Annotated in this window: 120 protein-coding genes, 7 tRNA genes, 10 pseudogenes and 1 riboswitch (2 of these 138 running past the window's edge); of the genes and pseudogenes, 34 read left to right on the top strand and 103 right to left on the bottom strand. The window is 44.7% G+C overall.

Annotated features, from left to right (window positions below; genetic code table 11):
* Nucleotides 1–521 carry the final stretch of a MocR-like pyridoxine biosynthesis transcription factor PdxR gene (gene pdxR, locus RUW00_RS18975; protein ID WP_280144883.1) on the top strand. The gene continues 862 nt to the left of window position 1, outside the view, so 521 of the gene's 1,383 nt are visible here — the last part of the coding sequence; the start codon falls outside the window, past its left edge; its stop codon occupies nt 519–521.
* Nucleotides 522–551: 30 nt separating this feature from the next.
* On the opposite strand, the gene RUW00_RS18970 is transcribed toward pdxR, so the two are convergent.
* Both RUW00_RS18970 and RUW00_RS18965 read right to left on the bottom strand, forming a co-directional pair.
* On the bottom strand, nt 552–1,841 hold the full coding sequence (locus RUW00_RS18970) for a Na+/H+ antiporter NhaC family protein (protein WP_039062685.1): 1,290 nt from the start codon (nt 1,839–1,841) through the stop codon (nt 552–554).
* 222 nt (nt 1,842–2,063) lie between these two features.
* A complete protein-coding gene (locus RUW00_RS18965; RefSeq protein ID WP_022552661.1) occupies nt 2,064–2,468 on the bottom strand; it encodes a MerR family transcriptional regulator in 405 nt (134 codons plus the stop codon).
* 159 nt (nt 2,469–2,627) lie between these two features.
* Here RUW00_RS18965 and RUW00_RS18960 point away from each other — a divergent pair, with 159 nt between their 5' ends.
* Nucleotides 2,628–3,677 (top strand): NAD(P)-dependent alcohol dehydrogenase, encoded by a 1,050-nt coding sequence (locus tag RUW00_RS18960; RefSeq protein ID WP_021495045.1) that lies wholly within the window; start codon nt 2,628–2,630, stop codon nt 3,675–3,677.
* A 58-nt stretch (nt 3,678–3,735) separates the two neighbouring features.
* Here the strand turns inward: RUW00_RS18960 and RUW00_RS18955 are convergent.
* The 5 genes and pseudogenes from RUW00_RS18955 to RUW00_RS18935 form a co-directional block, all read right to left on the bottom strand.
* Nucleotides 3,736–4,699 (bottom strand): annotated as a pseudogene (locus RUW00_RS18955) (arsenic resistance protein).
* Nucleotides 4,700–4,811: 112 nt separating this feature from the next.
* Nucleotides 4,812–5,195 (bottom strand): hypothetical protein, encoded by a 384-nt coding sequence (locus RUW00_RS18950; protein WP_015239247.1) that lies wholly within the window; start codon nt 5,193–5,195, stop codon nt 4,812–4,814.
* A gap of 108 nt (nt 5,196–5,303) precedes the next feature.
* The gene (locus RUW00_RS18945) at nt 5,304–6,353 is read right to left on the bottom strand and encodes a Cfr family 23S rRNA (adenine(2503)-C(8))-methyltransferase (protein WP_280144882.1); all 1,050 of its coding nucleotides are present in this window, start codon (nt 6,351–6,353) and stop codon (nt 5,304–5,306) included.
* Nucleotides 6,354–6,503: 150 nt separating this feature from the next.
* The gene (locus tag RUW00_RS18940) at nt 6,504–6,707 is read right to left on the bottom strand and encodes a hypothetical protein (protein WP_007409550.1); all 204 of its coding nucleotides are present in this window, start codon (nt 6,705–6,707) and stop codon (nt 6,504–6,506) included.
* Nucleotides 6,708–6,850: 143 nt separating this feature from the next.
* Nucleotides 6,851–7,645: a dihydrodipicolinate synthase family protein gene (locus tag RUW00_RS18935; RefSeq protein ID WP_280144881.1), complete on the bottom strand. Its 795-nt coding sequence runs from the start codon at nt 7,643–7,645 to the stop codon at nt 6,851–6,853.
* A gap of 246 nt (nt 7,646–7,891) precedes the next feature.
* On the opposite strand from RUW00_RS18935, the gene RUW00_RS18930 reads away from it, so the two are divergent.
* Nucleotides 7,892–8,419, top strand: coding sequence for a DinB family protein (locus tag RUW00_RS18930; protein ID WP_280144880.1), 528 nt, complete (start codon nt 7,892–7,894; stop codon nt 8,417–8,419).
* A gap of 260 nt (nt 8,420–8,679) precedes the next feature.
* On the opposite strand, the gene RUW00_RS18925 is transcribed toward RUW00_RS18930, so the two are convergent.
* A complete protein-coding gene (locus RUW00_RS18925; RefSeq protein ID WP_060675329.1) occupies nt 8,680–9,213 on the bottom strand; it encodes a cupin domain-containing protein in 534 nt (177 codons plus the stop codon).
* Nucleotides 9,214–9,484: 271 nt separating this feature from the next.
* Here RUW00_RS18925 and RUW00_RS18920 point away from each other — a divergent pair, with 271 nt between their 5' ends.
* A complete protein-coding gene (locus RUW00_RS18920) occupies nt 9,485–10,117 on the top strand; it encodes a hypothetical protein (protein ID WP_038461219.1) in 633 nt (210 codons plus the stop codon).
* Between the two features lie 88 nt (nt 10,118–10,205).
* On the opposite strand, the gene RUW00_RS18915 is transcribed toward RUW00_RS18920, so the two are convergent.
* Together RUW00_RS18915 and RUW00_RS18910 are read right to left on the bottom strand one after the other, a co-directional pair.
* Nucleotides 10,206–11,243: a flavin-containing monooxygenase gene (locus RUW00_RS18915; RefSeq protein WP_280144879.1), complete on the bottom strand. Its 1,038-nt coding sequence runs from the start codon at nt 11,241–11,243 to the stop codon at nt 10,206–10,208.
* 62 nt (nt 11,244–11,305) lie between these two features.
* Nucleotides 11,306–12,244: a cation diffusion facilitator family transporter gene (locus RUW00_RS18910; RefSeq protein WP_280144878.1), complete on the bottom strand. Its 939-nt coding sequence runs from the start codon at nt 12,242–12,244 to the stop codon at nt 11,306–11,308.
* 192 nt (nt 12,245–12,436) lie between these two features.
* Here RUW00_RS18910 and RUW00_RS18905 point away from each other — a divergent pair.
* Nucleotides 12,437–12,843: pseudogene (locus RUW00_RS18905) on the top strand (VOC family protein).
* Nucleotides 12,844–12,974: 131 nt separating this feature from the next.
* Here RUW00_RS18905 and RUW00_RS18900 read toward each other — a convergent pair.
* The 5 genes from RUW00_RS18900 to RUW00_RS18880 form a co-directional block, all read right to left on the bottom strand.
* Nucleotides 12,975–14,321: an FAD-binding oxidoreductase gene (locus RUW00_RS18900; protein WP_017419201.1), complete on the bottom strand. Its 1,347-nt coding sequence runs from the start codon at nt 14,319–14,321 to the stop codon at nt 12,975–12,977.
* Between the two features lie 397 nt (nt 14,322–14,718).
* Nucleotides 14,719–15,018, bottom strand: coding sequence for a hypothetical protein (locus RUW00_RS18895; RefSeq protein WP_280144877.1), 300 nt, complete (start codon nt 15,016–15,018; stop codon nt 14,719–14,721).
* A 243-nt stretch (nt 15,019–15,261) separates the two neighbouring features.
* Entirely contained in the window at nt 15,262–15,447 is a 186-nt protein-coding gene (locus tag RUW00_RS18890; protein ID WP_017419203.1) for a hypothetical protein, read from the bottom strand.
* Between the two features lie 163 nt (nt 15,448–15,610).
* Nucleotides 15,611–15,976 (bottom strand): cupin domain-containing protein, encoded by a 366-nt coding sequence (locus RUW00_RS18885; RefSeq protein WP_280144876.1) that lies wholly within the window; start codon nt 15,974–15,976, stop codon nt 15,611–15,613.
* Between the two features lie 35 nt (nt 15,977–16,011).
* Nucleotides 16,012–16,488, bottom strand: coding sequence for a DinB family protein (locus RUW00_RS18880; RefSeq protein WP_103527122.1), 477 nt, complete (start codon nt 16,486–16,488; stop codon nt 16,012–16,014).
* Nucleotides 16,489–16,688: 200 nt separating this feature from the next.
* On the opposite strand from RUW00_RS18880, the gene cotR reads away from it, so the two are divergent.
* A complete protein-coding gene (cotR, locus tag RUW00_RS18875) occupies nt 16,689–17,654 on the top strand; it encodes a sporulation hydrolase CotR (protein ID WP_022552644.1) in 966 nt (321 codons plus the stop codon).
* 96 nt (nt 17,655–17,750) lie between these two features.
* Here cotR and RUW00_RS18870 read toward each other — a convergent pair whose 3' ends face one another.
* On the bottom strand, nt 17,751–19,037 hold the full coding sequence (locus RUW00_RS18870; RefSeq protein WP_280144875.1) for an MFS transporter: 1,287 nt from the start codon (nt 19,035–19,037) through the stop codon (nt 17,751–17,753).
* A gap of 22 nt (nt 19,038–19,059) precedes the next feature.
* Entirely contained in the window at nt 19,060–19,965 is a 906-nt protein-coding gene (locus RUW00_RS18865) for a bifunctional helix-turn-helix transcriptional regulator/GNAT family N-acetyltransferase (RefSeq protein WP_061861885.1), read from the bottom strand.
* Nucleotides 19,966–20,305: 340 nt separating this feature from the next.
* On the opposite strand from RUW00_RS18865, the gene RUW00_RS18860 reads away from it, so the two are divergent.
* Nucleotides 20,306–20,623, top strand: coding sequence for a PadR family transcriptional regulator (locus tag RUW00_RS18860; protein WP_015239232.1), 318 nt, complete (start codon nt 20,306–20,308; stop codon nt 20,621–20,623).
* Nucleotides 20,610–21,179, top strand: a complete 570-nt coding sequence (locus RUW00_RS18855; RefSeq protein ID WP_280144874.1) for a DUF2812 domain-containing protein — start codon at nt 20,610–20,612, stop codon at nt 21,177–21,179. Before RUW00_RS18860 ends, RUW00_RS18855 begins: the two co-directional genes overlap by 14 nt.
* A gap of 106 nt (nt 21,180–21,285) precedes the next feature.
* Here the strand turns inward: RUW00_RS18855 and RUW00_RS18850 are convergent, their stop codons facing one another.
* On the bottom strand, nt 21,286–21,966 hold the full coding sequence (locus RUW00_RS18850) for an aspartate/glutamate racemase family protein (RefSeq protein WP_280144873.1): 681 nt from the start codon (nt 21,964–21,966) through the stop codon (nt 21,286–21,288).
* 545 nt (nt 21,967–22,511) lie between these two features.
* Here RUW00_RS18850 and RUW00_RS18845 point away from each other — a divergent pair.
* The gene (locus RUW00_RS18845) at nt 22,512–22,973 is read left to right on the top strand and encodes a CarD family transcriptional regulator (protein WP_061861882.1); all 462 of its coding nucleotides are present in this window, start codon (nt 22,512–22,514) and stop codon (nt 22,971–22,973) included.
* A 630-nt stretch (nt 22,974–23,603) separates the two neighbouring features.
* Here the strand turns inward: RUW00_RS18845 and cspC are convergent.
* Both cspC and RUW00_RS23055 read right to left on the bottom strand, forming a co-directional pair.
* Nucleotides 23,604–23,807, bottom strand: coding sequence for a cold shock protein CspC (gene cspC, locus RUW00_RS18840; protein WP_003156143.1), 204 nt, complete (start codon nt 23,805–23,807; stop codon nt 23,604–23,606).
* Between the two features lie 447 nt (nt 23,808–24,254).
* A complete protein-coding gene (locus RUW00_RS23055) occupies nt 24,255–24,353 on the bottom strand; it encodes a molecular chaperone TorD family protein (protein ID WP_072177240.1) in 99 nt (32 codons plus the stop codon).
* Between the two features lie 184 nt (nt 24,354–24,537).
* Between RUW00_RS23055 and desA the strand changes: the two genes are divergently transcribed.
* From desA to RUW00_RS18825, 3 genes are all read left to right on the top strand, one after another.
* On the top strand, nt 24,538–25,566 hold the full coding sequence (gene desA, locus RUW00_RS18835; RefSeq protein WP_280144872.1) for a Delta(5) desaturase DesA: 1,029 nt from the start codon (nt 24,538–24,540) through the stop codon (nt 25,564–25,566).
* Between the two features lie 510 nt (nt 25,567–26,076).
* On the top strand, nt 26,077–26,652 hold the full coding sequence (locus RUW00_RS18830; RefSeq protein WP_280144871.1) for a TetR/AcrR family transcriptional regulator: 576 nt from the start codon (nt 26,077–26,079) through the stop codon (nt 26,650–26,652).
* A 73-nt stretch (nt 26,653–26,725) separates the two neighbouring features.
* Nucleotides 26,726–27,895: an MFS transporter gene (locus RUW00_RS18825; RefSeq protein ID WP_280144870.1), complete on the top strand. Its 1,170-nt coding sequence runs from the start codon at nt 26,726–26,728 to the stop codon at nt 27,893–27,895.
* 334 nt (nt 27,896–28,229) lie between these two features.
* Here RUW00_RS18825 and RUW00_RS18820 read toward each other — a convergent pair whose 3' ends face one another.
* Nucleotides 28,230–28,868: an NAD(P)-dependent oxidoreductase gene (locus RUW00_RS18820; protein ID WP_014416975.1), complete on the bottom strand. Its 639-nt coding sequence runs from the start codon at nt 28,866–28,868 to the stop codon at nt 28,230–28,232.
* Between the two features lie 197 nt (nt 28,869–29,065).
* Here RUW00_RS18820 and RUW00_RS18815 point away from each other — a divergent pair, with 197 nt between their 5' ends.
* Nucleotides 29,066–29,509 (top strand): Rrf2 family transcriptional regulator, encoded by a 444-nt coding sequence (locus tag RUW00_RS18815; protein WP_021495071.1) that lies wholly within the window; start codon nt 29,066–29,068, stop codon nt 29,507–29,509.
* A gap of 342 nt (nt 29,510–29,851) precedes the next feature.
* Nucleotides 29,852–30,193, top strand: coding sequence for an MmcQ/YjbR family DNA-binding protein (locus RUW00_RS18810; protein ID WP_015239219.1), 342 nt, complete (start codon nt 29,852–29,854; stop codon nt 30,191–30,193).
* Nucleotides 30,194–30,456: 263 nt separating this feature from the next.
* Here the strand turns inward: RUW00_RS18810 and RUW00_RS18805 are convergent, their stop codons facing one another.
* Both RUW00_RS18805 and RUW00_RS18800 read right to left on the bottom strand, forming a co-directional pair.
* Nucleotides 30,457–30,882, bottom strand: coding sequence for a MaoC family dehydratase (locus RUW00_RS18805; RefSeq protein WP_280144869.1), 426 nt, complete (start codon nt 30,880–30,882; stop codon nt 30,457–30,459).
* 125 nt (nt 30,883–31,007) lie between these two features.
* Nucleotides 31,008–31,382: pseudogene (locus RUW00_RS18800) on the bottom strand (cystatin-like fold lipoprotein); the annotation flags it as partial.
* 227 nt (nt 31,383–31,609) lie between these two features.
* Between RUW00_RS18800 and RUW00_RS18795 the strand changes: the two are divergent.
* Nucleotides 31,610–31,714, top strand: a pseudogene (locus tag RUW00_RS18795) (esterase); the annotation flags it as partial.
* A 616-nt stretch (nt 31,715–32,330) separates the two neighbouring features.
* On the opposite strand, the gene RUW00_RS18790 reads toward RUW00_RS18795, so the two are convergent.
* The 15 genes and pseudogenes from RUW00_RS18790 to RUW00_RS18725 form a co-directional block, all read right to left on the bottom strand.
* A complete protein-coding gene (locus RUW00_RS18790; protein ID WP_021495073.1) occupies nt 32,331–33,734 on the bottom strand; it encodes an MFS transporter in 1,404 nt (467 codons plus the stop codon).
* A 38-nt stretch (nt 33,735–33,772) separates the two neighbouring features.
* Nucleotides 33,773–34,138 (bottom strand): annotated as a pseudogene (locus RUW00_RS18785) (BCCT family transporter); the annotation flags it as partial.
* 705 nt (nt 34,139–34,843) lie between these two features.
* A pseudogene (locus RUW00_RS23050) lies at nt 34,844–34,962 on the bottom strand (IS1595 family transposase); the annotation flags it as partial.
* Nucleotides 34,919–35,047, bottom strand: a complete 129-nt coding sequence (locus tag RUW00_RS18780; RefSeq protein ID WP_223204396.1) for a hypothetical protein — start codon at nt 35,045–35,047, stop codon at nt 34,919–34,921. The pseudogene RUW00_RS23050 and the gene RUW00_RS18780, both read right to left, overlap by 44 nt.
* Nucleotides 35,004–35,159, bottom strand: a pseudogene (locus RUW00_RS18775) (tetratricopeptide repeat protein); the annotation flags it as partial. The pseudogene RUW00_RS18775 and the gene RUW00_RS18780, both read right to left, overlap by 44 nt.
* 472 nt (nt 35,160–35,631) lie before the next feature.
* Nucleotides 35,632–36,156 (bottom strand): NAD(P)H-dependent oxidoreductase, encoded by a 525-nt coding sequence (locus tag RUW00_RS18770; RefSeq protein WP_045206853.1) that lies wholly within the window; start codon nt 36,154–36,156, stop codon nt 35,632–35,634.
* Nucleotides 36,157–36,365: 209 nt separating this feature from the next.
* Nucleotides 36,366–36,452 (bottom strand): annotated as a pseudogene (locus RUW00_RS18765) (hypothetical protein); the annotation flags it as partial.
* A gap of 172 nt (nt 36,453–36,624) precedes the next feature.
* Nucleotides 36,625–36,708: transfer RNA gene (locus RUW00_RS18760), tRNA-Leu, on the bottom strand.
* Nucleotides 36,709–36,776: 68 nt separating this feature from the next.
* Nucleotides 36,777–36,858, bottom strand: a tRNA-Leu gene (locus tag RUW00_RS18755).
* Nucleotides 36,859–36,866: 8 nt separating this feature from the next.
* Nucleotides 36,867–36,942, bottom strand: a tRNA-Lys gene (locus RUW00_RS18750).
* A gap of 33 nt (nt 36,943–36,975) precedes the next feature.
* Nucleotides 36,976–37,050, bottom strand: a tRNA-Gln gene (locus RUW00_RS18745).
* Nucleotides 37,051–37,061: 11 nt separating this feature from the next.
* A tRNA-Glu gene (locus tag RUW00_RS18740) sits at nt 37,062–37,136 on the bottom strand.
* Between the two features lie 19 nt (nt 37,137–37,155).
* Nucleotides 37,156–37,246 (bottom strand) — tRNA-Ser (locus RUW00_RS18735).
* Nucleotides 37,247–37,250: 4 nt separating this feature from the next.
* Nucleotides 37,251–37,325, bottom strand: a tRNA-Asn gene (locus RUW00_RS18730).
* 135 nt (nt 37,326–37,460) lie between these two features.
* Nucleotides 37,461–37,910 carry a SprT family protein gene (locus tag RUW00_RS18725; RefSeq protein ID WP_280144867.1) on the bottom strand — a complete coding sequence of 150 codons (450 nt, stop codon included), beginning with the start codon at nt 37,908–37,910 and terminating at the stop codon, nt 37,461–37,463.
* A 99-nt stretch (nt 37,911–38,009) separates the two neighbouring features.
* Between RUW00_RS18725 and cmpA the strand changes: the two genes are divergently transcribed.
* A complete protein-coding gene (cmpA, locus tag RUW00_RS18720; RefSeq protein ID WP_003156164.1) occupies nt 38,010–38,123 on the top strand; it encodes a cortex morphogenetic protein CmpA in 114 nt (37 codons plus the stop codon).
* 9 nt (nt 38,124–38,132) lie between these two features.
* Here the strand turns inward: cmpA and RUW00_RS18715 are convergent, their stop codons facing one another.
* The 14 genes from RUW00_RS18715 to acpS all read right to left on the bottom strand — a co-directional run bounded on the left by RUW00_RS18715 (nt 38,133) and on the right by acpS (nt 48,905).
* The gene (locus RUW00_RS18715; RefSeq protein WP_280144866.1) at nt 38,133–40,292 is read right to left on the bottom strand and encodes a Tex family protein; all 2,160 of its coding nucleotides are present in this window, start codon (nt 40,290–40,292) and stop codon (nt 38,133–38,135) included.
* Nucleotides 40,293–40,364: 72 nt separating this feature from the next.
* Nucleotides 40,365–40,967: a phosphoserine phosphatase RsbX gene (rsbX, locus tag RUW00_RS18710; RefSeq protein ID WP_007410234.1), complete on the bottom strand. Its 603-nt coding sequence runs from the start codon at nt 40,965–40,967 to the stop codon at nt 40,365–40,367.
* Nucleotides 40,967–41,755: an RNA polymerase sigma factor SigB gene (gene sigB / locus RUW00_RS18705; protein WP_003156171.1), complete on the bottom strand. Its 789-nt coding sequence runs from the start codon at nt 41,753–41,755 to the stop codon at nt 40,967–40,969. Before sigB ends, rsbX begins: the two co-directional genes overlap by 1 nt.
* Nucleotides 41,721–42,203 (bottom strand): anti-sigma B factor RsbW, encoded by a 483-nt coding sequence (rsbW, locus tag RUW00_RS18700; protein ID WP_007609591.1) that lies wholly within the window; start codon nt 42,201–42,203, stop codon nt 41,721–41,723. The genes sigB and rsbW overlap by 35 nt, the downstream gene beginning before the upstream one ends.
* On the bottom strand, nt 42,200–42,529 hold the full coding sequence (gene rsbV / locus RUW00_RS18695; protein WP_003156176.1) for an anti-sigma factor antagonist RsbV: 330 nt from the start codon (nt 42,527–42,529) through the stop codon (nt 42,200–42,202). The genes rsbW and rsbV overlap by 4 nt, the downstream gene beginning before the upstream one ends.
* A 63-nt stretch (nt 42,530–42,592) precedes the next feature.
* Entirely contained in the window at nt 42,593–43,600 is a 1,008-nt protein-coding gene (locus tag RUW00_RS18690) for a PP2C family protein-serine/threonine phosphatase (protein WP_007609589.1), read from the bottom strand.
* An 11-nt stretch (nt 43,601–43,611) separates the two neighbouring features.
* Nucleotides 43,612–44,013: an anti-sigma regulatory factor gene (locus tag RUW00_RS18685; RefSeq protein WP_003156178.1), complete on the bottom strand. Its 402-nt coding sequence runs from the start codon at nt 44,011–44,013 to the stop codon at nt 43,612–43,614.
* Between the two features lie 2 nt (nt 44,014–44,015).
* Complete coding sequence (rsbS, locus tag RUW00_RS18680; protein ID WP_007609584.1) at nt 44,016–44,381, bottom strand: RsbT antagonist protein RsbS; 366 nt, start codon at nt 44,379–44,381, stop codon at nt 44,016–44,018.
* A 4-nt stretch (nt 44,382–44,385) separates the two neighbouring features.
* Nucleotides 44,386–45,207 carry an STAS domain-containing protein gene (locus RUW00_RS18675; protein ID WP_003156182.1) on the bottom strand — a complete coding sequence of 274 codons (822 nt, stop codon included), beginning with the start codon at nt 45,205–45,207 and terminating at the stop codon, nt 44,386–44,388.
* A 117-nt stretch (nt 45,208–45,324) separates the two neighbouring features.
* The gene (ndoA, locus tag RUW00_RS18670) at nt 45,325–45,675 is read right to left on the bottom strand and encodes a type II toxin-antitoxin system endoribonuclease NdoA (RefSeq protein WP_003156187.1); all 351 of its coding nucleotides are present in this window, start codon (nt 45,673–45,675) and stop codon (nt 45,325–45,327) included.
* A gap of 5 nt (nt 45,676–45,680) precedes the next feature.
* The gene (gene endB, locus RUW00_RS18665) at nt 45,681–45,962 is read right to left on the bottom strand and encodes a type II toxin-antitoxin system antitoxin EndoAI (RefSeq protein ID WP_003156188.1); all 282 of its coding nucleotides are present in this window, start codon (nt 45,960–45,962) and stop codon (nt 45,681–45,683) included.
* Nucleotides 45,963–46,081: 119 nt separating this feature from the next.
* The gene (alr, locus tag RUW00_RS18660; protein WP_095273158.1) at nt 46,082–47,251 is read right to left on the bottom strand and encodes an alanine racemase; all 1,170 of its coding nucleotides are present in this window, start codon (nt 47,249–47,251) and stop codon (nt 46,082–46,084) included.
* A 116-nt stretch (nt 47,252–47,367) separates the two neighbouring features.
* Nucleotides 47,368–48,375: a LolA family protein gene (locus tag RUW00_RS18655; protein ID WP_007410230.1), complete on the bottom strand. Its 1,008-nt coding sequence runs from the start codon at nt 48,373–48,375 to the stop codon at nt 47,368–47,370.
* 164 nt (nt 48,376–48,539) lie between these two features.
* Nucleotides 48,540–48,905 (bottom strand): holo-ACP synthase, encoded by a 366-nt coding sequence (gene acpS, locus RUW00_RS18650; RefSeq protein WP_014304402.1) that lies wholly within the window; start codon nt 48,903–48,905, stop codon nt 48,540–48,542.
* 92 nt (nt 48,906–48,997) lie between these two features.
* On the opposite strand from acpS, the gene RUW00_RS18645 reads away from it, so the two are divergent.
* A complete protein-coding gene (locus tag RUW00_RS18645; RefSeq protein ID WP_003156193.1) occupies nt 48,998–49,597 on the top strand; it encodes a rhomboid family intramembrane serine protease in 600 nt (199 codons plus the stop codon).
* Here RUW00_RS18645 and RUW00_RS18640 read toward each other — a convergent pair.
* From RUW00_RS18640 to RUW00_RS18620, 5 genes are all read right to left on the bottom strand, one after another.
* Nucleotides 49,594–51,060, bottom strand: coding sequence for a PH domain-containing protein (locus tag RUW00_RS18640; RefSeq protein ID WP_095273157.1), 1,467 nt, complete (start codon nt 51,058–51,060; stop codon nt 49,594–49,596). The two genes, RUW00_RS18645 and RUW00_RS18640, sit on opposite strands and share 4 nt — an antisense overlap.
* On the bottom strand, nt 51,050–51,529 hold the full coding sequence (locus RUW00_RS18635) for a PH domain-containing protein (RefSeq protein WP_003156195.1): 480 nt from the start codon (nt 51,527–51,529) through the stop codon (nt 51,050–51,052). The genes RUW00_RS18640 and RUW00_RS18635 overlap by 11 nt, the downstream gene beginning before the upstream one ends.
* A 116-nt stretch (nt 51,530–51,645) precedes the next feature.
* Nucleotides 51,646–53,130, bottom strand: coding sequence for a degradosome RNA helicase CshA (gene cshA, locus RUW00_RS18630; protein ID WP_014416963.1), 1,485 nt, complete (start codon nt 53,128–53,130; stop codon nt 51,646–51,648).
* 330 nt (nt 53,131–53,460) lie between these two features.
* Complete coding sequence (locus RUW00_RS18625) at nt 53,461–54,831, bottom strand: UDP-N-acetylmuramoyl-tripeptide--D-alanyl-D-alanine ligase (protein WP_280144864.1); 1,371 nt, start codon at nt 54,829–54,831, stop codon at nt 53,461–53,463.
* Between the two features lie 76 nt (nt 54,832–54,907).
* A complete protein-coding gene (locus RUW00_RS18620) occupies nt 54,908–55,993 on the bottom strand; it encodes a D-alanine--D-alanine ligase (RefSeq protein ID WP_003156199.1) in 1,086 nt (361 codons plus the stop codon).
* A gap of 153 nt (nt 55,994–56,146) precedes the next feature.
* Between RUW00_RS18620 and RUW00_RS18615 the strand changes: the two genes are divergently transcribed.
* A complete protein-coding gene (locus RUW00_RS18615; RefSeq protein ID WP_003156200.1) occupies nt 56,147–56,464 on the top strand; it encodes a thioredoxin family protein in 318 nt (105 codons plus the stop codon).
* Here the strand turns inward: RUW00_RS18615 and RUW00_RS18610 are convergent.
* The gene (locus tag RUW00_RS18610; protein WP_280144863.1) at nt 56,461–57,354 is read right to left on the bottom strand and encodes a cation diffusion facilitator family transporter; all 894 of its coding nucleotides are present in this window, start codon (nt 57,352–57,354) and stop codon (nt 56,461–56,463) included. The two genes, RUW00_RS18615 and RUW00_RS18610, sit on opposite strands and share 4 nt — an antisense overlap.
* Nucleotides 57,355–57,570: 216 nt before the next feature.
* Between RUW00_RS18610 and RUW00_RS18605 the strand changes: the two genes are divergently transcribed.
* Nucleotides 57,571–57,750 carry a Fur-regulated basic protein FbpA gene (locus RUW00_RS18605; protein ID WP_003156203.1) on the top strand — a complete coding sequence of 60 codons (180 nt, stop codon included), beginning with the start codon at nt 57,571–57,573 and terminating at the stop codon, nt 57,748–57,750.
* Nucleotides 57,737–57,883, top strand: a complete 147-nt coding sequence (gene fbpB / locus RUW00_RS18600) for a Fur-regulated basic protein FbpB (protein WP_014720752.1) — start codon at nt 57,737–57,739, stop codon at nt 57,881–57,883. Before RUW00_RS18605 ends, fbpB begins: the two co-directional genes overlap by 14 nt.
* Nucleotides 57,884–57,910: 27 nt before the next feature.
* Here fbpB and RUW00_RS18595 read toward each other — a convergent pair whose 3' ends face one another.
* The 8 genes from RUW00_RS18595 to RUW00_RS18560 form a co-directional block, all read right to left on the bottom strand.
* Entirely contained in the window at nt 57,911–59,056 is a 1,146-nt protein-coding gene (locus tag RUW00_RS18595; protein ID WP_014416959.1) for an acyl-CoA dehydrogenase family protein, read from the bottom strand.
* A gap of 114 nt (nt 59,057–59,170) precedes the next feature.
* Nucleotides 59,171–59,506, bottom strand: coding sequence for a hypothetical protein (locus RUW00_RS18590; protein ID WP_007410218.1), 336 nt, complete (start codon nt 59,504–59,506; stop codon nt 59,171–59,173).
* Between the two features lie 94 nt (nt 59,507–59,600).
* The gene (locus RUW00_RS18585; protein WP_280144862.1) at nt 59,601–60,368 is read right to left on the bottom strand and encodes an ABC transporter permease; all 768 of its coding nucleotides are present in this window, start codon (nt 60,366–60,368) and stop codon (nt 59,601–59,603) included.
* Entirely contained in the window at nt 60,361–61,287 is a 927-nt protein-coding gene (locus RUW00_RS18580; protein ID WP_012116860.1) for an ABC transporter ATP-binding protein, read from the bottom strand. The genes RUW00_RS18585 and RUW00_RS18580 overlap by 8 nt, the downstream gene beginning before the upstream one ends.
* 101 nt (nt 61,288–61,388) lie before the next feature.
* On the bottom strand, nt 61,389–62,438 hold the full coding sequence (locus tag RUW00_RS18575) for an AI-2E family transporter (RefSeq protein ID WP_014416957.1): 1,050 nt from the start codon (nt 62,436–62,438) through the stop codon (nt 61,389–61,391).
* Nucleotides 62,439–62,623: 185 nt separating this feature from the next.
* Nucleotides 62,624–63,880 carry a C4-dicarboxylate transporter DctP gene (gene dctP / locus RUW00_RS18570; RefSeq protein WP_012116859.1) on the bottom strand — a complete coding sequence of 419 codons (1,257 nt, stop codon included), beginning with the start codon at nt 63,878–63,880 and terminating at the stop codon, nt 62,624–62,626.
* Nucleotides 63,881–63,989: 109 nt separating this feature from the next.
* Nucleotides 63,990–64,661, bottom strand: a complete 672-nt coding sequence (locus RUW00_RS18565; RefSeq protein WP_003156219.1) for a two-component system response regulator DctR — start codon at nt 64,659–64,661, stop codon at nt 63,990–63,992.
* The gene (locus tag RUW00_RS18560) at nt 64,636–66,258 is read right to left on the bottom strand and encodes a two-component system sensor histidine kinase DctS (protein ID WP_014416956.1); all 1,623 of its coding nucleotides are present in this window, start codon (nt 66,256–66,258) and stop codon (nt 64,636–64,638) included. Before RUW00_RS18560 ends, RUW00_RS18565 begins: the two co-directional genes overlap by 26 nt.
* 80 nt (nt 66,259–66,338) lie before the next feature.
* On the opposite strand from RUW00_RS18560, the gene RUW00_RS18555 reads away from it, so the two are divergent.
* Together RUW00_RS18555 and RUW00_RS18550 are read left to right on the top strand one after the other, a co-directional pair.
* On the top strand, nt 66,339–67,391 hold the full coding sequence (locus RUW00_RS18555) for a TRAP transporter substrate-binding protein (protein ID WP_012116857.1): 1,053 nt from the start codon (nt 66,339–66,341) through the stop codon (nt 67,389–67,391).
* Between the two features lie 83 nt (nt 67,392–67,474).
* Nucleotides 67,475–68,296 (top strand): manganese catalase, encoded by an 822-nt coding sequence (locus RUW00_RS18550; RefSeq protein ID WP_014416954.1) that lies wholly within the window; start codon nt 67,475–67,477, stop codon nt 68,294–68,296.
* Nucleotides 68,297–68,332: 36 nt separating this feature from the next.
* Here RUW00_RS18550 and RUW00_RS18545 read toward each other — a convergent pair whose 3' ends face one another.
* The 4 genes from RUW00_RS18545 to RUW00_RS18530 form a co-directional block, all read right to left on the bottom strand.
* Nucleotides 68,333–68,692 carry a DUF4937 domain-containing protein gene (locus tag RUW00_RS18545; RefSeq protein ID WP_280144860.1) on the bottom strand — a complete coding sequence of 120 codons (360 nt, stop codon included), beginning with the start codon at nt 68,690–68,692 and terminating at the stop codon, nt 68,333–68,335.
* Nucleotides 68,686–69,027, bottom strand: coding sequence for a cupin domain-containing protein (locus RUW00_RS18540; RefSeq protein ID WP_017419234.1), 342 nt, complete (start codon nt 69,025–69,027; stop codon nt 68,686–68,688). Before RUW00_RS18540 ends, RUW00_RS18545 begins: the two co-directional genes overlap by 7 nt.
* Nucleotides 69,028–69,160: 133 nt before the next feature.
* On the bottom strand, nt 69,161–69,532 hold the full coding sequence (gene gsiB, locus RUW00_RS18535; protein ID WP_012116853.1) for a glucose starvation-inducible protein GsiB: 372 nt from the start codon (nt 69,530–69,532) through the stop codon (nt 69,161–69,163).
* Between the two features lie 100 nt (nt 69,533–69,632).
* Complete coding sequence (locus tag RUW00_RS18530; RefSeq protein ID WP_095061584.1) at nt 69,633–70,439, bottom strand: EcsC family protein; 807 nt, start codon at nt 70,437–70,439, stop codon at nt 69,633–69,635.
* A gap of 166 nt (nt 70,440–70,605) precedes the next feature.
* Here RUW00_RS18530 and RUW00_RS18525 point away from each other — a divergent pair, with 166 nt between their 5' ends.
* The 3 genes and pseudogenes from RUW00_RS18525 to RUW00_RS18515 all read left to right on the top strand — a co-directional run.
* Complete coding sequence (locus tag RUW00_RS18525) at nt 70,606–70,971, top strand: DMT family transporter (protein WP_017419236.1); 366 nt, start codon at nt 70,606–70,608, stop codon at nt 70,969–70,971.
* Complete coding sequence (locus RUW00_RS18520) at nt 70,968–71,375, top strand: DUF5360 family protein (RefSeq protein ID WP_280144859.1); 408 nt, start codon at nt 70,968–70,970, stop codon at nt 71,373–71,375. Before RUW00_RS18525 ends, RUW00_RS18520 begins: the two co-directional genes overlap by 4 nt.
* Nucleotides 71,376–71,432: 57 nt before the next feature.
* Nucleotides 71,433–71,648 (top strand): annotated as a pseudogene (locus tag RUW00_RS18515) (DUF2188 domain-containing protein); the annotation flags it as partial.
* 58 nt (nt 71,649–71,706) lie between these two features.
* On the opposite strand, the gene RUW00_RS18510 reads toward RUW00_RS18515, so the two are convergent.
* Nucleotides 71,707–72,060, bottom strand: coding sequence for a hypothetical protein (locus RUW00_RS18510; RefSeq protein ID WP_007410203.1), 354 nt, complete (start codon nt 72,058–72,060; stop codon nt 71,707–71,709).
* A 656-nt stretch (nt 72,061–72,716) separates the two neighbouring features.
* On the opposite strand from RUW00_RS18510, the gene RUW00_RS18505 reads away from it, so the two are divergent.
* The 5 genes from RUW00_RS18505 (at nt 72,717) to RUW00_RS18480 (ending at nt 76,432) form a co-directional block, all read left to right on the top strand.
* Complete coding sequence (locus RUW00_RS18505; protein ID WP_088056325.1) at nt 72,717–73,994, top strand: Nramp family divalent metal transporter; 1,278 nt, start codon at nt 72,717–72,719, stop codon at nt 73,992–73,994.
* Between the two features lie 105 nt (nt 73,995–74,099).
* Nucleotides 74,100–74,366: a hypothetical protein gene (locus RUW00_RS18500; protein WP_014416946.1), complete on the top strand. Its 267-nt coding sequence runs from the start codon at nt 74,100–74,102 to the stop codon at nt 74,364–74,366.
* A gap of 183 nt (nt 74,367–74,549) precedes the next feature.
* Nucleotides 74,550–75,167 (top strand): hypothetical protein, encoded by a 618-nt coding sequence (locus RUW00_RS18495; RefSeq protein ID WP_280144858.1) that lies wholly within the window; start codon nt 74,550–74,552, stop codon nt 75,165–75,167.
* Nucleotides 75,168–75,263: 96 nt separating this feature from the next.
* Nucleotides 75,264–75,821, top strand: coding sequence for a hypothetical protein (locus tag RUW00_RS18490; RefSeq protein WP_280144857.1), 558 nt, complete (start codon nt 75,264–75,266; stop codon nt 75,819–75,821).
* A 380-nt stretch (nt 75,822–76,201) separates the two neighbouring features.
* Nucleotides 76,202–76,432 carry a hypothetical protein gene (locus RUW00_RS18480; RefSeq protein WP_071181542.1) on the top strand — a complete coding sequence of 77 codons (231 nt, stop codon included), beginning with the start codon at nt 76,202–76,204 and terminating at the stop codon, nt 76,430–76,432.
* Nucleotides 76,433–76,590: 158 nt separating this feature from the next.
* Here the strand turns inward: RUW00_RS18480 and RUW00_RS18475 are convergent.
* A pseudogene (locus tag RUW00_RS18475) lies at nt 76,591–76,776 on the bottom strand (pyruvate oxidase); the annotation flags it as partial.
* A gap of 133 nt (nt 76,777–76,909) precedes the next feature.
* On the opposite strand from RUW00_RS18475, the gene RUW00_RS18470 reads away from it, so the two are divergent.
* Entirely contained in the window at nt 76,910–77,347 is a 438-nt protein-coding gene (locus tag RUW00_RS18470) for a GNAT family N-acetyltransferase (RefSeq protein ID WP_280144856.1), read from the top strand.
* 115 nt (nt 77,348–77,462) lie between these two features.
* Here RUW00_RS18470 and RUW00_RS18465 read toward each other — a convergent pair whose 3' ends face one another.
* The 10 genes from RUW00_RS18465 to lrpC form a co-directional block, all read right to left on the bottom strand.
* Nucleotides 77,463–79,184 (bottom strand): pyruvate oxidase, encoded by a 1,722-nt coding sequence (locus tag RUW00_RS18465; protein ID WP_280144855.1) that lies wholly within the window; start codon nt 79,182–79,184, stop codon nt 77,463–77,465.
* A 57-nt stretch (nt 79,185–79,241) separates the two neighbouring features.
* The gene (locus RUW00_RS18460) at nt 79,242–79,688 is read right to left on the bottom strand and encodes an NUDIX hydrolase (protein ID WP_280144854.1); all 447 of its coding nucleotides are present in this window, start codon (nt 79,686–79,688) and stop codon (nt 79,242–79,244) included.
* A 53-nt stretch (nt 79,689–79,741) separates the two neighbouring features.
* Nucleotides 79,742–81,562, bottom strand: coding sequence for an APC family permease (locus tag RUW00_RS18455; RefSeq protein WP_021495096.1), 1,821 nt, complete (start codon nt 81,560–81,562; stop codon nt 79,742–79,744).
* Between the two features lie 156 nt (nt 81,563–81,718).
* A riboswitch (cyclic di-AMP (ydaO/yuaA leader) is annotated at nt 81,719–81,865 on the bottom strand.
* 134 nt (nt 81,866–81,999) lie between these two features.
* The gene (locus tag RUW00_RS18450) at nt 82,000–84,105 is read right to left on the bottom strand and encodes a cellulose biosynthesis cyclic di-GMP-binding regulatory protein BcsB (RefSeq protein ID WP_280144853.1); all 2,106 of its coding nucleotides are present in this window, start codon (nt 84,103–84,105) and stop codon (nt 82,000–82,002) included.
* A gap of 5 nt (nt 84,106–84,110) precedes the next feature.
* Entirely contained in the window at nt 84,111–85,373 is a 1,263-nt protein-coding gene (locus tag RUW00_RS18445) for a glycosyltransferase family 2 protein (protein ID WP_017419244.1), read from the bottom strand.
* Nucleotides 85,366–87,093, bottom strand: a complete 1,728-nt coding sequence (locus RUW00_RS18440) for a DUF2334 domain-containing protein (protein ID WP_280144852.1) — start codon at nt 87,091–87,093, stop codon at nt 85,366–85,368. The genes RUW00_RS18445 and RUW00_RS18440 overlap by 8 nt, the downstream gene beginning before the upstream one ends.
* Nucleotides 87,083–87,931: a diguanylate cyclase domain-containing protein gene (locus tag RUW00_RS18435; protein WP_209387902.1), complete on the bottom strand. Its 849-nt coding sequence runs from the start codon at nt 87,929–87,931 to the stop codon at nt 87,083–87,085. Before RUW00_RS18435 ends, RUW00_RS18440 begins: the two co-directional genes overlap by 11 nt.
* Nucleotides 87,912–88,997, bottom strand: a complete 1,086-nt coding sequence (locus tag RUW00_RS18430) for a lipoprotein YdaJ (protein ID WP_280144851.1) — start codon at nt 88,995–88,997, stop codon at nt 87,912–87,914. Before RUW00_RS18430 ends, RUW00_RS18435 begins: the two co-directional genes overlap by 20 nt.
* Before the next feature lie 232 nt (nt 88,998–89,229).
* Nucleotides 89,230–91,416 (bottom strand): DNA topoisomerase III, encoded by a 2,187-nt coding sequence (locus RUW00_RS18425; protein WP_003156261.1) that lies wholly within the window; start codon nt 91,414–91,416, stop codon nt 89,230–89,232.
* A gap of 63 nt (nt 91,417–91,479) precedes the next feature.
* Complete coding sequence (gene lrpC, locus RUW00_RS18420; RefSeq protein ID WP_003156263.1) at nt 91,480–91,914, bottom strand: transcriptional regulator LrpC; 435 nt, start codon at nt 91,912–91,914, stop codon at nt 91,480–91,482.
* A gap of 175 nt (nt 91,915–92,089) precedes the next feature.
* On the opposite strand from lrpC, the gene RUW00_RS18415 reads away from it, so the two are divergent.
* The gene (locus RUW00_RS18415) at nt 92,090–92,380 is read left to right on the top strand and encodes a DUF3817 domain-containing protein (RefSeq protein ID WP_007410179.1); all 291 of its coding nucleotides are present in this window, start codon (nt 92,090–92,092) and stop codon (nt 92,378–92,380) included.
* 37 nt (nt 92,381–92,417) lie between these two features.
* On the opposite strand, the gene RUW00_RS18410 is transcribed toward RUW00_RS18415, so the two are convergent.
* The 9 genes from RUW00_RS18410 to RUW00_RS18370 form a co-directional block, all read right to left on the bottom strand.
* Entirely contained in the window at nt 92,418–93,227 is an 810-nt protein-coding gene (locus RUW00_RS18410; protein ID WP_014416933.1) for a lipid II flippase Amj, read from the bottom strand.
* Between the two features lie 496 nt (nt 93,228–93,723).
* Nucleotides 93,724–94,146 carry a pyridoxamine 5'-phosphate oxidase family protein gene (locus tag RUW00_RS18405; RefSeq protein ID WP_003156270.1) on the bottom strand — a complete coding sequence of 141 codons (423 nt, stop codon included), beginning with the start codon at nt 94,144–94,146 and terminating at the stop codon, nt 93,724–93,726.
* Between the two features lie 6 nt (nt 94,147–94,152).
* Nucleotides 94,153–94,776 (bottom strand): GNAT family N-acetyltransferase, encoded by a 624-nt coding sequence (locus tag RUW00_RS18400; protein ID WP_022552606.1) that lies wholly within the window; start codon nt 94,774–94,776, stop codon nt 94,153–94,155.
* 87 nt (nt 94,777–94,863) lie between these two features.
* A complete protein-coding gene (locus tag RUW00_RS18395) occupies nt 94,864–95,367 on the bottom strand; it encodes a D-lyxose/D-mannose family sugar isomerase (protein ID WP_017419249.1) in 504 nt (167 codons plus the stop codon).
* A gap of 12 nt (nt 95,368–95,379) precedes the next feature.
* The gene (locus tag RUW00_RS18390) at nt 95,380–96,240 is read right to left on the bottom strand and encodes an SDR family oxidoreductase (protein WP_021495102.1); all 861 of its coding nucleotides are present in this window, start codon (nt 96,238–96,240) and stop codon (nt 95,380–95,382) included.
* A gap of 158 nt (nt 96,241–96,398) precedes the next feature.
* Nucleotides 96,399–97,913 (bottom strand): class I adenylate-forming enzyme family protein, encoded by a 1,515-nt coding sequence (locus RUW00_RS18385; protein WP_014416929.1) that lies wholly within the window; start codon nt 97,911–97,913, stop codon nt 96,399–96,401.
* Nucleotides 97,914–98,135: 222 nt separating this feature from the next.
* Entirely contained in the window at nt 98,136–100,220 is a 2,085-nt protein-coding gene (locus RUW00_RS18380; RefSeq protein ID WP_094296384.1) for a BglG family transcription antiterminator, read from the bottom strand.
* Between the two features lie 299 nt (nt 100,221–100,519).
* Nucleotides 100,520–101,422, bottom strand: a complete 903-nt coding sequence (locus tag RUW00_RS18375) for an aldo/keto reductase (RefSeq protein ID WP_280144850.1) — start codon at nt 101,420–101,422, stop codon at nt 100,520–100,522.
* A gap of 114 nt (nt 101,423–101,536) precedes the next feature.
* On the bottom strand, nt 101,537–103,540 hold the full coding sequence (locus RUW00_RS18370) for a penicillin-binding transpeptidase domain-containing protein (RefSeq protein ID WP_315956734.1): 2,004 nt from the start codon (nt 103,538–103,540) through the stop codon (nt 101,537–101,539).
* A 156-nt stretch (nt 103,541–103,696) separates the two neighbouring features.
* Here RUW00_RS18370 and RUW00_RS18365 point away from each other — a divergent pair, with 156 nt between their 5' ends.
* Complete coding sequence (locus RUW00_RS18365; RefSeq protein WP_088461421.1) at nt 103,697–104,017, top strand: antibiotic biosynthesis monooxygenase family protein; 321 nt, start codon at nt 103,697–103,699, stop codon at nt 104,015–104,017.
* Here RUW00_RS18365 and RUW00_RS18360 read toward each other — a convergent pair.
* The 9 genes from RUW00_RS18360 to RUW00_RS18320 form a co-directional block, all read right to left on the bottom strand.
* Entirely contained in the window at nt 103,988–104,203 is a 216-nt protein-coding gene (locus RUW00_RS18360; protein ID WP_369719110.1) for a YczI family protein, read from the bottom strand. The two genes, RUW00_RS18365 and RUW00_RS18360, sit on opposite strands and share 30 nt — an antisense overlap.
* A gap of 194 nt (nt 104,204–104,397) precedes the next feature.
* The gene (gene lipC, locus RUW00_RS18355) at nt 104,398–105,039 is read right to left on the bottom strand and encodes a spore germination lipase LipC (RefSeq protein WP_045508461.1); all 642 of its coding nucleotides are present in this window, start codon (nt 105,037–105,039) and stop codon (nt 104,398–104,400) included.
* A 64-nt stretch (nt 105,040–105,103) separates the two neighbouring features.
* On the bottom strand, nt 105,104–105,853 hold the full coding sequence (locus RUW00_RS18350) for an IclR family transcriptional regulator (protein ID WP_063636982.1): 750 nt from the start codon (nt 105,851–105,853) through the stop codon (nt 105,104–105,106).
* Between the two features lie 17 nt (nt 105,854–105,870).
* Nucleotides 105,871–106,878: a 5-oxoprolinase subunit C family protein gene (locus tag RUW00_RS18345; protein ID WP_109680551.1), complete on the bottom strand. Its 1,008-nt coding sequence runs from the start codon at nt 106,876–106,878 to the stop codon at nt 105,871–105,873.
* 2 nt (nt 106,879–106,880) lie between these two features.
* The gene (pxpB, locus tag RUW00_RS18340; RefSeq protein WP_280144849.1) at nt 106,881–107,612 is read right to left on the bottom strand and encodes a 5-oxoprolinase subunit PxpB; all 732 of its coding nucleotides are present in this window, start codon (nt 107,610–107,612) and stop codon (nt 106,881–106,883) included.
* Between the two features lie 30 nt (nt 107,613–107,642).
* Nucleotides 107,643–108,437, bottom strand: coding sequence for a putative hydro-lyase (locus RUW00_RS18335; protein WP_280144848.1), 795 nt, complete (start codon nt 108,435–108,437; stop codon nt 107,643–107,645).
* A gap of 4 nt (nt 108,438–108,441) precedes the next feature.
* Nucleotides 108,442–109,656, bottom strand: a complete 1,215-nt coding sequence (locus tag RUW00_RS18330; RefSeq protein WP_061861856.1) for an NRAMP family divalent metal transporter — start codon at nt 109,654–109,656, stop codon at nt 108,442–108,444.
* Between the two features lie 22 nt (nt 109,657–109,678).
* Complete coding sequence (locus RUW00_RS18325) at nt 109,679–110,443, bottom strand: 5-oxoprolinase subunit PxpA (RefSeq protein ID WP_007609444.1); 765 nt, start codon at nt 110,441–110,443, stop codon at nt 109,679–109,681.
* Nucleotides 110,444–110,649: 206 nt separating this feature from the next.
* Nucleotides 110,650–111,399, bottom strand: coding sequence for a Cof-type HAD-IIB family hydrolase (locus RUW00_RS18320; protein WP_032872909.1), 750 nt, complete (start codon nt 111,397–111,399; stop codon nt 110,650–110,652).
* A 127-nt stretch (nt 111,400–111,526) separates the two neighbouring features.
* On the opposite strand from RUW00_RS18320, the gene RUW00_RS18315 reads away from it, so the two are divergent.
* A complete protein-coding gene (locus tag RUW00_RS18315; RefSeq protein WP_003156294.1) occupies nt 111,527–111,691 on the top strand; it encodes a hypothetical protein in 165 nt (54 codons plus the stop codon).
* 38 nt (nt 111,692–111,729) lie between these two features.
* Here the strand turns inward: RUW00_RS18315 and RUW00_RS18310 are convergent, their stop codons facing one another.
* The 3 genes from RUW00_RS18310 to RUW00_RS18300 all read right to left on the bottom strand — a co-directional run.
* Nucleotides 111,730–112,125, bottom strand: a complete 396-nt coding sequence (locus tag RUW00_RS18310; RefSeq protein WP_280145430.1) for a 3-hydroxyacyl-ACP dehydratase FabZ family protein — start codon at nt 112,123–112,125, stop codon at nt 111,730–111,732.
* A gap of 68 nt (nt 112,126–112,193) precedes the next feature.
* Nucleotides 112,194–113,315, bottom strand: a complete 1,122-nt coding sequence (locus tag RUW00_RS18305; RefSeq protein ID WP_022552598.1) for a mannitol-1-phosphate 5-dehydrogenase — start codon at nt 113,313–113,315, stop codon at nt 112,194–112,196.
* Between the two features lies 1 nt (nt 113,316).
* A protein-coding gene (locus RUW00_RS18300) for a PTS mannitol transporter subunit IIA (protein ID WP_012116817.1) crosses the window boundary here: on the bottom strand, nt 113,317–113,697 show its 3' portion. Its footprint extends 51 nt past the window's final position; the window shows 381 of its 432 coding nt (coding positions 52–432); the start codon falls outside the window, past its right edge; it ends in the stop codon at nt 113,317–113,319.

The raw sequence follows: 113,697 nt of genomic DNA, 5'->3' as shown, positions 1-113,697 counted from the left end.
TTGCTTCCATTCAATCAGACCGGGTGATTTATTTAGGGAATTTCTCAAAATCCTTTCTTCCGGGCATCCGCATAAGCTATATGGTTTTGCCGCAGTGCCTTTTGCACCGGTATAAAAAAAGGTTTATTCATTTCGAAAGCACCGCTTCTTCGCTTAACCAGCTGACCATGGCTGAATTGATGAAGGCCGGTGAATGGACCCGCCATATTAAGCGCATGCGTATTGTTTACAGGCGCAAAATGCACCACTTGATTTCACATGTAAAGCAGCAGTTCGGCGATCATGTGACGATCATCGGCGAGCAGTCGGGATTGTATATATTGGTGAGAGTTCACCTGAACTGTTCAGAAGAAACATTAATCGAACGCGCTTTTCAGTACGGAGTGAAGGTATATCCTACCGCCGTTTATTTCGTTGCCGAAAAACCCGAACCGCCGATCATAAAGCTGGGTTTCGCCCATCTCGATACGGATCAGATCACACAGGGCGTACAGCTTTTGAGAAATGCTTGGCTGTCATGAAAGAAAAAAGGCGCCGAACGGCGCCTTTTTTTATTTCGTATTTCTTGTGAATTTCGGCAGTCCAAATATGATGGCGGCGATGCCGCAGATTCCGATGAAAACGGGATAGAAAGAGTATGGCAGGATGCTGACGGGTGAAATATTCCCGAATTTTCCGGCTGATAACAGCTGCGCGCCATAAGGAATCAATCCTTGAATCATGCACGAAAAGATATCCAGAATACTTGCCGATTTTCTGTTGTCGATGTTGAATTTATCAGCGATATTCTTTGCAATCGGCCCGGCTGCGATAATCGAGATCGTATTATTGGCCGCAGCCAGATTCGTCACGCTGACCAGTCCGGCAATGCCGGCTTCGGCTCCTTTTTTCGAACGGATTCGTTTCGTGATGAACTCCAGTAAAAAGTCGATCCCGCCGTTTTGTTTCATCACGCCGACCATCCCGCCGATCAGCATGGACAGGATGATCAGATCGCTCATTCCGGCAATTCCATCCGTAATCGCCTTAAAATAAGAGTCAAGCGTCAGGCTGCCGCCCGCTAATCCGATGATTCCCGTCAAAACCAATCCGCCGAATATGACAGCCATCACATTAATACCGATTAACGCAAAAACCAACACGGCGACATAAGGAAGCACCTTAATCCAGTTGTAAGATTCAGCACCCGTATGGCCGGCGTGGCCTGCCGGAATAAAAAATAAGATAATAACAGTCACAATGGCAGCAGGCAAAACAATCAGAAAGTTCGTTTTGAATTTATCCATCATTTGTGTTTTTTGCGTCCGGACTGACGCGATGGTCGTATCGGAAATAAAAGAAAGATTATCTCCGAACATAGCTCCGCCGACCACAGCCGCCATCGTAATCGCGCCGGAGATGCCAAGCTCTCCGCTCAGACCCGCGCTGATCGGCGCAACCGCCGCAATCGTGCCCATTGATGTTCCCATCGATATAGAAATAAAACAAGCAATGATAAACAGCCCCGGCAGCAAAAACTGCTGCGGAATAACGCTCAAAGCAAGGTTGACAGTTGAATGCACCGCTCCCATCGCTTCAGCCGCTGAAGCAAAGGCACCTGCCAATATAAAAATCATAACCATAATGATAATATCAGGATGTCCCGCACCGGAAGCGAACCATTCTATTTTTTGATTGAGCGATTTCTTCCGGTTAAATAACAGCGCAAAAGCTGACGCAATAATCGCGGCAATCAGAATCGGCAATTTATAAAAATCTCCGGTCACCAGACCAGAGCCGACAAAAAGCCCTACGAATAAGACTAAAGGCAATAACGCCCAAGGGTTCTTTTTATTGTTCATCTGGGTAAACCACCTCTTTTCAGCATTAAAGTCGCTAATCACAGTCTAAGCAACATTTCACACTTTAAAAGTCTGCAGTGAAAAAGTCAAGCTGAAAAAAGGATAAGTAATGATTGATAAGATAGAAAAAGCTGTTTTGTTTCCTCTCTTTAGAAAATAAAAAAACCAAGGCTCGTTTCCTTGGTACATTTCATGCGGCCCGGCGTCCGGGACACCTTCTCTTCATTCAGAAATACATTCAGCTTTCAGTCTGCTTTTAAGTTTCGCTTCATTTTCAAGGATATCTTCGTAATCCTCAATCTTCCTGTTTAATCGTTTTATGGTTTCATCAATTTCCCTCTGTTTCTCCGTCAGCCTTTTCCTTTCATTTATCAGGATGTTTTTTCGGGGTTCGATCGTATGATCGGCTCCTTCAATAAATAAAGCGGTATATTCAATCAGCGCCTCAATCGACAGCCCGGCACTTCTCATGCATTTTATAAATTGAATCCAATTCACATCATCTTCGTCATAATCGCGGATGCCGCTTTCATCGCGTTTTACCGGAGGAATCAGTCCTATACTTTCATAATACCTAAGCGTTGCGGCTGATAACTCAACCTGCTTTGCAGCCTGCGCAATCTTCATATTCTTACCACCCGTCCTTCATACCTTTCATAAGCGTGCCATTATAGAATATCATTTCATAAAAAAATAAACCAAACTCCTTGACTTAAAGCCCGCTTTAACATTTAAAGTAAAACCGAACAGAGGATTCATCACTTTATCTTGGAAAGGAAGATAACCATGTGTAATAATCATCCGACTCGTGTATTAAGCGCTCCGCATGCAAAAGCTAAATTTGAGCGGACGACGATTGAGAGAAGAGCATTACGGCCGCACGATATCCTGATTGATATTAAGTACAGCGGGATTTGTCACTCAGACATCCACAGCGCATTCGATGAATGGGGCGGCGGAATCTTTCCGATGGTTCCCGGGCACGAAATTGCCGGAGTTGTGGAAGCCGTGGGTGAAGACGTCACCACATTTGCCGTCGGCGACCGTGTGGGTGTCGGCTGTTTTGTAGACTCCTGCGGGGAATGTGAATACTGTCTCAACGGTGACGAACAATATTGCACAAAAGGCGTTGTTCAGACTTATAATAACCTGGACTACGACGGAAACCCTACATACGGCGGCTACAGCCAGAAAATAGTTGTCACTGACAGATTCGTTGTCCGGATTCCCGATCAGCTGGATTTGGATGCTGCCAGCCCGCTATTGTGCGCGGGCATTACCACGTATTCTCCGCTGAAACACTGGAATGCCGGCCCCGGCAAAAAAGTGGCGATTGTCGGAATGGGCGGGCTCGGACATTTAGCCGTTCAATTCGCGCACGCTTTAGGCGCAGAGGTCACCGTCCTCAGCCGCTCAATGAACAAAAAAGACGAAGCGCTTGAATTTGGAGCCGATCATTACTTTGCAACAAGCGATCCGGATACATTTACTGAGCTGGCCGGACGTTTTGATCTTATTTTAAATACAGTATCCGCGAACCTTGACGTAGATGCCTACTTATCTCTGCTTCGCATTGACGGTACATTGGTAAATGTGGGAGCGCCCGCTAAGCCGGATTCATACAGTGTGTTCTCCTTAATCACGGGCCGCCGCAGCATTGCGGGTTCACTCGTCGGCGGTATTCCGCAGACTCAGGAGATGCTTGATTTCGCTGCCGAGCACGGCATTGCTCCTAAAATTGAAGTGATACCGGCCGATCAAGTCGACGAAGCGTACGAACGGGTTCTCCAAAGCGATGTCCGCTACCGTTTCGTCATTGACATTGCAACTTTATAATTCTCATAAAAAACATACCAATATCTATTGGTATGTTTTTTTCTGTTCAGATTATTTTTTATTTCAGCAGCCATCCGGGCACCGCTTTTATATAAACCAATTCGCCTATCAGCTCAACAATCGTCTGTGTGACGATAACAGCGGCGGCTAATGAGGCCCAAGCATCCGGCAAAGCCAGCGCTAACGGAAGGACTGCGAGTGAATTTCTTGTGCCCGTGCTGAAGATCAATGCTCTTCCTTCACCTGTATCCAGACGGAACGCATTTGCGATAAACCGGGAGACAAACGGCATAATGAGCAGGAATAACAGATAGATCGGAATCACACGTATAATGATGTCAGCATCACTGATGACCTTGCCGATTTGTGTGGCGACGACCGCCAGTAAGACCAGAGCCATAAAAGGAACAGGCAGCCACGCCGTCCATTCCAGCACCTTTTCTCCCGCCGGCTTCTTATCAGCCCATAATTGAGTCATCACCGCCGCCAGCAGCGGCACTGCTATTAACAATAAGAATGCTTCCAGAAACGGTCCCGCATGAACATCTCCTATCACTTCTTTCCCGATAAACAGCCGCAGGTATAACGGAAGCAATACCATCTGAACGGCGAACAAAACCGGCGTGGAAGCCAAGATTAATTTCTCATTTCCTTTGCCGAGCTGAGTAAAGACAATGACGTAATCAATACAAGGTGTAAGCAATACCAAACAAACCCCTAATAATATAGGAGGAGATTGAGGAAAAATGGCGGTTAACACCCATACAACGACAGGTACAGCTAAGAAATTACCGATCAGTAAAGCCGCCATTAAACTTGAGGTTTGACAAGGCTTCCCTCAGCTTCAAGAATGGGATTTGGGCAAACATGGCATACATGAGAACAGCGATAAACGGTGATATCGTCCATCCCCAGCGAAGTCCTGAATCTTTCCCGGCGATCCCCGCTATTCCTCCGATCACAAGAGTCACACCATATATCCAAATTTGCTGTTTTTCTAATGTCTCTCTGGTTATTTTCATTGGCTGACACCTCTTCCCCGCCCATTATACCTTCTTTTCTGACGGAATTAAAAAACACCAAGGGTCTGTGACACTTGGTGTTTTCAGGACGTGTTATTGTTGTCAAAACCGCTTACGAAAGCTTATTTGTGTTCTCTGTCCTGCCAACGAATAAGGTGACCGCAACACTGGCTGAACTGACCAAAGTTCCCAGGACGGCAGCAAGAATTGTCAAAAAGCCATTGGGGATCAGAAATCCAATCGGAATGAGCCCCGCAAACGTGAGGACGATAAAACATTGATAGACTCCGGATATGATTCTCACAACCAAACTGCCAAAAAAGGACATGACGAATGGCGGAATGAACAAACATAAGATGATTCCGAGCGAGATCAATAAAATCATAGGCTCGTCAAAAGAAATGACACGATCGCCGGGAGACTCTTCAGCAGCCGCGAATACAGCAAATATAGACATTATCAGCGTAAGAAAAACAAGAAAAAACCTTTTCAGCAACGTTATGACTCCTTTTTTATAAAAACGGGTATCTTTTTTTCAATCACGATAACCATTTTATGTTATCAAATGAAATAATATGAAGTCAAACCGAGTTCTGCACCTGATTTATCGGTTCTTATTTTTTTGATAATTTCCATATAATTGTCCGCAAGCAGCATCTATATCAATGCCAAATTGACTTCTGACGGTCACGTTAATTCCTGCTGACTTTAATTTTTTATAGAAGTTTACAACTTGTTTCTCATTTACTTCTTCAAATCTCATAGGTGAACTAACAGTCGGGTTATATCTAATGATGTTTACATGGAACAAGTTCCCTCTCTTATATCTGCTTCTTAAAAGACGTACTACTTCATTCGCATGATCAATAGAATCATTAACTCCCGGCAGCATAATATAAGCAATATAAACTTTTCTTGAGGTCACACGTATATGCTCATCTAATGTGTCCATTACCTCCAATAACGGGAAGCGTTCATTAATCGGCATTAACTTGCTTCGCTGTTCATTAAAAGGAGAATGTAATGAAAACGTCAGGTTGACCTGCGGATAATCCTGAGTGATTTTTTTAATGCCCGGAATAATACCTATGGTCGAAATAGATAACCGACGAGGGCTTAAAGCAAACAACTCCGGATTTGTAAGCACATGTAAAGCATCAAACACTTGTATATTAGCTAATGCTTCTCCCATTCCCATAAAAGAAATACTATCAATTGAATGTCCTTTTAAGTGAAAGTACAAAATTTGGTCAGTCATTTCATCTGATGTTAAGCTGCGTTTTAAACCAATATCTCCTGTTGCACAAAATGTACAGCCAAAATGACAGCCGCACTGCGAGGATATACAAAATGACTCCCAGCCAGCTTTATATTTCATATTGACCGTTTCTATTTTTTCGTCTCCTGAAATTTCAAATAAGACTTTTGTTACTTGCTCAGAATGCTGCACTTTTAAAGCAGCAATATTTAAAATTGAATCTCCAAACTCATTCATTAACAATTTTCTCAAGGATTTAGGAAGAACCGTTATTTCATTAAAATGATTTATTCTCCCTTTGAACACAGCATTTTTGATTTGATTCATTCTAAAATCAGGAAATTTATTTTGCTTCAGGAACTCTTGAATTCTTATATACTTGTTTTTTTGTTGCATGTTTTCTCATCCTTCCATAAAACTCTGGTTTGTTTGAGTAAATAGAAGGGAGTGATCATCTAACCTTTTTTTAAAATCAGGCACAAAAAAACACCGACACAATTATCGGTGTTACGCTTAAATAACATCATGCACAAATAAACAAGGACATTATGTCATTGGATTATCGTTTATTTGACATAGAGAAAAAGCACCGATAACTGTTTTTGTATGATGATTTGGCTTAAAAAAGGACAGACTGCTCCCTTTATCCGCCAAGATGTTTCCAATTTTTGCATTTTTACCATACAAAATTCCATAAATCGTTATCATCGCTTTCACCTCTTTCTTGTCAATATTAGCAATAATCACCATATCATAAGGGTTCCCTTATGTAAAGTTAAACAAATGCTTACGCCCCCGCTAATGACAGTATTGCATAACTTGCTTATTAAGCCTAATCCAAGTGCAGAAAGCGCGCTGATCACATGTTTCACTTATCCGCGACGGAACATTTCTTATATAATGGGTGACCGGCAGCTGCCTGCTTGAATCCCAATCTTCTTATAGTGATTTTTTATATTCATGACAGTATGATGATTTGTCACTTCAGCAATCAGATCGTTTATTCGATCCAGATTAATCGGTTTATTTTCTGATAAGCTGCTGAAGCTTTCTCTGATTTCTTCAGGATAGACATTTCCGGCCATGCTTGACAGGCCGTTACACCCGTTACTCAGCATCTTCGGAAATTCAACGTCTCCTGCCGCAAACAAAATAAAGTGATCAGGGAACTCTGTTTGTTTATGACGCAGAACGTCTCCTCCTTCTTTCAGCCCCCTTATCCCGGGATGCCGGCTTATTAAGTCTTTAAGCGCTTTCTCACTCAGATTAAAACCGGTCCGGCCGGGGTTATTATAAAGCACAGCCTCTTTAGAGGTATGACTGAGAAGTTCGTCAACGTAATAAACGGCTTGCTGCTGTGTCGGTCTTATATAAGGAGGAAAACCAATCAGTACAGAATCAATATTGGTTTTCTCGATGTGTTTCATCAGTTTGACGGCATCACTGGTTCTTACGGCTGAAACACCGAACATCAGTTCAACATCTTCAAATTTTCGCTGATTAACATACTCAATGATCTGAAGACGCTCATCTATGCTGAGTGAATGCTGTTCACCAGTCGTGCCGCATATGAGTAATGAATGGATACCGCTGTGTTTCAAATGTTCGACAATAGGATCAAATCCTTCTAAATATAAACTTTCATCTTCATGAAAAGGCGTAGGGATAGCAACATTAAAATTTCGCATGAGAATGTCCTCCAAGTACATATTCTTGAATATCTGCAGAGTATCATATAACACTGTCTGACATTTAAAAAGGTACAGTTTCAGATAACTTAACATGTCAGATGTAAAGGCCGGCACACAAAAAAAGCAGGCAAAGAGAGCCTGCTTCATAGCTTCGTCTTACAGCGGCCCATTCCCCGGATGGCTTGACAAATATGAGTAATAAGGCAAACTGAATATAAAAATTGTGCTAATGAGGCGGGGTTAATGATTTTAGATTTAAAAGGTGAAATGCACATGGATCATCTTGTGGGAATGCTGTATTCTGCCGTTAATGAAAATGACAGCCGCTTAATATCCATTGTGTCAGACATGTCACAGCAGGAGATCGATTATAAAGGACCAAATCAAACATACAATAGTACAGCTCAGCTAATAAGACACTTAGCATATGTTGATCTCAACTGGATATTCAGAATAAAGGGTGAACCGATACCAAAGCAGCTTGAAGAGAAGTATGGACCAATGTTAGATCAGAACAATAAGATCCCTTTCATTTCCGGTGTTTCATTAAAACAAATTCTCACTGATTATGAAAAAGTATTCAGCATGTTTAAGTCTGTTTGTTATCAATTAACTGACGATCAGCTGAATCATACAGTAGATTATGAAGCAGAAAAACAAGCAACCATTCAATGGGGAATATGGCATATGGCAGACCATAATAGATATCATCAAGCTCATATTCATCAGCTTCGCAAATGGTATGAAGAGAAACAGAAACTTGGCAGTTAAAGCCGCTTATTAGGAGGAGCAAGGATAAATTCATTACAAATGTCTATTTTCACTGACTGCCAATCAATTAAAATGGTCAGACAAAAAACCACATTTGCTGTTGAAAAGTTGTGGAATAAAGCATCGCATCAACTGCACTATGACAAGCAGAAACGTTAATATTTTGTGTTTCAGCCATTCAATCGCTTTATTTCATCATGCTGTCCCAATACCATTTTTTCTATAGTCTTTGCAGCAGCAAAGTCCTCTGGAATCCTATACTAATCCTCCGCAGCCGCTGCATCTGCCTTTGTCACATGAACTGTACCAAACGGATGGTTGGGAGGAGCATAAATTGAATATAGTTTTAACGGCGTATTACCCGTATTAATAACATTGTGCCAAGTGCCGGCAGGGACAACAATGGCATAATCATCATAGACATTTCTTCGGAAACTTAAATTATCTTTACTCTTGCCCATTTTAACTATCCCTCGACCTTGCTCAATCCGTAAGAATTGATCTACGTGAGGATGGATCTCCAAACCGATATCTTCTCCAATACCAAGACTCATCAAAGTAATTTGAAAATGCTTTCCTGTCCATAGTGCCGTACGGAACGTATTGTTTTGTTTTGCGGCTTTATTGATATTCACAACAAATGGTTTTGGTCCATAATCTTTCAAGAGAAGGTTTCTATCTTCGTATGAAGGATCATAGTTATTTGGAACAGTCCAATAAACAGATCTTCCATCGCTATACATCGGTACATTCACACAATAATAACATTGATGCGAAAAAGGTATATAATACATTTTTCATCCCCGCAATTTTAAATTTTTGTGATATTATCCTATGCTTTTTGTATGAGAGTGTGCCGCACTAAGAAATTCCCTTGTTCAGCCTAAAAGACTTAAGTTAGCAGAAACGTTTTGGCCACAAAATCCGTTTGCATAAAAAATACCAACTGAATATGCGCGGACTAAAATAGTTGCACTGATGGATTCATTTAGGCACATGCCCTTATCAAAAACAATCTGGGTGCATATCCTGCTCCTAAAAGTCATTCATAAAGGGAGTTTAGATATGTATTATTATTATCCGTATTATGTATATGATTACAGACAGCAGCCTGATTTAAGTCAGGCAAATCATAAAATGCGAAGCCATTTATCTGCGATTCAACAAATTCCAATACACTCATCCTCCTTTCAACAATCAATGGCTGCGGTAGTGAAACACTTGCAGGCTGTCAGCAGAGCACTCGCTCTGGGATGCGGTATGAGTTCAGAATTCAGATTTCTTCCAGACACTTGGGGATTACGAGAACTTCATACTGTACACGCAAAATATCTTACTCCGTTGAGCTATCACGTTTATTCCGCTTTAGGCGCAGCAGAGCTTCTCGCCTCCGGACAAGGCCGGGCTCCTCATTTTCCTCTTATGGTTGGCTGCATGAATTCAATACTTCGTCTATGGTCAAACTTCCCCGCAGCGATAGCAGACCTGCGAAGAGCAGCCGGTCACCAATACGCGTCATCTGTAGACGAGGCGGAAAATCTCCTAAGACCAATGGTTCCAGCCACACAACAGGCATTATCCATCAGTCAATCTGCAGTGAGTCCGGCTATTTGGCAGGCTTCCTTACGTGCCGCGCAGTTAGCTCGGGAAGTACGTCAGAATGTTGCACAATCAATGAGTCAGGGATCTTCTTATTAATGATTTTTTCGGCTTTACACAGTCACATAACCGGACTTATTCAACACAAAAAAGAGCAGTAAACACGTAAGTTACTGCTCTCCTCAGTCTATCCGCCGTTCATTTGTTTTACAATGTATTCAGCATCATTTCCTACACCTTGAAGCAGCGCTGAACCTCGCCTATGCTGCCAAGGCAAACCAATAAAGTACAATCCTTCTACAGCTGAAACACCCCGGTGATGTATAATTCGGCCTTCCTTATCCAAAACACCTTCTATTTTCATCCAACAAAGCGGATTCTTAAAACCAGTTGCCCAAATGATATTGTTTACTTCTAATGAAGATGAATCTTTAAAAATGATTTCATTTTGCTTTCCGGCTATGACTCTTTGTTTTAAGATGATCTTCTTCTGTCTTATTGCATGTTTTAATTCATACCCAAATATGGGGTCGCCTTTCTTTTGAATGAACTTGCCTACTATTGATGTATGACTTGCATGTAAAACTCCTAATTTATCAAACCACCAAAAGATGCTTCTTTTTCCAATCCATAAAGGGAAATAAGCCGGTTTATTACTGCAAGCCAAATATGTAACTCTTTCTTTGGATAATTCAACAGCTATCTGAGCTCCGCTATTCCCGCCGCCGACTACCAGTACATTCCCAGGCGCCAGTTGTTTTGAATGTTTATATTGTGAAGAATGTAATTGATGAATATGATCGGCTACATCCCTTGATATTGATGGAATGTTAGGGGTATGAAAAGGACCTGCGGCCATCACAAGATTCTTCGTTTGATATTCTTCCCGGTTTGTTTTTATTAAGAAATCGTTCTTTAATTTTTGGACACTTATTACTTCTGTCCGTAATTGGATCGGGATTTCAAATCTTTCAACATATTTTTTCAGATAAGCAGCAATTTCATTTTTTGAAGGGAGTCCATGCTTGTCTCCTTCAAGCGGCATTCCAGGCAAAGAGCTGTACATTCGAGAAGTAAATAAAACCAATGAGTCATACCGGTTTTTCCAGCTTTCTCCCACTTCATGACTTTTATCCAAAATGATAAACTTTTGTTTCGACTTCTTTAGATAATATCCTACTGAGATTCCTGCCTGACCGGCTCCGATTACTATCGTGTCGTACATATGAATCCCCCCTCCGGTTTTATCTTAATTGTCAGCAGACAAGTGAGTCCCTATTTCCTCCTTTAATGATGATGGTCACGCGGATTCTCAGTTTGGGCCTGACAAAGAATCGTATTGTCGTGATTATGCGCTGCTGTTTCCATTTGAATGGTTACATGTGTAATGCCTTTGTCTCCAAGTTCATGTTCAATTTTGCGTAAAATACTTTCACTTTCAGAAATGGTCAGTTGATCGTTAACAACAGCGTGGCAGGAAAGAGCATTCAATCCGCTTGTGATAGACCATATGTGCAAATCATGAATGCTTTGAATTCCTTCTGTCTCTTCAATTGTATGAATGATGTCAGTGACATCGATATTTTCCGGAGTTCCTTCCATTAATACGTGAATGGAGTCTTTCGTCACATGGTAACCGCTTCTCAGAACAAGAATAGCCACAATGACACTGGCCGCTGGATCTGCCCAGCTCCACCCGAAGAAGATGATAAGAATCGCAGCCAGTATGGCACCTACAGATCCGAGCATGTCACTTATCACATGTAAGTAAGCCCCTCTTATGTTCAGGTTATTCTTTGTATCTCCGCCGTTCAGCATAATCCAAGCAACCAATATATTCACAGCTAACCCGATGATACTAATCGTCAGCATGCCGGTTGTTGCTACCTCCGGCGGATGAGAGAAACGTTTGATTGCTTCATAAATGATATAAAGGGAAATCACTATTAATGCAACACCGTTTATCACAGCTGCGAGAATCTCAAATCGTTTGTAGCCGAATGTCTTATGATGACTTGCCTTTTTTTCGGCCAATTTAAAAGCAATCAGAGCAACCATTAATGAGATCGAGTCACTCAGCATATGGCCTGCATCTGACAAAAGCGCTAAACTATTGGTTAAAAATCCGCCTATCGCTTCTATTATCATATAACCTGTAATCACGATAAAAGAGATCAATAAAACCTTCTTATTGGACCCGCCAGCGTGATTGTGATTGTGACCCATAAAAATCTCCTCCTTATCTCATACACTGCATTTATTATTTCTTTTCTGTTATGAAGCATTCTAACACGGACACAAAAATAACCGTATATGATTATGTGCTCATATATGAATATATAGGTTCTTTACTGAAATGTCAAAATCTTTTCAATGAAAATGTCCAATACTTTATATTGCTCTTAATCAATGATTGCTATGAAGCCGCGGATTACAGTAATTACTTCAGGCGCAGACAATTTAGAAAAATCGCTGCACTTCTATCAGGATGGCTTGGGTCTGCCTACAGAAGGAATAGCCGGTACAGATTTGAACATGGCGCAGCTGCTTTTTTTGACTTGCAAACGGGACTGAAACTTGCCCTTTGGAACCGCAAAGACATCGCACATGAATCAAACGTTACGTTAACTGCTCCAAGCCCTGCGGAATTTACATGAGGACATAACGTCAGCAGTAAAGCTGAAGTCGATAAAGCCATGGAACAGGCAAAACAGGCAGGAGCAACGATAACTGACCCCGCTCATGATACTTTTTGGGGCGGATACGCCGGTCACTTCCAAGACCCCGATGGACACTTATGGGAAATCGTTTGGAATCCGCATTGAGATATAAGTGAATAACTGCATTTCAGAAATGAAAACAACAATAAAAACACACCTGAATGTTCTGGTGTGCTCCAATAATAATGTTTAGAATGCAAACGCAGCATTTTATTTTGTTTCCCAAAACGATCAAACTATTTATACGAGGGCGGGATGCTTTGCGGAAAACGGAATACATTTTCGGGATCGTATTTCGCCTTTATTCTTTGAAGCCTTGCAAAGTTTGAGCCATAATATGCTTTTCCGAAGTTCTCGATATTTTGATCCGGAACATTCACATAAGAACCTGTTACATATGGTTTCATCAGCTGACGCACTCTTTCAACTGATGCAAGATTCGAAGCTTCTTGAGATTTATTTTTCCAACTAGCCGTCCATTCCGTATAAAACAATGGCCGGCGCCAATAGAAGGCTGTTTCACTGCTTGGAACTCTGCTTATCGCGCCGCCCCAATTGATAAAAAAGAAATTGGTTTCTGTCCCAGTCGCTTTTTCTAAAAATTGTCTCATTACTGCAATAGGTTCTTCCGGCCAAAGATTGAGCGCCCACGCCGAGGAGAATTTAACACTCTGATCAGATCTGCCGGGAATCGGTTCGTCAGGATCTAAGAAATCTATACAATCCGGGTAGTATAGTGTTTTGATTACTGTTTGTGCCGGCGTTCCGGCATTTAATAAAGGTTTTAATAATTGAACCAGCTCTGGTTTTGAACCGAGGAACAATCCTTCCGCATGGCACAAGCCATTTACTTTGCTGTAAATCTCAAGGTAGCATCCTAATCGTTCGTCTGTAAACGGCGCCCATTTTTGCCACGCTTTAAATACCGTTTCTAACTGTTCCCACGGCCAAATAATATTAAAGACGGTTGCGGTTTTAGGGGCACGATGAACTTTGAACGTATATTGGGTGTTATATCCGAAATTGCCTCCCCCGCCGCCTCTGGAAGCCCACAGTAAATCTTCATTGCGGGATTGATTTGCTTGAATAATCCTGCCTTTGGCATCTACCATTTTCAGTGCGAGAAGGTTATCGCTTATCAGGCCGATCGATCGTGAGAGCACTCCAAATCCGCCTCCCATCGTGATTCCTCCGATTCCGACGGTTGGACTGTCTCCGAACGGGGCCATAAAACCTTCCCGAGCTAAACCTTTTACAAGCGGGCCGACGTGAATGCCGGTTTGAACGGTTGCTACCGCGTTTTTTTCATCTAAGAAAACTTTATTCATGTCACTCACATCAATAACAATCCCATCACTTACCGTGGAAAGATTTTTATCCAAAGCATGGCGGCCGCTTCTGACACGCATAGGCACATTCTTCTCACGAGCCCATTTAATAGCATTACTTACATCGTATGAATTTTGTGCAAAAACAAAGACAAGCGGACAGACATCAACATAAGGGTTCCAATTCTTAACCGCCTGTGTATAGCCGGGGTCCCCTTTGAAGATGACGCGTCCTGTTAACTGTGCTGATCCCATCTATTTCACTCCCAATAAGCATTTGATTCCGATACCAGTATATGTAGGAATTGGACAAATTCTTAGACAGATGATCTGCAAACTTAAAAATAGATACCTATACGCGAAGATGATATAAAAACAAAAAAAGACAAGAGCGGCAAGCTGCCGAAACTCTTGTCTCTCCTGCTTTTTTGTCATGATAGGCACTTACATTTATTGGCGTGATATCCCGACCTGACTATGGAAGTCCATAGAAAATTATGTTTGCCCTGCCATGCGTGGTTCTGCTGAGACACCGGCTGAGCAACCTTTCTGTTTGATCCCCCGACAAGAATCTTTTTCTTTATCGTTTTTGCACCCCTGTACGGGTAAAATCAATACACATGAATTTTATCTTTTACATGATGAAAAGCTCTTATTTTTTCTTCTTGTGCTTACGTTTGCAATCATGTTTTTTCTCTTTCTTATGACGTTTTTTACATTTCACTTTTGCTGCTAATTTTGCCGCTTTTACCTTTGCTTCTGCTGCTCGGGCTCTTGCTTCTTCCGCTCTTGCTATTGCCTCTTCCGCTCTGGCTCTCGCTTCTGCTTCTCTTGCTGCTTCCGCTCTTGCTTCGTCGTCCGCCATATCAAAATCATGGCCAAGGTCACAGGCTTCGTTGTATGGCTTTTTCTTCTGAACGTACTGTTGATCTTCACCTTCGTTATAATACATTACGCCACTCCTTCTCGCATTTTTTAATCTCTTCATACTATGTAAATAAAAAACCCCAGCTTGGACTATTATGTTGATGAATCGACACATTTTAGGGCAATTTTCATTTATCGATGCAACAGATTCTGGATGCTTGAAGAAACTTAAATGATTTATGATAAGCAGCATAAAAAGAGAGACTGCGAAAAAAGGATGCTGCGCGCTGCAGCATCCTTCTGTACCAACTTTTTGTGTTTTTGACTTTTAGTTTGCTTGCTGTGTTTGTTTTACTGGTTCTTTGCTAAAAAGTCCGACAATGTTCCACAAGATAATTGCAGCAGCTATGATCAAACGAGCCGTACTGACTTCTTGGTTAGTAAACAATTTATAGCCATATATTGATCCCAATGCTGCTATGCAAAAAATATTGAACCATTTACTCCAACGCAATTAGAAAACTCCTTATAAAATGATTACATTTCCAAACAATGTATTATAATATTAACAAAATTTTTCAATATTTAACCTTAAATCTTTCTTAATTGGTTTTCCTGATCATTTTTTCTAATCGTCATTCGGTCTATCGGATTTTTGATCGTTTTTTTGTTACAGGCTAGACCCAGACATCATTTTCAGCTGTTTGATCAGTTATTTCCTGCCCGGTATTCACAACACCTTTAGGTTCTACAAGCAAAATGTTACACTCTGATTCTGCATAAGGTTTATGTTCAACATTTTTCGGAATGACAAACATTTCACCTTCATTTAATTTTACTTCTCCATCACGAAATTCAATGATTAAATTACCCTTAATGACAATGAAAACTTCATCTGTATCGTCATGCTTATGCCAAACAAAATCCCCTTGTACTTTAACAAGTTTAAATTGATAATTATTCATTTCAGCGATTACTTTTGGAGACCATTGATCTTGGAACGCAGATAATTTCTCTTGGAAATTAATCGGTTTATATTCCATTCTTTTCCCTTTTCTTGTAAAACTCAATCATTTAACTAGTCCCAAATTAAAGGCCTGTCAACCTCAGCAGTTCTGAGATAGTCTAAAAGCTGACCGGTATGTACGGACTCATGGTAAGCGATTCTTAATAACATGTCTCCTAGTTCGCGAATATATCCAACATCAGACCTGTCAATCTTTATATTTGTTAAATCTGTTTCGTTTAACGATTTGATGAATGTCAAAAACTCGGCCCGACACGGTTTTGCGAATTCTAATTCTTCGGTTACTGTGGTAAACGTTTTTGATTCATACGGGTTTTTAGATTCCTCTGAAGACTCATTCATTTGTTTTAGTAAAATGTGATGATAAAGAAATTCCGCTTCTAATACATGTCTTATCATTTCCTTACACGACATTGCTTCGGAATCGGGGCGCCAGTCCATTTTTTCCTCAGGTATAGCTGTCCATAACTTGATGCTTCGCCGTCTTACTTCTTCAAAATGTAAAACAATAAGGTCAATCGTATTCAAGTGTTTTCCCCCTTTTATTTTTAAATAATTCTCCTTTTTCCCGGAAAAAACCTCTTCAAATAAAAAACATATTCTTTCCCGACTCGCTGGATTGATAATCAAACCATTTTTAAGATAAGGAGATATTCATTCATCCATACAATAGACTCTGGCTGAACATATACTGAATGATAGTTTTCATCAGAAAGGAGAAATCAGCTTTGGCAAAATATCGGATCATGACCTTTGACGGGGGCGGTACCTTAGGTGCTTTAAGTTTACAACTATTGAACAGACTGGCTGAAGAAAATCCAGCATTAATAAGTCGAACCCATGTATTTGCGGGAAATTCAATCGGTTCATTTACTGCCCTTGCATTAGCAAGCGGAAGATCTCCGGAGGAAACACTTCAGTATTTTGAGGATGAGATCCTGCCCGCATTCAGCGTTTCCCGGCCGGGGGGACCTGTTTTCAATCAACAATTGCCCTATTCCGGTTTTATTAAAGCGGTACGAAACTTTTTCCCGCCAGGCCTTCGTCTTAAAGATCTTAGAAAACGAATTGTTGTCCCTTCATTCAAATTATACTCCCCAGCACTGGATCGTTGGACGCCCGTATTATTTCACAACTTTCCCGGCTCTCCCTATTTAAATGAGAAAGTGAGCGATGTCATACTGCGGAGCAGCGGTGCTCCCGCGACGCAGCGAGCCTATCAAAACTACGTGGACGGATATGTAGTGGCAACGAACCCCAGTACGGCCAGTATCGCGTTTGCGGTTGGTAAAGCCAACGTGCCACTGGATCAAATTGCGGCGCTATCCATCGGTACAGGTGAAGCCCCGACTCGGTTAAGAAGAGATACGAGGGGATGGGGAATGGTGAGTGCGGATAACATACGTCCCGAAAATCTGAAGAACCTTCCTCCAAATTGGGGAGTCCTTTTGGACAGGTCGCCTAATGAACCTTTACTGCCATTTCTTCAGATGATCTCCGGCGGAAATGGCTACTATGAATCCATGGTCAGCGCGAATCTGCTGGGAGATCGCTTTTTCCGGTTAGATCCGCGGATTCCTAACTTCTCCAAAACAGACCCTTCCGTGGTTCCCGCTGTCATTGAAATTGCGAACAAAACCAACTTACAGCCTGCTAATACTTTTATAGAGAAAAACTGGAACGACAGCCACTAAGTAAGTCAGAAGTTTACGTCATCATACAATGAACAAAAAATACCAAGGGACTCAAAACCCTTGGTATTATTAATGCGGCCGAGAGGGTTTGGACCTTCACGGGGTATTTATACGCTGGGATACTGTTTCATTTGAAGCTGAATTCGGTTTTTGCTCTTTTTTTATTTTCACCGTTTCAGGCAGTAAGAAAGTAAATATTGCCGCTCCCAACAAAATAATAACTGAGAAATAAAAAGAAAGATCATAGTTACCCATTTCACTATAGAGAAAACCCGGTAAATAAGCTCCCAGCGCTGATCCTATCTGATGGCTCAGGAATAACCAGCCTAAAATAAAACCAACTGAATATTGTTTAAAATATTGCGTGGCTAACATTTGAGTAGGAGCTACAGTTGCAAAATCAACTAGTCCAAACAGGGTGGCAAAAATAAGTAATATGACCGGATGATGACTATATAACAGGATACAAATTGATAATGCGCGTATGACATATAAAAGAATAAGCATCTTTTTACTGCTCCAACGGTCTGCCGCAATTCCTGAGATAATGATCCCCAATATATTAAATCCCGCCAATACACTAACTGCGGCACTGGTTACACTTGTTGAAAATCCATGGTCATGAGAAAAAGGGATCAGGTGGGTATCCATCAGCCCTGTAGTTGTATAACCGCATATAGCAAAAGGTAATATTAAAAACCAGAATTGTTTCTTGCAAAACACTGTCCAAACAGAAAAGTGGGCCGTATGCTGTTCACTTTCAGCTTCTGCTTTCATAAAGCCGCCCATAGGAGATAACCCCATCTCGCCGGGATGATTCCGTAATAATAACAGTATGACAGGAAACACAATAACCATTAAAATCAGACCCAAAATCACTACAGTTAACTTCCAATTAAACCATTGAATCAAAATGAGAGAGCCGGGAACAAGAAGCATCTGACCAGCGCCAAACCCTGCCTCCATAATTCCAAAAGCAAGTCCGCGTTTTTCATTAAACCAATTTGTAACAACAACTGTTGCGGCTACATTGGATGCCCCTCCAACACCGACTGAGATAACAATTCCGTAAAGGATAAATAATTGCCATGGATGATTCACAAAAGAAGTCAATATAAAGCTAATCCCGACTACGAAAGTGCTGACTGACAAAATCATTCGGGGACCTAATTTATCAACCAGCCTCCCTATTATGGGCTGAGATATGCCATATATGATAAAACTCAGAGTGGAAATAAGCGAGATTGTTCCTCTATTCATAGAAAAATCTTTTTCCCATGGTTCAACAAAAGCTCCAAATGAAAGACGCGCGCCTTGAACTGCTAAAAAGGTGAAAAAAGTGACAAACACAATGATCCATGCATAGTGATATTTTACTCTCATCTACTACCTCCCCCCACTTTATTTATAATTCCAAATCCCAGCGCTCTTCTATTAAATTTGATCCCCATAAAGGTTTTTCTTCATGAATTTCTGTAATTTCGAATCCATTCTTTTTATACAATGGCCGGGCTGTTGACATGTCTCTTACCGTCCAAAGAAATATACGCTCGTATCCATTTTCTTTACAATATTGAACAAGTGCCTTAATCAGACGGCTGCCGACACCTTTTCTTTGAAAAGACGGATCGACTAAGAACCACCTTAACTGTCCTGTTTTTTCATCGTCATTCACTAAGCCGATACAACCCGCAAATTGATTCCCGCTTTCTGCCACCCATATTTTTTCAATATCAGCTTTAAACGTATCGTGAAGATAGGATAAAAATGTATCATCCCAGCCATGGGATTCGGCATAAAATAATCGCTGTTTCTCAATTATGTTTTTGACATCCTCTGAAGTATAATAGTCTCTTATTGAAATCGGAGATTCTTTATCATAAAAAGAATGCTGCAAAATGTGTTGAATGGTTTCCATTGAACGTACAAGTTTTTCTTGTTTCTCTTTGTCTATGCGTTCAAGGATATATTCAACTTGCTGATTGGCTTTTTTCTCCAGACTTTTATAAATACTTTCCCCTGATGCGGTTACGTAAAGGAAATGATTGCGTCCGTCTTCTCTGCATTTTTGCTTGTATATGAAGCCTTCTTCTTCGAATTTTCTGACGATTCTGCTCACATATCCTCTGTCCAAGTCTAACCTTTCTTGAATGATTTTTGCTGTACAATCGGCCGTATTATAAATTTCGTATAAAATCCTTGTTTCCGTTAAAGAGAATGGACTGTCATAAATATGTTCATTTAGAAAACCCAAAATATCTGTATAAAATCTATTAAATTGTCTGAATGCCAAAACACGTTTTGTTTCCAAATTGATGAACCTCCTCCAAAAGATTGACTTAAGCAACTTTTTTCCATCGTAATCGAAACAGTTGCTTGAGTCAACTATTAATTTTCATCCCCTTTCAATTTGATGATTTTCTTACCGTAAAAAACACATTGAAAATAAACGACACTGCTACATCGGAAAACAGCTACGTTTCTTTGATGTCAATATGGACATACAAAAAGTCGCTTCCCATTACGTAAGAAAAGCGACTTTTTAGATTTGATTTTCAAGTTCCTTTGACAAATTTTGAAAAGACCATTGACTATTCAGTTGAACTGTATTAAGTTTAACTATATAGTCAGACTGAATAGAGGATGAGGATATGAAACATAAATTATTACCGCTGTCTGAAACCATGCATTATATTTTATTAGCACTGCGTGAGCCGCTTCATGGCTATGCCGCCATGCAGAAGATCGAAAAGATGAGTAACGGAACTGTTATTTTAGCAGCCGGCACATTATACGGCGCGATTGAAAACTTGAATAAGCATGGCTGGATTGAACCTGTTGGAGAGTCGGGCCGGAGAAAAGTTTATATGATAACTGCGGAAGGAAGCGCCATTTTGAAAATGGAACAAAACAGGTTACTGCATATTTTATCCCTGCACGAAGGAAGTGAATCGAATGAAGACATTTAAGATGTTTTTTGATATTGAAAAAGAGGAGCAATGGCTGAACGAGCAATTACAAAAAGGCTATCGCTGTACAAATATCAGCGGATTAGGAATATACACTTTCGAAAAAACCGACAAAAAATATGTGATGAGACTGGATTATCAAGATTATTTATCAAAGAAAAAGTTCAAAGACTACAGAGAGATATATGAAGACTTCGGCTGGAGTTATATAAATGGCCCATGGCTTAGCGGAACTCGATATTGGCAAAAAGAAGATGATGATCAAAATGAAATCTTCTCGGATCGCCAATCAAAGAGTAATTATTATAAAAGACTAATGAGTTTTTCATCTTGTTTTGGGTTACTGTGCTTGTTTTATTGTAATATGATTTACACGAATTCAGGTTTGTATTTAGCTGAAGGTCTGTGGAGTATGGAAGGCGCAATGTTTTGGAAAGCATTTTTATTTGAAACTCCATTTGCCCTTTTAAGGTCGCTTCCCGCTCTTATGGCCGTTCTCTTTGGCTGCAGTTTCTATAAAGCGTATCGAAAATATTCAATGTTAAAAGAACAATAACGCGGGGAAGTTACATTTAAAGAAGTAATCGAGGATCATGTATCTGCCGAAGCCGGGCGCTTTAACGGAAAAAAAGCGCCCTGAATTTGCTGATAAATCAGACGGCTCATTTTGTTAATGATACATACTTATTTACAATGGCTTGAGCGAGACAAGCTGATGAATCAACAAAGGTAAGTTCGCTGCTTTTTTGATCCGTGACCATATTTAAATCCGTACATGCAATGATAACCGTATCAACCTTTGCTGCTAAGTTACGGTGTAATTCATCATATAATGTACCAGCCTCATTGATTTGACCTTGTTTAATCTTTTCTATTATATGATCGACATAGATTTGCCAACTATCTTGATGTAAAAAATCATAACCTTCTCTGTTTAACGCTTCTTGAAATATTCCAGATTGAACCGTAGGAACGGTGGCTAAAAGAGCTGCTTTTTTTGAGCCTTTAGGTATTTTTTTTATGGTTTCATCAACCATGTTTAGTAAAGGGACTGAAAGCGATTTTTTTATTTGATTAAAATAAATATGTGCGGTATTACATGGGATTGCAATAAAATCAACACCCGTTTTTTCAAGCTTTACAGCCCCCTCAATAATTGCCTTTTCCATGTCCGTATGATTGAGAGGTTTATTCATGTAGAAAGGAGTCGGACAAGAATAAATCATCATATGAGGAAAATCCATGTCGTGTATTGCTCCATATATTTTTTGGCACTCGTCTACTACCTTATCTACAAATGGCCCAGTAGATTTTGGCCCCATTCCTGCCAGTATTCCAATCATAATTGTCCTCCTCTGTAAAAATGTGTACGAATACGATCACGATGAGTTATTCTTGTGTTACGCATCTGAATTTGCTCTCATTTCTTTTTGGCTTTCTTCTCCTATTTTATCATTTCATTAATCGAATTATCATATCTCATTCCGCCGCACGCAGTCAGCAGAATAACCGATACACTAAGGAAAATAAAAAGACTCTTCAAAGGATGGCTGGCAAACCGGACGACTTCCTATAAGCAGCGGACTCTTTTGGCCACAAAACACATGTTTTAAAAAGAAATAAAAAATACCAAAAGTTATCAAAAACCCTTGGTATCATTGAGATGCGGCCGAGAGGACTTGAATCTCCACGGGTTATTCACCCGCTGGACCCTCAACATTTCATTGGTTATGAAAGCCGGAATCCCACAGGTTCCCTCTTGTTTTGATGTTGTTTTTTTAAAAAAGTTATTGACACCAATAAATGACCATGTTATCATTAAAAATTTGATATCTCACTCCACATATGATAACCTTAAGTTAAGTTCCTATATATGGAGGTGGATGATATGTTTCAAATTGGCGATAACATTGTTTATCCAATGCACGGAGCAGGTACAATTGAAGCCATAGAAGAAAAACAATTCTTAGAGGAAAAACAACAGTATTATGTCATAAGAATGTCAATCAGTAATATGACAGTTATGATTCCAACGCGTAAAATATTGAGTTCAAATATACGGCCGGTTACTGATATACGTGCATTAAAACACATTATACACATTTTTCAGCATGGAGAATCAGATAGGCTACTGCCGTGGAAGCAAAGGTATATAGTAAACACGAACAAAATAAAAACGGGTGAAATACAAGAAGGCGCTGAAGTTGTACGTGATTTAAGACGGATGAAGAAAGAAAAAGCACTTAATTCAAGCGAAAAAAAAATGTTGGATCATGCATATGAATTTTTGATTAGTGAACTGGAAGTCATTAAAGGAATCACTGAAAAACAAATAAAAAGTTTCTGCTAAGGCTAATTTTAAATAATGTTTTGCATTCCAAAAAGCACCCGAAAGTTTTCGGAATATTACGATTAGATGTTTAACTTCTTCAACTTACTTTTAAAACATTAACCCCTTTTATTACCCCAACAATCTAATCTGTTTTATTTTTTTCTTCAACGAACATTTGAATTTCGATGAAATAGTCACTTGATTTTTGTAATCCTGATTCACACTGGCACGGACAAGGAGCCGTAAGGATGGAAGAGAGGCAGGGCTTTCATTGTTTTAGGTCTAAGTGATTATTTCCGGAAGAAAAAACAACCACTCTCCTCTTTATCTTTAAGAATTTCTTACATCTCTTGCGACAGTGAATAGCAGTTGTTTATCTTCTTTTCATATTAGAGATATGCGAAATGTAACAAAGAATAACATACAGATATATTGAGAACATAAAAACAAATCATTTATATATATTCCACATATCGTCAATCCGGTATGTTATACTGTAAACAATCCTTTGAGGTTTTAAACCTTTTTCTTACCTTGTAGCAACTGTCCCTACTCGAACGTTGAGTAGGGTTTTTTTATTCAGTATATACAGAGAACATAAAAAAACAGGCCCTGTATAAAGAGCCTGTTTGTATAAACGATTAAAGATTAAGCAGTTTTTTGAACGTTAGCAGCTTGAGCTCCACGAGCACCTTGCTCAACGTCAAACGTTACTTTTTGACCTTCGTCTAAAGATTTGAATCCGTCACTTTGGATTGCAGAAAAGTGTACGAATACATCGTCTCCATTTTCACGTTCGATAAATCCAAAACCTTTTTCTGCATTAAACCATTTAACTGTACCTTGTTCCATTTTTGTTGCCTCCTAGTGTGTTACACATTGTATTACTATCCTTGCCCAAAGTATCATCAAGACGAAAAGTCGATATTCATACTATCCTTTACACGAACAAAAATAATTCCCCTTTATCATAGCACGAAACGGAAATAACTGCAAATTAATAATGTGTTCATTCATGTTTTATTTGTTAAACCTGTCGATACGAGTGCAAAATAAGATGCCTATTAATAACTATGGTTTGAAAACACCGTGAACATGAATCACGAGTGTCTTCAAACCCAGTACTTCATATTGATTGTTAAAGATTTCTTTAAAAAGCTCAGCTGTTTCTTGTTCAAGTACTAGATATTCTTGGCTGTTCACTGGTATAGCTTTGTTTCTGCAGATGTTTCCAAACGATCATTCAAGTATACCCCCTATTTTAACGGTATTAACTTGTCATGTTTGTTCCTCAAACAATCAATGTTTACGGTCTAAATAAACCGATTCACATAGGGGAGCATGGAGAGAGTTTGGCCCGATAAAGAGCCGGGTATAATCTTCATACGCTTTTTGTATCCCGGCTGGCCATTGCTAATAAAGATTTAATCGAGATGGAGATCAGTTTCTGACCTTCAATAATTTTACATAGGATTAGAAAAGATACTTATCATACATGGAGTATGACAGCTGGGACTTCAAAGGCAATAAAACGTTTTCTATACGCAGATTAAGAACATCAGGGAAGGGGAAGCTTTTAAAAATGAATGAACAAAACCTAAGGACTTTGAGAAAACTGGTTACCCCTTATGAAAAGTCCGATTTACAAAAAAGTCTTTGTCAAATCATTAACACATTGGTGCCGTTTTTCCTGTTATGGTGTTTGGCCTATAAGAGCTTGCCGATTTCTTATATCCTTACATCAGCGATTTCTGTCGTTGCGGCAGGTTTTTTAGTGAGAACCTTCATCATCTTTCATGATTGCTGCCACTATTCCTTTTTTAAGAACCGAAAGGCGAATCGAATCCTTGGAACAATTACAGGAATTCTGACTCTGCATCCGTTTGATCATTGGGCACACGATCATTCTGTCCATCATGCGACAAGCAGCAACCTGGACAAACGCGGAACGGGCGATATTTGGGTACTGACTGTTGAGGAATATAAAGAAGCCTCAACTAAGACAAAAATAATGTACCGTTTGTACAGAAATCCGTTTGTTATGTTTATTATCGGACCGATTTACGTCTTCGGGATTACCAATCGTTTTAATCGTAAAGGGGCAAAACGCAAAGAACGGATGAATACATATGTAACGAACCTGGGGATCGTCGCTTTGGCAGCACTTTTATGTTGGGCTATCGGCTGGCAAAACTTTCTGCTGGTCCAGACGCCAATTTTTATGATATCGGGATCCCTCGGAATTTGGATGTTTTATATTCAGCATACGTTTGAGGATTCATATTTCGAAGAAGATGAGCATTGGGAATATGTAAAAGCAGCCGTTGAAGGAAGCTCTTTTTATAAGCTTCCAAAAGTCATGCAGTGGCTGACAGGCAATATCGGTTTCCATCATGTTCATCATTTAAGCCCAAGAGTCCCAAACTATAAGCTTGAAATCGTGCATAACAACACTGAACCATTGCAAAATGTTCCGACCATCACACTGGCAACAAGTATTAAGTCGTTAAAGTTCCGCCTATGGGATGAAGAAGGCAAAAAATTTGTTGGTTTTACCCACTTAAAAAAAACTTCTAAAAGCCAGGTATCAGCTCGGCTAAGAACGGATTAAATAAACGCCCGTAATCGATGATAATGGGCAGTGTATCTTGCAGAATAAAAGTGCAGACTCGCGCAAAGATTTTGTGCAGAGGTCAGCACTTTTTTAATGCCACATGCACTTACAACAAAAAAATACCAAAGGTGTCAAAACCCTTGGTATCATTGAGATGCGGCCGAGAGGACTTGAACCTCCACGGGTTATTCACCCGCTGGGTCCACAATAAAGTGAAACTGTGTTTTCTATTATAAAACCTTTGAATATTATATTGTGGAGTAAAAATGGAGCAGTTTTTATTTCCAAAAAGTTACATGACATGTCATTGGTGCAATGTATCTTAAAATAGCCACTGTTTAAAGAAAAAAAGAATCTTTTGAAACTGATCTTTCCCAATCTTAGATTGACCCCATTTATGACAAAATGACAGGATCGTTCTAAAGATAAGAAGAGGAATGGATCATAATTATTCTTTACCGATCGTTCTCAATATGTTATGATTGCCATCACAAGGAGGGGAATTTAGTGGCTAGAACCAAGGAATTTGATGAAGATGCAGTACTGCTTAAAGCTGTTCGTTTATTTTGGGAACAAGGGTATGAGAAAACTTCCATGACAGACTTAGTTAACCATATGGGAGTGCACAAGAGAAGTTTGTACGATACCTTCGGAGATAAGCATTCGTTATACATTAAGACTTTAAACCGTTACACTCAACTGCAGTCGGAGAAAAAAATCAATAAAGAGAATCTTACTGCGGTTGAAGCAATCCGGCAGTTGTTCGATAGAGTCATTACTAGAGGAGAAGGCGAATACCCTAAAGGATGTTTGATCGTAAACACAGCAGTTGAACTGGCTCTGCATGATTCCGAATGTAAGGATTGGGTAGATCAACGATTAACCGATACAGAGCGTCTAATCCGTGAACTCATTGAGGCAGGTCAGCAGTCCGGAGAACTCGATAAGATGCTAAACGCGGAATTACTATCCCAATATATAAATAATGCTTTAATCGGGCTTCGAGTGATGATCAAGACAACAGATAACAGAGATAAATTAGAGCAGATCGTGGATACGACATTATCCATTTTAAAGAAATAATTTTTTTACCCTATTGAGAACGATCATTCTCAAATAAAACGGATTTACTAATAAAATGCGAGGAGAACGAAAGATGAAGAGAATGTTTTGGATTATTCTGATGATGTCTTGCGGAGCCACTTATATTTCATCATTATTCCCTATATACGGGAGTCACTATCAAATGAGCAGCCTAGAGATTACAATGTTGTTTGCTGTTTATGCCGTTATCTTGGTTCCGACCTTGCTAATCGTAGGAGCCAAGGGGAGCACCTGGGGATTAAAGAAGATCCTTCGCATCAGCATCTGGCTATCCATCGCGTCAACGTTGCTTTTCATAGGGAGCCAGAACGTCTGGATGCTATTTGCGGCAAGGATTTTGGAAGGCATTGCATATGGCGCTTTTACAGGAACGGCCACCACATTTTTATTATCACAAACCTCTCGCCAGCATCTAAGTACTGCTATTAAGTTATCGGGAGTATTCGTAAACGTTGGATTCGGCATGGGTCCGGCTATATCCGGTCTAGTGTTGCAATATGTGCAGGTTCAGCCGCTTCGAATGCCATTTTGGCTTTTGCTTGCCATGCTATTGAGTTCTTTGGTACTTCTGGAAATGTTACCGAGTCTTAAAGAAGAACCAAAACCGCTGAATACAAAAATTTCGCTCGGTATACCGGAAAATATACGAACCCATTTTATTTCATTTATTGGACTTCCGGCTTTTACATTCTTCATGTTAGGCGGAATCGTATTTTCCGTCATTCCTTCCTATGTCAAAAACGTCATTCACTCCTCTAATCTCTCATTAGCAGGTGTGTTGGTGTTCATACTCTTAGGCGTGGCTGCCTTGATACAATTCTTCCCGTGGGTACAGAATCCAGTTAAGCGAATGCGCATCGGAATTGTATTGCTGGCCATCGGTCCGTGGATCATTGTTTTCTCCGGACAGACAGGCGATTTATGGATGCTCTGGATTGGAATGCTTATCCAAGGGGTCGGCGCCGGTTGGTCGTTCCAAGCAGCATTAAGGTTTGCCGGACAGCTGCCTAAGCCGGAAGAACGACCGAGAGTAATATCAGCATTTTATTTGTGCGCTTATTCCGGATTCATTATCCCTCCAATTGGAGTCGGCATTTTGACCAGTTTCTTTAGCTTGAATCACTCATTAATTGTTCTAAACACATTTGCCGCACTAATCGTTATTTATGTCTTGATCTATTCAATCAAGTTTAATCAATATTATTCGAAAGTGACATCATGATTAAACTACCATGAAAATAAACTTCTGTAATTTAGAAGTTTTGACGGACCCCTTACCGTACTTAATAATAAATATCATGTTGATAGATGTATTTTAAAAAAGCCCACTCACGAAAACGAGTGGGTTTACAAAAGCTCTAACTAACCCACAAAGGTTTTAGTCAGAGCTATTTATACATATTTTTTGGTCCAACTCACTAAGCACCTACTCTATCATCAACTCGAATAAATCAGCTGCTCTGATTGCAAAGTTTTCAATGTCTCCGTACATTCTTAGAAGGAAAGATACCATTAGCGATGACACTAATGGTACCCCTTTGTTTCTACTCAATCACTTATTCAGCTTCTCCAACAACTGTAAAGCGTTCATTTATATGTTTTGGATTTTCAATTTCATCCAATACTGCAATTGCATAGTCTGCATAGCTGATATAACTTTCGCCTTTCGAATTCACAAGAAGATGATCTTTTCCTGACTGATAAAATCCAGTTCTTTTCCCGTCTGGGTCAAATACCGCTGAAGGACTGATAAATGTCCAGTTAATATCAGAAGTTTCCTTTAGTTCTTGCAAGTTACGACCTTGGCCTTTAGCTGTTGGAATAAAAATCTCCGGGAAATCAGGTGTATCCATTACACTGACAGTTTTATTTTCGTCTACATAAAGACTCCCTGCTCCACCTACAATTACGGCTCTTGTACCCGTTCCTTTTAATGCCCTAATTAATGCCCGGCCAGCATCTACATGTGCCTGTTCTTCTCCTAATGGAGCACCGAAGGCATTAACTATTACATCTAACTTTTTTAGATCATCCGATGTAAGATCAATTATATTTTTTTCAATGATTGAAATCTTTTCCTCTTTAAGTTTTGCAGCATCTCTTACAATTGCAGTTACTTCATGTCCCCTGCTTACCGCTTCTTTCAAGATAAGACTTCCAGCTTTTCCGGTTGCACCAATGATTCCAATTTTCAATTTAAAGTCCTCCTAATCATTCAAAATTTCAAATGTAACCATATTGATTACATGTAATAATTTTAGTTACACCTCGTTTATTTGTCAATACTTTTATCATCTTGTTAATTGAGCATATTAGAGTAAAAGAACTTGTAATACATTCAGTTACAAGTGTACTATAAAGAGTGTAACGTAATTAGGATGGTGAAGAAATCATGTCTATTAGCAGCCGTTTTGCTGTAGGAATTCATATATTGGCTCTTATTGAAATAAATGAAGACGGAATTAGCACTTCTGAATTTTTAGCTGGAAGTGTAAATACAAATCCCGCCTTCATAAGAAAAATTATGGGGATGCTGAAAAAAGCAGGTTTAGTAAAAGTTCGGCCAGGTATTGCAGGAGCTGAATTAGCGAGGGATTTAACTGAAATCACCTTACTTGATGTTTATAGAGCAGTTCATGTTGTTCAAGATAAAGAATTGTTTAGTATACATGAAAATCCCAATCCTCAATGTCCTGTAGGCCGGAACATTCAAAGTACAATTGGTCCAATATTTGAAATCGCCCAATCTGCCTTGGAAAAAGCTCTTGGGCATATCACAATTGAGGATGTGGTAAAGGATATTATTGAAAAAGAAAAATTGACCAATAATTGTTAAATGATTTCACAGAAAATCTTTTATCAGACTGGGGATAAGAAAAATGGCTTTTTCATGAACAAAAAAAGAGCAGACATAAAGTCTGCTCCTTTTGATGAAAGATTTAGATTACGGTAAGGGATATAAATATGCTCATGATACAGAGGAAAAATTAATGACAATGCAGACGATGCCAGATTCTTTAATAGGGGTGAGTATTACTATCCAACAACTCAAGGTTCAGAAGCTAAGTTCAAACAAAGACTTGAGGAAATCTCGGATTGGTATAAAAGAAACCGCAAATCTTAGTTTGAACAAATATGTTCTGTATATAAAAATAATGAGGTATGGAGTGAATTGATAATGAATTATGATGAAATAAAAGATTACTGCCTAACCTTTCCAAACTCTTATGAAGACCATCCTTTTGGAGATGGTTGGACTGCAATTCGGCACAAAGGGAATAAGAAAATATTTGCACTTATCTTCACTCGCGACGAACACTTATGTGTCAACCTTAAATGCGAACCTGAAAGGGCTGATTTTCTACGTGGTCTTTTTGAAGAAATCAAGCCCGGATACCATATGAACAAGGAGCATTGGAATACTCTTACCTTAGATGAGGGACTCCCAGAGCACCAAATCCATGACATGGTAAAGTACAGCTTTGAACTGACAAAACCAAAAAGTAAAAAGGAAACATAACATCGAAGGATAGAACGCTTATTATAGATATTCATCCGGTGCAATGATACAGAGGAATATGCAAAAAACCTCAAGTCAGCAATGTTTAAATTCGTATTTACGAGATGATTTTTTCGTTATTGTTAGTCCTTTGTTTCTTGACATAGGTTGAGCAAATAAAAAAGAGCAGACTCAAAGTCCACTCAATTCATTAAGATGATTGCTTATTTCATCCAGACACCTATAAAAAATGAAAGGTGACGATGATATGCCACAAAAGTCATTTAGCGTTTAATTAATACTGATAACTCCCCTTCAAACACTTTTTCCTCTTTCTGATTATAGGTAGATAACGATACAGTAAGTATCCCCGTCTGGCTTTTATTTGGTTTTTTATCAATAACCTTAACAATAGTGTGCAGTTTATCATTAGGGTAAACGGGTGCTAGGAATTTTATATTATTCATTCCTGTCCCAGCAATAATATCGTCTTCATGACACCCTTCTTCAATCCAAAGCTTAAACGTAATAGATAACGTTTGTATTCCAGAAGCAATAATTCCATTAAATCTGCCCATTTTTGCTTTTTCTTCATTTAAATGCATGTATTGTGGGTCATACACTTCTGCAAAATTCATTATATTCTCTTTTGTTAATTCAAAAGATTTAGTTTGAAAAACCTGTCCGATGGTAAATTCATCCAACTTCATAAATAAATCTCCTTGAATCTAAACTTTATTATTAAATCTACGTAGCATTTTAACATACTGGCTCTCACACAACAACTTAACGGTGAAACAATTGTTCCCCTATCAGGAATGAACAAGCACATTGTTTTTGTTTCCTTGCTTTTAACCTCTTTATAATCAGGTGTTTTCTTATAAAGACCAAGGCGGTCGCCATCACTATCACCCGGCATATGTGTCATTTTCTCATAAGAATCTCCAAGCTTCTCATAATAAGAATAAGCAGTAAGCTTGCGAGAACTTTCTTCTGGCTGATAAAACGCAAGTTGAATAAACTTCCCGTCATCATATACACGAATTATGGCGTTATCTCTTTTGTACTCATCTGAATCTGCTCGCATTTCTTTTCTGACTTTCTTCTCCTGCTTAATCACTTCATTAATTGCATTATCATATTTACTACCGCCGCACGCAGTCAGCAGAAGGATGAAGGTGACTGACAAATCATACGGCCTACTATACAGTAACAGATGAATTTTCCGCAAAAAAAAATACCAAGGGCGTCTACAACCCTTGGTATCATTGATGCGGCCGAGAGGACTTGAACCTCCAAGGGTTATTCACCCGCAGGGCCCTCCATCTATATTCATAAAACTATTGCTCAGTTGTCAGCATGTTAAGTAAATTACGAATTTCCTTGTTATAACTTTTAATTTCTTCTTCATTACAACCGGTTTTATCAAATACTGCATTAGGTATCATTCACGATTTCGTGATGCTCAACGCCTTAGCTAAAACTGAAGCTGCGCGCGGAGCAATTGATCTTGCCGCAACATGGCTGCGTAAAGGGTTTTAATTCATCTATTGTTTCGTCACTTAGAGACTGCTGCAAATAAATAAAAAACAAACAGATCCACTCAAATAATTGAGTGGATCGTATTATTGATTCAATAACTTATCGCAAATATATTCACGTTGGAATAATGGAACTTTTGATGAGCTTTTTAATCGGGCTGGTTATTATTTTGTTGTTGAGATGTCCCTAATTGAAAAGCTAACTCCACAACAAACTCCATTTTTTCACCAGTTCACCCTCTTCATATCCAAAAAACCTTTGTTGATAAAAACAATAGGATTATTAGTTAGCGTACAAGTTCTCGTTTTCTGCTTTGGACCCCATATAGAAAATAAAAAGCCAGCTCTCCTTCGGGAGAAGAACTGGCATAACAAAGCTTCTCGTTTCTTATTTTGCTGTATTGCTCGGACCTTTTAATTTCTCTTCGTTCTTGCGTCAATGTTTTATTATTAGGACACAATCAATAAAATAATGACGATCGAGAATAGCAACGCTGCTTTTGCAAAGCAGTAAGCCCTCCAGAATATAAAAGAGCTGCAGTCATTGCTGCTCGGATAATCCCAGCTTACTCTGAGTCTGTATTTCGAGTAGCCGGTCAATTAAATGGATGTTTTTTTCATTCCTTTTCTGTTTGTTCCATTTTCCACCACAGTGAATCTTTTGGATTTTCAACAGCTTCTTGAAACTCAGCTTTAGAAGCAACTGTTGGGTAAGAACCTTTTAAAGATTTACCTGAAGTATCTTTAAATAAGGTTAACACAACTATTAAGCCAATTAAACTAACTGCTAATAAATAGAAACCCGGCGCCAAATTGTTTCTTGTCACATGGGTTAACCAAGAAGCAACTAAAGGTGTTGTTCCGCCAAAAATAGAAACTGATAAGTTGAATGTCCAGGATAATGTTCGATATCTAATGTCAGTATGGAACAACGTAGGTAAAGATCCTGGCATAGTACCTTCGTATACAGATAATACAATACCTAACATTAAAAGTCCTATAAATAAGAATATTAGACTCCCCATATTAAGAAATTGAAAAGAGATAATCGAAAATACAATTCCTAATACTAATCCAATTGTTATAACTTTTTTATTTCCTAATTTATCTCCCAATTTACCAAAAGTTAAAGCGAACGGTACCATAATAATCAATACAATTGCTGTAACCGGTGTACTTATATTATCACTTATACCAAGGTTCTCATCTAAATAAGAAGGCATATAACCTAACAATAGGTAATTGGTTATATTGAAAAATGCCACAAATACGATACATAAAAAGATATCTTTTTTATATGTTTTAATGACTTCTAATAAACCTGGTTGTTGTTCTTGGTTTTCAGAGATGTCATTTTCAAAGATTGGTGATTCATCTAAATGACTTCTCAAATATAAACCAAATAATCCTATTGGAATACTCAAGAAAAAAGGAATTCTCCATCCCCAACTATTCATTTGAACATCAGATAAAGTCCAGAAAAGTACTGTAACTAAAACAGACGCTACTATATAACCAGATAATGTGCCGATTTCTAAACCGCTGCCTAACCTTATACGTTTATTATCTGGAGAAGATTCTGCGATATATACCATTGCACCAGCGTACTCTCCACCCACAGAAAAACCTTGCAGAATACGAGCTAAGAGTAATAATATAGGGGCCCATACACCAATCTGGTCATAGGTAGGAAGCACACCAATTATTAAAGTAGATAAAGCCATCATTAAAATAGTAATTGTTAATACTATTTTCCGACCAAATTTATCACCCACTTTACCAAAAATAATTCCGCCTACCGGTCTAAGTAAGAAGGCAATTGCAAATGTAGCAAAAGTAAATATTAACTTTAATTCATCGTTTTGAACCGGACTGAAAAAGTTTTTACTAATAATAACTGCCAAATAAGAATATAAAGCAAAATCAAACCATTCCATCGCGTTTCCTATCCCTGTAGCAAACACGCTTTTCTTCGCTTTTTGAATGTCTACAACGTTAATTTTTTTCTTGTTAAACTTCATTTAATAATATCGACTCCTTAATTATCAAATCCACATTATACAAGCGTATAAACGGTCCAAGCATGCAGTCCCAGAATGTATAGCGTAATGCTTCTCTAAAGTCTGGGGGTTTCTGTTTCACCTGATGGAGAGCTAACGGCATAGTGGATGATTGGTTCAACTGTACCTTAAAAGACTAGACGAATATCCATACCAGCGCCAAATAACATTGTAAACCAGGAAAGAAGGATGAAATTCAGTTTTTTCGCTGGTTTCCTTAACTTATTTTTGCCGATTGGACTAAAAATAATACAAAAAGCAACAAAAAGAGAAACATCCAACAGATAATACCAGCCAAAGCGGTTAGTGATATATCCTTGGGCTGTGGTTGGTATTTTCTGCAGACTATTTGGAGAAATGATTCCCCTTCATACAGCTCTATTGTGAATATTATCACAATCGAAAAAAAACTTTTATTTCTTCAAAGGATCCTAAACCTATATTTTAGTTCTTCCATTACGTCTTTATTTACTGATTCTATCTTTATTACCCCGCAATCAGGTGAAACAAAACACTATAAACGTAGCATACCTTTTTAAAATCTGACAAGCCCAACAGGGTGATAGAAACCCGGCTAAAGCCAAGCTAGTCAATGGATAGAAGAAATTTTTTTGTTTTTCCCAAGGAATAACCGTCTGCGTTTAATCTAGCCCAATTAGAAAGAAAAAGAGCAGGAGTAATCCTGCTCTTTCATTCAAAACTTTAATTTGTATGAAGAATGTCGTATACCTTTTCGACTTTCTTTACCTATTAATCAGTATACAGACTACAACAGAAATAAGTAGCACCGGGTATGAAATAATGGATGCATTTAAACAGGCCAATCACCGACAATTGAATTTATTGCATGACACCTAACAAAATTATTTTTTAAATCCAGCTGTAAATAAAGAAACATTTCTTAGGTAATGGTTTTATTTTTGGTATATCGACATGTATTTGTTCCCCTTCCCTGTAATCCTAATGTTTCGATATGAACATTTAATCCTTTCATACATTTATCACAATTTTAACAATCTTTTAACTGAACTGGGTAAGTTGAACAAGGATTAAACATTGAATTTTGACAATCACAAACTGTCATATGTGTCCGTCATATCAAAAGAATCTCTTTAAGGTGTTGTTTAGTGCTTTCGTTACGGCGACTATCGACAAATAAGAACCAAGCAAAGTATTGTCCAGATAGTTTGAGTATTTTGATCACTTTGCAAATAAGTTATTGAAAATACACTACCTAAAATCACTGCAGCCAATAGACACCGGCTGATTTTCATCAATAATCTCCCCTTTTTTAATTTTCGTAGAGAGCATTAAGCTTCCTCGTTCATGAAAATAATCAGCGACTTCAATCGAAAAATTTTCAACATCAGCAAACATTTTCCTCGAAGTCTTGGTATTCTTCCTTGCTTAGCAGCACTTTCTCTGCTTTGGCAAATTGGAGTTTGAGGCATTAGTAACTACCTATAAAGATGAAAATATTTGTGCGATGTCTACTGCAGATGACTTACTTTAGGTAAGCGGGCAGTAGATCTTTTAAAAATAAGCACAAAAAATACCAAGGATCTCTTTATTACCCTTGGTATCATTGATGCGGCCGAGAGGACTTGAACCTTCACGGGTCATTCACCCGCTGGTCCCTCAACCTAGTAAAAGCCTATCATGAGTTACAAAAGCTTTTATTCAAAGCATCTGTTTATTTTATTTATACTTATTTTCATCATTTTTCATGAATTCTGAGCACAAACTGGGCACCTATTAGAGACCAAGGAAATCTACATTTCATCAAGAAATATGTACTCATCGCCCTGCTGTAATTAGTTTCACATCATTTATTTCAGCTTCCCTCGCGAATACCGGATCAATGCTCAGCTTTAAGATAGTCAACCAATTTCTCCGCACTGTTCTTAACATCTTCTTTTGAAAGGTGAAGTGTCCCATATTGTGTAAAGGCAGGAAGAAAACGCATTCCTATATAGTTAGCAGTGACTTGAAACGGTCTGATAAGCTCGCTGATCGTGATATTATATTCTCCGCCTGCTTGATAATCAGATTCCTGTGCGCCTAAGGAGATCGCTAAGAGTAGTTCTTTTCCATGCAATTTAGTACCTCCAGTTCCATAAGCCCATCCATGTGTTAACACATCATCTTCCCATTGTTTGAGTAACGCGGGACTGCTGTACCAATACATTGGGAACTGAAAAACGATACGCTCATGATCTAACAGGAGCTGCTGCTCTTTTTCTACATCAATGATAAAATTAGGGTATTCACCGTACAGGTCATGAACCGTAATGTCATTCTCTTGCTTTAAACGATTCATCCAGGTTTTGTTGACAACAGACGTTTCCAAATTAGGGTGTATAACAATAACTAATGTTTTCATTTGACTGTTATCCTTTCTTCGCCGATTAGTTATTATTGTTTGTGATAAAGAATTGGTTCTAATTTTAAAATAACAACTTATTTACACCTATTTTATCCTTTTTCATGAATTCAGGGCAACTAATTGGACACCGATTACATTTATAGCCAAAAAAAGGCTTAACCTTTTAAAAAAGGATAAGCCTTTTCAGTAGCCTTATGCCCCTATCCTATTATCTCGTGTCTAAATTCTAATAGCTGATCATATAACAAGGCATCTTTGTTTTCCTCCATGCTTAGCAATACTTTCTCTGCTTTTGCAAATTGGAGTTTGAGGCATTAATAACTACCTATAAATGATGAAAATATTTATGCGATGTCTACTGCAGATGACTTACTTTAGGTAAGTGGGCAGTTTGTGGGCAGTAGATCATTTAAAAATAAGCACAAAAAAATACCAAAGATGGTTAAACCCTTGGTATCATTGAGATGCGGCCGAGAGGACTTGAACCTCCACGGGTTATTCACCCACTAGGCCCTCAACCTAGCGCGTCTGCCATTCCGCCACGACCGCGTGCTATGAAACTGTCTTTCCACTAAGCATATAAGCTAGTGATGATGATCAGCACTTTGAAAAGAAAGTGCGGGTGAAGGGACTCGAACCCCCACGTCGTAAGACACTAGATCCTAAGTCTAGCGCGTCTGCCAATTCCGCCACACCCGCGTGACAAGTGGTGAGCCATGAAGGACTCGAACCTTCGACCCTCTGATTAAAAGTCAGATGCTCTACCAACTGAGCTAATGGCTCGCTCTAAAAGTGATTCAAAAATTTTAAATAAAATGGCTGGGCTAGCTGGATTCGAACCAACGCATGACGGAGTCAAAGTCCGTTGCCTTACCGCTTGGCTATAGCCCAACGAAGGTAAATGGTGACCCGTACGGGATTCGAACCCGTGTTACCGCCGTGAAAGGGCGGTGTCTTAACCGCTTGACCAACGGGCCGTCTGGTTGAGAACTTATCTGGCGGAGAAGGAGGGATTTGAACCCTCGCGCCGCTTACGCGACCTACACCCTTAGCAGGGGCGCCTCTTCAGCCACTTGAGTACTTCTCCATAATGGCTCCACAGGCAGGATTCGAACCTGCGACCGATCGGTTAACAGCCGATAGCTCTACCACTGAGCTACTGTGGAATAATCAGACTTTCTTTATTATAAATGATGCGACGTATTGTGTCAAGAAGCAACATTTATTTTTTTAAGAAAGTGTCGTTGTCTCTCAACGACTTTTATAATTTAACATAGAACATTAAAATGAGTCAAGCCTTTTTAAAAAATTCTTTTGATTTTCCCTCTGCATTTTCCGCAGGCATATCTTTCCGGGTTCATTGCCCGCTTCTTTATATACTGTTGGCCGCAAGCCACGCATCTATACATATATGTTTTCTTTTGTGGCTTTTTGGTTTGGAGCGGCGTACAGAATCTCGGCGCTCCGACTTTCTGAAGCAGGTCTCTGAAGTCTTTGTCTCTGTGCTTGTACCCTTTTCCCTCAAGATGAAGATGATAATGGCACAGCTCGTGTTTGATGATTCCTATCAGCTCGCTCTGCCCGTGTTCGATCAGATATTTGCGGTTTAATTCGATGTTATGGGAAGACAGCATGTACCGGCCGCCTGTCGTTTTCAGCCGGTCATTGAAGAAGGCTCTGTGACGGAACGGCTTTCCGAAATCTTGTGCAGAGATGTCTTCCGTCAGCTTTTGAAGTTGTTCGTTATCCATAAGTGCACCCCGCTTTAAAAACATTGAACGGGACAATTCACCGTTCGCATACAATGAGTTAAAACCGACCTCTAACTAAAAGCTGAGGAGGAATGAGCCATGCCGAATTGGCTGATGAAACAAATGCAAAAAGCGTTTTTAGAAAAGGATAATTACCAAATCAAACTGCTGAATCAGTGCTGGTATTTCTACAGAAAAAAACACTGCTCGTAAGCAGTGCTTTTATTTTACCATAGACAGCGACACTCTGCCTTTTTGCACGTCCACCCCTTCGACCCATACGGTGACGATGTCTCCGACCGATACGACGTCGAGAGGATGTTTGACGTATTGATTGCTCAGTTTTGAAATGTGCACAAGCCCGTCCTGTTTGACGCCGATATCGACGAAAGCGCCGAAGTCTACAACGTTGCGGACGGTGCCCTGCAATTCCATTCCTTCCTTTAAATCCTCAAGCTGCAGAACGTCTTTTTTCAGCAAAGGCTTCGGCACTTCGTCACGAGGATCTCGCTCCGGCCTTGTCAGCTGCCCGCAAATATCCGCAAGCGTAATTTCCCCTATACCGAGCTCTTCAGCCGTTTCAGACAGCGGCAATGCGCTGATTTTCTCTTTTGCGTCCGCGCTTCCGATCTGATCCGCAGTGAGCTGCAGTTTTTTGAGCAGCGCCTTTGTCTCTTTATAGCTTTCCGGGTGTATCCCGGTGCGGTCGAGCGGCTCTCGTCCTCCGGGCACTCTCAAAAAGCCGATGCATTGTTCATATGTTTTTGCGCCGAGACGCGGGATTTCTTTCAGCTCTTTGCGATTTGTAAATTTGCCGAGCTCTTCCCTTTTTTTAACGATATTGCCGGCAACTGTTTTGGATAACCCGGCTACATATTGAAGCAGCGCGGCTGATGCTGTATTGACATTCACCCCGACTTGGTTGACGACGGTCTCTACGACAAAACGGAGTGATTCATTTAAATGCTTTTGGCTGACATCATGCTGGTATTGCCCGACGCCGACGGATTTAGGTTCGATTTTCACAAGCTCGGCCAGCGGGTCCTGCAATCTCCGCGCGATGGAGACGGCGCTGCGCTCTTCGACCTGAAAATCCGGAAATTCTTCACGGGCGATTTCTGACGCGGAATACACGCTTGCTCCGGCCTCATTGACGATGACATAATAAATGTCCCGCTCTGTTTCTTTCAGCACATCAACGACGAATTGCTCTGTCTCTCGTGATGCCGTGCCGTTTCCGATCGCCACAACCTCGACTTCGTACCGGTCCAGCAATTCTTTGATTTTTTTCCGGGCTTCCGCTGTCTTTTTTACGGGAGCGTGCGGGTAAATGACGTCGATTTTCAACACTTTTCCCGTCTCATCAACAACTGCCAGTTTGCACCCCGTACGGAAGGCCGGATCGACGCCGAGCACAACTTTCCCCTTCATCGGCGGCTGCAGCAGGAGCTTACGCAGGTTTTCAGCGAAAATATGAATCGCCTGCGCGTCTGCTTTTTCTGACAGCTCTTTGCGGATATCGCGCTCAATAGCCGGCTGGATCAGACGTTTGTAACTGTCCTCAATGGCTTCTTTCAGCGTTTCTTTCACAGGCGTTTCACGGTGTTTGATGATTTGCTTTTCTAAATAAGTTTTTATCTGATCGGCGGGCGGTTCGATCGCAATCTTTAAAATGCCTTCTTTTTCACCGCGGTTCATCGCAAGCACTCTGTGAGGAACGACCTTTTGGATCGGCTCTTCGTACTCGTAGTACATTTCATAGACGTTTTTCTCGTCATCTGCGGCTGACTTGCCTGCCGCGGAAGTGAGAATTCCTTTTTTATACGTTTCCTGGCGGATCCACTTTCTGAAATGAGGATCATCCGAGATTTGTTCGGCTATGATGTGCTTCGCGCCTTCAATGGCTTCCTCTCTTGAAGCGACTTCTTTTTCTGCACTGATATATTGATCAGCGATGTCGTGAAGGCGGTTTTCTTTCGGGAGAGAAAGAATATAGTCCGCAAGCGGTTCAAGGCCTTTGCTTTTGGCGACGGTGGCTTTTGTTTTCCGTTTTTGTTTGAAGGGACGGTATAAATCCTCGACTTCCTGAAGCTTGACCGCTTGTTCGATTTTTTGCTTCAGCCCTTCCGTCAGCTTGTCCTGCTCTGAGATCAATCTGATGACTTCTTCTTTCCGCTGCGTCAGGTTTTGTATGTATTGCCACCGCTCGGAGATTGCCTGAATCTGCACCTCGTCCATTGAGCCGGTCTGCTCTTTTCGGTACCGCGCAATAAACGGGACGGTGTTGCCGTCTTCCAGCAAGCGGATGACACTTTCGACATGTTTTTGGGATAACGCTGTTTCTTCAGCAATTTGTTTTTTCAAAAGGGCTAACGTTTCCATATCACAAAAGCCTCCATCTCTTCATTCTTTCTCTAGTGTATCAAAAAACGGCGGAACATAAAAAAAGCAGCCTTACGATAAAAGCTGCCCTAGAATATAGGTCAAATCATCACGTCTGGATGTTGTGTACGGATGAAGTGATTTTGATATATCTTCTATTGAGTGTCCCTGCTTTAAGCAGGTGCGGATATGCGGAACCTCAAGCCCATCCGTGTAGATGATGAACCTCGCCCCTTTTTCGTATGATGACGTATACGTTTTGTATCTTTGCGGTTTGCCTGAGAGGTAACCCGAAATCGGCAGCGGATGAAAGACTTCGCCTGATGGGGAGTGCAGGAAGAAACGGACATTGCCGATCGAGCAGTATGTCAATTCCCTTTTGATGAAGTTGATTTTTAAGATGGAGGCAGTCGCCCCTCTTTTGTTTTTCATCGCTTGATTGCAACGCTCAATGATGCTTTCCACATCCTCATCCGCATACGTTTCCACGATGTCTTTAATGGCTGACGAGGATTCGTTGGCAAGAGATCCGCTGCCGAGACCGTCCGCTACCGCGCAAACTAATTCTTCTTCATTCGCCTTCATAAAAAAGCTGTCGCCGCATATGGACTTGCCTTCTTTATTTAATTGGTATACAAGAGTTTGAACATGTTCATTTTCTTCAACCTGAATCATTACATTAGCTCCATGGAGGGATCTCCAATCAAGGCCTCTCTCAGTTTTTTCACCGCTTTCCGCTGCAGGCGCGAGACGTGCATTTGAGATATTCCGAGAATGTCCCCTGTTTCTTTTTGGCTTTTATTTTGCACAAATGTTAGATCGATAATCTGTTTTTCGCGGTCGGACAGCACATGAAGCACGCTTTTGATCATCATCTGCTGGTTGACGCGTTCGTATCCTTCCTCCTGCGAACCGACGATATCTAAAATCGTGACGGTGCTTCCGTCCGCATCCGCTTCGATGCTGTGATCGACAGAAAGCGCCTGATAGCTTTTTCCCATCTCCATCGTTTCAAGCACTTCCTCTTCTGACACATCGAGAAAGGCTGCGATTTCTTCGACTTTCGGCGACCGCTGCGTCTCTGTCGTCAGCTGATCCACCGCCATTTTAATGCGCGGCCCGAGTTCTTTAATCCGTCTCGGAACGTGTACGCTCCATGTTTTATCTCTGAGGAAGCGTTTGATCTCGCCGATGATGGTCGGAATCGCAAATGCTTCAAAGGATTTGCCGACCTCGGGATCATACCGTTTAATGGCTCCGAGAAGTCCGATCATTCCGACCTGGCGGAGGTCTTCGTGAAAGCTTTTTCCTTTTGAATATTTCTTTGCCAGCATTTCGACGAGATTGGTATACACCTCGACGAGTGTTTCCTGGGCTTCTTTATTATCATGTGTTTGAAAGTCGCGTATGAGCCGATCAACTTCATCTTTAGTTAGTTTCGTAGTTTTTGATGGTTGTGCCATGATCAACTCGCTCCCCATTTAAATACTTTGTCATCGCCACGGTTACGCCAGAGTTGCTTTGAACTTTGACTTCATCCATGAGCGTTTCCATTAAATACAGACCGAGCCCTCCTTCTGACAATTGATCGACTGTGTGCGAAGGTGTGTACGGCCCGAGATCCTGCTGCTTCTGATCAAAATCAAAGCTGTCTCCCTGATCGGCGACAATGACCTCCAGCCGATCCTCAAACACACCGAACCGCACGGATACTTCTCCCTTATTTTCATCGTTGTATGCATGCTGGACAGCGTTTGTACAAGCTTCGCTGACAGCGATTTTTAAATCTTCAATGTCATCATAGGTATAGCCCATTCTGCTTGCGACCCCTGATAACGTAAGCCTGACGATTCCTACATATTCCGGTTCGGCCGGAATTTTCATCTCTATATAATCAACTGATGTACTCATTGCACGCCACCTTCTGACTTTGCCGAAATGTCGATGATGTCCTTAAGCCCCGTAATTTCAAACAGACGGACGAGCCGGTCGGAAAGATTCTCAAGCTTCAGAGAGCCGCCTTCCTTGCTCACCGTTTTAAACACGCCTACAAAAACGCCTAAACCCGTACTGTCCATATAGTTTACATCTTTTAAGCAGATTCTCATGTCCTTCCCCTCGTTTGCCAGGGGCATCAGCTTTTCACGAACCACCGGAGCTGAGTATACATCGATTTCTCCAGCGATATTGATTTGTATATCTGAAAGATTCTCCTTCATATCTACCGTTAAATTCATCGTATCACCTCTGAAAGTTATCCTTACTCGTGCTAATGGCTTTTTACCCGTGCTGCTGTTTTTTTAAACCTTTCTTTTCAAAACAATTAACGTAAAATCGTCATGAAGCTGAAAGTCCTGGAGTCTCAGCAGGCTGTCGTAAATATTTTTGACCATATCCTGCGCGGAGCAGTCCATATGTTCTTCCAGCATGCGCTGAATGTCGCTTCGCTCTAAGAAACCGTTTTCGGTACGGCATTCGGTGACGCCGTCAGAAAAAAGAACGATCATATCTCCTTCGTCCATGTGCTGTTCATATTGGCTGTAATCAAAATCCTGAGAAATTCCCAGCACCAATCCTTTTGCCTCCAGATCATAAAACTTTTTTTCTTTTTCAGAGTAGTAGAAGCCCGGTTCATGCCCCGCAGAAGCATATGTAAATTGGTGATTTTTCGTATTGTAGTTTGCGTAAAACATGGTGATAAACATGCTTGAGTCCACGTTCTGTTCTACAACGCGGTTAAGATTTTTCAGCACTTGGGAGGGGTGAATGCCGGTCTCCGGAAGAGAGTCCATGGCATACTTGATCATCGACATGCACAATGCGGCGGGTATTCCTTTTCCGATGACATCGGCTATCGCGATGTTAATCGATTCCTTGTCTTTGACAAAGTGATAATAATCCCCGCTCATCTGTTTGGCGGGGACGCTGATTGCCCCGATATCCAGATCTTCTTCTTCAGGAATTTTTGTGCCAAGCAGCGTCTGCTGAACATTTGCGGCAATTTCAATTTCTGAACGAAGCTCCTGCTGGATATCTCTCAGACTTTGATGTTCCTGATAAGCCATCCCGTAGCCAATCATGACTTCTATTAAAAAATCCAGCGAATGAAAAACATCTTCCGGCAGATCCGGATACAGTTCCTTTACTACTTTTCGGTGGATGCTGATGATCTCCTCCGGAGGAACCTGATGTTCAATCGTTTTTCGGCTGAATTTTTGGGCTTGATATAAAGATGTTTCTGTTAATTCGGCTATATATCGGCTAAGCAGCTGATGATACCGCTGCTCTATAACCTCCCTGAAATCCACGTTCTAACCTCCTACCGAAGCCATTTCACGGCTTGAATCTCTGTTCCTTCCTCTGCAACAGATTGCAGGCTGAATTCGTCCATCAGCCTTTTGACGCCCGGAAGTCCCGCTCCCAGTCCGCCTGACGTTGAAAAGCCGTCTTCCATCACTTTACGGATGTCGGGGATTCCGGGCCCTTTGTCTTCTGCTATAATTTTAAGGCCTTTTTTCCCTCTGTCGTTTACTTGTTCTATGCTGACCTGGCCCTTGCCTGCATATAAGTAAATGTTTCTGGCCAATTCTGAGATAGCCGTCGTGATTCTGGCCTGGTCCACCGTGCCGAAGCCTAATTCCTTCGCAACGTTGCGGCCAAGCTGTCTGGCGGCTACGATATCCCATTCTGTCATGATTTTCACACAGGATTGGTCGTTCATCGCTATTCCCCCAATTCCCGCTTCAATGTCTCAAGCCCTTGCTCTAAATCGAGCGCTGTTTCGATTTCCTCAAGTGAGATTCCGAGTTCAATCAATGTGACCGCCACAGCCGGCTGAATTCCCGTCAATACGACATTTGCGCCCATCAATTTAGACATGGTGATGACATCGCCGAGCACTTTCGCGATAAATGAATCGATCATGTCAACGGATGTCAGGTCAATGACGACCCCGTTTGCGCCGGTTTCATAGATTTTGTTCAGCAGATCTTCTTGAAAATGCAAAGCTGTCTGGTCGTCAAGTTCCCATTGGATGGATACCAATAAGCAGTTATACAGTTTCAGGATCGGGATTTTTGGATGTCTCACAATGTTATTCCCCCAATGAAACGATTTTTCGATTTGTCATTTCAAGCGCTGTTTGAATTCCTTTTTGAAGGGTATTCTTCGTAATAACCTGCGACAAATCAATTCCCAGATTAACGATCGTCTGCGCGATTTCCGGACGGATTCCGACGAGCAGGCATTTCGCGCCGACAAGCCGCACCGCTTCCGATGCCTGAATAATATGGTGCGCCACCATCGTATCAACGACCGGCACGCCCGTGATATCAATTAATACAACCTGTGAACGGTGCTTCACGACGCCGTTTAACAGATTTTCCATAATGTGCTTTGCACGCTCCGTATCAATCGTCCCGACAAGCGGCATGACCGTTACATGCTCAAATACCGGGATCAGCGGAGCCGACAATTCCTGAAGCGCGATTTTTTGCAAAGTAACCGTTTTTTCCCAGGAGATAGAATACTGATTTAAAATTTCCGTGTTGATCGGATTGAAAAAGCTGTCTATTTCCAAAATCAAATCTGCTCTGTCCTGATCGGCCATATTAAGGTCGACCATCGTTTCGTAAAGCAGTTTCCAAAACTCTGACAGGGTAGCTGAAAGAAGTTTCAGTGACAGACCGAGCTGAACGGCGCGCAGTGCGAGCTCACTGATCTGCTCTTCCGTAGCCTCGTCATTTTTAGTCGATAATAAAAGAATGTCTATATAGTCTTTACAAATATTTTCACATATGTGATTCGTAAGCTGATAGTCTTCCTGATTGCCTACTTCTTTTAGTTTGGCTGTCCAAGTATCAAGCAGTTCATCATGCTGATCAATGATGAACTGATACACTTTCTGATTCGACATGGGTTTCACTGACCTCCCGACACAAAACAACAAATTTTGTTTGATTATCTCTTTATTATAGCGCTTATGTTTTTCGAAAACAAAAAAAGTTGCTCTATATGAGCAACCAAAATATGACTAAAAATCAATGAGTGCCAAACTGATTTGCAGGGCTTCATCAACCTTATCCATCATTTCATCATCCAGATGAGTTATTTTATCCGTTAATCTTTGCTTGTCAATCGTCCGAATTTGCTCCAGCAAAATAACGGAATCTCTTTCAAAACCGTAGCGTTTTGCATCAATTTCGACGTGGGTTGGTAATTTCGCTTTCTGTATTTGGGCTGTTATGGCTGCAACAATAGCAGTCGGGCTAAAGCGATTTCCGATATCATTTTGGATCACTAAAACCGGGCGTACGCCGCCTTGCTCTGAGCCAACAACAGGAGATAAATCAGCAAAATAAACATCGCCGCGCTTTACAATCAAAATGATTATCCTCCGCTGACTAAGCGCTCAACGGTCGTTTCTGCTTCGCACTCAGCATAGTGAGCCTCAGAAGAGATATTCAAGTTGATTTTCGCCATTTCCATATACCCGCGTCTCATCAAATCACGGTTATGGCGAGTTGTCCGTTCGCTGACATACGCTCTCACTGCTTGTGATATCAGTTCGTTTCTGCTTCGTTTCTCCCGCATCGCTACACCATCCAATTCAGCTACTAAGTTTTCGGGCAAGCTGATTTTCATTTCGGTTCTTGCGCTGGATTCAGACAAAAAACATACACCTCCACCAAACTTACGGATACGACCAATTCATCCATCCAGACATAATGATACCATTATTCAAACGTCAAGCAAAGCTGTTTTATAAATTCTCTTTTTCCGGATGACGGCTACTTGCTTGTATTATCTTGCAGTAAAGGATTTCTTACTTCCATTATACTCTCATTTTCCAAAAACATACGGGGAACGCGGGAACTAATGGTACAAGGGACCTCGTAATTAATCGTCCCAAGCCGCCCGGCGATTTCATCCATTGTGATCGTTTCTCCCTTCTGGCTGCCGATCAGGGTGACTTTGGTGCCCGGCGGATAAGATTGATCTAATTCGACCATCAATTGATCCATGCAGATTCTTCCCGCGATGTTCATCCGTTTGCCGCCGATCAGCACAGACGTGCCGCTCAGCTTGCGGAGCCACCCGTCCGCATAGCCGATGGGAACCGTTCCGATCCATTGATCCTTCTCTGCCGTATATGTTGCGCCGTAGCTGACGCTTTCCCCTTTGCGGATCTTTTTCACATGGGATAAAACAGAGTGCAGCGCAAAAGCCGGCTTCAATTGAAAAGGAATTTCGCTTTGGATGTCAGCAGAAGGACGAAGCCCGTACATACTGATGCCGAAACGAACCGCGTTAAAAAAGCCTTTTTTAAGACGAAGTCCGGCAGCGCTGTTCGCGCAGTGCACCATCAATTCTTTTAAAGGAAGCGGAGCGATCAATGTTTTAAAGCGGTCAAACTGGAAGAGGAAATAATCTCTGTTTTTCTCATCCGCGGTAGCAAAATGGGTGAATACGCCTTTACAGACTAAACCGGGATTTTGACCGAGGATTTTTAACACGCTTTGGATTTCTTCCTCCGTTTTGACTCCGAGTCTGTTCATGCCGGTGTCGACTTTCAGGTGGAACGGCACTGTTGCACTTCCGAGGTGGCGCGCGGCTTCCTGAAGCCATTCAACAGAATATCCCGTTAGTGTTACGTCATACTCGGCAGCTGCTTGTACATATTCGGGCGGCACGGCGCCAAGCACGAGAATCGGCGCTGTAATGCCCCGTTTTCTCAATGAAATCGCTTCATCCAGTATGGCTACGGCAAGACAAGAGGCACCCGCTTCAAGCGCGGCTTTCCCAACTTCCAAATCTCCGTGACCGTAAGCGTTCGCCTTTACAACCGCCATGAGATGGACGTTTTGCCCGATGTGTTTTTTCATATGCGTGACATTTTCTTTAATCGCGGACAGGTTGATTTCCGCCCACGTTTCTCTGTAAAAGGATGCTGTGTTCACTCGATACACTTCCTAGCATTATTTTCAATTCATATTGTTATTATCATACTAAAATTATTCTGCAAAGTGAACTGGAATCAAAAAAGAGACCGACAGCGGCGGCCTCTTTTTTGACGTTATTTTGACGACTGTCCCTGCATGCTTTTGGCGGCGGCCACCATTTCATCTTTTGTCAGATCCTGTGATGACAGAAGATAATCCACTCCGTCATATGTCCACGTTAAAGACGTATCAGATAATGCGGCCACCGTGAAGCCGAGATTAACCGGTTCGCCTTTCAGCGTGACGGCAGAGGCGGCTTTTGCGATATGGGCTTTTTCTTGAATAAGGGTGAAGGATTTTTCTCCGCCGTAAGTCATGACGATCCGTTTGCCGTCCGCAGTTGAAATATCTTTCTCTTCAAGCTTTTTGACGCCGGCCGGCACTTGAAGCGGTGTTTTGACCGCAAATGAATCAGACGGCTTGGCGCTTGTGGCGACGTCCATCTGGGAAAGCGTCATATTTTTCTTCTCGTCAAAAGAGTCTTTATCAAACGGTTTGTTGAATTCAAAGCTTTTGAATTCGACTTTTACCATCACTTTCCGGTCTGTATCCATAACTTTGACGAGCGACGGGCTCATGTCCTTTTTGTTGAAAGTGATTTCCTGAGTCGGCAGCATTTTGTTGTGCTGATAGTTTGTTTTTGTTTCAAACGTGTACTTTTTATCTTTGGCGGAATAGACGGCGTCTTTGTCATGCTGCACGTCCTTTACAAGTGACTCAAACAAATATACTTGGCTGCTGTTATTCGGCCAGTCGCTTTGGAATCTGAAGCTCTTATTTAAAGACGGCGTGAGGACAAAGACTCCGTTGGCGTTCCGTAAAATGACTTGGTTTTGGTCTTTTTTCGGATTTTCCAGATAGACCCGGTACAGGGAAGGTTTTTTATGCCAGATTTCCACATTGTATACTTGCGGATCACTCCCCGTTTCAATGGTCATTTTGGCTTTCGCTTTATACGAGGTGTATTCTTTCGCCTTCTTATCTAAACCGTTCACGATATCTTCCTGTGATTTTTGGCCGCAGGCCGAAAGAATAAGGACGGCAAGCAGTCCCGTTAAAAGCAAAACAAAGCTTTTTCTCACCTTTTTTCAACCCCTTCTTCTCAATTGATGTAAAGGGAAGAAATCGCTTGTTTGACTTTAACGGTACGCCCTGAACGGACGGACGCGTACCATAAAAGCCTCAAACAACTTGTCTCCCTTAATGCACTATCAAATATATGAAGGGGTTCCGGCTAATATGCAGACTAGCGTGACAACCTTTCAATCACGACCTGTGCCGCGGCGTATTCTTTTGTATGGGTAATGGAAACGTGAACCGCCGCGCCGTCAAGCTTGGCGCAGGTCAGCACTGGTTTTCCCGCCGTGTCGTTTCCGGTTTCAATATCCTGAAAGCTGAGCTCTTTGCCGATACCTGTGCCGTATGCTTTCGAAAAGGCTTCTTTTGCCGCAAATCTTCCCGCGAGAAATTCAATTTTCCTTTTGTCCGACAGCAATGTAAAACGGGCGTATTCAGCCTCCGTCAATATTCTTTGCGGAAACCTCGCCTGCCGGCTGAGCATGTTTTCAATTCTGTGCAGTTCAACGATGTCGATTCCGATTCCGAAAATCATGTGAATTCCTCCTAAAAGTCCGTACTAAAAAACGGTTTATGTCATAAACGTGTTACTATATATGTAACAAATCAGATGCAAAGGGGCTTGCGATGTTTATACGAACGGAAAATTTCCAGACTTTTATCAGACGTTATCCGGCCGTCAGCTGTATTTTGGCGCTGCAGGCGTTCTTGTGGCTGTTTTTCAGTATGCCGCTTCATTCCGTCATGATGTGGTCAGATGCTGTGACCGGCTATAATTACGGCGTTTCCTCGGGAGAATGGTGGCGGCTGGTGACACCGATGTTTTTACACGCGAATTTCACTCACCTTTTGTTTAACTCCATGTCTCTCTTTTTATTCGCGCCCCCGCTTGAGCAGATGCTCGGAAAAGTCCGTTTTCTGATTGTGTACATCGCATCGGGCATTATCGGCAATATCGGCACGTATCTTGCCGAACCGCTTGATTATGTGCATGTCGGCGCATCCGGCGCGATCTTCGGACTTTTCGGTGTGTATGTGTTTCTGACTGTTTTCCGCAAGGAGCTGATCGGCCGGGATCAGTCGAAAATGATTATGACCCTGCTTATCATCGCGGTGCTGTCGACGTTTATCAACTCTAATATTAACATTATGGCGCATTTGTTCGGACTGGCAGGCGGATTTTTGCTTTCCTTTTTATGCGTGCAGCAAAAAAAGCGGCGGTATTAACCGTCCGCTTTTTCATATGAATACCAGCGTCCGATGCGTTCGGCATCTTCCTCACTGACATCCTTCAGCATGACATGCTCCATGTGGTGAGCTGATTTCACTGCGGTAGCCACAGATGCGAGCCGCCTTCTTTTTTGCAGAAAGGAGCGGCTGACTTCAAACATCTGCATTCTTCTTCTCAGCATAATCGTGGTCGTCTTCCCGATCAGCCTCGTGGTGATCTGAAGCCTGCCGCCGTTTATGCACCATGACGCTGTCCTAAACGAGGCATATCCAAGCACCAGTTCGACAGGAAGCACGAGGAGCGATGCATATCCCCACGGCTTAAACAGAATACAAAGCGGGATGATCACGAAAACCGAGAAGATTATGGATCGGAATAAATACCGGCGCAGCGCCCTTTTCGGCAAATGATTCCGGTTTTCTTCCAGCACGTAATCCGGTGTGAAACCGTTCAGCATCACACCGAGCTTTGATTTGCGGATGATCGGAAACAGAATCGTCTGTGCTCCTTCTTTCTCATTCCCCGCACTGCCGGCGCTGACAATCGCAACCGTCGCGTATCCGAATAATTGCCTGATCACATTTTCTTTCATTTTAATGGCTTGGATTTTACGGAGCGGGATTGTCACTTGATGCTTTTCAATAATTCCTCTGGTAATGACCAATTCGTGTTCCTTTTTTTCTATTTTAAAGTTGGCATGCTTGATCATCATACCGGCGATGCTTAACAGCCAGGCGATGAACAATCCTATGAAAATGATCACGGCGTATATGCCGATGCTCGCATGCTTGAGAAAGGAAAACCTGTCATAGAGCCAGTCCATCGGAAGTACTTCATCAATCTGAGAAAAGAGGGCGAATACCGCTGAGATGATGACACCGATTCCCCCGGATGTTGAGGCGGCCATAAGCAGCTCACCTACAGACAGGCGGTAAACGGATTGCACATCTTCCCCGCTCATCGGCTCCTGCTCCGCTGCAGTCTCCCCTCGTTCTTCTTGCTCCGCTTTTTGCTGAAAAACAGCCGCTCTGATCCGTTCCGCCTCTTCCACAGTAATGGCGGATAAGACGGCCTCGGCGTTTTTCCCGTCGCCGGCCGTTTCGATTTGAAGCTTAACAAGCTTAAAAAGCTGCTGAATGATGCCGGCACTCGTATTCATTGATTGAATCCGGTCAATGGAGATGTATCTCTTTTTCGTAAAAAACAAGCCTTCTTCAATTCTGAATTCTCCGTCCTCAATCCGGTATGTAAATTTTCTCCACTCGATCACACTAGCCGTAATCAGCCAGATAAGCAGGACGGCGAGCGCAATGCCTCCGTAAAAGCGGATGAAGTGGTTGGAGTTTACAATATAGACGAGAAAAAATGGCAGAATAATGTTTTTAATGGTTTCGATAATAATATGGAATAAGTTCAAAATCACGGCCGCCGGATGCAGACGTTTCGGCTCAGACATCATCTTCCGTCACCCTTGCCAGACGGGAAATGGAATCCCTCAGCCGGTCAGCTTCCTCCATATCAAGCGCCGGAATGGAATGAACGGTTGCCGCCGTGGAGATTTTGACTGAGGCCAGACGGTACCTTCTGAGGAGCGGGCCTTGTGAAGTATCTACGTGCTGCACCCTCACCATCGGCACAATGACCCGTTTGACAATAAAAATGCCGGATTGAATATCAATTTCATTTTCATGGACTTCATAGCGCCAGATCCTGTGCCTGATTTTCGGTATGGCATAGACGGATATTACTGAACCGATAACCCAAATGATGCCGAGGACTCCGGTGATCCAATACGGCCAATGGAAGAAATGGCTTAAAACAGCTGCTGCTATAACGGCCAGAAGACAGAAGGCGGACAGGATGATTTCCTGAAGACGCCAGACTTTTAAGCCGCTTGGACTGATTCGATTTTTTGGCTGTGCTCTCAACATACCTACCTCCCATTTTTTATCATACATACAAATACGGCTGATTTGCAAAAAAGATTCACTTTCCGGCATATCAAAAAAAAGCGGACCCCGTAAAAGGGTCCGCTTCCTGTGTTTTAGTATGATTTTTTCTGGCGTCTGTCACCTGAAGAACGGCGGTCGCTTGAGCGTTTTTTATCGTAGGAAGAACGGTTGTTGTTTTTCCCTTTGCCGCCGCGGTAGCCGCCGCCTTGGCCGTCTCTGCGCTTAGAAGTACGCTGGTTTTTATAGCGTTTGCTGACCATAGGCGCTTCATCAGTGAGGCGTACAGGCGTGCTGTCCGGCTCTTTTGTCGCCATTTTAATGGCTGCAGCCACAACTGTCACTGCATCATGATCTTCTAACAATTCCGCAGCTGCCGTCATGTAGAAGTTCAGGTTGTTTTCGCTGATCGCCGTGCGCAGACGGTCAACCGTCACCTGCTGCTGTCCTTCTAATGCTTCGTCAAGCGTCGGCTCTTTCATGCGGTCCATTTTGCGTTTTGTCGTTTGTTCAATCGCGCGAAGCATGCTTTTCTCACGCGGTGTGATAAACGTCATCGCCATACCCGTTTTTCCTGCGCGGCCCGTTCTTCCGATACGGTGAACGTAGCTTTCAGGATCTTGAGGCACGTCAAAGTTGTAAACGTGGGTAACGCCTGAGATATCAAGTCCGCGGGCGGCAACGTCAGTCGCTACAAGCACTTCGATCGCACCTTCTTTAAACTTGCGAAGCGCAACCATACGTTTCGCCTGCGTTAAGTCGCCGTGAATTCCTTCAGCCGCATATCCGCGAAGGTTCAGGGCTTCAGCAAGCTCATCGACACGGCGTTTCGTACGTCCGAATACGATCGCAAGTTCCGGAGACTGAATGTCAAGAAGACGAGTCAGCGTATCGAATTTTTTGCGCTCCTGCACTTCCAAGTAGAACTGCTGAATGTTGGACACAGTCATTTCTTTCGCTTTTACTTTTACGTGTTCCGGCTCAGTCATGAAACGCTCTGCGATCCGTTTGATCGGCGCAGGCATTGTTGCTGAGAATAAGAGCGTTTGGTGGTCGCTCGGCACGTTTGAGAGAATGGATTCAATGTCATCAATGAATCCCATGTTCAGCATTTCATCAGCCTCATCCATGACAACCGTGTTCACGTTGTTTAAACGGATCGTGCGGCGGTTGATATGGTCAAGAAGACGCCCCGGCGTACCTACGATGATATGCGGGTTTTTCTTCAATGCGCGGATTTGACGTCCGATATCCTGGCCGCCGTAAATAGGCAGTACTTTCGCACGCTTATCTTGTCCGATTTTATATAACTCTTCAGATACTTGAATGGCTAATTCACGGGTTGGCGCGATTACGATTGCTTGAATATTAGGAGACTCGGGGTTCATTTTTTCAACAAGGGGTATACCGAACGCAGCTGTTTTACCTGTACCTGTTTGCGCTTGTCCGATGACATCTTTATTTAAAAGTCCGAGCGGAATCGTTTGTGCCTGGATCGGTGTTGCTTCTTCAAATCCCATACGATTGATTGATTTCATGAGATCAGAACTTAATTGGAAATCTTGAAACGTTATAGTCAAATTATTCAAACTCCTTCTGATTGCTGTTTCAGTAATGTCGTGATTTACCACTAAAAACCGCCCTTTCATCCAAAGGACAGGATCATACGTATACAAAGCCCGAATTACTTTACGTTTAATCTTACCATTACACTATGTGTTTTTCAATAAGGCGAGATGGTCAGGCGGCCGGAAGCGGCCTGACCGGATTCTTCCCGCGAACGGAGCCGGACCCCGCGCCGGACGGGATTTCCCAGCCGGCGGTCTTTCTTTTTCATACGGACAGAATTATTTCACCCTGAATTAGTTTCTTCATTTTTGTATATTTTTATGATGCTGATCATTATTTTTTCAGTGCTTCTCTAATAAATCTTTAACGATTTCTTCGAGCTTCATACCTCTCGATGCTTTAAACAGAAGGAGATCGCCGGAAGCGGCCATATCCTGTATGGCGTGAAGCAGTTCTTTTTTGTCAAGATAATGGCTGACGCGCCCTTCTTCAAAATGCCGGCGCGCTCCGTCAGCGATGAATGCGCCGAGTGTGCCGTAAGTAAATACATGGTCGATTTCCGCCGGATTGACCGCAGCTCCGCATTCTTCGTGGAATGCTTTTTCTTCATCACCAAGTTCAAGCATATCACCGAGCACGAGCATTTTCTTCCGATAGCCTTTCATCGTTTCGATTAATTCGACCGCCGCTTTCATTGACGTCGGGCTCGCATTATACGCGTCGTTTACGATCGAGATGCCGTTGTCCGTTTTGACCAGTTCCAATCTCATCCCCGTCACCTTCAGGCGGCTCAGTCCCAGAGCGGCATTTTCCGGCGTAATGCCGAAATAGATGCCGGCGGCGTATGCGGCCATGGCATTCATCACATTATGTCTGCCGAGAACGGGAATAAAGAAAGAACGGTCGATTCCGTCGATATTGAAGTACGTGCCTTCTTCCGCCTGTGTTATTTCTTTCAGGCGGAGATCATTGTCCGCGCCTGCGCCGTATGTCGTTGTCCGGCAAGTGTACGTCTTTTCGCGGAGCAGCGGCTCATCCCCGAAATAAAACAGAACGCCGTCTTCCCGAAGTCCGTTTATAATTTCAAGTTTCGCCTCCGCAATTCCTTCTCTTGAGCCTAAATCCTGCATGTGGGATTCGCCGATATTGGTAATGACGGCAGCTTCCGGTTCAGCAAGACGGCTCAGAAAATCAATTTCGCCTCTCGCGCTCATTCCCATTTCTAAAACGGCGATTTCTGTATCTTCAGGCATGGCAAGCACGGTCAGCGGCAGGCCGATATGGTTGTTGAAATTGCCGGCGGTTTTGTGAACGCGGTACTGCGTGCCGAGAACGGCGTGAAGCATGTCTTTCGTTGTCGTTTTTCCGTTGCTCCCGGTCACCCCGATAACCCGTGTGCCGAGCTCTTTTAAATAAGCTTTTGCCAATGTTTGCAGCGCCTCCAGCGTGTCATCGACAAGGATGACAGCACGCTCTTCCGGCGGATTCGGTTCAGAGCGGTCCCACAACACCGCGGAAACGCCTTTTTCGAATGCTTTCGGCACAAAGGTGTGGCCGTTAAAATGCTCGCCTTTTAAAGGAATGAACAGCTGATTTTTTTCCAAAGTCCGCGTATCGGTTGCGGCGCCCTCAATCATTGTTTGTTCAAATACGGGATTTGTCAGTGTGCCTTTGACCATGTCTGCGATTCGCTTTACAGTTCGCTTTATCAAAGGTGGCACCTCGCTTTCTGAAAATGTTGTCTGTTACGGGAAAAGACACTGCCCCTTCAGGCAGTGTCCGTCTTCATTAAAATGTATGTTTAATCAGCTGTTTTTCGGCATGGCGTTCTTTTGCCAGCTCAACCAGCTGTTCGATCAGATCACTGTAATCTACGCCTGCTTCTTTCCAAAGCAGCGGGAACATGCTGAATGGCGTAAAGCCCGGCATTGTGTTCACTTCGTTAATGAGCACTTGACCGTCATTGGTCAGGAAGAAATCGGCGCGGACAAGGCCTGATCCGTCAATCGCTTTGAAGGCTTTAATCGCCATCTCGCTGATTTCCGCATATTGTTCATCCGTCACTTGCGCGGGAATCATTAAATCCGTGTCGCCGTCTTCATATTTCGCCTTGTAATCGTAAAAGTCGGTTTTCGGCGCGATTTCACCGACGGCGGAGCATTTCGGTTCGTCATTTCCGAGTACGCCGATTTCGATTTCTCTGCCGGCGATTCCTTCTTCCACCACAATTTTCCGGTCATACTCAAAAGCCAGTTCGAAGGCTTTTTCAAGCTCTTCGCGATTTCGGCATTTGCTGATTCCGACGCTTGACCCGAGGTTCGCCGGTTTGACGAAGCACGGATACCCAAGCTCCTCTTCAACCTGCTGTAAGCAGCTGTCCGGCGTCTGTTTCCAGTCCTTTTTTAAGAAAGCGGCGTACTTCGCCTGCGGAAGCCCCGCTTGAGCGAACAAATGCTTCATGATGACTTTATCCATGCCGGCTGATGATGCAAGCACTCCGTTGCCGACATAAGGAACGTTCAGCAATTCCAGCAGACCCTGAATGGTGCCGTCTTCACCGTTCGGTCCATGCAGAAGCGGAAATACGACATCGATCGGCGCCTTTTCGTCAGGCGACGCTTCAGGAAACATTTCCCGGTTCAATGCTGATAGAGCGAAACTTTCACCGTTTTGTTCCAGCTGAAGCATTTTCACGTTGGAAACCGGCTCAGTCAGCAGCGGGCCTCTTTGCCATTCTCCTTTTTCAGTGATGTAAATCGGATGTATATCAAACTTCTCAGTATTAAGCGCTTTTGTTACAGCTAATGCTGTCTGCAGCGATACATTGTGTTCGGCTGATTTTCCGCCGTACACCAATCCTAGACTTGTTTTCAATGGATATTCCCCCCACAACAATTCATCTTTACTATCTTATCACTTTCCTCAGAAAATGATCTAATTATTTTTGGGCATTCTGAATATGAAAGCATTTGTATGTAATTCCTTTTTATTTTATATTAAAATGGCATGGAAAAGGAGATGTGTCATATGAAAAAAATCAGTACAACAGAACAATTTAATGAACTTATTCAATCCGACAAGGAAATCATCGTGAAATTTTTCGCTGACTGGTGCCCTGACTGCACGCGCATGAATATGTTCATCGGCGATATTTTGGAAGAATACAATCAAAATGATTGGTATGAGCTGAACAGAGACGAGCTCCCTGAGCTTGCCGACAAATATCAGGTAATGGGCATACCGAGCCTTCTGATCTTTAAAAACGGCGAAAAGAAAGCGCATCTTCACAGCGCAAACGCGAAAACGCCCGAAGAAGTCACAGAGTTTTTATCACAGCATATTTAATTCGTTTCACGATCTTTGTTTATGACTTCAGGCTCTACATGAACATGGACATGAGTCACATCATGTTCATGTTTTATTGCATATTCGACTTCATCGGCTACTTCATGGCCTTCTTTCACAGACAGTCCCGGATCTACCGTAATGACCATTTCCACATGAACCGTGCTCCCCAAATACCTTGCTTTCACATCCTTCAGCCTGATGACCTCTTTTATTTCTTTCACTGTGTGTTTATACGGCTCCAAATCTTTCAGATCAAATCCGTCCGTCAATGAGTGGGATGCATCTTTGAAGATGTCCCATGCCGTCTTACAGATGATGATTCCGATCAGAAAAGCAATGACCGGATCAATCCACGGCAGATGAAGCCGGGCCGTTAAGACGCCTATAAACGCCCCAATACTGACATAGGCGTCAGAACGGCTGTCTTTCGCCGCCGCATGAAGCGCAGAACTTTTAACCCGATCCGCAAGTCGGCTGTTATATACATACATGCCGTACATTACAATCGCGCTCCCGAGCGCCGTCCATGCCGCAATGAAGCTCGGCTCGGCCTTCGTTCCGCTGACAATCGCCTTTGCTCCTCCGATCAGCACTTCAATACCGACCGCCATCATAATAAAAGACGCAATTAATGAAGAAATTGTTTCAGCCCGATAATGTCCGTAAGCATGATCACTGTCCGCGGGGCGCTGGGAAATCCGGAGCCCGATCAGCACAGCCAGTGATGCGACAATATCCGTGGCATTATTTAATCCGTCCGCTCTGAGCGCTTCGGAATGATAAATAAGACCGATCACCAGTTTGACGGCGGCAAGGATGAGGTACGCGGCGATATTAAGAATCGCGCCTTTTTCGCCCCGTTTTAAGTTTGCCGTTTGATCATTCATGTAAGGACTCCTCCATTCTCATTCATAGTATGGATGGAAAAGCGGAAAAATAGCAGCTTTGATCTGACAGAAACGCAATCAATTCGACAGCATTATTCCCCGGGAAACTTTTTGTCGAAAAATTGGCGGTATTTTTCCTTTACATATGAATATGCCCATTGTATACTTTCATTAACTGATAATGATTCTCAATATCATTTGATTAGGAGGGTAATCATGAGGTCTTCTCCTCAGCTCAGATCATCAGTTGAAGGACGAAAAAAACATCTGATCCATTTGCTGATCAATAACGGAATATACAAAAAGTCGGAACGGCATTTATATGAATTATCGCTCGGAGAATTAGAAAGCGAATACAAATATGTTAGGAAGGTGCGGGCTCATGGCGAAACGTAAAATAAAAACATACGAACAGCTGATAAAAGAAAACAAGGCGGCCATTATAAATAATCAAAAGCTGATGAATGTGATCTATGACAGAATTGACCGCAAGCATCAAAAACTGCTCCGGCACAACAGCCATACATAAAAAGAGCCTTTTTCAGGCTCTTTTTTTTTATTGCTCAAAGGCTTCCGCCGCTAATTTGCCGATGACCGCATCGTCCATCGGCGGATTGTGAAGGCCGGCCCGGGCATCCCGATAATACCGCTGAAGCGGATTATTTCGCTCCAGGCTTTTTGCGCCGGTGATTCTCATTGCTTTATCAACAACAGAAAGGACGGCATTTGTCACAATATGTTTTGCGGCGCCGAGCTCGCTTTTGATGAAAGGGCGGCGTTTCGGGTCATCATACATTTGCGCCGCCGTGAAGAGAAACTGTCTCGCTTTTAACAATTCAAGCTCCATTTCCCCGACACGCTGCCCAACGGCCGGCACGTCTTTAATCGGTCCGTTCAGGCTGTTCGGCGAATATTCGGATGCAAACCGGACGGCATAGTCCCTTGCCGCTTGAGCGATACCCAGATAAGCAGCGGGAATGTGAAGCAGCCAGCCATTCACTTTCGCCGCTCTCGGCCCGCTGATAAGCTCCACAAGCCGCTCATCACTGACCGTGACATGATCTAAAAGGAGATCATGGCTTCCGGTCGCCTTCATGGCAATCATATCCCATGTTTCTTCGACTGAAACGCCTGCCTGATCTTTATGAATGAGAAAAACACCGGTCGTTTGTTTTTCTTCAATCCATGCCGTCACAAGCATATAATCCAAAGTCAGTGAAAGGGTTGTAAAGGTTTTTCGGCCGTTCAGCACCCATTTTCCGTCTTTTTTGACAGCGGAGGTGCCGGGTCTTCCTCCCCTCGTCGGACTGCCGGTCTGCCGTTCCGTCGCTGCCCTGTTCAGGACAGCTCCCTTTTTCACCTCTTCTGTGATAAATGAAAAGACACCTTCATCCCAGCTGTTTCCTTCTCCGAGCTCACCCATGACGGATAAATGCCAGCCGATTCCGAGAGCAACGGCCGCGTCTCCCCGCGCCAGCCGTTCCTGAAACAGCACCATATCATAAACGGAAATGCCTGCACCGCCGAATGCCTCAGGTACCGTTAACGCCGTATATCCCGCGTCGCGCAGTCTTTGAATTTTCTCCGCGGGAAAACGGCCCGCCTCATCATCAAGCGCGGCTGTTTTTTGAAATTCGTCTGCAAGCAGGCCGATTTTTTCCACCCATTCCCTCTGCCGTTCATTCTGTATCCATAAAGACACTGGAATCCCCCCATTATAATTCCGATAAAGTTAATAAGTATTATAGAGATTCAAGTCTCGTTTCGCAACTGTGAGGCTGTACAAAAAAACACGCTATTCCGTGGAATAGCGTGTTCAGACTGCTTCCGGGCCGCGGTCCTGCTTGAGCCCGAGATAAATCAGCATATATGTGAGATAACCCATCGTCATCACAAGCCCGCCAAAGAAAAAGCTTGAAAAAATCGGCTCTTCAAACGCGGTAACCGCCGCAAGCACGATCCAGCTTGCATACAGGTAGATGATGAAATAACGGAATCCCGACTTCATTTTATATAAGAGAAACAGCCCCACTGTAGAAAACAAACCCAGCGCAAGCCTGAAATAAACAAGATGTTCGAATTGGAACATGAATGACACAAAGGAAAAACCAAGCAATAACACAATCGGTAATGCGGTAATAAAATTTCTCAAGTGAGCACCTCCGTCATTACCTTTATTATAAATCAAAATAGCATAAATTATTGATTTATCGTGATCTTTTTCACAAAAATGTCATTCCTTTACTTTATACCCGAACATCGCGTTTGCAAAAGCTCCACCAAGCGACGGCTAAGAAGAATACGATATGGATAATGATAATGCCTGCGGAAAATAACGGCGTCATTCCCGTAAACAGCGGTTTCGCCCCGCTCATATATTGCGTCAGGTCAGTATTTGCGAACAGCAGAAAACTTCCCCATTTGTTTTGGAAGAGCGACATAATCGTCACGAGTGATTTTGCGCCGTACAGCACGATAAATGACAAAATGACGGCCGTTGCGCTGTTTCGGAATACAGAAGAACACAACAAGCCAAAGCATGCCATCGCAAACGCCTCGACCCAGTTCGTGCCGATTACTTTCAGGGTGTTCATCAGAAGCGTCCCTGATTCAGATGTCACCGACACGCCGAAGAAAGCCATGCCGAACAGCAGAGACAGAATATAGTACGCCGCATACAGGTACAAGCTGACCAAAAATACGGTAATGAGTTTAGATACAAAAATCCGCTCCCGCTTTACCGGGCGGATTAACAAAAATTTGATCGTTTTCTTATCAAATTCAGCGGAAATGATCGTTGCCGCGATCACGATTGTTAACGCCTCAAGCAGAATATTCAGCCCGGGCGCGTACGCCATATAGCCGATGAAATTCTCATCCGTTCCGGAACTGATGACAAGCCGTTTAATGACAAGCGCCATAATAAATTGGAGAACGGCCATCAGAATCAGCGCCACTAATGAGACTTTTCGGTTAAAGAGTTTCATATGCTCATTCGCTGTCAATTTAAACATTCGTCTCTCCCTCCTCTTGAAGCGCCGTCGTCACTTTCATGAATTCATCCTCCAGCGATTCCGCATACGGCATGATGGAATACACGAGAAAGTCTTGTCCGACGAGCGCACGGTTTAATGCCGGGATGTCCTTCTTCGCTACGGTGACGGTAATGCCCCCGCCGTTTTTCTCCGGAGCAAATTGCTGTTGGGACAGCCATTCGAATGCTTCGTCAGCCGGCTGAATGTCGAGGACGGCTTTTTCTTCTTTTTCCTCAGCGCCGCGCAGAACAACCTCTGTTTTGATCTCACCTTTTTGAATGATGATGACACGGTCGCAAAGGTCCTCCACTTCACGCAATAAATGCGTCGCAAAAAGGATGCTCGTCCCTTCAAGCTCCGCGAGTTCCTTTAAGTGATCGCGGAAATCCTTCATTCCGCCGGGATCAAGCCCGTTTGTCGGTTCATCTAAAATGAGCAGATTCGGACGGTGAAGAATGGCCTGTGCAATCCCGAGACGCTGACGCATACCAAGGGAATACGTTTTAACTTTGTCATGAACGGCATTTGTGAGCCCGACCCGCTCGATGACTTCCTGAAGCCTGTCCTCTTTGATGTTTTTGTGCATGTTGGCAAAGTGCTTCAGATTTTCCCACCCCGTCAGGTACGGGTAGAATTCAGGATTTTCCACGATCGCTCCGACGGATTCAAGCGCTTTTTCGAAATCAGCATCGTGCTGAAAGCCGTTAATTGTAATCGTTCCGCTGTTTTTCTTTAAAAGACCGACGATGATTCGGATAAGTGTGGTTTTTCCCGACCCGTTCGGACCGAGCAAACCGATGATCTCGCCCTGCCTGACATCCATGCTGATGTTTTTTAAAATGTGCTTTTTGCCTATTGTTTTGTCAAGGCCCTCAATATGTAAAATCGGCTCAGTCATACAGCCTTCCTCCTTTTTCACAAAAAATAAACAGTGCCCGTACATAGGCACTGTCTGCATTATAACATTAGTCATATATTCGTGAAGAGCCGGAGCCGACGTTATGTCTTATCCGGGACCGGTCCTTTTTTTTCCTTCTCTTCATTATTGACGACATCCAGAATATCAAGCAGGAACACAAATATCGGAATTCCGATAATCAAGCCCCAAATGCCGAAGAAATGTTCCGAGAAAATCAGAACCGTAAAGGTAAAAAAGATCGGCAGTTCCGTTTTCGCTGACATCAGTTTCGGATTAAGGAAGTACGTCTCAATCGCATGGATGACGAAAATGACCAGCACGATGTAGATGACATACGCAGCGCCGCCCGTCGTATACGCGATGATGCTGAGCGGAATGAGCGAAATCACCACACCCGCCACGGGAATGAGCCCGAGGAAAAAGACCATGATTGACAGGCCGAACAGCTGCGGAAAATGCAGAATCGCCAATGCGATCAAGGTGAGGATACAGTTCACCAGCGCGATAATAAATTGGGCTTCAAGCACTTTGCCGAATGTTCTCGCAAATTTGCTGCCGAAAAAAGCAAGTTCGTAGTAAAAAACAGACAGCTTGCTGTGCTGAAATTTTTTCATAAACTCCGTGAGCCGCTTTTTCTCGAACAGGAAAAACATGCTGAGAATCAGTGACATCACGACCTGCAAACCGAAAGTGCTGATATCGGCCAAGTATGTATACAGTACATTAAAACCTTCTTTTACATAGGAACCGATATTGATATCGCCGAACACGCTCGATATCTCATCATAAAACGGAATGACATCGGGATGATACGCGATGTGCTTGATCTGCTTAATCAGCTGTTCAATCTGCTTGGCAACAATCGGATAAAAGACAAAGCCTCCGACAGTCGCCCCGACAGCCAGCGCAATATATAAAATGGTGATGACCACCCTCTGGCTGATCCGGAAAAAATGGTTCAACACGTGCCGGATGACAGTCTCCAGCCGATCCATCAGAAAAGTAAAAATAAACGTAAGCAAAATCAAATTAATCATACTTCGGAATACAACTAACACCCCAGTCAAAACAAGAAAAACCGAAAAACGTCTGACACCCGGATGCTGAAAAAATTTAAAAATAGCCGCCATTTATACACTCCTGCTAGGACAAAAAGCCCTTAGATTTCATCTTTCACTCTCTAATTGTAAATTATATAACAAAATGACGCTAAGGTCTTTGTCCACCTCCTAATAAATTTAAACAAATTTATCTTTTTTACTCATGGCAGCCGAAAAAAAGAACGGCATGCCCGATGCATGCCGTTCCTTTCCTTTTATACCGCCGTTTTCATTTCTTTTACGGCCTGTGTGCTTTTCGCTTCGTCAAACTCATTTTCGCTCTTGGCTACGATGATGGTGGCGATTCCGTTTCCGATCAGGTTGACGATCGCCCTTCCTTCACTCATAAAGCGGTCGACGCCGAGGAGCAGCGCCAGCCCCTCCAGCGGAATAACCTGAAGCGCCGATAAAGTGGAGGCGAGCACGATAAATCCGCTTCCGGTTACGCCCGCCGCGCCTTTTGATGTCAGCATCAGCACGAGAATGATCGTAACCTGCTGGCCGATGGTAAGGTCAACGCCGAACACCTGCGCCAGAAAAACCGTCGCCATGGACAGATAAATCGAGGTGCCGTCCAGGTTAAAAGAATATCCCGTCGGAATGACAAGGCCGACAACCGATTTGGAACAGCCGTAGCGCTCCATTTTATCCATCATCCGCGGAAGGACGGACTCAGAAGAGCTTGTGCCGAGAACGATGAGCAGTTCATCTTTAATAAAACGGAGATAGTTCCACAAGCTGAAACCGAATAGTTTGCAAATGATATTCAAAGCGACAAATACAAACAGGAACATCGTAACGTATACAGACAGCATCAGACTCGCCAGCGGCTTGATGGAATCAAGGCCGAAGTGCCCGATCGTATAGGCCATGGCCCCGAATGCGCCGATCGGCGCCGCGCGCATGATGTAGCCGATGATTTTGAAAAAAACATGCGACAGTTTATCAAAGAAATCAATAATGCTTTTGCCTCTTTCACCGAGCGCCGCCAGGCCGACACCGAATAAAACAGAAAAGAATAAGACCTGAAGAATGTCGCCTTTTGCGAAAGCGTCAACCATATTTGACGGAACGATGTGAGTGATAAATTCAATCCAGTCAATCCCCTGTCCCCCGTTTTGCGTATACTGAGAGACATCCCCTTTTTCAAGCTTGCTGTAATCAAGCCCCTCACCGGGTTTCATGATATTGACGACCAGAAGTCCTATAATAAGGGCGATGGTGGTCACGACTTCAAAATAAATAAATGCTTTTCCCCCGACTTTGCCGACTTTTTTCATGTCTCCCATCTTGGCGATGCCAAGCACGATCGTCAGGAATATGATCGGTGCGATAATCATTTTTACCGCATTGATAAATGTATCGCCGAGCGGCTTCATCTGCTTCCCGGCCTCAGGCCATACGAGTCCGACAATGACGCCGATGATAACCGCCGTGATGACCTGCACCGTAAGATTTTTGAAAATTTTCATCCCTACTCCCCCTTGCCTCTCGCTGCGTCTATATGAAAATGATAGCGTTTTCAAACAGAGGGGGGGAAGCTTATGATCATAACGGACATTTTGGTCTTTTTGGTCTCGGCTAGCGGACGAATTTGTAGCGGTTAACCGGCCGGCCCACTCCCCCGTATTGAATATCGAGCTTAATCTGGCCGTCTTTCTCAAGAAAATCAAGATAACGCCGCGCCGTCACCCTGGCGATTCCGAGCGCTTTGGCGGCTTCTTCGGCTGAAAGCGGCTCCGTCTGCTGTTTCATATAGGTCAAAATTTCATTCATCGTAAAATGATTTAACCCCTTCGGCAGATCCCGGGACGGATTTTGCGGAATTTTAAGCAGCATGTCAAGCTGCTCTTGCGACATGGTGTCATGCTCTTCAATTTTCCGTTTATATTGTTTATAGTTTTCGAGCGCCTGTCTCATCCGCTCCAGCTTAAACGGCTTCAAAATATAGTCGGCCGCACCGTTTTGCAGCATAAGCTGGATTGTTTCTTTGTCTTTTGCGGCCGAGACGATGATGACGTCCACTTCGAGCTTTTGTTTTCTGATTTCCTGGAGCGTTTTAATTCCGTCTTTTTTCGGCATATATACGTCTAATACCACGAGCCCGGGCCGCAGATCTTTAATAAGCCTGATTCCCTCGTCTCCGTCAGCGGCTGTGGCGATGACGCTGAACCCCGAAACACCGGTGATAAATTCTTTATTCACCTCCTGCACCATCGGATCATCTTCAATAAGCAGCACCTTGATGTCCATCGAATGATTCCTCCCCCTTCATCGGAAATAAAATAGAAAATGCCGTTCCCTGTCCCTGCCGTGTGTCGACTTCAATAACGCCCATCCCTTTGTCGACGATTTGTTTGACGAGGTACAAGCCGTATCCCGTTCCTCCCGTTTTATTGACGGTAAACCCTTTGTCATAAAGGCGCGGGATGTGCTGATCGGAAATCCCGCTTCCGTTGTCTTCTATTAATATAGCAAGCACTTCATCATTTTGCTCGATACTGATGTCAATATGTTTGTCCTCCGTGTCCGCTGTTTCGAATGCGCCGAACGCATTTTCAATTAAATTGCCGAGCAGGACGACGATGTCATGCTGGTCGACATGCTCCGGAAATGCCGAGAAACTGCTGTTTTCATCAATTTTCACAGAAATGCCAAGCTCTTTTCCTCTTTTGATTTTGCTTAACAGCAGCCCCGCCGCAGCGTCATTCTGAATGGCCTGATGAAGAAAATCGGTGACGCTTTCTTGTTCTGATGATTCCTTAAAAGCAAGCTGGAGCGCTTTTTCTGATTTTCCGAGCTGAATGAGTCCCGCGATGGTGTGAAGCTTGTTCATATGTTCATGATTTTGAACTCTGAGCGCATCGACAAAATTTTTCACACCTGTCAGTTCTTCCGCCATTTTCGCCGCTTCCGTCCTGTCCTGAAAAATGGCGACGGCTCCGATGACCTTCTTTTTCATGACGATCGGAATTCTGCTGCTCATGATTACCTTTCCGCTGACTTGGATTTCTTCATTATATACGGCTCGGTTCCGCTCGACGATCTCAGGGAGCCGCGAATCTTTTAACACGTCCCAGATCAGCCTGCCATCGGTCTCTTGTCTGACATTGAATATCTGCTTCGCTTTTTCATTAAAAATAGTGATGTGATGCTGATTATCGATCGCGATGACGCCCTCATTCATTGAATGAAACGTAGCGGTCCGTTCCTCATACATTCTCACGATCTCATGGGGCTCCAGCCAAAACATTTGTTTTTTGATGTGGCGTGCCAGCAAAAAGGAGCCGGCCAGTCCGAACCCTAGCGCCAGCAGAACGATAAACAGTATTTCATGTTTCAGCTGAAGAAGAATTTCACCGAATCCGGGCAGCGTTTTACCGGCCAGAACGACGCCGATCTGATTCAAATCCCGGTCTTTGATGGGATAAAAAGCGCGGACGGCGGTGCCGATCTCTCCCTTTGCTTCGGAAAAATAAATGTGCTCGGCGAACGCCGCGGCTTCGTCCTCACCCCTTGAACGCTTTCCGATCATTGTGCTGACGGGATGTGAATAGCGAATATGATCCATATCCATAACGACGATGTAGTCCGCTTCATTGATGATCCTTATTTCTTCGACCGCATGGCGCACGTCTTCCCTTTGTTTTTTCTGCTCGAGGGCGCGTTTGACATCGGTCATCTCAGATACCGTCCGCGCGGTATTCATCAGCCGTTTTTTCAGCTCGCGCTCCTCTGTATGCTGAATATTGCCGATCAGCACGATGCCGACGATCAAAAAGGTAAAAAGCACGACGATATACGAAAGTATGGTGATTTTCCAGCGGATGGTGAGCTTTTTTTTCGTCATTGGCCTCTTCCTTTCCGTCTCTTTACGAAAACGGCCCGCCCGATTATGCTTGTTATAGAAAATGGCGGAGGGGGTTTTCGATGAAAAGCTTGCTGACTTGTCTCAGCCTGATGGTACTCGGTATCGGAACCGCTTTATTCATCGGCTTTCATGATCGTTTCTCAACAGAAGAACCGTATTATGATGACGAACAGGAAGGCCTGAAAGATCAAATCGTTTTCAAATTCAGCCATGTCGTTGCTGAGAACACGCCAAAAGGGCGGGCGGCGAATAAGTTTGCCGACCTTGTCTATCAAAAGTCCGGCGGCACCATTAAAGTAGAGGTGTTTCCAAACGGGAGCCTCTATTCAGATAATGAAGAAATAAACGCCCTTCAAAACGGGGACGTGCAATTCATCGCTCCCTCCACCTCAAAGCTCGGATCACTGTCTCCCGAATGGGGTGTTTTGGATCTGCCGTACGCGTTTACAAACTATAAAGCCGTGCAAGAAGGCCTCAACGGCAAAATCGGCACACGCCTGTTCGCTTCATTAGAAAAGCATCATTTGAAAGGACTGGCGTACTGGACGAATGGGTTTAAACAGCTCACGTCAAATAAAGGGCCGATCTTCACTCCGGACGATTTGAAAGGACAGGCGCTCAGGATCATGCCGAGCAGCGTGATCGAAGACCAATACCGCCTGCTCGGCGCGCACCCGCGGCAGGATTCCTTTAATTCCACGTTTCAGCTCTTGGAAAGCAATCTCGTAGACGGAGAAGAAAATACGATTTCAAATATCTATTCTAAAAAATTTTATAATGTTCAAGATTATTTGACAATCAGCAATCACGGGTACCTCGGTTATGCCGTGATGACCGACGAGCATTTCTGGAATTCGCAGACAGAAAAAACGAGAACCATCTTAACGGAGGCGATGAGAGAAACGACGGAATGGAACGAAGCCTCCGCTGAGAAAATGAATAAAGACCAGCTTGAAGAGATAAAGAAGAATTCATCCATTCATATTCATGTGCTGAGCAAAGCGGAAAAGAACACATGGATGAAACGCCTCGACCCGATTTACGGACAATATGAACAGGTGATCGGCCGCGGGCTTGTGCAGGATTTGTTATCCTTGCGCCGCGAGCCTTAGCAGGACCAATACGCCCATCTCCGTTTCATCCCTTTTCCCGCCGGGGAAGTAAATAGGGACAGATCAAAAAAGGAGATGGAGACATGTTTACACATACGAAAAAACTGCAGCATCCGGCTAAACCGGATCGTCCTGATCCGCTGTTCGCAAAAAAGATGCAGGAAATTTTAGGGGGACAATACGGGGAAATATCCGTCGCCATGCAATATTTGTTCCAAGGATGGAATACACGGGGCAATGAAAAATATAAGGATCTTCTGATGGATACCGCGACGGAAGAAATCGGCCATGTCGAAATGATCGCGACGATGATTGCGAGACTGTTAGAAGACGCCCCGCTGGCAGAGCAGGAAAAAGCGGCTGATGATCCGGTCATCGGGTCCATTTTAGGCGGGATGAATCCGCATCATGCAATTGTCTCAGGACTCGGCGCAATGCCGGAGAGCAGCACGGGCGTTCCGTGGAGCGCAGGCTATATCGTCGCAAGCGGAAACCTTCTGGCAGACTTCCGCGCCAATCTGAACGCCGAATCACAAGGAAGGCTTCAAGTCGCACGCCTGTATGAAATGACCGATGATAAAGGCGTGAAAGATATGCTCAGCTTTTTATTGGCCCGCGATACCATGCATCAAAACCAATGGCTTGCGGCCATTAAAGAATTAGAAGAACAGGAAGGTCCGATCGTTCCTTCCACATTCCCGAAGGCGCTGGAAAAACAGTCATTCTCCCATAAGCTTATTCATTTCTCAGATGGAGCAGAAAGCGCTGAACAAAATTGGCTGAAGGAAACAGCGCCGGACGGAGAACCATTCGAATACGAAAAGGAACCGAAAGCGCACGGCGAAATAGCTAAGCTGGATCCCGTCCCGCCGTATGTCCATAACACGCTTCCCGGACGCGAGTAAAGACACAAGCCCAAAACAAACTGTTTTGGGCTTTCATTATGCCTTCAGAACCGTCCAGTCCGGTTCGTATCGGATGTCCGGATGATGTAACCGCTCATGAATGACAGGTTCATCCTCTTCGTACAGCATCACTTCTATTGAAAGAATCGCAGCCTTCTGCTCGATTTCTTCGTATATGCGGTCATGTTCGTTCTCCATAAAATCATCATAGGCTTGTCTGTTCTCCCAAACGCTGATGATCTCTGCGATGAACAGGCCGTCTGCGTTTTTCCGCCAGCCGCCGGCCTGTTTGACGAAGCCATTTACACATGATAATGCTCCCCACTGTGACTGTGCTTGCGCAAATGCTTCAGCGTTTGCGGCGTCTGTTTCACATACAATCTTTTTGATCAGCATGACCGTTCCTCTGTGATAACTGTTTTCGCATGCGCATGCTCAACACAGAGATTCACGGTTCTGACGTAAGAGCGGGTGCGGTGAATCGTGCCTTTCGGGATGAGCAGGCTGTCATTTGCTTTGAGCACTGCGGTTTCTTTGTCCTTAAAATCGATCAGCAGCTCCCCTTCCAGAACGATGAACCATTCATCTGAGTCAGGGTGATGGTGCCAGTCATATTCTCCCGTAAACACTGCGAGGCGCACACAGTGGTCATTGATCTCCGCGATTGAAAAATTGTCGTGTTTTTCTTTGACTTTATTGGCGATAGCGAGCAAATTCAGCATGTCAGACACGAGTGAAAAACCCCTTTTTCATTTAATTGTATCGCAACGGCGGCTCAGATCAAGATTTCCCCAAAATAAAAAGCGATCCAGCTGATGCGCCGGATCGCTTTTGATCTGCAGGTTCTCTGCCTTTATGCTTTTATTAGCTGCTTCGTCTGTTTCCGCCTTTTTGGCCGATTTCTTTATAAAAATCTTTGTCATGATTTTTGCTAGTGGCTTCTCCGCCTTTTTGGCCGATTTCTTGATAGAATTCCTTGTCATGGTTATTGCTAGTGGCTTCTCCGCCTTTTTCACCGATTTCCTGATAGAATTCTTTGTCGTGATTTTTGCTAGTGGCTTCTCCGCCTTTTTCACCGATTTCCTGATAGAATTCTTTGTCGTGATTTTTGCTAGTGGCTTCTCCGCCTTTTTGACCAATTTCCTGATAGAATTCTTTGTCATGGTTATTGCTTGTCGCTTCTCCGCCTTTTTTACCTGCTTCTTCTCTGCTCATTTTGTTATTATCTTGTGCCATTTTTGAATTCCTCCTTTAATTGGTGTTGGTTGTTGGTTTCCCGATTTCAGAACTGCTAAACAAAGAAAACACATTGAATGTGTTTTCGGGTGGTTTTTTATTATTCTGTATCCTTCATGCGTTTTAGAATCCGGCGTTTTTTATAAAGCATGATGCCTGTTTCCGCGATGCTTTCTAAAGCTGAACGGTTGGCGGACGCGCCGAAGATGATGCCTGCGGCCGGAACCATTTGCAGCAGTTTTTTCGCGGCGAACGTATCGCGGTAGCTGTAAACGACTTCCCGCCAGCCTTGGATTTGCGAGGCGACGCGCTGATAGACGCGGTCGTTTTGATCATATTGCCGTAAATCTTGCAGGATCGCTTTTTTTCCGATGACGTCACTGGATGCAAGCTGAAGCAATTTGACGATAAACACGCGTTCTTTTTTGTCTTTCGGATCAAAGCCGTAAGCAACCGCGATATCTTGCAGCGTCTTTAAGGACAGGCCGAGCATCGCCGGAATGTCTGCCGCCAGCGTGAATACACCGCCGACTCCCGTTGCGGCTCCCTGCACCGTCGCGGCCTTTACGCTTGTACGCGCTATGCCTTCTGCGATTTCGTCCATGACGGCAAGCGGCGCATTGCGGATGTCGTGAAGCGTTTGACATGTACCGTGCGGCAGCCGTTTTTGAAACTTTTTCATGATGCGCTTTTCTGATGTAAGGTACTGTCCGCCTGACTGAATAAACGTTCCCGTTTCATCGAGAATGAGTCCGATTTTCCTCTGAATAAATTGCGGTGTCAGCTTGTCCAAAAGCTGAAACGGCAAGCGGGTGAATGTTTGCCAGAACATCACCCTCTGCTGCGCCTTTTCCCATTTTTGAATGTCTCTCAGTTGTCTTTCCAGGTCTGTCCGCTCTTCTGTCACCCGTCCTGCACGTCCTTTCTGATTTCTTTGTTCATAGTATACCTTTATGGCGTTTTCTTTTTACACCCGGCCGGATTTTTTATCCGGAAAACATTTCATTGTTTAATTTCCTTCAAATTCTATATATTGTATAATTCTGAATAATACGATTGAAGGAGAATGTTGAATGCAATGGATTTATTTAAGTTTAGCGATCATTTTTGAAGTATTGGGGACGGTCAGCATGAAATTATCAAATGGATTTACAAAACTTGTCCCAAGTATTTTATTATTATTGTTTTATATCGGCAGCCTTTGTTTTCTTACTTTGACTTTGAAATATATAAGTGTCTCCATCGCGTATGCGGTCTGGTCGGGAATGGGGATCGTGCTGATTTCCATGATCGGAATTTTTTTCTTTCATGAACAGTTCTCTGTCATAAAAGCTGTCTCTGTTCTTCTGATTATCATCGGTGTCGTTTCCTTAAACTTTATTTCTGAAAGTGAAACGTCATCAAACGGCATCAGCGTTCATACGGACAGAAACAGATGATGAAAGGGTTAAAGGTTCTCTTCCTCATTACAGATATTGGATTTATCGTTTATTGGATTGTTACTTTTTTTGAGTGGATTCCAAAAAACATGGTGTTTAAAGATTATGATAACGCCATGATAATGGCCTGGAACTGGTCATTCTTTCCCTTAGATATTTTCATTTCGATAACTGGCCTGTACAGCTTGTTTCTTTATAAACGGAAACATGCGTTATGGCGCTCTTTCGCATTAATATCACTTGTGCTGACCTTTTGTTCAGGCCTGCAAGCGATTGCCCTTTGGGTATTTATCGGTGATTTTGATTTTATGTGGTGGGCATTCAATCTGTACTTGCTTCTTTATCCTTTATATTTTATTCGGAAATTGCTGGTCTCTCATAAAAATAGCTGTCATTCTTTTTGATGAGGCGGTTTTCTTTTTCTTCAGGCGGGAAACACTTTTCATAAAGGAGTGATAGACATGCCTTGGTCTATGAAGGATTATCCGCAATCATTGAAGAATCTCGAGGAACCTGTGAAGAAAAAAGCAATCGAAATCGCTAATGCGATGATAGATGAGGGTTATGAAGAAGGACGGGCCATTCCCATTGCGACAAGTCAGGCGAAAGAGTGGAAAAAAAACGCTTCTAAGGAAGAAATCGATCAGCTGATGAAACACGATGATGAAACGAAACGCGGAAATTGAATCGGAATAAAGGAAAAACCCCGCTCTCAAGAGAACGAGGTTTTTCTGATTATAAACCGTAATAATAAGATAGTGTGGTGACTGAAACGTAGCCTGTCGCTCCTGCATACGTGACTTTCAGCCATTTATTAGAATTGGTGTAGTGGCCTTGAACATATTCTCCGGTTACCCAAGAACCTGTAATTTTTTTACCGCTTGAGAATGTTGTGATCGTTGAACAGCTGACCTTAGAGCATGAGCGCATATTAGCACCGTAAATACCGACTGTACCCCCGCTGGCTAAAATGGAAACGTCCGGTTCAGCTTTAGGTTTGAAAGCTGCTGCTGATGCAGAGCCGCCAAAAGCGAATAAAGAAACAGCAAAAATCATGGCTAAAGAAATGATCGACAAACGACGTACCAAGAAAATTCCCCCTCTTTTATCATATGGCTGGAAAGCTTTCCTGACGTTATTATACTTTTTTGCCCGGGAGACTGAAATAAGTCTAATGCTCCAACTTCTTTTCTTCGCAAAAGACCATGCCGATTCTTTTTTTGATAGATAACAGCGGTTTATTGGACTGGAATCACTGATATATCGTTGATTCAAACGTTTATTCAGAGCGGCCGGAGTTTTTCCGGAGGTCATTTGAATGGTACAGAAAGGTTTTATCTTCCAATGGAAAGAAACATTATTATTCTATTTACCCGGGAAAACGGAGGAAATACAGCGTCTTTTTCTCAAATCAGTTGGGCGGACAGAAAGTTGTGAAGTTATATGGGCAAGTGTCCTCTTTTCACCTTTTTAAAAGAACGCTCCACGCATCCGCGCATGATCGGACGCGAAAACACGCTTTGCGAACGGCATCGCTTCTTTTCCCGGAACGATGCCGTTTTCATTTTCGGACCTTTCTTCGGCGGGATACATATCATAGATAAAACAGGGCATCAATGTGCCGGTTTATTGAACATAAAGAACTTGACATCTCATAATAGCGGATTTATGATGTAGATAAAATAATTTGCATCTAGGAAACTTTTTGTTATTTAGCTAAAAATCTATCGGAATTTAGGTGAGACATAATGAGCAAAGACATCTCAGCACAATCACTGCAATCAAAAGCCGTGCAGGATGCACTTGACGGCAAAAGCAAGGGATTCAAGCGGCTTCTTCCTTTTTTAGGCCCCGCCTTTATCGCGGCGATTGCCTACATTGATCCGGGAAACTTCGCTACGAATATCTCAGCTGGTTCGAAATATGGGTATATGCTGCTGTGGGTCATCCTCTTTTCAAACTTGATGGCTTTTTTAATTCAAGTTCTTTCCGCGAAGCTCGGCATTGCCACGGGTAAAAACCTTCCGGAAATCGCCAGAGACCGGTACCCGAAATGGGTATCCGCCGGGCTGTGGATACAGGGTGAACTGGTAATTATGGCAACTGATCTGGCAGAATTTATCGGGGCGGCGCTCGGGCTCAACCTGCTGTTCGGCATACCGATGGTTGAAGCGGCCATTATCGCGGCGATCGGATCATTCGCGATTTTAGAGCTGCAGCGCAGGGGTTACCGGGCGCTGGAAGCGGGCATCGCCGGACTTCTGTTTGTCGTGGTGATCGCCTTCGCTCTGCAAACCTTCTTTGCCAAACCTGACGCCGCCTCCGTTCTCGAAGGGCTGTTTATCCCGAAAATTGACGGAATGGACAGTGTGCTCCTGGCAACCGGGATACTCGGCGCAACCGTGATGCCGCATGCCATTTACTTACATTCCGCACTGACACAGCGCCGTGTCGTCGGAAAAACGGATAGTGAGCGGAAAAAGATTTTTAGATTCGAGACGATTGACATTCTTATCGCGATGGTGATCGCCGGGGCGATTAACGCAAGCATGCTCATCGTCGCTGCTGCGCTTTTCTTCAAGAACGGGCTGTATGTAGAAGATTTAGACGTGGCTTATCAGCAATTCGGCCACTATATCGGACCGGCTTCAGCCATTCTCTTCGGGATCGGGCTGCTGGCCGCAGGGCTTTCAAGCTCTTCTGTCGGCACATTGTCAGGCGATATTATCATGCAGGGCTTCATCCGTTACCGTATCCCGCTTTATTTGCGGCGTTTCATTACCATCATTCCGCCGATGATCATCATTATCTCGGGGGTCAACGCCACAGAAGCGCTCGTATGGAGCCAGGTCGTTCTTTCATTCGGCATCGCCTTTGCGCTCGTGCCGCTGATTATGTTTACAAGCAACAAACGCCTGATGGGCGCCCTGACGAACCGAAAATGGGTGACGGCTCTCGCCTGGCTGATTGCGGTTTTGGTGATCGCGCTTAATCTGTTTGTGATCTACGATTCCTTCCGTTAGAAAAAAACCGGCCATAGCGGCCGGTTTTTCTTTTGGCGCCGGGTGCCGTTCGTATCTTTTTCCGGGCGTTTTTGGTATGATAGAAGAAAAATCGGAGTTTTGCTTATGTCAGTATTTATCCTTTTTTATCTGTGGATTGTGCCGATTGTCATCGGCATCTTCTGTTCTCTTTTTGCTTATCGGACAACGGGTAAGAAACGTCTGATTCCCGGCTTTTTGATGATCGCATTAAGCATCGTTTCCTTAATCACGGGGCTTTGGATCGGCGGGGTGAACTATCATGTGTTCATCGGGGGCATGTTTTTATTCGGTACGTTATTGGCCGGCTCCGCCTTCCCGTTTTTCTTCGCTCTTTCACGCAAACGAAAATAAACAGGCATGCCGCCTGTTTATTTTTATTCATTAACCCTGAATTATAAACCGCTCCGATAATGTGATTCCGCCTCAATCAGCCTGTACATGTGTTATATAGGCTTCAGCCCATGTCCCATCATCGAAACTGCAGCCAAAATGAATCCTGCTAAAGAAGATTTTGAATTATAAGAAAAATACTGTATGAAAATCCTATTTACCCCAAAAATACCTATTGATAGAATGGTATCTGAGAGGGGAAAATGTTCAAAGCGGATCATATCGGTCCCGCCTAAATACATAGTCTTTCATTTCTCTCTACACTACATTTCTAAAGGAGGATTTCCCATTAGACACGCAGCTAAAGGCATTCTGTTTGCCGCATCTTTAGCCCTTGTAACTACTGCTTTTGTCCCCGCATCCTTAGCTAAAGAAAATCATAATAATACTGCCAATGCCACTGGAACGACCAAATCATTTTTTTATCAGACTGATACGCAATTTTCCTACGGACTTAAAGCACAAAGCGATGCATCTGTGTCAAAACCAGTCAAAGATGTAATCAGAGAAGTGCTGAAAAATAAAACAAAATTATTCAATCTTGTTGAAAAATTAGCAGGAAAGAAAATAAGAAATGAACTTGAATCCGTTTTCAATCAACACATAGAACCGGTTTTAAAGAAAATGCTGAACGAGTATGTCGCCTTAAGCTGGACTGACGTGGAAAAGAATCTTTATCTTTCACTTAAAAAGTCCGGACTTTCTGACAGCCAGGCTAAAAACCTCGCTCATTTGACAACTTTAGCAATGAAAGCATTTTAAAATCATTCATAAATGATCGTCAGGAAAATACGTATGAAGTAAATGCAAAGTGCTGTTAGATTCACTCTAATAGCACTTTTTCATTGGAGATGTCACATGACTGTCTTTTTTACTGTTTTGCTCACTTTCTTATGCTGCCTTGTGATTTCATCTCTTATTTTTATGATTCTATTAAAAAAAGAGATCGTGGATACACCGCCAAACCGCTTAGCTCATGCAGCATTCATCGCACTTATTGGATTCTCCCTGTTCTTCGCTATAACTGTACCTAGCCTAGTTATTTATTTTGTAGCTATAACTGTAAATCATTTTTTCGGAGAGTATATCATCTATGGTTCACTTTCAGACTTATACATATTTTCTGTCGTCGTCAGTATCTTAGCTTTAGTTTATATGCTTATCCTTACGGCAATTGTAAAAGGAATGACTCATGTTTTGACATTGCCTGCTTGGTCAGCCTATATCCTTGAATTCATTTTTGCATGGGCTGCTGTTTACTTCTCAATTCAATACGTTTCCAATCATATCATTGAGAACATATCTATATTTCAAGGTGGAGAAGTGCTTCTTTCATTGTTCATCACTTTCTTATTTTCGGGATTGGATATCCTTTTTACTAATTTGGATAAGATCACAAAAGAGAAATTAGGCTAAGGGGGTAACAAATATGAGGATCATGACATATATATCTTATTTTTCTATTTCTTTAGTTTTGCAGGTGGTATGGCTGCTATTAATAAAAGATACTCCTAATATATTTCTGATAGATATGATTACGGTGTCCTTCTTATTCACCCTCTTTATGTTCATCTTAGATCAAATTTTCAAAAAAAAGCGGACAACTTAGGGACTGTTTTTTAATAATCCTCGGGCTTCTCTTTCGTTTTGAAATGATTCCGGATCTGGGGATGTTGCGGAGAACCGTTCATTAATGAATAACACCAGCCTCTGTAAAATACTTCTCCTTTTATATAACATCCTGACTTTTCCGTCATATATTCAAACGAAAAAACTGCAAAAGGGAGTAATGAAACATGATATTGTTTATTGGCAAGTTCATGTTGCTCTTTTTATTCTGTTCGCTGGCATATTATTTATTTAAAATTGTTTATTACAATATAGGGAAGAACATTGCGCTTAAAACCCCGAAAGGGACAAAGACAAACCGGACGGCACTTGTGTTTGTCAAAAATGGAACTACACTGAATGATGGAGATTACCTTATGATCGCTGTTGTGACCGCTCTCTGGCTGTTCTTGAGATGAATTGCACTGGTCCTTCATAAGTTTCTTGATCAGCCATCGCTCGCCAGCCGTGGCTTTTCACAACCGTTTTCGTTTAGGACGGCTATATGCAAGCAAGCCGCCCAACAAAAAAATAAACAGGCATGCTGCCTGTTTATTTTTTTATAACCACCGGCTTCTTAAAACAGCCGTTTTAAGCTTTTCTTGAGTGACGGCATTTCGATTTTTTGGTTTTCAAAGAAGTTTTTCAGCATGTATTTGCTGAAGCCCTTCGCTTGGCCGTAAGTGATTTTTCCCGGAAGCGGCGGCTCGTCGCCGATAACGGCGTCAATAACGACCGGCTCGTTTGAGTTGAGCGCTTCATAAGAATGATTCCGCCTTCTTATTTTTTCTTAAACAACAAACCGATTCAAAACCAATTTAAAATATTGCATTATTTAGAATATCTGTGTAAGTTTTGTATAACAAAAATTAAAAATAGAGTGAGGAGGGAAACATATGATAATCAGAAGCGCGGAACCCTATGATGTAAAACAATTGACCGATTTAATGTATTTATATATCGTGGATTTTTATAAAAGACCTAAGCCACCGATTGAAAAGATACATCATTTAATTGAAATGTTATTTGAGAAGAACAGGGGTATTCAATTCGTTGCTGAACAAGATGGGGAACTTGTTGGCTTTGCAACATTATATTTTAGTTTTAGTACGACGAAAGCAGATAAAATAACAGTAATGAATGATTTATTCGTGATAGAAAAAGCAAGAGGTACAGGAGCAGCCAAAGAATTGTTTAAAAGTTGCGAGAGATTTACAAAAGAAAACGGGTATGCGCATATGTCGTGGATAACTGCATCTGATAATTACCGTGCACAAAAATTCTATGAAAAGATGGGTGGCTCCCTTGGAAATTGGCTGACCTATTCCATATAACCCGGGATGACCTTATTGAAGAAAAGCCTAAAATAAAAAGCCGGACTTTTACTATGGCTTATCTGGGTAAATAACTAAAAAATAAACAGGCATGCTGCCTGTTTATTTTTATTTGTTAAAACAGCCGTTTTAAGCTTTTCTTGAGTGACGGCATTTCGATTTTTTGGTTTTCAAAGAAGTTTTTCAGCATGTATTTGCTGAAGCCCTTCGCTTGGCCGTAAGTGATTTTTCCCGGAAGCGGCGGCTCGTCGCCGATGACGGCGTCGATGACGACCGGCTCATTTGAGTTGAGCGCTTCATGAAAAGCGGGAGCCAATTCCTCGTGTTTCGTCACTTTGATGCCTTTTGCTCCGCAGCTTTCTGCAAAAGCGGCGTAATCCATATTTTGCAGCTGGGTGACGTAGTCAATGTTGCCTTTGACCCGCTGTTCATATTCAATCATGCCTAAATTTTCGTTGTTTAAAACGACAACCGTAATCGGCAGTTTGTATTTAACAGCCGTCGGCATATCCTGCATCACCATTGAAAATCCGCCGTCTCCGCAAATGGCGATGGACTGCCGCTCAGGTTCGGCAAGGCTTGCGGCAATCGCTCCCGGAAGCCCGCATCCCATCGTGGCGAGCCAGCTTGAGACGATAAAGTCCTGCTTCTTCATCTTAAAATGACGGGCCATCCACACCGTAACCGTTCCGACATCCACTGACAGGACGGCGTCCTCTGCGGCGGCATCCTGAAGCCGGGCAATGACCTGCTGCGGCTTGAGCGGATGAGTCGCTTCGGTTTCATCCTTTTCGATTTCCTTCCACCAATGCTTCATGTGCTCGGTGCAGGCGTCCAAAAATCTTCTGTCTTCTTTATATTCAATGTATTCCGTCAGCTCTTTCAGTCCCAGAGCCGCATCACTGACGATTCCCGCATTGACGGGATAGCGCTTCCCGATTTTCGCCGGATCCGAATCAAGCTGAATAGCAGGCGTATCATCCGGGAGATAATCCCTGTATGGGAACGACGTACCGAGCATGATCAGCAGATCGCATTCCTCCATTGCTTCGTAGGCGGGCTTTGTGCCGATTTGCCCGAGATTCCCGAGAAAGTGGGGATGGCTGTCAGGCACGACGCCTTTTGCCGGAAGGGTAATGACAATCGGAGCGGCCGCTTTATCGGCGAATGCGAGCAGCTCCTCTTTTGCCGATTTTAACCCTTGGCCGGCGAGAATGACCGGTTTTTTTGCGTTGTTAATATATTGCGCGCATGTCACGAGATGTTCTTTTTTCGGCTCTATATCAGCTTTGAGGTATATCGGCGATGTGTAAACCGGCTCCCGTTTGATTTTTTGCGCGAATAAATCATCAGAAACGGTTAAAACGGCAACGCCTTTTTTGCTGTAAGCCGTGCGGATCGCCTGATTCAGAAGATCGGGCAGCGCTTCTGCCGTATGTACTTGCTGGTTGAATACCGCCACGTCCTCAAACATTTGCTCTAATTTGATTTCCTGAAAGCTGTCACGGCCGATTTCATCTGAGGCAACCTGTCCCGCAATCGCCAGCACCGGAACACCGTCCGCTTTGGCGTCGTATAAACCGTTCAGCAGATGAACGGCTCCCGGTCCTGCGATTGAAAGGCAGACACCGATCTGCCCGGTCAGTTTTGCCTCAGCCGCGGCGGCCAGGGCTGCGACTTCTTCGTGCCGGGTTTGGATGAATGTCAGGTTATTTCGTTCATGTCTCAGTTCTTCGATAAATTCATTAATGCTGTCTCCGGGAATGCCGTATATATGACCGACTCCCCATTGTTCAAGCAGCTCCGTCATTACGTGTCCTGCTGTTTTACTTGGCATACTGCATCCTCCTTTTACCTGTATTCATCCCCTTTTTCATACGGGTTGAAACACAGGCTATACTCTCAGCTTTTTTCTTAGCAGATCAAGGATGGATAACAGATTTCGGTCTTTAAGAACTGCCTTACGATTTGCCGCCCCATTGAGTCCGTCTTTTATTTGCCGTTTTCTGTTCGGCACCATGAACAGCGGCAGCCGATTAGGACAAAACCAGCGTAAAGCGGCGGTTTCCGGCCCGTTCATCAGCGGAGTTCCTCCGGTAATGGCTCCGATGATTACATGTTGTGTATCTTCAAATGCCGGCCTTTCATACTCACCGGCTTTTTTTATGATGGTCACGTTATAACCGGTTTCTTCGAAGGCCTCTCTGACGGCTGCGGATTCAGGTGTTTCACCTTCTGCGATCCTGCCCCCGGGCAAATCCCATAAGGGAATGTCTTTTCGTTTTACGAGTAATATGTCCCGCCCGTCATTTTGAATGATGACAAAAGCGCCTTGAGCCATGTCGTCCTCCTTTACAAAAAAGACCGCGGCATTTTAGCCTGCGGTCTTTGCCGTTACTTTTTAAAATGATACGGCAGGGTGGCGACGATTATGTCCTTCTTCCAAAACAGCCGGACTCGGAGCAAGAAGGCTGATTGGTTGTGAAGGATGGTCTGCCAGCGTTTTTTCGTAATGAATTGCGGAAACAGCACCATCACGGAGAACTGTTCTTTTTTCGCTTTTTGTTCGACCGTTTCTAAAAACTTATCAAACGGGTGAACCAGACTGCGGTATGAGGAATGCAGGGTGACGAGGCGGACGCCGTTATGAAGTTCTTCCCAGCGCTTTTCCACCTTTTTTTCGTTTTCTCTGTCAAAGGAAACATGAACCGCAATGACCTGATCCGATAATGATTTCGCATACTGAATCGATTTTTGGACGACGGTGGTGACACCGGCGACAGGCACGATGACGACGGTTCCCCTGATTTCCTCAGGCTTTTGATCAACGACCCGCAGCTGTTCGCCGACCGCGGTGTAGTGATTTTTAATGACGAAAAACAGCATGACGACAGCAGGCATGAATAACAGCACCGGCCAGACAAGATTGAACTTCGTCGCGAATAAAATACACAGCACCATAAATGAAATGGCGGCGCCGCATGAGTTGATCAGCATTTTTACCGCCCAGCCCTTCGGCTTCTGCCTGATCCACTTGATGCACATTCCCGTCTGCGACAGCGTAAACGGAATGAACACGCCGACGGCATAAAGCGGAATTAAATGTTCCGTGCGGCCGCCGAATAAAAGAATGAGCAAGATGGACGCGATACCGAGAAAGATGATTCCGTTTGAAAATCCTAATCGGTCGCCTCGTACCGTAAACATTCTCGGCATATACTGATCGCGCGCTAAATTAAACGCCAGCTGCGGAAAAGCGGAAAAGCCCGTATTCGCCGCAAGCACGAGAATCAAGGATGTAACGCCTTGAATGAAATAATACACCGTATGGCGGCCGAAAGTTTCCGCGGCGATTTGCGAAATAACGGTCTCGTCATGCTTCGGTCCCGTGCCGTATCCGTACGCCAGCACCGTAATCCCCGTAAATAAGATTGCCAGCAGAATCCCCATCATGGCCAAAGTGCGGGCCGCGTTTTTTGCCGGAGGATTTTTAAAGGCCGGGATCGCGTTTGAAATGGCTTCCACACCGGTCAGTGCCGAACAGCCGGATGAAAAGGCCTTCAGCAGCAAAAACAGCGTGATGCCCGCCACGGGTGTGCCGATCGGCGTGTGTTCGGCCGGATGAACCTGGCCCGTCATGAGCTTAAACAGTCCGACGACGATCAAAAGGACAAGCGCCGCCACAAACAGATAGACGGGATACGCCAAAATGGACGCCGACTCTGACAGTCCTCTCAAATTTAAAATCATAATCAGAATTACAAGCAAAACAGCAATGAGCAAATGATACGGGTGCAGGGCCGGAAATGCCGATGTAATGGCGTCAGTTCCGGCAGAAATGCTTACCGCCACCGTCAGAATATAATCAACAAGCAATGAGCCGCCCGCAATCAGACCCGGCTTCTCACCAAGGTTTTCTTTTGAAACCATATAAGCGCCCCCGCCTTGCGGATAAGCGTAAATAATCTGTCTGTAGGACAGAATCAAAGCAAGCAGCAAAATGAGAACACCGGCTGCGATCGGAATGGAATACCAAAACGCGGCCGCGCTTACCGCAGCCAAAATGATCAGAATCTGTTCCGTTCCGTAAGCAACTGATGACAGCGCGTCTGAAGAAAGCATGGCGAGCGCCTTGAGTTTCGTGAGTTTCTGCTCTCCGGCCGCCTGTGATTTCAGCGGTTTCCCAATCAAAAATCTTTTGATTGAATGGTACATTTGTTGTTTTCCCCTTTTTTTCATTTTCCGTTTGATTTACAAACCCTTACTGCTATGATGTCTCCGAATAACGATTGCATGCCATATTTCAGCACAGCAAAAAGACACAGAGGCAAACGGATGCCCCTGCGCCATAATCGTGCACAGGTTTCATTCATCTCCTCTCATGAACGCTTACGAGGTTAGCTGTCGGATTCGGGCTGATGAGAGTTGGCCCTACCTGAAAAAGGATTCACCCCAAGCGGCATCACGCGCCGCAAATTGGTTCCCCCGCTCTGATTACAGATTAAGCGATATAGATTATAAAAGAGATCATACTCCCGTCCCGTTCAGTTGTAAAGGGGCTTTTATGCTGTTTCAAAAATAAAAAAATCACCGCCAGAAATGGAAATAAAAATACAAAAAAAGAGGCCTGTTAACAGCCTCTTTTTCCTTCATTACTCTTCGCTTTTTTCATGATCCGTTTTTCTTTTTTTCCTTCTTGCCGTCAGCCAGATCAGACCGGCCGCAATGATCATAAGCGCCGCGAAAACAGCAATATACGTAACGTTCAGTGCTGCGGAACGGCTTTTCGTATCAGCCGATGGACTGCTGTCATCGGACTTGATTTGCTGATGATTCGAAAACAGCTGCCGGCCGGCCGTTTCGTTAATGACGGTTGCGGCATCGCTTGTGCTGTCTAAAAAGCTGATCAGCTCTTTTGTGACAGACGCGCCGCTTCCTGATAACGGAGCAAAAACAGCGATGCTCCGGCCGGAGTCCCAAGGTGATTCCTGGGTAAACGCGACTTGTTTCGTTGTCTCATTCAGCATTTGAAACGAAGAAACATCGTACGCGCCGCTGCGGTCTGAGGGCACGAGAAGCTTAGAAGCGTTTGATTTCAAAAGCGGAATTTGCGGCAGGCCTCCGATAAACACAACATTCCGGCCTTTGGCATCCGCTTCCTTCATGTCTGATGCCGTCTTTACGGTAAAGCCGTTTCCGAATGAATCCGCCACCAGAGAAAGCTCTTTCAGTGTCTGCATGTTTACGTCATCCGGGATGACGATCACTGTTTTCTCTTTCCCGCCGCCCGCAAACGGGAGCGGCCATTGCCCGAAATCAGCTTTCTGCGCTGCATCGCTTACCGGATACGTCAGCGTGCTGCTTTTATCAATATAGACCCATTTGTTTTCGTCACGGTCGATACACGGATTGTTATGTTTCAAGCCTGATGTGACAAATTGCAGATCAATGTACCTGCTGCTTCGCAAAAGCTTCGGATCAATCGGGATTGAGACGTGGTAAAAGCCGTCTTTATCTTTATTGCCGAGATCATCAAGACGCACCGCATTCGGCTGTCCGTTGACCATGACGTTCAGCTCCGCTCTCTCGGCGTCATTTGCTGAATCCGCCTTCGTCCGGATCGATTCCGACGTTTTTAATGTAAGTGAAAGCTTGACCTTACCGTCTTTATCAACAGCGGCCGCCGCAGGGTAAAAGAAGTGCTCTGACGCCGTTTTGTTTGATCCGATCGTTACATTTCCCGCGCCGAAGTCCTCTAGTGTCAGTTTATTGCCTGTCTTTTCCGCAGCGGGCTGAAGGCGGCCGATTGTCAAAGTATCTCCGCCCAGCTGAGCTGAATAAGCGCTGTCTGTGATGACGCGGATTTTATCCGCCAGCGTTTTGTCTGATTGCGCCGTGACAAACAGGACGGGCTGCCGTTTGTCCCCTGATGTCAGAACCCGTTCAGCGAGAAGAAGTTTGTTGTCTTCCGCTTTGATGTTCCCCTGTTCGAAAAGATCTTTTATTTTGCCGTTCCAATGCCGATCAGCGCCGATGACAATTGACGGATTGCTGATTTTGCCGGCGTCGGATTCTTTTACATAGGATACCTTCAGCCTGCTGTCTGCCGTTTTCAGAAATGCTTCTGTTTTGACTGCGGCTTCAGCTTCCGCCGAGGTCGGTTTGTCAGGAAGAATAATATCGGTTTCTTCACCCGTATTGCCTGATTGGGCAAACGGATACGGGAAATGGCCGAGATCCGCTCCCTTTGATTTGCTTGCTTCTGAAAGCACAAGGCGGCTGTCGGGATAAATTTTTATCCAGTTGCCTGACGTATCCTGCCTGACGCAGACGCCCTCTTTTAATACGCCGTAAAATCGTAATGATACATTGTGATAGCCTTGGGCGGATTGACTTTTGCTGAGATTGAGCTTCACCGTTTTCCGCTTGGAACTGCCGTCAAGCTTTATGGATTTGACGGGTTCATCATCAATGGCGATGGTTAAAGAAGACGGGGCAATTAATAAGTTTGACGCCTCGTAATCAATCAGAAGCGACTGATCGGCATTCGAAGCTCCCGCAGGAATCTGATAGGTCAGCTCTGCGCTGTCTTTCGCCCCGTACAGTGTCATCAGATCGCCAGTCAGCGCCTGCTGCTCTTTTGCGCCGGCGCTTGTTCCGAGGGCGGAACCGTCCGTTTTCAGTTCCCGGGCCGCGGCCGCCTGCCCGTTATACATCAATAGCAAAAGGCCCGTTATCAATATGATCGCTTTTTTCAAAAAGGTCACCCGCTTTTATTTTGATTGTATCGCTCCGTTTTGTACCACTTGACTTCCTGCTTGAACAAGCGGTGCTTGATCTCTGTGAATAATGACCAGATGACGAGCACGATCCAAGCCTGAGAGTATGTAAAGTACATCAGAAATACGATAAAGAAGTTTTGTTTGTTCATTTCTGTTTTTTCAATGCTTAAAGTAATCATGACCTCAGTCATAAACAGGAAAAAAGCCAGTATCCACAAAATCATCGCCAAAAACCCGACTGCCAGATGCAGGTCGTAAAAAAGATTGATGATAAAAATCGTGTTTGACATGATCACACCGAAGAAAAACAAAAAATACGTAAAAAAGAAATAAAACAGATCGAAGATGATCCGCTTGCGTTTCAGCTTGAAAAATTGGGATAAAAACTTGAGAACCACGTATTGGTTGCCGCGCGCCCATCTTGTCCGCTGACGCCACCACACCTTCCATGTCTCAGGCTCCTGCTCCCATGTCACGGCCGCCGGGAAAAAGCGGATATGGTAGCCGAGATTATACACGCGGATGGTCAGCTCGGTATCCTCCGCCAGCGCCTTATCATCCCAGCCGCCGAGCTGTTCGATAATGCTCCGCCTGATCGCGAAGTTCGTCCCCGGGATGGTGGCGATTTTGAACCATTTCCATCTGCCGCCCTGCGCCATCCACTGAAAGCAGATGGTTTCAATATTGATAAACTTCGTCAGGATCGTTTTGGCCGCGTTGATGACACGGAATTTCCCGACAACCGCTCCCGCTTTCTCATCATTCATCAGACCGAGAACCAGGTAGTACACCGCCATTTTTTCCGGCGTATTGTCCGCATCATACACGCAGATCACGTCTCCGTTCGATTCCGCGAACCCTGAGTTCAGCGCCGAAGATTTTCCTTTTCCGGCGTTCGGGGGCTTTGTGATGACCATTTTAATGAAGTCATACTGACGGGAAAATTCATTGACGATGTCTCCCGTCCGGTCGGAGGAATTATCATTAACGACGATGATCTCAAGCCTGTCTTTCGGATAATACAGGTTCACCATCGCCTTCAGCGTCTGCCTGATGACGACCTCCTCGTTATGCGCGGGAATGAGCACGCTGACCTTCGGGAGCTCCCCCATCTTTGCGCGCCATTTCGGAATGTTCCGTTCGAAGGTCATATAATGCCTGAATCCGCCCTGCATCAGAAACATGTGATAGAGAAGCATCACCCATATTAAACTTAATGAGATAAAAAACAGAATGTTACTCAAGGCTTCTTCTCTCCTTAAAGATTCGTTTTTTTAATGTGGCGCGCAAATAAAGAACGTAGCAGGCGAACATGATGATAAACAATAACACCACGCCGGAGAGAATCCAAAGCGCTTTTTCCAGAGGCGTCTGCTGATGGTGATTGAAAAAGGCCGTTATCGGATGAATCTTGTTTTCCACATGAATGGTTCCGTCTCCGTCCGTTTTGATCCTGACGCTGTCCGACGTTACCGTTTGCTTCGTTTTCTTCAGATCGAGCCACTCGCCGCCGGGAATCCGCTCCATCTGATTGACGAGCTCGGGGAGGTATTTCATGCCGAGATACGGATGGTAGAAACCGCCCGCCGTTCCGCCGCCGAAATCAATCATCTGCGAAATATGATTCTCCATATCTCCGAGCGGATTTTCCTTTGAGTTATCGGCATAACCGATTGTTTCAGGGTACAGCGTCATCCCGTCCAGCATAGCCGGCTTTGAGACGAACGGGGGGGCGCCCGAGGTTTTCCACGTCGTGCCGCTGAGCTGCACTTGTCCGAAAATGCTGGAGAAATAAGAAGATGCGATTTTGTAGCCTTCTTCAGACATCGTATAGTGCGGCGCTTCGAATGACAGCGGGTAAAGGCCGAGCTCTGTCAGATCGTCAATCGCCTGCTCCAGCTTCGTTCTCGTGTAGATGTTTTCTTTTTCACGGAAAGGCTTCACATACGCCCGGTACGCTTTTTCATTCGGAAAATCCTGTTCCTTTTCAAGCTTGACCGGAGTATCATCCGCATTTTCTGACGTAATCGGCTGATCCGCTTTGGCATCCCAAAATTCAAAGCCTTCTCCCGTTTCGCTGTATCGGTATGCGTGCGTGTAGCCGTGAATAATGATGCTGCCGCCCATTTGCTGAAGTTTTTTCAGGACGCTGACCATTTTCGGCTTGTCCGCCAGGTATACTTTTTCTCCGTTTTCCGGATTGAGATAGACCGGAATGACCGCCAGAATAAACGGAATGTGTCTTTTATGCAGGTAAGCGCCCGCTTCGTAAAGCAATGTTTCATCTGACATCGGACTGATGTCTTCAAGCCGCAAATAAAGGAGGGTGCCGCCCGCTGATTCTCCGAAAGCGCTGCGCAGCGCTTTCGCCGTCAGAAACGAATCATTTAACAGGCTCGTCACACCGAAATAATAGTCAGAGCGCGCCGTTTTCCACATAAAAGGGCGGGTGCTGCCGTCACCGGACCGGTATGTATAAAGGGGCTTTCCTTTTACTCCCGATACGCCGAGCACGGACATTCCTTTATCAAGCGGCATGTCTGTTTTTTCTTCTTTGCCGTAAATGCGGTATACCGTTTCTTTCTCTGTCAGGGACAAACCCGCAAATTGGCGGAACTGTCCGGCGTTATAGCCGATGCTGATAAGCTGCTGCGGCATGCTGCTGATCAGTGACACAAATGATGTGCTGAGCTTTTTTTTCGTGACGCCGTAATAGATGACGCGCCGATTCTTTTTGAGGTCCGCGGCTGTGATGTCTCCGTCGCTTTTCACGGTGACGGCTGATGAGAAATGGCCCGCGGTCAGATCAAGCATTTTGACCTCAGCGGTTTCTTTGCCGTCCGTGCTTGTATAAATAATGAGAATGCCGTCCTTTTTGTCTTTTGCTTCCGCCGTAAGGGGAACATAAACCGCCGAAATCATGAAGAGCGCCGAGAGTAAGAGACGTATCCATTTAGAGTTCATTCATCATCATCTCGTTTTCCAGTTCATTTAAAAATTGCTCGGCCGTTTGTAAATCCTTTCGGTACGCCAAGTAACATACACGGAAGGTGATGGAGACGTATTTACCGTTTTGCAGCCGGTACGTATCCAATTCCTTTTTCAGCTTCGCCAGAACGGCCGGCATGTTTTCTTCAGGCGTATGGGTCAGCACGATGCCGAACCGTTCGGCGGACGGCCTGAATTTTTTGTCTGTTTCCCGAACGCTTGACCGGATTTGGCGGCTGATAAATGCCAGCAGACGGTCGGTCTCTTTTTCTCCGTAGAGGGATTTGAATTCCTTGAAATAATGCATGTGCAGCAGCAAAAAGACGAAGGAATTGCCGTAGCGTTCCGCCCGCTTGATTTCCTCAGAAAGCTCCAGCTTCATCCGCAGATGGTTGTCAAAGCCGGTCACCCTGTCGACGGCGACAAAGCTCGTAATCTCTTCACGCAGCTGTTTCACTGAGCGCTCAAGCTCCTTCGCCAACTCGTGAATCCTTCCCGCTATGTAAGAAAAGAGCAGCAGCGCAATCCCCCAAATGACCAGCACCTGCAGACTTTCGGCACCGGCAGACGCCATAAAGCCCCCGGTCTGAAACCACAGGAGCAGGCTGCCGAGAACAAATAAGACGAGTAAGGTGATGACGAGCGCGTAGATTGCCCCGAACCATATGCCGGCTCCCGTGACAAGCAATGTGATGCAGGTTATCAGAAGCCCTGCGGATTGCTGAGACGCATAGTAAATAAAAAAAGACAGCAGCACCAGCATAACTGCTGTGTAGCTGCACAGTTTTTGTGATTCATTGAATGATATTTTCATTAAACAATTTCCTTTCAGCCAGAAGCGGCAGCAGGTTATCGAAAGAATGTGTATCGCCCCCGCTCATATAACCGCCGTAATCAGGTTTCAGCGTGTCCAGCGTTTCAAATGAAGTCATTCTTTCATAAAGCGGCTTGATGACAGCCGGATCAGCTTTTTGTTCTGCTAAAAAAAGAACGGCCAGGGCGTAAACGGACGGTGATTCGTACTGAACCGCCGGCTCCTTCGTGTCTGCGCTGTACCGTCCGTACAGCTGTCCGCGCGACTTAAATTCCTCTATCATCCATTTTGACAGCACGGCGGCTTTGTCATCGCCCCGCTTCAGATTCACGGCGGCGTACAGCTGGTCGATGACATTCACTTCGCTGTCATATTTGTATTCCTTTGTTTCAGTATTGAACGATTTCGGCAGAAAACCATTTTTCAGGGGCGCAAGATTGAGAACATCAAGGTTCCGGTTTTCCGTTTTCTCATCGATAATCCCCTTTTCTCTGAGCATCTGTAAGGCGCCGGGGTCGACATAGGACAACGTCACGGTCTTTGATGCGGCATTTGAAGCGGCATCATAATAATCCGTAAAATACCCGTCATTCGTATTGTATTTTTCCAGCGCCTTCCCGATCTGCACCGCTGTTTTCCCGTATTCACTGTTACCCCACAGGGTTCCGGCCTCATTCAGACAGTTCATAATTCTGAAATCGTCAATTAAGGCATTGGTGCCGCTCGCTTTATTCCCGTCAATCTTCCACGACACGAGCCCGTTTTTCGTCAGAAACGAATCGGTGAGAAGCTGATATTGCGCTTGAAACTGCCGTTCATCTTTCCTGTTCAGCAAAAATGCCATCCATAGTCCGAGAGACTCAGATAAATATTCCGGCTCACCGGATATGTTCGTCCGGATCATCTCCCGCCCGTTCATCAATTTATGATAAATAAAATGCTCTGCGGGCTGAAGCCGTCCGGACGGTTCGGCCGCCGCCTGTTTTTCAGTGCCGGCCTCCGCGCACCCCGCCGTCAGAACGATCGAAATCAAAAGGATCATCAGACGAAAAACGAATTGCTTCACAGTCTATCCTCCTATTTTACAAATCCTTTTTTAGACCCATATCTTATTTTTTCACAAAGTATTTTTACTATATAGGAAACGATAAAAGAATACTAGCATTTTTTCACATTGGAAAATTTTAAATGGGAGCACCGCCTGCTCACCTTTTCCCTCTTCACAGGATCGTATTCCCATTACAGTAAAAAACACAAAAAAAGGCAGCATTTCGTTACAAATGCTACCTTTCTCTGATTTATTTATCCAGGCCGAGTTTTTTCAGCTGTTCTGCCAGCGCGTTGTTCATCGGTTCCTCTTTGTTTTGGCTTTTCATATAAGAGTTGATGTCCCGCTTGGATGCGCGTCCGGATTTATCTTTCGCCTTGCGCTTTTCAAAGACGGACAGTTTCTCCCGGTGGCCGCATACACATGCGAAGGTTTGGCCTTCGCCCTGGCCGCGAAGCTCCATTTTCTTATGACAGTTCGGACAGCGGGCGTTTGTTTTTCTTGCCAGCGTTTTCCGGCTGCCGCACTCACGATCCTGACATACGAGCATCGTGCCGCGTTTGCCGTTGACTTTAAGCATCATTTTGCCGCAATCAGGGCAGGCGGTGCCTGAAATGTTGTCATGTCTGAAAGTTTGGCTGCTGTTTTTGATTTCCTTCACCGTTTTGCCCGCATATGTTTTCATGTCTTTAATGAACACGGCGGATTTCAGTTTGCCCGCTGCGATGGCGGAGAGCTTTTGCTCCCACTCAGCGGTTAAGGCCGGCGATTTTAAATCTTCCGGGACGAGCTGTAAGAGCTGCTTCCCTTTTGACGTAATGAAAATATCTTTTTCTTTTTTCTCGATTAAGAAACTGTTGAACAGTTTTTCAATGATATCAGCGCGGGTGGCGACTGTTCCGAGTCCGCCGGTTTCACCCAATGTTTTCACTAGGTTCTTCTCTTCTCCCTGCATAAAGGCGCTTGGGTTCTCCATTGCGGATAACAGCGTGCCTTCATTAAAGCGCGCCGGCGGTTTCGTCTGTCCGCTCGTTTCTTTCAATGATGAGACAGTGAGGCGCTGACCCTGCTGAAGATCCGGGAGCGTCTGGTCTTTGTCTTCCTCGTGATCGTCGTCATCCTCGTACATATCATACACGGCTTTCCAGCCAGGCGATTGAACCGTTTTCCCTTTTGCGGTAAATGTTTCGCCGCCGATATCGGCTGTAACCTTTGTTTCTTCGTATTCGAACGCCGGCATTAACACGGCGAGAAAACGTTTGGCAATCAGATCGTAAAGTTTTCGTTCTTTGTCGCTGAGGCTTGAAAGGATCAGCGGCTCCTCTGTCGGAATGATAGCATGGTGATCCGATACTTTCGCATCATTGACGAATCCTTTATGCGCCTTGACGCCCCGCTTCAGTATTTGATTGACGTACTGTGCGTACGGCTTAACTTCCATGCCGTTTAAACGGTCTTTTAAAGTCGGCACGATGTCTGCGGAAAGGAATCTGGAATCCGTCCGCGGGTAAGTGACAAGCTTATGCTGTTCATACAGCTTTTGAAGCACGGACAGCGTCTCTTTTGCGGAAAAACCGAAGCGCTTATGAGCGTCCCGCTGCAATTCCGTCAAGTCGTAAAGACCGGGAGCGAAGCTTTTCTTCGCCGTTTTTTTCAATTCTGAAATGACTGCCGGCTTTCCTTGCAGATCTTTTGCCAAACGGCCGGTCACCGTCTGATCGAATGTTCTTGTCTGCTTTGTTTTTTTATCCTGCCATGTCAGCGTCATCTGATCAGCCGCCGCGCGGAGACCGTAATAAGGAACGGGTTTGAACGCCTGAATGTCCGCTTCACGCTTGGCGATCATCGCCAGTGTCGGAGTCTGAACGCGTCCGCATGACAGCTGTGCGTTAAATTTCGTCGTCAGGGCGCGGGTCGCGTTGATGCCGACGATCCAATCCGCTTCCGCTCTGGCAACCGCGGAATGATACAGGTTTTCGTACTCTTTGCCGCTGCGGAGCTTCTGGAATCCTTCTTTAATCGCCTTATCTGTCACAGAAGAAATCCACAGCCGCTTAATCGGTTTGCGGACGTTTGCCTTCTCGATGATCCAGCGGGCCACAAGCTCCCCTTCCCGTCCTGCGTCTGTAGCGATTACGATCTGGCTGACGTCTTTTCGGACAAGCTGAGCTTTGACCGCATTGAACTGTTTTCCTGTTTTTTTAATGACGACGAGCTTTAAAGGCTCCGGAATAATCGGCAGATCCTCAAGCCGCCATGATTGAAATTCTTTGCCGTATCCTTCAGGGTCAGCGAGCGTTACCAGATGCCCGAGCGCCCATGTGACGATGTAGCGGTCGCCTTCAAGATATCCGTTTCCTTTTTTATGACACTTCAGCACGCGGGCCAAGTCCCGGCCGACTGAAGGTTTTTCAGCTAATACAACTGTTTTTGACATGCTTTTCACTTCTCTTTCTTTCACAATCATCCTGTTATTATAACAGACTTCCTCACGCTCTCTCTAATCGAGGACGTTTTTTGTGTCAATTTCTGAGAAAATGACGTGGGTCACGGTTTGGGCATACGGAGAGGTGCGGTTAATGAAGTGTTCGATCGTTTCCAGGCTGTCCGCGTTAATCTTCAGCATATAACACGCCGCGCCGGCGACCCGAAAACAAAATTCAATGTTGGGAATGGATTGAATGTAGGTTTTGAATTGATCGTATTTTCCGTTTTTCACCGTCGCTTCGACAATGCAGGAAACGGGAAGTCCGATCTTTTTTTGATCAATGTCCAATGTATAGCGTTTAATAACGCCGAAGGATTCAAGCTGTCTGACACGCTCTGTGACGGACGGGGCTGACAATTTGATTTTTCTGCCAAGCTCCCGCATGGACAGGCGGCTGTCCCGCTGCAGCTCTTTAATGATGCTCAGATCAACATTATCTAGTTTCATGACTGTAGTCCTTCCTTACCCTTTTGGCTATATTATCAAGAGAAATCCGAAAAATGACAAGAACAACAGGCTGAATTAATGAAGGTTTTTTAGGAACAGACGCGAAATGGTCATATTAGGACTGCCCTTTGCTTATAGTATAGAGGAAAAAAGATGTCCGACAGGAGGGAGCTGTATGTTACACACGCCGATCGGCAGACTTCGCACGATGGGGTTTATTGAAGGAATGTCGCTTTTGGTGCTGCTGTTTATCGCGATGCCGCTGAAGTATTGGGCTCATCATCCGCTCGCCGTCACTATTGCCGGTTCCATTCACGGCGGTTTGTTTATCATTTATCTGGCGGTGCTGGCGTATGCGGCGTTCACTGTCAAATGGCATGTGAAATGGTCAGCCGCCGGTTTTATCGCGGCCTTTATTCCGTTCGGTAATTTTATTTATGATCGCGGCCTGAGACATTATCAATAAAAAAGCTCCTCTTCTGCAGAGGAGCTTTTTTCATGCGTTACATCCATTTCGTCACCCAGGCGATATAATAAGCGCCGGGGATGAATACGAGCTGAGCGAGAAGCGTGCCCGCGACCCTTGATGTGACCATCGTCAATGATGTCCATTTTAAGGAGACGTAGCTGCGCTTGCCCTTCGCCACATCGTCTGCCAGTACGGAAACTTTCGGATCAACAAACACAGCCAACAGCATAGTCGCAACTCCGTTGATTAAGCCTGATGCCATCACGGCCGTCGTGCTGTGCTCAGGCGCCAGAAGGCCGGCGTACAGAGCGGACAGAACACCGATCGTGTAAATAGACGTAATGACCATATTAATGACAAACAAGCGTTTCGGGATCATTCGGAATTGAAGCCCCTTTAAATAGGAGACTGACGGCAGTCTGATATAAGAACGCGCATGCTTCAGCCCGTTCAGTGAAAATCCTTTTTTAAATACCTGCATAACGGAGCCTCCTCCGTCCGCCAAGTGTATAATCGCCCGGGTGAATAACGCGACGAATGTCGGCAAAAGACAGATGCCGAGTATCGTTCCGACCGTGGAGCCGAATATTAAAAATCGAAACTGGGCGCCCACAAGAGACAAGGCGTTTGATCCGGCGGCATCAATCAGATGTCCGGTAAACGGCTGCTGAACCATGTTTGACATGCGCGACACGATGACCATGACATTAAATAATGACAGCGCGGACGCGATAAAACCGACTCTCGCGCCGGAAAGGCGTGTTGCATAGGCAAGCGTTTCAATCGAATGTATCAGCAGCAGAAAACAGAAGATAAACAGTACTTGTGAAGTAATAACGTGCAATGTATGATTCCTCCAAATCTTTTCTACTGATTAGACTCTGCAGACTGCGGCGAGGTTTCGGCCGGTTGCATAAAAAAACCGCCCGGATGTCCGGCGCGGTTTTGTCTTATTCTTTTCTTACGCAAATAAATAATATATGGTTGCCCGCCTTAGCCCGCGGGTGATTCGTATAAACAGTTCCGATAGAATCATTCTTCGAAAGTAAACACCATGGAAGTTCTTGAACACAAGACAACGAAAGCCCTACCTCTCAATCGTCACTGCGGCTCCGAAGCCGCGCCGGTGTGAATTGTAAAACAAAAAGTCTTTTTTCCATCTCTTCGTTAGGGGCGAATGTCAGAAGGAAAAGAATAAGCTCAGCTTTTTTTCAAGCTGTCCGTTGAAGCCTGAAGCTTCTATATCAAAACAGAAAAAAGAAGTTTACTTTCTTTTTTATTTGCATGTTGTCACTTAGCAATTAAGTATAACAGATTGCCCCTGAATGATCAAATGATTTTTAAAGTTCCAGCTCGGCCGGCGTTTTTTCACCCGCGTTCATGAGCTTGATCTGCTTCGGTTCAATTTCAAGAATCACCAGGTTCGGATCGTCTTTTCCGTCAAACCAGCGTTCCAGTTTCGGATCCCACAGCTTTTCTTTTAAATCGGCTGAGTTGTTCAGTTTGGCGGTTCCGGCCACTTCCACATAAGCGTCTCCGAATCCTTCACAGTCATACCCTAACAGAATATGAACATTCGGATTGTTTTCAATTTCTTCCGCTTTATGAGTGTCTTTGCTCGTCGGCGTGTAAATCGTTAAGCCGTCATGGAAAAATGTCATGTAGCGTGAATGCGGTTTGCCTTGCTCTACCGTCGCAAGCGAACCGACTTTATGATGATCCAGTACTTCAAGCACTTTTTCTTTGATTTCATTTTGATTCATGAAGAATCACTCCTTTTTAACGTCTCCGCTGTTACTTTTCCACATTGGGGAGACATTTAAACCAAGAAATGTGCTCTTCTGCCGATCTTCGCTCCATTCCCGCTTCAGCATGCTGTAGGTCACCGTGTCATGATAGGCGCCCTGTACGAAAATGCCTTCTCTCGTCAGTCCTTCTTTCTGAAATCCGAGCCGTTCTGCCACCGCCCTGCTTTTCGTGTTTTTTTCAGCCGCGCTGATCATGATGCGGTTCAGGCCGAGATCCTGAAATGCATGGGTGATGACCGCCCGGCAGCTTGCGGTGATAATGCCGAATCCTTCATGCTCTCGATCCAGCCAGTAGCCGATCTCTGCTTTTTGATTGACTGGATCGGCATTATGGATGCTGATCATGCCGCAAAACCGGCCCTTCACAAAAATTCCGGCGTCAAACCCATTCTCTTCCGCGTATTTATAGCGCCATTCAGGGATGATCACATCTCGGTACGTATCAATATCAGCCAGTTCTTCCGCCCAGCTGAGCCATTCGCTGAGATGGTTTTGATTTCGCTTCATAACAGAATACAATTCGTCCGTATCTTCTTTGGCAAGCAATCTGATCGTCAGATGTTCCCGGATTTGACAGGAAAACACGACCACACCTTCTTTCCTTTATTAGCCATTATACAGGTAAATTTATTTTTTTCCATACAAAAAAAGATGAGGCGTGCAGCCTCATCCTTAAATGCGCGGGTCGGTGAAAACATCGTGATCATCCGTGCTTGTCGATGACATTTCCGTAATGACCGCCCCTTCTTCTCCCGCTTGAAACCAATGCTTCGTATCCGGCGGAATGGTGTATTGTCCGCCCGGTTCAAGCACAATCTCATGCCAGACGGTGTAGTATTCCTTGTCTTCTTCCGGCGGGAGGACGTTTGGGTTTTCTGTCTTTTCACCTTCCACGTAGAGGTACACCTTCCCCCAGCGGCAGCGGAATGTCTCTTGTTTTCCCTTCTCGCCGCCGACCGGCGGATGGCGGTGTTCCGGACACGTCTGGCGCGGGAAGAGCACCAATTCTTTCGAACAGTAGCGGTCGGTATTCACGTAAATAAACAGCTGAAGCCCGGTTTCCTCAAGCTTGCCTAAGCCGTAATCCATGATTTGAATGTCTTCGACTTCATCATCAGTCAGAACGATTCCCGCTTTTTGATAGTATGCATTCACGTCATGTTTCGATATCGTCATGCTTCAGCCCCCTTATGTGGTCACAAATTTGCCGCCGTTGACATGCAGCGTCTGCCCGGTCATATAAGATGATTCATCTGAGGCCAAGAGCACATAGCAGCCGACATGTTCAACAGGCTGGCCTGCCCGGCCCATCGGCGTAGTCTGACCGAAGGAAGCGACTGTTTCTTCTGAGAATGTCGCCGGAATAAGCGGTGTCCAGATCGGCCCCGGCGCCACGGCGTTGACACGGATACCGTCGTTGACGAGCGCTTGCGCCATGGATCTCGTAAAACCGTTAATCGCGCCTTTCGTAGCCGTGTAGTCAATCAGCTGCGGATTGCCTGTGTAAGGATTAATGGATGTCGTATTGATGATCGCGCTGCCCGGCTTCATGTAATCAATCGCTTTTTTAGTCAAATAAAATTGTGAGTAAAAGTTTGTCTTAAAGGTTCTGTGAAGCTGCTCGCTTGTGATATCTTTAATGCTTTCTTTCGGATGCTGTTCCGCGGCGTTATTCACGAGAATATCAAGACGCCCGAATTCTTCAACCGTTTTTTCAACGGCTTCATTACAAAAGTCTTCCTCACCGACATCGCCGGGGATTAACAGACATTTTACGCCTTCTTCTTCCACTCGTTTTTTTGTATCTTTCGCATCATCGTGTTCATCAAAATAGACGATCGCGACATTTGCGCCTTCCTTCGCGTAAGCAACCGCTACGGCGCGTCCGATACCGCTGTCGCCCCCTGTGATAAGTGCGGTTTTCCCTTTTAATTTATCAGCGCCTTTATATTCTTTGTATTCATAAACAGGCGCCGGATTCATTTCGCTCTCAATGCCCGGCTGGCGGTTTTGTGATTCCGCCGGGAATTCCTTCGGATAGTTTTCCATGTCAAGTTCCTCCTTCTTGTTCGATCTCATATTTCTTGTCTACCTCGGCAGTCTTCCGGATAAACATGAATGAGACAGTTCAAAACGTTTTCGGAGAAAAATGTTTCACATGGAACGCAAGAAAAAAACCCGGCTGGCAGCCGGGTTTTTATTTTCTATTATGAACGTACCGCTTGTTTGCGGAGCACGTCTTTTCTCACTTTTCCAAGGTTGTTTTTCGGAAGTTCGCTGACGAACTCAATTTCCGGAATTTTAAAGGCGGCAAGACGTTCTTGAAGGAATCGGGTCACTTCTTCTTCTGTCAGGCCTTCTCTGCCGTTTGTCACGATGAACGCTTTCGGCTTTTCGCCGTAGAGCGGATCAGGGATACCGACAACCGCCGTTTCGAGAATGCCCGGCACTTGCTGAATGACCTCTTCAATCTGGTCGGGATAAATATTGTCCCCGCCGTAGATGATGACATCTTTATAACGTCCGGTGATAAAGATAAATCCGTCTTCATCCACATAGCCGGAATCGCCGGTATGGAACCAGCCGTCTTTCAGCACTTTTCGTGTCGCTTCTTCGTTACCTTCGTAGCCTTTGAATAAAAACGGACTTGTCACAACGACTTCTCCGATTGAGCCTTGCGGAAGGACTTCGCCTGTTTCCGGATCTACAACGCGGACGTCCACTTCTTCCATCGGTTTACCCGCGGAAGCGGCTTTATCCATTCCCATTTGCGGATTCCAAGAGCTGATGCCCCACGCTTCCGTGCTTCCGTATCCGTGCATGAGCGGGATGCCGATGTCGAGATACTGCTGGATCAGACTGCTTGGCACCTTTGTGCCTCCCGTCATCATATAAACGATAGAAGACATGTCAGTCTGATGCGTTTCCCATGCTTTCAGCAGGTATGTGTAATAGACAGGCAGCGCCATCACGGTTTGAATTTTCTCTTTTTCGATGAGCTTCAAGTTTTCCACAGGGTCCTGATTGTCTGTCATAATGAATGTCGTTCCGCTCATCGTGCCGACCATCTGGCAGATAATCGCGCTCGTATGGTAATTCGGATGGCATGCTAAGAAGCGGACATGCTGCATTCTCCCCGTGTATGCCAATGTCGCGTTTACGTAGTTGTATATGCCGCCGTGAGTGATCATGCAGCGTTTCGGATTGCCGGTTGTACCTGAGGTAAACATCAGCAATGCCGTATCGTTTTCAGACACCGTTTCGACATCCGGTGTATCACCGGAGCCTGTCAATAAAGCGTCAAACTCAGGCGTTGTCTCCGCAGCTGTTCCTGTTACGACCTTCAGTTTAAGAGAAGATGCAAGCGCAGGAAGCACTTCTTCCATGATCTCTTTAAATTCAGTGCTGTAAAAAACAGCTTTCGGTTCACAGGCTGCTAAAATGCCTTTCATTTCGTAAGGTGTTAATTGCCAGCTGACCGGCACAACCACCGCGCCGATTTCGAGTGCCGCAAACATGACAATGGATGCCGCGTGGCCGTTTTTGCAAAGCATCGCCACTCTGTCGCCTTTTTTTATTCCTTTATCAAGAAGCGCTTGTGCAAGCTGGTTGATTCGTTTTCGATATTCCGCGTAGGTCAGGGTATACGCACCGCTTTTTACAGCTTCGATCTCTTCGCTATTTGAAATGTCATGCAGAATCAGATGCTGTAATGTCTCCATATTTTCATCTCCCATAATGATAAATCACAAAAAAACTCTGTCAGATTTTCTTTCTCACGCAACCCATTTTAAACCAAAAAATATAACTTGTAAAACTATTTTGTTTTAGAACTATTCCATCAGTGAATGATACAATAGTCCCGTGTTTTTAGTTTCTTCCCTTCCCCTTACCCTCATACATGCACAAAAAAACACACCCCACATGAGGTGTGCGCTTCCTGTTTACCGCTGTCCTTTCTCCTGAATGAAATGATAAAACAGCTTGTTTAAACGTTTGTATAAATCGGCCTCATCCTCCGTCTGGAAGGCTTTTATACTGTCTTCAGACTCGATAATGGCCGAGCTGACCGCACTTAGTATTTCCGACCCTTCAGCGGGCATATCAGCCGGCGCCATCATCACCAAAGCGCGGTCGGCGGTCAGGGAATTTCCGTCCATGCCTTTGACACTGCATGGAGCTGTCAAATCATAAATTTTGAAAAAAGGCGTGACAATTTCTTCATTTTTGAGATGGTACAGGGCCATCGCCGTTCCCGGAATGCCGAGTCCGCCCTGTCGTTCACGCTCAGCAAGGCGCTGTGCGGTTTTTTGGGCATTATGAACCAATCCTTCTTGCTCCAGCATGTCAAACATACGGTTCAAAAACAGCTCATACGCCGTGTTTGAATCAATGGATTTGATCGAAAAGTTCCGCAGCACGCTTTGGATAACCGCCGCGTAATGCGCCATACGGCCGGCCGCTTCCAGCATATCAGGCGTCTCCGGCTGCTTCTCTTCTCTTTTACCGTTTCTTTTTTTGTCAAGAATCAGCGGAATTTTTCTTTTGATGTACTGCTTGACCTGATCAGCGTCTTCTTCGTTTAAAAGCGGACTGACCATGACGTAATCAATGTTTTCATACGGGATCGGAACAGTGGATACGATCATGTCATACGCGGCGGTGTCTCGGTCCTTCAGTTCGATGAGGGAAGACATATCAAAGGAACGGATTTCCGGAAGCTCTTTTTTCAGCCTGGATGCGAGCATTTTGGACGACCCGATGCCGCTAGAACAGACGATCAGCGCTTTGATCTTCGCTTCTTCCCGTTTGATTTCCAGAGCGGAGCCGAAGTGAAGAACGATGAAAGCGATCTCATCATCAGAGAAAAGAAGCCCCGGAAAGAATTTTTCCATTCCTTCTTCTACGGCCATGTACAGCAGAAAGTAATCGCGTTTAATTTGCTCGGTCATCGGGTTGTACATGTCGATATTTTCTTTTACCCGGTTGATCGCAGGCTCCAGATGGGCGATTAAACCGTCGTATAAAGAACCGTTTTCCGTCAGATCAATTTTAATTTTTTCAGAAATGAAGCCGATCAGCTGCTTCGTTTGCAAGGCCGTTTCAACCTCTATGTCTTCCGGTTTGAATTCCGTTTTGTATTTGCGGTTGGCGCTCCGCAAATGAATGGTGATATAACCGATCTCAGCTTCCGGAATTGAAACGCCGAACGCTTTTTCAAGCTCTTTTGCCATTTCCAGCGCAGAGCCGTACTCCCTCGTCTGCTGCAGCGCTTTTAGTTCTGAAGCCTCCATCGTGATGGTTTCTCCGAGCCTGATCCGGTCCATCGCAAAGGTTAAATGAACCGCAAGCGCCATGTATGAGCTGTCAGATAAGGCGATCGCGATTTTTTCCTTGAGCTGAATTAAGAGCCGGTCCATTTTCAAAAGTTCCGCTTTATTTACGACGCCGAACATTTTTTCAGCATCGTCCGGTTTTCCTTTAATATTCAATTCAACCGCTTCCAAAAAGCTTTGAATATCAAGGCGGTTGACGATGAGATTGCCGACGATTTTCCGTTTCGCATTTTCCGGCCCCGTCAGCTGAATGCCGAAGCCCCTTTTTCGGATCAGCGTCAAGCCGAAGGGCGCAATCCAAGTCTCCAGCTCATCCAGGTCATAGCTGATCGTCGCGTTTGTCACTTGCAGTTCGTTCGCCAGACTGTAGAGCTTGATCGGCTCTTGAGACTCTAATAGTGAACATAGAATTAAAAGTTTCCGCTCCTCAGCGCTGTATTCATGCTGTTCATAGGACAGGTCTGACAGGAGTTTTTGTTTGTCCTCCGGGTTTCCTACCGCTTTCAGTCCTTTGCCGGGCTGTTTATCAAGTGCCAGACCGAATGATTCCATCATCGGTTTGATTGTTTTCAACTCGCGGTGAACGGTTCTTGTGCTGACTTGTAAAGCTTCCGCCAGTTCATGCACTGTCTCGTACCGGTTCTGCAGTAATAGATGTTTCATTAATTTTTGTTCTCTCGCTGTCATATACATGAAACGCGCCTCCAGATTTTCTAGTTGTGAGAAGTATGGCATATGGGGAGTGCTGCCGGGGAAAGTGGTGTAAGTTATAATATAAAACGCTTTCAATGATTATTCAACCATTTTCAAATGGCAATTTGGCACTGGGCCGTGTGACAGTATTGAAAAAGAAAAATGTGTCAGATAATATGCCATGACGCTTGTTACTCTTGATCCGCACGGCTATACTTCAAAGTGACCTTACTTGTTTTTAGACATTGCACACCACATAAACAAACGCCCGGAAGATAGCTTCCGGGCGTTTGTTCTGTTTATGGAATATCGCAGCCTTGGACACCGGTATAAATCCGGAACCACTGATCATGGTTGAGTTTGTACGCGGATGCACGCACCGCGGCGGAAATGCGGTTCTCTTTTCCGCTGCCGACAATCGGCATGATGTCCGCCGGGTGGGTGAACAGCCATGCGTACATGACTTCGTCAATGGAAGCGGCGCCGATTTCTTCCTGTACGGAACGAAGCGCGGCACGGATACGGACGTCCTTATCGGATTGTCCGGTAAAGACGCTCCCGCCCGCAAGCGGTGACCACGCCATCGGCGGAATGCGTTTTTCCTGACAGAAATCCAGCGTGCCGTCATGAATATTTTCCAGCTCGTACGCCGAGATTTCAATTTGGTTTGTGATGAGCGGATCATCCAAATAGGATTCGAGCATTCTGTACTGGTGCGCTTTAAAATTCGACACCCCGAAATATCTGACCTTTCCCGAGCTTTTCAGCGCGTGAAACGCTTCAGCCACAGCCTCCGGGTCCATAAGCGGGTCCGGTCTGTGAATGAGCAGCACATCCAGATAATCCGTATTCAGATTCAAAAGCGACTGCTCCGCCGACGCTAAGATGTGAGACTTCGACGTATTATAATGATGCGACTTGTTTCCGGGCCGTTCCGGTGATTCAATGACAATCCCGCATTTTGTGACGATTTCGATTCGCTCCCTTATTGAAGGCGAAAGGGACAAAGCGCCGCCGAACAGCTTTTCACACGTATAACCGCCGTATATATCGGCATGGTCGAAGGTGGTGATGCCTTGGCTGATACACCATTCAATCAGATTCAGCAGCTCTCCGTCTGAAACATTCCATTCGTTCAGACGCCAAAGCCCGTGTATCACTCTTGAAAATTCCAGGTCTTCAGCCAATTGAATGCGCTGCATGTGAAATCCCCCTTTTTTCTTAGAGCCTCTTGTATCTGTGTTTTCAGGAATTGCCCATGCTGTTTCATTCTGCTTCGGCGGCCGATTTTCCTTTCAGCCCGCAAAAATCGTCATTTAATGATTCTGAAACTGCTTTTTCGCTTTTTCAACGACGTAATGGCTTCCGCCGCGTTTTTTGACGTCTTGAATCATCATCGCGATCAAGAGGTCTTTCTTTTTATAATTGTAACCGACAAACCAGCCGTTTTCTTTGCCGTCTTTATCTTCTTTAGAAGTTTTCAGCTCGGCTGTACCGGTTTTCCCGGCTACAGTAATGCCGCTTACGGCCGGCTGATATGCAGAGCCGCGCGGATCTTCAACGACGCCTCTCAGCCCTTTTGTGATTTCTTCGGCATTGGCTTTCGACACCACTTGCTTATGCCAGATTTGCGGTGTTTTTTCTCCGTCTTTGATCAATGTCGGTTTGACGAGATTTCCGTCTGTTACAAATGCGGTATAGTCAGCCGCTAAGTGCAGCGGAGACATCAGCATCTGCCCCTGGCCGTAGCCCGTATCTCCGAGAAGGATCTCGGAATCAAGCTTGCCGTTAGCGATTGAAGACTTTTCAATCGGAAATTGGTACGGAATCTCTTCATCAAAGCCAAATGTTTTTAATCCTTTTGTAAACGCGTCCGCTCCGGCATCTATGGCATTTTGCGCAAAGTAGATGTTGTCCGATGTGATCAGCGCGTTTTCGAGATCCACTTCATTCAGGCGCTCTGATACGCGTGTGACATGGTAACCGCCCCAGCTCGAATCTTTCTGCCACTCTTTTCCGGTGATTTTTTTCTTTTCTGACGCTTTCAATGTGCCGTTTGTCAGGCCGACTGCCGCGGCAATCGGTTTAATCGTTGATCCCGGCGCATAGAGTTTGTTGAATTTCGCTGAAAACGGATTGTTTTTATCTTCATTCAGATTTTTCCATTCTTTGCCGCTCCAGCCGAAAATAAAGCCGTTCGGGTCATAAGACGGTGCGCTGACGAGCGCGAGTGTCTCTCCCGTTTGCGGTTCGAGAGCGACTGCCGCTCCGCTGTCATCTTTCATAGAATCATACAGCTTCGTCTGCGTTTTCATGTCAATCGTTACATGAATATCCTGCCCGCTTTCGGCTTTCTTTTCAGCAATGACCTCACCTGTTTGCGGGACGTAAATTTTCCAGCCGGTCGTGCCGCGCAGCTTGTCTTCATATACATTCTCAAGGCCGGCGATGCCGATTTTGGAAGTATCGCTGTATTGGCCGTCTTTCGCTTTTTTCAGCTGCTCCGCTGTGATGGTTTTAATATAGCCGGTCAGATGGGCCGCTTTTTCGCCGTACGGATAGTAGCGGGAGCTGACCTTCGTTTTCGTCACGCCGTCTAATGCGAGCAGGCTTTTGACCTTGCTTTCATCATCCGGTCTGATTTTTTGAATCGGGACATAGGAGTCGTCTTTTACCCAGCCCTGGTTCAGTTTGGTTTTGATATCGTCTTCAGAAAGGTCCAGTTTTTCAGACAGTTTTTTGATCACGCTGTCTTTATCCTTGCCGAGTTTTCCAGGGATAATGCCGATTTCCGGCACCTCGGTATTCACGGCGAGACCTTTTCCGTCTTTGTCGTAAATTTGTCCGCGCTTCGGTTCTTCATTTGTGATCTGCACGGTTTTGTCATCGGAAAGCTGTTTGAAAATAAAAGAAGGATTCCAGTCGATGTTCCATGATTCTCCATCGTCTGTTTTTTCTTTTTTCAGGACGGCCGTGTTTTCAAAAGCGACCTTCCCTGCTTTTGTATCCATGCTGACTTTATAATCGATGTGCTGGAGGTCATCTTTTTTCTTGTCGTCTTCGTCCTGTTTTTCGGCAGTGACTTTCAGATTTTTGACCCCTGCTTGTTCATAAATGGTTTCATATCGTTTTACAAAATCCTTTTTGGATAGCTTTTTCTTTTCATCCTGGGTGAGGCTTTGGTACATCTTATCGTAATGACCGCCGTTCCAGTCTTTTACGAAATCTTTCATTCTGTCTTCGGCCGATTCCGTTTTCGAGCAGCCGATCAAACCTATGATTCCTGCGAGTAAAAGTAATAGGTATAACCCTTTTTTCACTGTCTATTCCCCTGCCTTCCAACTGTTATTTTCTCCTAAACCAAATCAGGCTGGCAAGGATTTTTTTCTCATAGTGTTTAAAATTTTTTTGTTTTTCCTGCCGTCACGGGCCATATTCTTATACAATGTATCTATTAAAAAAAGGGGGAATTTCAGATGATCAGAGAAGCAGCCATGCTGTATGTAAAAGAAGGTCTTGAGGGGGAATTCGAAGAGGCATTCCGCCGGGCGGAGCCGATTATCGCGGGCATGAAAGGTTATCTGTCCCATTCCTTGTCCAAATGTATGGAAAAGACGCATAAATATTTGCTGCTCGTGGAATGGGAGACATTGGAAGATCATACAAAAGGCTTTCGCGGATCGCCGGAATATCAGGAATGGAAAGCCTTACTGCACCGTTTTTATTCACCATTTCCCGTTGTGGAGCATTTTGAGGATCTATCAGACTCAGATCGCGTGAAGCGTAAAACCGATTAAGGAGATCGACCATACAAAAACGGCGGTATAGATATTGAATTTCCCGGAACCGTCGTTTTCTTTCCGTTTTTCCTCCAGCCCCTGAATGAACATGACCGCACCGAGAAACACGAGCATAACCGGCTGTATGACAGAGGTATGTTCCGCATACGTAAATGCGGCGGCCGCAAGTATAATAATCAGCATCGCGAGTGACAGTTTTAAGGCGCGCAGCAAAGCAATCCATCCTTTCTGTTATCATTTTTTGAACACAATTCTATTTCTGTCTTTATCCCCCATTATTCTAGCGTATTTTTTGCGCGGATAGAACGAAAGTCGGACAATTTTAAGTTTGTTTTAAGGAGCACGAAAAGCGCGCTCCCGATGAAAAGGAGCGCGCGTTATGAGCGGGCGAGGCTTCCGTATCCGAGCGCCCGCAGGACGCATGCCATGACTTCATATCCCTTGCTGTTGGGGTGTACGCGGTCATGAGAGAGATATTCATTCATTTTTCCTTTGAAAGCGCTGTGGACGTCGGCGATTTTGACGTGCGGCGCCGATGCGAGTGTGCTGAGGTGCGCATTATAAGAGGATATCCATTTTTCTGCAATGGAGATTCCCGGGAAAGGATTGTATAAATTAAAGACGCGGATCTCATAAGGAGACGGGTGCGGCCCTTTTAAGGCAGCGATCTTGGCTATCATCTTTTCAAAGTTCTCATGGCAGTGACTGGACACGCTGGTGAACACCGAAGCGTCCGATGTTTGCTGATATGCCTGAACCGAATCGATCAAATCGTTGCCGCAGCCTGTAATCGTAATCATATCAGCAGCCTGAATCCGCCTCTGAATGTACGGCAAGGACATAAGCCCGAGAATTTCTCCCGTCTCAAGGCCTGATTTGGCAAAGATGGATACGTCGGTTCTTGTCTGTAAATCTTCTGCCATCATACGCCCGAACCGCTGGACAAAACCGGCGGAAAACGGCCCGGCCCCCCTCCCCGTCGTCAAAGAATCCCCCAGCGCCGTATAAACAAGTCCCATTTACTTTCCTCCACTCGTTACTATCGATATTGTAATGTACGCGAGTGAAGAAAAATTGGCTCGGTCAATAACCCAATTTCTCAGAAATATGCTGTGCTGCGTTTTTGACTTTTTCGGTTAAATACGGCAGCCTGTCCTCTGAAAACCGGGCTTCGAAGCCGGCGATGCTGATTCCGGCAGCCACCTTACCTTCGTGATTGAAAATCGGCGCCCCGATCGCCGCCGTGTAATCTTCTAATTCCGAATAGCTGATCGTATACCCTGATTGTAAGGATCTTTCAATAGATTGAAGCAGTTCAGCCCGATCCGTCATCGTGCCTGAGGCGATTGCGGCAAGCTTTGTCTTCTGAATGTATGTGTCAATCTCCTCTTTTGGCAGAAACGATAAAATGCTTCTGGCGCACGCTCCCGCGTACAGCGGCGACCGGCGGCCGATTGCCGTATACAGGCGGACGGTTTGGGTGCCTTCAATTTTTTCGACGTAAATGGCTTCATCCCCGTCCCTCATGATCAGCTGAACGGCCTCATCCACTTCGCTGCACAGCTCTTCCATAATCGGTTTGGCTATTTTCCTGATGTCCAGACGTTCAGAGACGAGCTGGCCGAATTGTAAAAAGATCAGACCAAGCTGATAACGGCCGTCCGCCGCCCGGGTAAGAAACCCCGTTTCCTCCAGTGAGCTTGCCATCCGGTGAACCGAGGTCTTCGGCATTTCCGATAGAGAAACCAGCTCATTTAAGCTCAGGCTCGGTTCAGTCAGAAACAAATGAAGCAGTTCCATTGATTTGATGACGGTTTTGTTTTTGTTTTCCATGGTCTTTAGCCCCTTTGTCAGATCAGCCATTCCATTTTGAGCCTTGCTTTCAGCTCCTTCAGCTGCTGTTCCTTCTCCAAAAGCAGCATTTCCGCTTCCTCCAGCGAAACGGCCCGGAACGTGATATGTTCCCCCGGCATCGTTTGGGCGACGAGAGGAAGATCGGCGGATATGATATGCGCCATCCGCGGATAGCCCCCCGTCGTCTGTCTGTCAGCCAGCAGAATAATCGGATTGCCGTCCGGCGGCACCTGCACCGTCCCGAACGTCACGGCCTCAGATACCATCTCCAGCGGTTCCCGCAATTCAAGCGGAGCGCCCTTCAGCCGGTAGCCCATTCGGTCGGATTGAGGCGTGACCGTATATGACTCTTGATAAAAACGCAATTTTGCTTCTTCTGTAAAAGCGTGAAATTGAGCGCCTTCAAGCACTCGTATGACCGGATTTTTTTTCAGCGGCAGAAATCCTCTGCTGCTGACAGACCAATCAGGCGCTGAGAAACCATGCTGTCCGAAAGAATCGCTCAGACGGTACGCGATTGATTCCGAACATGGTGTCATACGGCCGAGCGGCAGCTCATCATCTTTTTGCAGCGCTCTTCCGCAAAAGCCGCCGATCCCCGCTCTGACATACGTGCTTTTGCTTTCCATGACTGCGGGCACGTCAAATCCCCCCGCGACGGCGAGATAAGCGCGGCTCCCTATCTTGCACGGCCCGAACGAGACGACGCTGTTTTCCTTTATCAAAACCGGTTTCCACAGAGGGGCGGGCTCCCCATTAATATGAAGGGCGAAATCAGCTCCCGTGACGGCAATAACCGCAGGTTCTGAAAATTCAAAGGAAGGCCCGGGACCCATGAGCGTAATTTCAAGCCCCGCCTCTTTTTCTTGATTTCCGGCAAGAAGATTGGCGATGCGCAGAGAGATCGTATCCATTGCGCCGCTTCCCAGTACACCGTATTTCTGATACCCCGTCCGCCCCGTGTCCTGAACCGTCGTCAAGAGACCGGGTTTTACCACTTTCATACTCATTCGGCTCCCTCCTTGATGCGGCTGTACTCCTCTGTCGTGATCCGGACGAATTTCACCGTATCGCCCGCTTTCAAAAGACTCGGCGGATGTTCTTCCGGCCTGAAAAGCCGGAGCGGGGTGCTGCCGATCAGCTGCCATCCGCCGGGAGTGGATATCGGATACACACCGGTCTGCATTCCCGCGATTCCTACTGAACCGGCCGGGATGGACGGCCTTGGCGACGCCTTTCTCGGCGCTCTGATCCGCTCAGACATTCCTCCTAAAAACGGAAATCCCGGCGCAAATCCGAGCATATAAACGAGATATTCGCCTTCAGTATGAATGCGGATGACGTCTTCCGGGGTCAGATCGTTCATCTCAGCGACCTCTTCTAAATCGGGACCGAAATCACCGCCGTAGCAAACGGGGATTTCCATCACCCGGCGCTCTTCTTTGCGGTCGGTCATTATATGGCTGAGACGTTCCGTCACTTCTTTCTTGACCAGGGCAAAAGGAGAAACGCCTTTTTTTATGTTTGAGACGGCATACACATCATAAAAGATCGTTAAGCTTGTGAATGCCGGAATACATTCAACGAAGCCCGGAAACGGCCGTTCTTCCATACAGGCTGCCGCCGCATGCACCCGGCTGTTGACCTCTTCGCTGATGTGCCCGCCAAAGCGGATGATAACGGCGGAATCACCGTACGGCTGTATATCAAGCGCTGTATTTCCGCTATACTGCATCATTGTCATCACCTCGTTGTATTCTTTCTCACTTTACAGGACAGCAAGCGATTCATTTCGTATATCGGTGATCAGCATGTGCCCCGGTGAATGTGTTATCACGGTGTCAGGCTTTGCTTCCATGATCACCGCCTGGGGCGTAACGCCGCAAGCCCAGAATACGGGAACTTCGCCTTCCCGCACCGTTACGGCATCTCCAAAATCCGGCTGATGCAAATCGCTGATACCGATGCTTTGCGGATTTCCGATGCGGACGGGGGCGCCGTGCACGGCGGGAAAACGTGACGTGACCTGCGCCGCGCGGACTGCAAGCCTTTCCGGAATCGGTCTCATGCTGACGACCATCTTTCCCGAAAACGGGCCTGCGGGAACACAGTCAATGTCTGTTTTATACATGGGGACATTCACACCCTCATCGATGTGCCTGATTGGAATTTGCTGATTGATAAGGGCTTGCTCGAATGAAAAACTGCAGCCGATCAAAAACCCGACATCATCATCCTTCCAATACGGCGTAATATCCGTTACCTCTTCAGTAAGCACGCCATGCCGATAAATCCTGTATTTCGGCAAGTCCGTCCGGATATCAGCTCCCGGCGCCGCTATTGCCGGAACGGGTGAACCCGCATCCGTCACGTCAAGCACCGGACAAGGCTTTTGATTGCGCTGGCAGAATAAGAGAAAATCAAAGGCAAGATCCTTTTGCAAAACGACGAGATTGGCTTGTGCGTAAGAAGCGGCCACCCCCGCCGTCGGCCCGGTCATCTGCCCCTTCCTGATCAGCTGTCTGATTTCTTCGGGGCTCATGTCTCTCATATGTTTTTTCATATCATCAGCTCCATAGCTGCGGCATCTGCGTGAATAATGTATAGATGCCCATAACCGCCATGACAACCACTACGATCGCCCCTGCAATCGTGAGCCAGATCGGATGCTTGTAATCGCCGACGATTTTTTTCTTATAAGCGCCCAACAGAATCATCGCTAATGCAAGCGGCAGAATTAAGCCGTTAAGCGAACCGACCGCGACCAGAATTTTGGCAGGCTGGCCGATCGTGACAAAAATAAGAGTGGATACGATGATAAAACCGATAATTACGCCATGTGAGTGCTTTTCGATTTTTGTTGAAAACGATTTGAAGAATGACACCGATGTATAGGCGGCGCCGATGACAGACGTGATAGCGGCAGACCACATGATGACGCCGAAAATTTTATAGCCTACATTTCCCGCCGCAAGCCGGAATACAGAAGCTGCGGGATTATCAGGATCAATGCTCAGGCCCTTTGAGACGACGCCGAGCACGGCGAGAAACAGGGCAATCCGCATAATCGATGTAATCAGAACGCCTGTGATGGAGCTTTTCGTAACCTGGGGGATGACTTCTTTCCCTTGGATGCCTGAATCAAGCAAACGGTGGCCGCCGGCAAATGTAATGTACCCGCCGACCGTGCCGCCGACAAGCGTCACGATCGCCAGCACACTGATATGATCAGGCATAAAAGTTTTCACAACGGCGTGTCCGACCGGCGGAGCCGTCGTTACGGCAACATACACCGTCAATACGATCATGACGATTCCGGCGATCTGCATAAAACGGTCCATGACTTTTCCGGCTTCCTTTATGACAAAAATCAGCACCGCGACCGCTGCGCTGATTAAAGCGCCGATCTCCGGTTTGATCCCGAATAATACTTGAAGACCGAGACCCGCGCCGCCGATGTTTCCGATATTAAATGCAAGTCCGCCGAGCACGACCAGAAAAGCAATGGCATAACCGGCGCCCGGAAGCACCATATTGGCAATCTCTTGGCCGCGCTTTCCGGAAACCGCGATAATCCGCCATACATTGGTTTGCGCGAAAATGTCCAAAATAATAGAAATTAAAATGATAAAGCCGAAGCTTGCCGCCAATGTATTGGTAAACGTGGCCGTTTGCGTCAGAAAGCCGGGCCCGATTGATGATGTCGCCATCAAAAATGTCGCGCCTAAAAGAAGCGACCATTTGCCGGAAGCCTTTCCGGCTGTTTTTTTCTTTTGCTCCATGCTGTCTTCCTCCCTCTGCTGCTCAGTCTTTTGCAAGCGCGCTGATTTGAATGTCTGCCGCTTTTAATTCTTTTTTGATTGTTTTTGCGAATGTGAGGGCGTGGGCTCCGTCTCCATGAATGCAGACCGTGTCCGCTTTCAGGCTTACAGCTTGTCCCTTACGTGATGTCACCGTGCTGTCTTTCACCATTTGAATCACTTGACCGACCGCTTTTTTGTCATCCTGAATCAGCGCATCCGGCTCTGAACGCGGCGTCAGCGTGCCGTCTTCCTGATAGGTGCGGTCCGCAAACACTTCGCTTGCCGTCCTCAGTCCGATTCGATCTCCCGCTTTAATCAGCTCGCTTCCGGAAAGCCCGAAAAGAATAAGCCCGGGATCAAAATGACAGACCGCCTGAGCGATGGCTTCTGACAGGCCGGGATTGACGGCGGCCATATTATATAAAGCGCCGTGCGGCTTCACATGCTGCATCTCGACACCTTCTGCTTTTAAAAACCCTGACAGCGCGCCGATTTGGTACAGCGTCAGATCATACGCTTCCTCGGGTGTAATCGCGATCTGCCGCCGCCCGAATCCCTGCAGATCGAACAGCCCGGGATGAGCGCCGATTTTCACGCCTTTTTCCGCCGCAAGCGCAACCGTTTTGCGCATCACGCTGGGATCACCCGCATGAAAGCCGCAGGCGATGTTTGCAGATGTCACATAGTCCAAAATCTCTTCATCCAGCCCGATTTTATAAGCACCGAAACTCTCTCCTAAATCACAATTGATGTCAATCTGAAACATAAGATCCCTCCTGTATTGTAAACGTTTTATATTATTATCATTCCGCTATTCGGAATGACTATTCCGAATTGTTGGATTTCTCTTCATTATATTTAATTCTGACAGGTTTGAACATCCTTTTGTCAGAAAACCTACCATGGACCTAGTCACAAATCTGACAAAACAAAAAAGAGAGAGTCTCATACCGAGACTCTCTCTTTTTTCTATTATAACACCCAGTGGCGGATCGCTTTGGCGACCCCGTTTTCCGTGTTGACATCAGTCACCCAGTCAGCTGTTTCTTTCACAATGTCCTGCGCATTCCCCATGGCGACGCCGACACCCGCTTTTTCAATCATGGCAATGTCATTCAGACTGTCACCCATGGCCATCACATTTTCCATCGTGAAGCCGAGTTTTTCCGATACCTTCGCAAGCGCAGCCGCTTTGTTGATACCGAGGGCATTGACTTCGATGTTGATCGGACTGGAGTTTGTGATCTCGAGCTCCTTGTATTCCTTGAGCTCTTGCAGCACCTCATTCCGCACTTCGTCATCCTCGATTTCGAATCCGAACTTAAGCCACTGATGATCCGTAATCGTTTCCGGGAATTCCCCTCTCCACACTCTATCGACGGTAGAGGCCCAGAAATTCGTGTTGTGCTTATTCCGCAGATCCCATAATTTTTGAATATGATCGGTATGAAGAAGCTTGCGCTCAACCAGCTCAAAGTTGGAATCCCAGATTTCGCTGCCGTTTGCCGTGATTAAAAAGGATGACAGCTCGAGAGACTCAGCCAGTTCGCGGCAGGTCATCAGCGTGCGTCCTGTGCTGATGACGACGTGAATTCCTTTCGCCTCCGCTTCCTTGATCGCCCGCCGGTTTTCCTCCGGGATGAGCTGCTCGTCATTGAGCAGGGTTCCGTCCATATCAATCGCGATCAGTTTAATATCTGCGTCTTCTCTTTGTATCGGCATATATGTACCTCACTTTTTATAATGTAGTCGTCTCTATTTTAATACATATGACCCGCAGGAACAAAAAACCGCTTCCTGCGTTTGGCGGGGAGAACGTTGAGGAAAAGAAATACTGAGGTGATGGAGGATGAAAGAAAGAAAACAAAAGAACAAACCGAATGAAAATCCTGAACATCATGATTTAACCGATCCGATTCCGCTGGAAGAGCTGAAAGAGAACGCCAATGACGAAAAACACAAACATGACCAAAGGGACAATTCACAGAGTGAAAGAGATTATGATACAAAATAACAGACTTGTCCGAAAGCCGCCGCTGGAGGCGGCTTTTTTTACGATGACTGGATAAATATGCTAAGCTCAGCTTCCGCCACAGGCTTCCCGGCAACGGACGCTTTCGCCCGGCCGAACACAAAACCGCGCCTGATTCGCGTGACCTCAAAAAAAAGATCCAGACGGTCTCCCGGCAAAGCGGCACCTAACCTTTCCGCTTTCTTCACCGCGGATAAAAGACCGAGGCCGTCACCGCCGGTAATTCCCGCGCAAGCCGCCGTTTGGGCCATTGCTTCAACGACGAGCGAAAATGGCATCTCTCTTTGGGATTCAGTTATAAACCAGTCATTTTCACTGATGTTTTTGTAAGCAGCCGCCCATTTTCCGGCTTCACTGTTCGTCGTGCCGTCAATCAAAAGAAACGGAAAACGATGTGGCAATAGCTTCTGATTCATCATGCAGCCTCCCTTCCCTCTCATTATAACGTAAGAAAAAACCCGCGTCCCCCGACGCGGGTTCATTTTTATTGATTGAGCTTTTTGAGCACGATGCCGTGCAGCGGCTCATGCGGCTGAATACCGCAAATGTCTTGAAGAACGCCGCTCGTGCCTTTTTCCGCGATAAGCTTTTGCAGCTCAACCGCTTCCGGATCATCCTGATAGTCAAAGCGCAGGGCGGCGGCGATGCCTTCTGCCAGCGCGTTCGGTTCTTTTATTTTTTTGGCCGGCCCTACTAATCTGTCATTCGCTCCGAGTTTTCTAAGCGGTGATCTGGCGACTCTTGTCACATCATCCGTGATGTATTCATTTTCAAAGCGGCCGATGATTTTCTTCATGTACTGCTCGTGTTCGGCTTGCTTAAAGCCGTACGCTTTCACCAAGTACTCGCCCGTTTCTGAAAGTGCATCGTACACGACACGCCGGATTTCCGGATGGCCGATGGCCTCTTTGACGGTTTTTAATCCGCGCTGATAGCCGACGTACGCCGTAACGGCATGGCCGGTATTGACGGTAAACAGCTTTCTCTCGATGAAAGGCGTAAGATCATCCGTAAACAACGCACCTTCCAGTACCGGCTGGCCGCCGGCAAAGCCGGTTCTGTCTATGACCCATTCAAAAAACGGTTCTACGGATACTTTCAGCGGATCTTCATGGTGCTGAATCGGCACAATCCGATCCACCGCAGAATCCGGGAAGCCGACCGTCCGGTTCACGAGTTCCCGCTCCGCTTCCGTCAAATGTCCGAAAACTTCTTTTTTCAGAAAACTGCTGCCGCCGATCATATTTTCACAGGCAATGATATTGAGAGGCTCAGAGGACGTTCTGCGCTTCAGCCCTTCCGCGATGGACGGGGCGATGAGTCTGAGAACGTTCGGGCCCACCGCCGTCGTAATGATCGCTGCTTCATTGATCAGCCTGTACAGCTCTTGTTCTTGCACCGCGCTATTGATGGCTGAAACGGGGCCGATGATTTCGGTCTGCCGGCCGCCGTCGGCAAGCTCCACGGTATATTCCTTCTTTTCATTGAGAAGGCTGACCATCGTTTCATTCACATCAGCGAAAACTACGTCATAGCCGGAATGATGGAGCAGGGCGCCGATAAAGCCCCGCCCGATGTTTCCCGCTCCGAAATGAAGGGCAATCATGTCAGTTCACCTCGCTGAAAATAGCGGCCAGTTCTTCTTCCGTCTTTGCACTGATCAGCCGTTCGATGTTTTCTTCCTCTGAGCAGATGATGGCGATGTTTGACAGGATGTCTAAGTGTTCATTGTTTTTTCCGGCGATACCGAAAACGACCTTTGCCGTATTGCCTTCACCGTATTCAACACCGTCCGGAATCTGGATGACGGAAATGCCTGAATGAAGCACCTCATCCTTTGCATCTTCCGTGCCGTGCGGGATCGCGATGAAATTCCCCATAAACGTGGATGATGTTTCTTCACGTTCGAACATTTTTTCCACATAGCCGTTCTTCACGTAGCCGTTATCAATCAATGTCTGTCCCGCGAGGCGGATGGCATCCTCTTT

It is taken from the genome of Bacillus sp. IS1 (genome assembly GCF_032461585.1).
In the GTDB taxonomy this organism is placed as follows: Bacteria; Bacillota; Bacilli; order Bacillales; family Bacillaceae; genus Bacillus; species Bacillus velezensis.
This window is presented reverse-complemented; position numbering and strand designations above follow the sequence as displayed.

What these genes read in the sequence shown, in the direction of transcription:
- RUW00_RS18895 (WP_280144877.1), bottom strand. Translation starts at nt 15,018, where the DNA reads ATGTATTATAACGAAGGTGAAGATCAACAGTACGTTCAGAAGAAAAAG.
- RUW00_RS18780 (WP_223204396.1), bottom strand. Translation starts at nt 35,047, where the DNA reads ATGAAAATCAGCCGGTGTCTATTGGCTGCAGTGATTTTAGGTAGTGTA.
- RUW00_RS18725 (WP_280144867.1), bottom strand. Translation starts at nt 37,910, where the DNA reads ATGGATAACGAACAACTTCAAAAGCTGACGGAAGACATCTCTGCACAA.
- desA (WP_280144872.1), top strand. Translation starts at nt 24,538, where the DNA reads ATGAATGAACAAAACCTAAGGACTTTGAGAAAACTGGTTACCCCTTAT.
- RUW00_RS18790 (WP_021495073.1), bottom strand. Translation starts at nt 33,734, where the DNA reads ATGAAGTTTAACAAGAAAAAAATTAACGTTGTAGACATTCAAAAAGCG.
- RUW00_RS18350 (WP_063636982.1), bottom strand. Translation starts at nt 105,853, where the DNA reads ATGGAAAACAAAAACAAAACCGTCATCAAATCAATGGAACTGCTTCAT.
- RUW00_RS18335 (WP_280144848.1), bottom strand. Translation starts at nt 108,437, where the DNA reads ATGAAAAAACATATGAGAGACATGAGCCCCGAAGAAATCAGACAGCTG.
- RUW00_RS18965 (WP_022552661.1), bottom strand. Translation starts at nt 2,468, where the DNA reads ATGAAGATTGCGCAGGCTGCAAAGCAGGTTGAGTTATCAGCCGCAACG.
- RUW00_RS18405 (WP_003156270.1), bottom strand. Translation starts at nt 94,146, where the DNA reads ATGAATCAAAATGAAATCAAAGAAAAAGTGCTTGAAGTACTGGATCAT.
- RUW00_RS18935 (WP_280144881.1), bottom strand. Translation starts at nt 7,645, where the DNA reads ATGCGAAATTTTAATGTTGCTATCCCTACGCCTTTTCATGAAGATGAA.
- RUW00_RS18455 (WP_021495096.1), bottom strand. Translation starts at nt 81,562, where the DNA reads ATGTACCATTCAATCAAAAGATTTTTGATTGGGAAACCGCTGAAATCA.
- cmpA (WP_003156164.1), top strand. Translation starts at nt 38,010, where the DNA reads ATGCCGAATTGGCTGATGAAACAAATGCAAAAAGCGTTTTTAGAAAAG.
- RUW00_RS18885 (WP_280144876.1), bottom strand. Translation starts at nt 15,976, where the DNA reads ATGGAATATAAACCGATTAATTTCCAAGAGAAATTATCTGCGTTCCAA.
- RUW00_RS18305 (WP_022552598.1), bottom strand. Translation starts at nt 113,315, where the DNA reads ATGATTGCCCTTCATTTCGGAGCGGGAAACATCGGGCGGGGCTTTATC.
- RUW00_RS18385 (WP_014416929.1), bottom strand. Translation starts at nt 97,913, where the DNA reads ATGGAGACATTACAGCATCTGATTCTGCATGACATTTCAAATAGCGAA.
- RUW00_RS18365 (WP_088461421.1), top strand. Translation starts at nt 103,697, where the DNA reads ATGATCAGAGAAGCAGCCATGCTGTATGTAAAAGAAGGTCTTGAGGGG.
- RUW00_RS18940 (WP_007409550.1), bottom strand. Translation starts at nt 6,707, where the DNA reads ATGGTGATTATTGCTAATATTGACAAGAAAGAGGTGAAAGCGATGATA.
- RUW00_RS18320 (WP_032872909.1), bottom strand. Translation starts at nt 111,399, where the DNA reads ATGCCGATACAAAGAGAAGACGCAGATATTAAACTGATCGCGATTGAT.
- RUW00_RS18640 (WP_095273157.1), bottom strand. Translation starts at nt 51,060, where the DNA reads ATGATGTCTGAGCCGAAACGTCTGCATCCGGCGGCCGTGATTTTGAAC.
- RUW00_RS18560 (WP_014416956.1), bottom strand. Translation starts at nt 66,258, where the DNA reads ATGACGAAAAAAAAGCTCACCATCCGCTGGAAAATCACCATACTTTCG.
- RUW00_RS18850 (WP_280144873.1), bottom strand. Translation starts at nt 21,966, where the DNA reads ATGATTGGAATACTGGCAGGAATGGGGCCAAAATCTACTGGGCCATTT.
- lrpC (WP_003156263.1), bottom strand. Translation starts at nt 91,914, where the DNA reads ATGAAACTAGATAATGTTGATCTGAGCATCATTAAAGAGCTGCAGCGG.
- RUW00_RS18325 (WP_007609444.1), bottom strand. Translation starts at nt 110,443, where the DNA reads ATGTTTCAGATTGACATCAATTGTGATTTAGGAGAGAGTTTCGGTGCT.
- pxpB (WP_280144849.1), bottom strand. Translation starts at nt 107,612, where the DNA reads ATGATGCAGTATAGCGGAAATACAGCGCTTGATATACAGCCGTACGGT.
- RUW00_RS18480 (WP_071181542.1), top strand. Translation starts at nt 76,202, where the DNA reads ATGATATTGTTTATTGGCAAGTTCATGTTGCTCTTTTTATTCTGTTCG.
- RUW00_RS18565 (WP_003156219.1), bottom strand. Translation starts at nt 64,661, where the DNA reads ATGGACATCAAGGTGCTGCTTATTGAAGATGATCCGATGGTGCAGGAG.
- RUW00_RS18545 (WP_280144860.1), bottom strand. Translation starts at nt 68,692, where the DNA reads ATGCTGATCAAAAAGATTGTATGTGAAACAGACGCCGCAAACGCTGAA.
- RUW00_RS18945 (WP_280144882.1), bottom strand. Translation starts at nt 6,353, where the DNA reads ATGCAACAAAAAAACAAGTATATAAGAATTCAAGAGTTCCTGAAGCAA.
- RUW00_RS18345 (WP_109680551.1), bottom strand. Translation starts at nt 106,878, where the DNA reads ATGAAAGTGGTAAAACCCGGTCTCTTGACGACGGTTCAGGACACGGGG.
- RUW00_RS18575 (WP_014416957.1), bottom strand. Translation starts at nt 62,438, where the DNA reads ATGGCGGCTATTTTTAAATTTTTTCAGCATCCGGGTGTCAGACGTTTT.
- RUW00_RS18855 (WP_280144874.1), top strand. Translation starts at nt 20,610, where the DNA reads ATGAAGACATTTAAGATGTTTTTTGATATTGAAAAAGAGGAGCAATGG.
- RUW00_RS18330 (WP_061861856.1), bottom strand. Translation starts at nt 109,656, where the DNA reads ATGGAGCAAAAGAAAAAAACAGCCGGAAAGGCTTCCGGCAAATGGTCG.
- lipC (WP_045508461.1), bottom strand. Translation starts at nt 105,039, where the DNA reads ATGGGACTTGTTTATACGGCGCTGGGGGATTCTTTGACGACGGGGAGG.
- RUW00_RS18500 (WP_014416946.1), top strand. Translation starts at nt 74,100, where the DNA reads ATGTCAGTATTTATCCTTTTTTATCTGTGGATTGTGCCGATTGTCATC.
- RUW00_RS18845 (WP_061861882.1), top strand. Translation starts at nt 22,512, where the DNA reads ATGTTTCAAATTGGCGATAACATTGTTTATCCAATGCACGGAGCAGGT.
- RUW00_RS18395 (WP_017419249.1), bottom strand. Translation starts at nt 95,367, where the DNA reads ATGACGATATCGAAACATGACGTGAATGCATACTATCAAAAAGCGGGA.
- RUW00_RS18435 (WP_209387902.1), bottom strand. Translation starts at nt 87,931, where the DNA reads ATGAAAATATCATTCAATGAATCACAAAAACTGTGCAGCTACACAGCA.
- RUW00_RS18715 (WP_280144866.1), bottom strand. Translation starts at nt 40,292, where the DNA reads ATGGAAACGTTAGCCCTTTTGAAAAAACAAATTGCTGAAGAAACAGCG.
- RUW00_RS18585 (WP_280144862.1), bottom strand. Translation starts at nt 60,368, where the DNA reads ATGTTTAAATTGACAGCGAATGAGCATATGAAACTCTTTAACCGAAAA.
- RUW00_RS18465 (WP_280144855.1), bottom strand. Translation starts at nt 79,184, where the DNA reads ATGCCAAGTAAAACAGCAGGACACGTAATGACGGAGCTGCTTGAACAA.
- RUW00_RS18580 (WP_012116860.1), bottom strand. Translation starts at nt 61,287, where the DNA reads ATGACTGAGCCGATTTTACATATTGAGGGCCTTGACAAAACAATAGGC.
- RUW00_RS18675 (WP_003156182.1), bottom strand. Translation starts at nt 45,207, where the DNA reads ATGTCGAATCAGAAAGTGTATCAGTTCATCATTGATCAGCATGATGAA.
- RUW00_RS18825 (WP_280144870.1), top strand. Translation starts at nt 26,726, where the DNA reads ATGAAGAGAATGTTTTGGATTATTCTGATGATGTCTTGCGGAGCCACT.
- RUW00_RS18490 (WP_280144857.1), top strand. Translation starts at nt 75,264, where the DNA reads ATGACTGTCTTTTTTACTGTTTTGCTCACTTTCTTATGCTGCCTTGTG.
- cspC (WP_003156143.1), bottom strand. Translation starts at nt 23,807, where the DNA reads ATGGAACAAGGTACAGTTAAATGGTTTAATGCAGAAAAAGGTTTTGGA.
- RUW00_RS18870 (WP_280144875.1), bottom strand. Translation starts at nt 19,037, where the DNA reads ATGAGAGTAAAATATCACTATGCATGGATCATTGTGTTTGTCACTTTT.
- RUW00_RS18425 (WP_003156261.1), bottom strand. Translation starts at nt 91,416, where the DNA reads ATGTCAAAAACAGTTGTATTAGCTGAAAAACCTTCAGTCGGCCGGGAC.
- RUW00_RS18605 (WP_003156203.1), top strand. Translation starts at nt 57,571, where the DNA reads ATGAGGTCTTCTCCTCAGCTCAGATCATCAGTTGAAGGACGAAAAAAA.
- RUW00_RS18555 (WP_012116857.1), top strand. Translation starts at nt 66,339, where the DNA reads ATGAAAAGCTTGCTGACTTGTCTCAGCCTGATGGTACTCGGTATCGGA.
- RUW00_RS18390 (WP_021495102.1), bottom strand. Translation starts at nt 96,240, where the DNA reads ATGGAAAACTATCCGAAGGAATTCCCGGCGGAATCACAAAACCGCCAG.
- rsbV (WP_003156176.1), bottom strand. Translation starts at nt 42,529, where the DNA reads ATGAATTTAACGGTAGATATGAAGGAGAATCTTTCAGATATACAAATC.
- RUW00_RS18460 (WP_280144854.1), bottom strand. Translation starts at nt 79,688, where the DNA reads ATGGCTCAAGGCGCTTTTGTCATCATTCAAAATGACGGGCGGGACATA.
- RUW00_RS18550 (WP_014416954.1), top strand. Translation starts at nt 67,475, where the DNA reads ATGTTTACACATACGAAAAAACTGCAGCATCCGGCTAAACCGGATCGT.
- RUW00_RS18685 (WP_003156178.1), bottom strand. Translation starts at nt 44,013, where the DNA reads ATGAACGACCAATCCTGTGTGAAAATCATGACAGAATGGGATATCGTA.
- RUW00_RS18440 (WP_280144852.1), bottom strand. Translation starts at nt 87,093, where the DNA reads ATGAACTCTAAATGGATACGTCTCTTACTCTCGGCGCTCTTCATGATT.
- RUW00_RS18930 (WP_280144880.1), top strand. Translation starts at nt 7,892, where the DNA reads ATGATTTTAGATTTAAAAGGTGAAATGCACATGGATCATCTTGTGGGA.
- RUW00_RS18360 (WP_369719110.1), bottom strand. Translation starts at nt 104,203, where the DNA reads ATGCTGATTATTATACTTGCGGCCGCCGCATTTACGTATGCGGAACAT.
- RUW00_RS18915 (WP_280144879.1), bottom strand. Translation starts at nt 11,243, where the DNA reads ATGTACGACACGATAGTAATCGGAGCCGGTCAGGCAGGAATCTCAGTA.
- RUW00_RS18415 (WP_007410179.1), top strand. Translation starts at nt 92,090, where the DNA reads ATGTTACACACGCCGATCGGCAGACTTCGCACGATGGGGTTTATTGAA.
- RUW00_RS18900 (WP_017419201.1), bottom strand. Translation starts at nt 14,321, where the DNA reads ATGGGATCAGCACAGTTAACAGGACGCGTCATCTTCAAAGGGGACCCC.
- RUW00_RS18380 (WP_094296384.1), bottom strand. Translation starts at nt 100,220, where the DNA reads ATGTATATGACAGCGAGAGAACAAAAATTAATGAAACATCTATTACTG.
- RUW00_RS18470 (WP_280144856.1), top strand. Translation starts at nt 76,910, where the DNA reads ATGATAATCAGAAGCGCGGAACCCTATGATGTAAAACAATTGACCGAT.
- RUW00_RS18310 (WP_280145430.1), bottom strand. Translation starts at nt 112,125, where the DNA reads ATGAATCAGAAGCTATTGCCACATCGTTTTCCGTTTCTTTTGATTGAC.
- RUW00_RS18970 (WP_039062685.1), bottom strand. Translation starts at nt 1,841, where the DNA reads ATGAACAATAAAAAGAACCCTTGGGCGTTATTGCCTTTAGTCTTATTC.
- RUW00_RS18805 (WP_280144869.1), bottom strand. Translation starts at nt 30,882, where the DNA reads ATGAAGTTGGATGAATTTACCATCGGACAGGTTTTTCAAACTAAATCT.
- sigB (WP_003156171.1), bottom strand. Translation starts at nt 41,755, where the DNA reads ATGGCACAACCATCAAAAACTACGAAACTAACTAAAGATGAAGTTGAT.
- RUW00_RS18910 (WP_280144878.1), bottom strand. Translation starts at nt 12,244, where the DNA reads ATGGGTCACAATCACAATCACGCTGGCGGGTCCAATAAGAAGGTTTTA.
- rsbW (WP_007609591.1), bottom strand. Translation starts at nt 42,203, where the DNA reads ATGAGTACATCAGTTGATTATATAGAGATGAAAATTCCGGCCGAACCG.
- RUW00_RS18645 (WP_003156193.1), top strand. Translation starts at nt 48,998, where the DNA reads ATGTTTATACGAACGGAAAATTTCCAGACTTTTATCAGACGTTATCCG.
- RUW00_RS18495 (WP_280144858.1), top strand. Translation starts at nt 74,550, where the DNA reads ATGAAAATCCTATTTACCCCAAAAATACCTATTGATAGAATGGTATCT.
- RUW00_RS18615 (WP_003156200.1), top strand. Translation starts at nt 56,147, where the DNA reads ATGAAAAAAATCAGTACAACAGAACAATTTAATGAACTTATTCAATCC.
- RUW00_RS18520 (WP_280144859.1), top strand. Translation starts at nt 70,968, where the DNA reads ATGATGAAAGGGTTAAAGGTTCTCTTCCTCATTACAGATATTGGATTT.
- dctP (WP_012116859.1), bottom strand. Translation starts at nt 63,880, where the DNA reads ATGAAAATTTTCAAAAATCTTACGGTGCAGGTCATCACGGCGGTTATC.
- RUW00_RS18810 (WP_015239219.1), top strand. Translation starts at nt 29,852, where the DNA reads ATGAATTATGATGAAATAAAAGATTACTGCCTAACCTTTCCAAACTCT.
- acpS (WP_014304402.1), bottom strand. Translation starts at nt 48,905, where the DNA reads ATGATTTTCGGAATCGGAATCGACATCGTTGAACTGCACAGAATTGAA.
- RUW00_RS18925 (WP_060675329.1), bottom strand. Translation starts at nt 9,213, where the DNA reads ATGTATTATATACCTTTTTCGCATCAATGTTATTATTGTGTGAATGTA.
- RUW00_RS18860 (WP_015239232.1), top strand. Translation starts at nt 20,306, where the DNA reads ATGAAACATAAATTATTACCGCTGTCTGAAACCATGCATTATATTTTA.
- gsiB (WP_012116853.1), bottom strand. Translation starts at nt 69,532, where the DNA reads ATGGCACAAGATAATAACAAAATGAGCAGAGAAGAAGCAGGTAAAAAA.
- RUW00_RS18315 (WP_003156294.1), top strand. Translation starts at nt 111,527, where the DNA reads ATGAAAGAAAGAAAACAAAAGAACAAACCGAATGAAAATCCTGAACAT.
- RUW00_RS18770 (WP_045206853.1), bottom strand. Translation starts at nt 36,156, where the DNA reads ATGAAAACATTAGTTATTGTTATACACCCTAATTTGGAAACGTCTGTT.
- rsbX (WP_007410234.1), bottom strand. Translation starts at nt 40,967, where the DNA reads ATGATTCAGGTTGAAGAAAATGAACATGTTCAAACTCTTGTATACCAA.
- RUW00_RS18815 (WP_021495071.1), top strand. Translation starts at nt 29,066, where the DNA reads ATGTCTATTAGCAGCCGTTTTGCTGTAGGAATTCATATATTGGCTCTT.
- RUW00_RS18525 (WP_017419236.1), top strand. Translation starts at nt 70,606, where the DNA reads ATGCAATGGATTTATTTAAGTTTAGCGATCATTTTTGAAGTATTGGGG.
- RUW00_RS18375 (WP_280144850.1), bottom strand. Translation starts at nt 101,422, where the DNA reads ATGCAGCGCATTCAATTGGCTGAAGACCTGGAATTTTCAAGAGTGATA.
- fbpB (WP_014720752.1), top strand. Translation starts at nt 57,737, where the DNA reads ATGGCGAAACGTAAAATAAAAACATACGAACAGCTGATAAAAGAAAAC.
- RUW00_RS18920 (WP_038461219.1), top strand. Translation starts at nt 9,485, where the DNA reads ATGTATTATTATTATCCGTATTATGTATATGATTACAGACAGCAGCCT.
- RUW00_RS18960 (WP_021495045.1), top strand. Translation starts at nt 2,628, where the DNA reads ATGTGTAATAATCATCCGACTCGTGTATTAAGCGCTCCGCATGCAAAA.
- RUW00_RS18610 (WP_280144863.1), bottom strand. Translation starts at nt 57,354, where the DNA reads ATGAATGATCAAACGGCAAACTTAAAACGGGGCGAAAAAGGCGCGATT.